Genomic DNA, 115,068 nt, shown 5'->3' with positions numbered 1-115,068 from the left:
CCCCTCGGCGATCTCGACGGCCACGGTCTCGATGAGATCGCGCGAGGGTCCGGCGATGATCGCCGCCGCCGCCTCGGCGAGTTCGCCGTAGTGCAGGGTGTCGACGAGGTTGTCCGACGCCGCGGCGCGAGCGAGGTCCATCCACACCACGATGTCGACGACGAAGTCCTGGCCGTCGCGCTTCTCGTGGTCGAACACCCCGTGATTGCCACGAACTGTCAACCCGCGCAACTCGATTCGATCAGACACCTGATTCTCCGTTCCATGCTCGCACCACCGCGAGAGCGTCGAGGGTCGCCGCCACGTCGTGCACCCGCACACCCCAGGCACCCGCCCGGGCGGCGAGCGCGGAGATCACCGCGGTGGCGATCTCCCGGCCGTCGGTCGGTCGGGGCGTACCGTCGGGCGCGGCGAGGAGCTCACCGAGGAACCGCTTGCGCGACGCGCCCACCAGCACCGGCACACCATCGGCCACCAGCGATTCCAGCCCGCGCAGCAGAGCCCAGTTGTGCGCGGCGTTCTTGGCGAAACCCAGTCCCGGATCGACCGCGATGCGCTCGGGTGCCACACCCGCGGCCACCGCCCGATCCACCTGCTCACCGAGTTCACGCCGCACGTCGACCACCACGTCGTCGTAGGCGGCGGCGCCCCCGGTGTGCACGTAGTCCAGATTCGAGCGCCAGTGCATGAGGATCCACGGCACCCCGGCGTCGGCGACCACCCGCGCCATGTCCGCGTCGGCGCGCCCACCGGAGACGTCGTTGACGATGCTCGCCCCCGCCTCGACGGCGGCGACGGCGACGTCCGATCGCATGGTGTCCACGCTGACGGTGATGCCCGCGGCCGCGAGCGCCGAGATCACCGGCACCACGCGCCCCGCCTCCACGGACGGGTCGACGCGCTGAGCGCCGGGCCGGGTGGACTCACCACCGACGTCCACGATGTCGACTCCCAGCCGATGAAGCTCGAGACCGTGGTCGACTGCGGCGCCGACGTCGAGGTAGCGGCCGCCGTCGGAGAACGAATCGGCCGTCACGTTCACCACGCCCATCACCACCGGTCGCCCCGGCTCGGGGAGGTCGCGGGGGATCACGTGCGGGCGTTCACTTGCGGAGGATGAGGTCCAGCGCTTCGGATCGGGACACGGCGCTGGTCTGGAACAGCCCGCGCACCGCGGACGTGGTGGTGGACGCGCCGGGCTTGCGAATACCGCGCATCGCCATGCACAGGTGCTCGGCCTCGATCACCACGATGGTGCCGCGGGGCTCGAGTTTGCGGTCGATGGCGTCGGCGATCTGCCGTGTCAGACGCTCCTGGACCTGCGGGCGCTTGGCGTACAGGTCGACCACGCGCGCCAGCTTCGACAGGCCTGTCACCCGGCCGGTGGGGCCGGGGATGTAACCCACGTGTGCGACGCCGTGGAACGAGACCAGGTGATGCTCGCACGTGGAGTACATCGGGATGTCGCGCACCATCACCAGCTCCTGGTGCGACTCGTCGAAGGTGGTGTTGAGCACCTCGTCGGGGTCGGTGAACAGTCCACCGAACACCTCGCGGTACGCCCGCGCGACGCGAGCCGGAGTGTCCTGCAACCCTTCTCGATCCGGGTCCTCCCCGACCGCGATGAGCAGCTCCCGCACCGCAGCTTCCGCGCGAACCTGATCGAAGGCGGTGCCCGAGCTCACCGAGACCGGGTCGGCGGAAGTGTCGATGTCATTGACCGTCACGGCTGTGCAGCCTTTCACGAAGGGGGCAGCGCTGCCCCGCGGTTGTAGCGGCAGGAGTCGGTCAGCGGTCGCTGTCCGGACGCTCCCACCGTGCGGTGGCCTCGCCGCCGTCACCGTCGGGAGCCTTCCAGGAGCCCTCCGGCCGGTGCTCGGCGGGGGGTTCCGGCTCGGCGTGACGCGGACCGCTCGGCGGCGTCTCGCGGAACCCGCCGGTGCCCGGTGCATCTCGCGGCGGCCACCCGGGAGCGGACCAGCCGGCCGGTGCCCCGTAGTCGGGCAGCGTGGCGCGCGGCGGCTGACCGGCCGGCAACGGACCCGTCCCGGGACCACCGGGGTATCCGCCCCGCGGGTCGTACGAGGGGCCCTGTTGCGGGTTGCCGTAGCCGGGCGTCGGTGGGTTGCCGTAGCCGGGTTCCGAGGGGTAGCCGGGCGCCGGGTAACCCGGTGCCGACGGGTGCTCGCCGTAGCCCGGGTGGCCGCCGTAGCCGACACGACCCTGGCCGTTGGGCGCATACCCGTTCTGCCCGTGCCCGTTCTGGCCGTAACCATTGGAGCCGTACCCGTTCTGGGCGTGACCGTTCTGGGCGTGACCGTTCTGGGCGTGACCGTTCTGGGCGTGACCGTTCTGACCGTTCTGGGCCTGGCCACCGGCGTAGGTGGGCTCCTTGACCATCTCGACCGGGGGCCACGGCTCGCCGCGCTCGGCGGCCAGCTCGCGCGGGGTCTTCACCGGCGGCTTGCTCGACGGCGTACGCCCACCGAAATCGTTGAAGGCGGTGATGCGCGGGCGCTTGGTCACCCCGGTGAAGATCTTCTCCAGATCCTTGCGGGTGAGGGTCTCGCGCTCGAGAAGTTCGGAGGCGAGCTGATCGAGCACGTCGCGGTACTCGTCGAGAATCGACCACGCCTCGGTGTGCGCGGCCTCGATGAGGTTGCGCACCTCGGCGTCGATCTCGCGAGCCACCTCGTGCGAGTAGTCCGACTGCACACCCATCGAGCGGCCCAGGAACGGATCGCCCTGCTCCTGGCCGTAGCGCACCGCACCGAGCTTGGAACTCATGCCGTACTCGGTGACCATCGCGCGGGCGATCTTGGTGGCCTGATCGATGTCCGACGACGCGCCGGTGGTGGGCTCGTGGAAGACCAACTCCTCGGCGGCGCGGCCACCCATGGCCATCACCAGGCGAGCGATCATCTCCGAGCGGGTGAGCAGACCTTTGTCGTCCTCGGGCACCGTCATCGCGTGCCCGCCGGTGCGGCCGCGCGCGAGGATGGTGACCTTGTAGATGGGCTCGATGTCCGGCATCGCCCAGGCGGCGAGGGTGTGGCCGCCCTCGTGGTACGCGGTGATCTTGCGCTCGTGCTCGCTGATGATGCGGCTCTTGCGGCGGGGGCCGCCGATCACGCGGTCCACCGATTCCTCGAGGGCCGCCTCGGTGATCACCGCGCCGTTCTCGCGCGCGGTCAGCAGGGCGGCCTCGTTGATCACGTTGGCCAGGTCCGCACCGGACATTCCGACGGTGCGCTTGGCCAGGCCTTCGAGGTCGGCGTCGTTGGCGATCGGCTTGCCCTGCGCATGCACCCGCAGGATGGCCCGGCGTCCGGCGAGGTCGGGAGCCGAGACCGGGATCTGCCGGTCGAAGCGTCCCGGACGCAGCAGCGCCGGGTCGAGGATGTCGGGGCGGTTGGTCGCGGCGATGAGGATCACGCCCTGGCGGTCACCGAAGCCGTCCATCTCCACCAGCAGCTGGTTGAGGGTCTGCTCACGCTCGTCGTGCCCGCCGCCGAGCCCGGCGCCGCGCTGGCGGCCGACGGCGTCGATCTCGTCGACGAAGATGATGCAGGGGCTGTTCTGCTTGGCCTGCTCGAACAGATCACGCACACGCGAGGCACCGACACCGACGAACATCTCGACGAAATCGGACCCGGAGATGGTGAAGAACGGCACCCCGGCCTCGCCGGCCACCGCGCGGGCGAGCAGCGTCTTGCCCGTTCCGGGCGGCCCGTACAGCAGCACGCCGCGCGGGATCTTCGCGCCCAAGGCCTGGTAGCGGGCGGGGTTCTGCAGGAAGTCCTTGATCTCGAAGAGCTCCTCCACGGCCTCGTCGGCCCCGGCGACGTCGGCGAAGGTGGTGGTGGGCATGTCCTTACCCAGCTGCTTGGCTTTCGATCGGCCGAAGCCCATGACGCCGCCGCGACCACCGCCCTGCATGCGCGCGGTGAGGAACAGGAACAACCCGAGGATCAGCACCATCGGCAGGATGAACAGCAGGATCGACGAGAACCAGCTCTCGCTGGTGACGGTGGTGTTGTAGCTCTCCACGCCGGCGGCGGTGACCTTGTCGTAGATGGTCGAGGACACCGAGCCCGGGTACTTGGCGATGATCTGGGTCTGCCCCTTGGTGGCGTCGTTGGCCGCCTTGAGGGTGAGGCGAATCTGCTGCTCGCGGTCGTCGATCTGCGCCTTGGTGACGTTCCTGGCGTCGAGCTGCGCCACCGCCACCGAGGTGTCGACGTTCGTCCACCCGCGCGTGCTGTTGCCGAAGTAGCTGAATCCGAAGATCACCAGCAGGATCACGGCAACTATCGCCAGGTTACGAAATACGGTCTTGCGGTTCATCAAGCGTCGCCCTCAAGTGGGTGTTCGTGTGTTCCGGCTGCGCATCGGACGCCCCAGGCTACCGTGATAGGCAGTTCGAGGCGCCGCAGCGCAGGTGTCGCGCAGCAGTGCCCGACTCCCCTCCAACGCACCGACCGGGTGCCGGTGTTCCCACTGCTGCGAACTCGTCACCCGTTTTTCGGAGCACAACGTGGCCACGGACGATCGGCCTCGATGCGCGCTGCCAGGGCCAGCAGCGTCGATTCCGACCCGGGTGGGCCCGCCAGCTGAACGGCCAGCGGCGTCCCCGACACCGGGTGCATCCCCGCGGGCACGCTCATCGCAGGCCAGCCCAGCAGATTCCACACCGAATTGAACGGCGCGTAGCGAATGTTCGAGGCGATGTTGGGCAACCACCCGCGCTCGCTCCACGCGGCCGCCTCGATCGGGGGGCGCGCCAGAGCGGGGGTGAGCACCACGTCGACGGTCTCGAACCGGCGCAGCATCCGCGTCCGCAGCCGGTCGCGCTGGGCCTGCCGTATCACGCCGGTACGCTGCAGGGCCCGCCCGATCGCCGCGTGACGACGCGTCCGCGGGAGCAGGGCCGAGCGGTCGAGGCCGGCGGTGTCCGTCGCGACGCCGGAAAACCACCGACCGAGCTGCACCACCGGGCTCACCGGGTACGGCATCGACACCGTCGAGACCTTGTGGCCGGCGTCGGTGAACAGCTGGCCCACCTCGCGGGTGACCCCGGCGAACCAGCGGTCGGCGGGCGAGGTGATGGCCGGGCTGGTGGTGCTCAGGCCGATGCGCAGCGAGCCGGGGTCACCCACACCTGCCAACCCGGGATCGCCGGCCATCACCGACAGCATCAGCGCCGCGTCGGCAACCGTGGTGGCCACCGGGCCGTTCTCGCTCATCCCCGCCCACGAGTCCACCCCGAGATCGGCGGGAACCACACCCAGTCCCGGCTTGATACCCACCAGGCCGCAACAGGCGGCGGGCCCGCGGATCGAGCCCATCCCGTCGGCGGCGTGCGCAATGGGCACCATGCCCGACGCGACGGCCGCCGCCGCGCCGCCCGAGGATCCGCCCGGTGTCAGCGCGCGATTCCACGGGTTCCGGGTGATGCGACCGGGCACATCGGTGGTGGCGAACACGCACATCTCCGGCACAGCCGTCAGACCCACCACCACCGCACCCGCCACCCGCAGTTGTGCGACGACGCGATGATCTGCCGGGGCCGGGACGTTCGGCAGGGCCGCGCAACCCTCCCGCAACACCTCACCGGCGACGGGGAGATTGTCCTTGATCGCCACGGGCACCCCGGCCAGCGGTAACTCACCCAGATCTTCTCGCCCGACCAGCGCCCGCGCGTCGGCCAGGGCACGCTCACGGTCGACGGAGACGAACGCGCCGATCTGCCCGTCCAGCTCCTCGATGCGGGCGATCGCCTCCCCGACCACCTCGACGGGGTTGCGTCGACCGGCCCGTACGGCCTCGGCGATCTCGGTCGCCGTACTCGGCGTACGCACCTCAGCCGCCGTACACCGTGGGATCGAGCGTGCCGATGTACGGCAGGTCGCGGTAGCGCTCGTCGTAGTCCAACCCGTAGCCGACGACGAACTCGTCGGGAATGTCGAAGCCCACGTTGCGCACCTCGACGTCCACCTTCACCGCCTCGGGTTTGCGCAGCAGCGTGACCACCTCGAGCGAGGCGGGCTGACGCGTCGCCAGGTTGCGCTTGAGCCACGACAGGGTCAGGCCGGAATCGATGATGTCCTCGACGATCAGCACGTTGCGGCCGTTGATGTCGCGGTCGAGGTCCTTGAGGATCCGCACCACACCGGAGCTCGACGTCGACGACCCGTACGAGCTCACCGCCATGAACTCGAGCTGCGTGGGGATCGGCAGCGCCCGCGCGAAGTCGGTCATGAACATGATCGCGCCCTTGAGCACACCCACCAGCACCAGGTCGCCGCGATCGGAGCCCTCGGGGTAGCGCTCGGCCACCTCGGCCGCCAACTCCACGATGCGATCCTGAATCCGCTCCTGCGAGATCAGGATCGATGCGATGTCGCCCTCGTACACGAGTTGCGTTCCCTTCACACTGTGCTCGGTCCGGTTCTATCGGACCCGGCCTGCTTCGAGAGTCAGCTTTCCATGCCGCCGACGGGCCACCAACCGCACACCCGGCCCACAGCGACCCACCGCCACCTCGCCCTGACCCCGCCAGCGGCCCACCAGGTCGTCGACGGCCCGCAGAACCGGTTCGCTCACCTGCTCCGCCCCGCCGCCGAGAAGCCACGCCCGCAGCGCCCGTCGGCGCACCGCGGGGGCGAGATCGACCAGGCGCTCGGCCTCGAGCGCAGCGGGGTCGTCGTCGGACCGGGCGGTGGAGAGAGCCTGCTCGGCGAGGGCATCGAGCACGGCCCCGTCCTCGCGCAGCTGCGTCGCGGTGCGGGCGAGCGCCTCGGCCACCCCACCGGCGAGAACATCCTCGAGCAGCGGCAGCACTTCGCGGCGCAGGCGCACCCGGGTGTACGCCGGGTCGTGGTTGTGCGGGTCGTCCCAGGCGCTCACACCGAGATCGGCGCACATCGCCCGCGTGGTCGCCCGGCGCACCCCCAGCAGCGGTCGACCCCAGGGCGGATCGTGGGCGGCCATGCCCTGGATCGAGCGCGGGCCGGAGCCGCGGCCGAGTCCGAGCAGCACCGTCTCGGCCTGATCGTCGAGGGTGTGCCCGAGCAGGATCGGCCCCGGCATCGCGCGCAGCACCCGGTAGCGCGCGGTGCGGGCCGCGGCCTCCGGTCCGCCCGGACCGGCCACGTCCACGGCCACCACCTCCGCGCCCGCGCACCCGAGGTCCATCGCGCGCGCCGCCGCGGCCGACGCCACCTCCGCCGAGCCGTCCTGCAACCGATGATCGACCACCACCGCGCGCACCGAGGCCACCTCCGCCACCGCCGCCGCGGTCAGCGCCAGCGAATCCGCACCGCCCGAGAGCGCCACCGTCACCGCGTCGGAACCGTTGTGGCGCAGCCAGTTCCGCACGGCACGGCGAATCTCGAGGACGGCCGGCGTCTCCGGCAGGGTCTGCGGCTGTGCGGGCGGGGGCGGCATGCTCAGCCGAGCACGCGGGCGATCCACCGATCGGGTTCGGCGATCTCCTCCGGTCGCGGCAGAGTGTCGGCGTCGGTCCACACGGCATTGAACTGCGCCATGCCCACCGTGCCCACCACGGCGTCGACGAACGCCTTTCCGCGCACGTACTGCGCCAGCTTCGCGTCCATCCCCAGCAGTGCCTTCACGACGCGCTGCAGTGGGCTCGCCCGTCGCGCCCGACGCTGGTCGAAGGCCGCGCGGATGTCCGAGACGGTCGGCACGACGGCGGGGCCCACCGCATCCATCACATGGTCGGCGTGCCCCTCGAGAAGCGTGCCCAGCACCAGGAGGTTGTCGAGGGCGCGACGCTGCGGCTCGGCCTGCGTCGCGCGCAGGATGCCCACGATGCCACCGCCGCCGGCGTCGGGAGTCCGGCGCTCGCGCAGAGCCGTCGTCACCCGCGCGAGCACCGCCGACAGCGGCTCGTCGACACCCTCACCGAGTGCGGCGACATTGGCCATCATGTGATCGGCGAGCCACGGCGACGAGGAGAACTGCACCCGGTGTGTCACCTCGTGCGCGCACACCCACGTACGAAAGTCCTTGGGGTTCAACCGAAGTGCACGCTCGACCGCCACGATGTTCGGCGCCACCAGCAGCAGCGTGCCGTCCGCCCCGCTGAAGGGGTCGTACTGGCCGAGGATCGCCGACGACAGGTAAGCCAGCATCAGCCCGCCCTGCACCCCCGCAGGTTTTCCGGCGAGCAGCCCCGTCGGTGCGGTGTCGTTGCCGCCGCTGATCAGATGGCCCATCGACCCGGCGGCCTCGCGCACCCACTCCTCGCGGCTGAGCACCCGGGCCGCGGGCACCGGCAGGCCGTCGGCCAGGCCGGTGACCTCCCGCACCGGCAACTCCACCGCCACCGACGCCTCGGTGAGGTCGGCGATCACGCCGTCGGCCGTGTAGCGCGACATGCGCGGCGGCGACGGCGCCAGACGCGCGCCGATGGTGGCCGCGAGCGACCAGTCGACGGCCCCACCCAGTCGCGACGACGGCGCCGGGGTGTGCGGCTCGATCTTCTCGACGGTGTCGGCAGTGGGTGGATTCATCCCTCCACTGTCCCCCGGGATGCGAATACGTGCAGGGCCTTGCCGGATCCGTGCAGGGCCTTCCTGGATCCGTGAGGCAGCCCCACTCAGCCGCACCCGCAGGCGCGCAGGGTTCCGGCCACCGCGTCGAGGGCGGGTCGACCCAGCTCCGGAGGACGATCGTTGGACATCAGGGCGAAGGTGAGCACCCGCCCGCTGAGGTTGACCACGTAGCCGGCCAGGGCGCTGGCCGTCGACAACGTGCCGGTCTTGGCCCGCAGCCAGCCCGCCGGCGTGCGATCACCGGTGTCGTAGCGCTGCGCCAGCGTGCCCGTGGCACCGGCGACGGGCAGGTAGTCCAGCATCGGCCGCAACTTCGGCGACAGCGCCGCCGTCGGACCGGCGTCCGTCGCCGCGGCCGTCATCACCGCGCCGAGAACGCGCGGTGGAATCAGGTTCTCCGTCGACAGTCCGCTGGTGTCCTCGAGCGTCACACCGCCGAGGTCGAACCCGTTGGTGCTCAGCGTCGAGATCACCGCGTCGGTGGCGCCCTCGAACGTGCCCGGGCGTTGCGTCGCAGCTGCCACCTCCCGCCCGACCGCCTCGGCCAGCACGTTGTCCGAGCGCTCTAGCATCTGACCCAGACGCTGGCGCAGCGGCGCCGACATCACCGACGCCACGACGGGCGCCCCGCCGGGAGCGGACCCGAGCGAGACCGCACCCGGATCGACCCCCAGGGCCGCGGCGAGTGCCCGTCCGGCATCGAGGGCCGGTGTCGAGCTGCGCGGCGAATCGTCCCGCAGCGGGTCCAGGCGTGCGCCGTCGAGCATCACCGACTCGATGGGGGCGATGTCTCCGCCGCCGATGTCCGCAGCCGACCACCCCGGGGCCAGCGGTTCGCCGCCGTACCTGCCGGTGTCGACGAGCACCGAGGTGGGCACGATCCCCGCCGCGCGAATCTGATCGGCGAGCGCGCTGATACGGGCGCCGCCCGGGTAGAACTGCGGCGCACCGGGAGGCTGCGCGCTCAGCGTCGGGTCGCCGCCGCCCACCAGCACGATCTGCCCGTCGTCCGCGCCGCGCAGCACCGTGGTGGTCAGCCGCTGATCGGCGGGCAGGGCGATCAGCGCAGCCGCAGCGGTGAGGACCTTGGTGGTCGAGGCGGGGGTGAGCGGGGTGTCCGCGGCCACCGACCACAGCACCTGGCCGGTGATCGCATCGGCGACCGTGCCGCCGAACCGCCCGAGGTCGGGGTTCGCCGTCGACTTCGCGAGCACCGCCGTCAGTCCCGCAGCCGTCGGGGCGGGGGCGCCGGACGGCACCGGGACCATCCCCGGCTTCGGTACCAACAGCGCGGGCTCGGGGTCGCGCGGGGCCGCGGTGGTGCGGGTGGCGAAGGGTTCGAGCCGCACCACCACGATCGTCGCCGCGAACGCCACCACCATCACTGCCACCACCAGCGCGACCTTGCGCGCCAGCGATGCCCGCGATCGACCGCCGGGCGCGGGATCGCCGCCGACGCCGTCACCGGACGAACCCACAGAACCTCCTCGAGCGATCGGTGGCCCGCCGATGATCGGGCCGGTGCCGTCGATACCCTATCGGGCCACCCGCTAAGGTCTGCCCTGTCATCGCCTCGGAGCAAAGGACATCAACCGTGCAGTTCGACGTGACCATCGAGATCCCCAAGGGTCAGCGCAACAAGTACGAGGTCGACCATGTCACCGGTCGCGTGCGCCTGGACCGGTACCTCTACACGGCCATGGCCTACCCCGCCGACTACGGCTACATCGAGAACACCCTCGGCGAGGACGGCGATCCGCTCGACGCCCTGGTGCTGCTGCCGGAGTCGGTGTTCCCCGGTGTGATCGTCGAGGCGCGTCCGGTTGCGATGTTCAAGATGGTCGACGAGGCGGGCGGCGACGACAAGGTGCTGTGCGTACCCGCCGGCGACACCCGCTGGGACCACGTTCAGGACCTCGGCGACGTCTCGTCCTTCGAACTGGACGCGATCAAGCACTTCTTCGTCCACTACAAGGACCTCGAACCGAACAAGCACGTCACGGGTGCCGACTGGGTGGGTCGGGCCGAGGCCGAAGCCGAAGTGGCGGCATCGATCGCGCGCCTTGCGGCCGACGGCGGTCACTGAGCGTCGCCGCTGCTAGCATCACCGGCGTCGGATGGTTCGTCGTCGACAGGCACGCACACCTGCGTGCACTGCGATGACTGCAAGCGAGCGGAGTGAACGATGAGCGACGAAGTCGGCGACCGTAGGAACCCCACTTCACGCGCCATCTCGGACCCCAACCAGTTCCCGGAGCTGCCGGTGACGGTGGTGCTCAACCGCATCCCCGTGCCGGTGCTGGCCGTCGAACCCGGTGGTGAAGTGGTGTTCGCGAACGAGGCGTTCCGGGAGCTGATGGGCATCGAGGCCGACGCCCCCGCAGCCGCCGCGCCGCTGCACCTGCACGACATCTTCCCCGCCCGCGAGGCACCCGGGGTCAACATCGCGGAGACGTTCCTGACCACCGTGGCCACCCGCGCCGACTCGCTGTGGCGGATGTCGGACTCCAAGGGCGACATCCTTCAGGTGCGCGCCAGCAAGTCGATCCTGCGGCGCGCCGAGGACGACCTGGTGCTCGTGGTTCTCGAGGACTTCACCGATCAGCTGTGGAACGACCCCAAGAGCGCGTTCCGCAACTGATCACTCGCCCCGGAACTCCGGGGGGCGCTTGGCGAACACCGCGGTGATCGCCTCCTGAATGTCCTTCGACGGCAGGAAGGCTGCGTTCCACGCCGCGACGTAGCGCAGCGAATCCTGCACCGCCGCCGTGCGCGAATGATCGAGTACGGCCTTGACCCCGTGCACCACCAGCGGCGGGTTCGCCGCGATCTGCGCTGCCGTCGCGCGGGCCAGCGCCAGAGCGCCCTCGTGATCGGGTGCGACATCGTTGACCAGACCGATCTCGCGGGCACGCTGGGCGTCGATGTCCTTGCCGGTCAACGCCAACTCGCGCAGGTGCCCGTCGCCGATGATCGCGGGCAGTCGGGCGAACGAGCCGATGTCGGCCACCATCGCCACCCGCACCTCCCGCACGCTGAACTGCGCGTCGGCGCTCGCGTAGCGGATGTCGGCGGCGCTGATGAGGTCGACGCCACCGCCGATGCACCATCCCTGCACCGCCGCCACCACCGGCTTGCGGCAGTCGGCCACCGCATTGATCGCGGCCTGCAGGCGCTTGATCATCTCGTGGAAATCGGTGCGTGGACGGGCGTACGCGCCGTCGGTGAGAACCGGCGCGAACTCCCCGCCCATCGCCTGCAGATCCAGACCGAACGTGAAATGCGGGCCGTCGGCCGCGAGCACCACCGCCCGCACATCAGGGTCGGTGTCGAGGGCGGCGAACACCAGCGGCAATTCCCGCCAGAAGTCCGGACCCATGGCGTTGCCCTTGCGCGGACCGGCGATGGTGACGGTGGCGACGTGCTCGGCGATGTCGACGGTGAAGGCCGTCCAGTCGTTGCTCATGTGATGCACACTAACCCGAGACACGCTGCCGTGTTACGGCGCGTTAAAGGCGTGCAAAACAACGATCACACCCCTTCCCGGGTGCGTTTCCCGGTCGGATAGTGGGATGCATGTTGATGCATCAGGGGATGGGCCTGGACGCATTCAACAGCGCCCCCGAGAGTCACGCCCTGCACGCGCTGTTCGAGTGCTGTTGCTCGGTCACCTGGGCCCGCGCCGTGGTCCGCGGCCGCCCCTACACCTCGCACGCGGCCCTCATGAGCGCTGCCGACGCCGAACTGGCCGAACTCTCCGACGCCGACATCGACGACGCCCTCACCGGCCACCCCCCGATCTGCAGCCGCACCCACCGCTCGCGGTCCGCTGCCGAGCAGTGCAGAGTCACCGCCACCGGTGACGAACGTCAGCGCCTGACCGACATGTGCGCCAGCTACCAGTCGCACTTCGGCTACCGCCTCCTGCTGCTCCCCGCCGGCCGCACCCCCGCCGAGCTCGCCGACGAGGTCGAACACCGCCTCCACAACGACCCCGAAACCGAGCGCAAGGTCACCCGCAACGAACTGGCGAAGATCAACCACCTCCGCCTCGAGCGCATGCTCGGCCCCGAGGGCGGTTACCCCCTCTACTGACCCCGTCGACCAGCATCCGCGCCCGGTCTGTGTACCCAATGTGACATTTGGTCACCCCTGGTGACCAAATGTCACATTGGGTACAAATCTGCGGGGGTACGGGTACGCGCGCTAGGACGCGGCGGGGAGGAGGGGGATGAGGGTGACGCCGTCGGCGACCTCGGCGGTGCGAATGTCCGAGATCAGGCCGGCAAGTCCCTGCTCGGTGCCGATGTAGGTCAGGGAGCGGGCGGTGGCGGGCCGTCCGGTGGCCACGTCACGGCGCGCGGTGGGTGCGTCGTCGGCCACGTGCACGTAGAGGTCGACCAGCACGGCGATCTCGTCCGGGTTGCGGCCGGCGTCGAGGAGGTCGCGGCGGAGCCCGGCGCGCTCGGCGCGGGCCTGTTCGAGGTCGACGGCAGCGATGCGCACGCGTTCGACGTGCGCGGGGGCTGCGGTCACCTCCACCTCGTGCGGCAGGGCACCCGAGAAGGAGGGGGAGGCGGGGAGCACAACGGTCATGGCGAGATCGATTCGTTCGGGGCGCCGCAACACGCGCGGCTTCGGTTTCCGGAGTCGGGAGACTCCCGGCGGGCGGAGGTGGACCTCAGCGCCTACAACCACTGCTGGAGACGCGGCACAGATCCACGTGACGCCGCGACCAGCGCGTCCCTGCGAACGTCTCCTCGAACATGCGTCGATCGTAGCCACTGCAAACGTTGGCACCGACCCCACTGCGGCGTACGTCACACCCCCGACCGTTCACCGACGCCTGCGAGACTGCGCCATCTGCAAGACTTCCCACCGAGCAGCCCCAGACCCCGAGCAGACCCAGACCCCGAGCAGCCCCAGTTCCGAAAGGGTGACCCACGTGTCGTTGTCGACCGCAGTCGCGCAGGTGTACCTGCGTTCGCACCTCGCGACGCCGGAGCGCACGCTCCTCGACGTCCTCACCGACACCGCCCACCGCTACCCCGACGCCCCAGCCATCGACGACGGCACCGTCAGCATCACGTACTCCGAACTCCTCGCGGCCGTGGACGAGGGCGTGCACTGGCTGATCACCAACGGGGTGTGCGCCGGTGATCGTGTGGGCATTCGGATGCCGTCGGGCTCGTATTCGCTGTACGCGGCCATCCTGTCGGTGATCGCAACGGGCGCGGCGTATGTGCCGGTGGACGTCGACGATCCCGACGAGCGGGCGGAGTTGGTGTTCTCCGAGGCCGGCGTCGCCGCGATCATCACCGACGACGGTCTGCTGCCCACCGCTGCGGCCCGGCCGGGCACCGTCCCGCAGCGCAGGCCCCGACCGGACGACGACGTGTGGGTCATCTTCACCTCCGGCTCGACCGGGACACCGAAAGGTGTTGCGGTGACACATCGCAGCGCGGCGGCGTTCGTCGACGCGGAGGCGCGGCTGTTCCTGCAGGAGCACCCGATCGGCCCGGGCGATCGGGTGCTCGCGGGACTGTCGGTGGCCTTCGACGCGTCCTGTGAGGAGATGTGGTTGGCGTGGCGTCACGGCGCCGCGCTGGTGCCGGCGCCGCGATCGCTGGTGCGGAGCGGTGTGGACCTGGGCCCCTGGCTGGTCTCGCGCGACATCACCGTGGTCTCGACGGTGCCGACGCTCGCGGCGCTGTGGCCGGTGGAGGCGTTGGAAGCGGTGCGGCTGTTGATCTTCGGCGGTGAGGCGTGTCCGCCCGAACTCGCCGAGCGACTCGCGGTGGACGGGCGTGAGGTGTGGAACACCTACGGCCCCACCGAGGCGACGGTGGTGGCGTGTGCGTCGCGGATGGACGGGCGTTCGCCGGTGCGCATCGGGGTGCCCCTCGACGGCTGGGACCTGGCGGTGGTCGATCCCGCCGGCGTGCCCGTGCCGGTGGGCGAGGTCGGTGAGCTGGTGATCGGCGGGGTGGGTCTGGCGCGGTATCTGGACCCGGCCAAGGACGTCGAGAAGTACGCCCCGATGCCGACTCTGGGGTGGGAAAGGGCCTATCGCAGTGGCGATCTGGTGCGGCTCGAGCTCGAGGGGCTGATCTTCCAGGGCCGCGCCGACGACCAGGTGAAGGTGGGCGGTCGACGCATCGAACTCGGTGAGGTGGACGGCGCGCTGCAATCGCTGGCCGGGGTGAGCGCCGCCGCGGCGGCGGTGCGTCGAACGGGATCGGGGACGCCGATCCTGGTGGGGTACCTCGCGAGCGCCGACCCGCACTTCGACCTCGCCCGCGCCCGCGAGGAACTCGTCGGCCGCCTGCCTGCCGCCCTGGTTCCGCGGCTGGCGCTGCTCGACGAGTTGCCCACGCGCACATCGGGAAAGGTCGATCGCGACGCGCTGCCGTGGCCGATCCCCCGGCGAGCGACGGACCCCGAGGCCGACGACGAGGCCCTCACCGGCACCGCGGCGTGGGTGGCGCAGACGTGGACCGACGTGCTCGGTATGCCCACCACCTCCCTCGACGCGGATTTCTTCGCTCTCGGCGGTGGATCACTGTCGGCGGCGCAGCTGGTGACGCGGCTGCGCGAGAAGTTCCCCGACGTCACCGTCGCCCAGCTCTACGACCATCCGCGGCTGGGTTCACTCGTGGCGATGCTGGACGGGTTGACCCCCGCCGCGGCGACGGTGCGGCGCGACGTCGCGCCCGTTCCCCGCGGCGCGCAGTGGGCACAGACGGTGGCGTCGGTGCCGCTGATCACGCTCACCGGGCTGCAGTGGGTGACGTGGCTGGCGATCGCGGCCAACGTCTTCTCCCGGAGCACGCCGCTGCCGTGGTTGCCGACGCTTTCGTGGTGGTGGGTGGGGTTGGGGTTCGCGGTGTTCGTGACCCCGCTCGGTCGGATGGCGATATCCGTGGTCGGGGCGCGCCTGCTCCTGCGCGGTGTGCAGCCGGGCACCTACCCGCGCGGCGGGAGTGTGCACGTGCGCCTGTGGGCGGCGGTGCGGCTGGCCGATGCGAGCGGCGCGACGAACCTCTCGGGGGCCCCGTGGATGGCGGCGTACGCCCGCGCGCTCGGTGCGCAGGTGGGACGTGGGGTCGATCTGCACACGCTGCCGCCGATCACCGGCATGCTCACCCTCGGCGACGGCTGTTCCATCGAGCCGGAGGTCGACATCTCCGGCCACTGGGTCGACGGCGACGTCGTCCACATCGGGCACGTGAGCGTAGGGGCGGGGGCCACCATCGGCGCCCGCTCGACCGTGCTGCCCGGCGCGGTGATCGGCCCGGGCGCGGTGATCGACGCCGGGTCCGGGGTGATCGGCAAGGTCAAGGCAGGTCAGCGCTGGGCCGGCTCGCCCGCGGCCAAGGTGGGCCGCGCGAAGTACCCGTGGCCCGGCCACACCCCGCCCACCGCGCCGCAGTGGATGGCCACGTACGCGGTGACGTCGCTGCTGCTCGCCGCGCTGCCGGTGGCGTCGATCGCCGTGGGTCTGGTGCTGATCGGGTGGGCGGTGTCCTCGACCGAGACACTGCTGGGCGCCGTCGGCATCGGTGCGCTGATGCTCCCGCTCGCCACGGTCACCGCGATGGCGGTCTTCGCGATGATCACCCTGATCGCGGTCCGCCTGCTCTCGATCGGACTGCACGCCGGCTGGCATCCCGTGCGCAGCCGCATCGGGTGGCAGGTGTGGGCGACCGAGCGTCTGATGGACTCCGCGCGCACCTTCCTGTTCCCGCTCTACGCGTCGTTGCTGACCCCGCACTGGTTGCGTCTGCTCGGCGCGAACATCGGTAGGGACGTCGAGGCGTCGACGGTGTTGATGGTGCCCTCGTTCACCGTGGTCGGCGACGGCGCGTTCCTGGCCGACGACACCATGGTGGCCAGTTACGAACTCGGTGGCGGCTGGATGCTCCTCGGCGAGGCGAAGGTGGGCAAGCGCGCCTTCCTCGGCAACTCGGGCATGGCCGCGGCGGGACGTCGAGTGCCCAAGAACGGTCTGGTGGCGGTGCTCTCGGCTGCACCGGAGAAGGCGAAGGCGGGCTCGTCGTGGCTGGGCAGCCCACCGGTGCGCCTGCGGCGGGCCCCACACGACGCCGACACCAGCCGCACCTTCGATCCGTCGTGGCAACTCAAGGCGGCGCGGGCGCTGGTGGAGACCAGTCGACTGGTGCCGATGGTGATCACCTTCGGCATCGGTTTCGGCGTCCTGGCGGCGCTGACCGCGGCTGCGTCGGTGGGGTACTGGTTGGCGGCGCTGCTCAGCGGGGTGGTGCTGCTGGGTGCCGGACTGGTGTCCGCGGTGGTCTCCGCGGTGGCGAAGCGACTGGTGGTGGGCACCATCGGCGCCACCGATCACCCGCTGTGGAGTTCGTTCGTCTGGCGCAACGAGGTGGCGGACACCTTCGTCGAGACCGTGGCCGCGCCCTGGTTCGCGCGGGCCGCGGCCGGCACACCGGTGCTCAACGTGTGGCTGCGGTGGCTCGGCGCGGACATCGGCCGGGGCGTGTGGTGTGAGACCTACTGGCTCCCCGAGGCCGATCTGGTGACACTTGCCGACGGCGCGACGGTGAACCGCGGCTGCGTTGTGCAGACGCACCTGTTCCATGATCGGATCATGAGCATGGACACCGTGACGCTGGGAGTCGGGGCCACCCTCGGACCGCACTGCGTGGCGCTGCCCGCGTCGGGGATCGGTGACGGCGCAACGGTGGGGCCCGCCTCCCTGGTGATGCGTGGGGACCGGGTCCCTGCCTCGAGTCGGTGGCAGGGCAACCCGATCGCTCCCTGGTCACGACACGACCCGTACAGCGACGCCGCGACACCCGACGCAGTGAGAACCACGGCAGTGGAAAAGGATTCGTCTCTGTGAAACCGCTCGGCCCCCATGTCGACAGCCACACCCTCGATCCGCCCATCGACCCGTACCTGCCGAACAACGGCAACCGCGGGTACCGGGTGTCGCGGTACGAGCTCGACCTGGACTACCGGGTGCACTCGAACCGCCTGGCCGGCCGTGCCACGGTGTACGCCTCGACGGTTCGGGGCCTGCAGAAGTTCTCCCTGGACCTCGGCCCGGCGCTGTCGGTATCGAAGGTCCAGGTCAACGGAGTCCGGGCGGCGAAGTTCGTCCACCGCGGCTCCAAGTTGGTGGTCACCGCCGCCCGTCCGCTGGCCACCGGTGCGGCGTTCGTCGTCACCGTGAGTTACGGCGGCAACCCGGTCCCGATCCGCTCGCTGTGGGGCGAGGTGGGATGGGAGGAACTCACCGAGGGATCGCTGGTGGCCAGCCAGCCCACGGGCGCGGCGTCGTGGTTCCCGTGTGACGATCACCCGAGTTCCAAGGCGAGCTACGGCATCACGATCACCACGGACTCGCCGTATCACGCCCTGGCCAACGGCACGTTGGTGCGCAGGCAGACCAAGGCCTCGCGCACCACGTGGGTGTACGAGCAGCCCGAGCCCACGGCCACCTACCTCGCCACACTGCAGATCGGGCGGTACGAGCGCAGCACCGTCGCCGGTCACGCCGTGCCGATCTCGTCGGTGCTGCCGCCGCGGTTGGCGTCGACGTTCGCGTACGACTTCGGACGGCAGGGCCAGATGATGGACACCTTCGTCCGCCTCTATGGGCCCTACCCGTTCGCCGAGTACACCGTCGTCGTCACCGACGATGCCCTCGAGATTCCCATCGAGGCGCAGGGCATCTCGATCTTCGGGTCCAACCACTGCGACGGCCGACGCGGCTACGAGCGCCTGGTGGCACACGAGATGGCGCATCAGTGGTTCGGCAACAGCGTCACCGCGCGCCGCTGGCGTGACATCTGGCTGCACGAGGGCTTCGCGTGCTACTCGGAGTGGATCTGGTCGGAGAACTCCGGCGGACCGTCCGCACACACCAAGGCAACGCGCGCGCACGCGTCGCTGTCGGCCCTGCCGCAGAACCTGGTGCTCACCGATCCCGGCCCCGAGTCGATGTTCGACGATCGTGTCTACAAGCGCGGCGCCCTCGCCGTGCACGCCCTGCGCCGCACCCTGGGCGACGAGAAGTTCTTCGCGCTCATCCAGGAGTGGACCGAGAGATACCGCTACTCCAGCGTGGTGACATCCGACTTCACCGATCTCGCAGCACGATTCGGCGCCACATCGCAGTTCTGGAGCCCCTGGCTCACCGAGACGCGCTTGCCGCCGCTGCCGTGACGGGCAGATCGCGACGCGAGTTCACGGCCACCCACAGCACCGTCAGCGCCGCCAGTCCCGCGGCGACGGCGAACATGAGCGGGTACGTCAGCCCGAGGTGCTCGTGCAGCGCGGCGAGCGTCATCGGCACCGCGAACCCGATGTAGGTCAGGGTGTAGAACACCGCGGTCAGCCCGGCCAACTCCCCGGGGCGGGCGATACGCTGCACCTCCTGCAGCCCCGCCACCAGACCCATGCCGTACCCGGCGCCGAGCACCGCCGCCGCCAGCAGCGCCAGCGGCACCGTCAGCACGTGCGAGGCGAGCATCGCCAGCGCCAACCCGAGCACCGTGACACCCAGTCCCACCAGCACAGCCCTCGCCCCGGTGGGGGTGTCGACGCGTCGGCCCAGAGCTTGGATCGCGACGCCCGCCGTGAGCGCGACCGCGCACATCAGGGCGGCGAAGGCGACGGGGCGGCCGCCGCTGTGGTCGGCCATCAGGCCGGGCAGCACCGCGTATCCGACGACGCTCGAGGTGAACACCCACGGCGCCGCCGGGGCGACCACCCGCAGGAAACGCCGGTGCCGGGCGGACGCCCACACCGAGCGGCGCGGTGCGATCCTTCTCGCCCGAACCTGCTCGCGCACGGTGAGCAAGGCGGCGAAGACCAGCACACACGCGACGACGTGGACCAGGTAGGGCAGGTGCTCGGGTTGCGGGCCCCACTGCGCCAGCACTCCCGCCACCACGGCGCCGATCGCGAACCCGGACGTCAGTGCCATCGCGGCGCGGCGAGCGCCCGTCGTTCCGGGTGAGAGTTCCTTGATCCAACTGCCGCCGACGGCCATCGCGATACCCAGGGCCACGCCGCTGAGCACACGACCCACCACCAGGGCCGATGCGCTGTGGGCGCCCACGGCGATCACCGCCGAACCGGCCGCGGCGATCAGAGGGACCGGGATCATCACCGGCCGCCGCCCGTAGCGGTCCGATGTCGGCCCGACGATCAGCATGGCCGGCGCGATGCCGCAGACATAGGCGAACAGGAACGCATCGACCGCCACGGCCGAGAACCCGTCGCGGTAGAGCACCAGGAGCGGAGTGAACTCGTTGCCACCCCACGCGGCCACGAACAGCGCTGCACACACCACGAACCAGGGTGCGAATCGCGGCGGTGCGGCGGTGCGGGGCACCGGGATCCGAGCAGGGTTCTCGGTGAGGGTCACCAGGCCTCCTTGACGTCGTGCACGCGACGCATGTGCTCGCGCAGCAGCCGGGTGTAGGTGTCGACGTCGCCGTCGCCGACCGCGGCCGTGAGGCCGTCGTGATCGTCGACGATGGAGGCCAGTCGACCCGGATCACGCGCCACCGACGACGCGGTCATCCGGCGCTGTCGGTCACGAACGCTCGCGTAGAAGCCGTCGAGCAGGGCGTTGTTGCCGTGCCGGACGACGGCGGCGTGGAAATCGGCGTCCTCAGCGGAGAACCCCACCTGGTCGCGACGCTCGGCGAGGGCGCGTTGGCGCGCCAGCGATGCCCGCATGTCGTCGACGGCCAGGGCGCGGGTGGCGGGGTCGGCGGCGTAGGTGGCCAGAGCGCCGGTCTCGAGAATCAGGCGGGCACCGAGAACGCTGCCCATCTCGCCCTCGGCGATGGGCACCACGAGGGCGCCACGCTTGGGGTACAGCCGCATCCAGCCCTCGGACTGCAGCCGTAGGAACGCCTCGCGCACCGGTGTGCGGCTGGTGCCGGTGCGGGCCGCGATCTCACCCTCGCTGATCAGCTCACCGCCGGGCAGCTCGCCGGAGATGATCAGCTCCTTCACCGTCACATAGGCCATCACGGCCGACGTCGTCCTCTCGTGCACAACTTGTATCTAAGTTGTGCACGAGCGGATCGGTCAAGTTTCGTGGCCCACGCCACACACCGGGCACACTGGGTACATGCGCACCGCCAACCGCCTCGCACTCGCCTCCTTCCCCGCCGCCGTCGTCCTCACCGCATCGGTACTGGTGGGGTGCAGCTCGGACAGCGGCGGAGCGCCGCCCGTCACCACCACCGCCACCACCCCCGCGGCCGAACCGGCCGTGGCGGGCGACCCCACGGTGCCGCCCGTCGGCACAGTGGTCCCGATCGGCAACGTCCCCGAGGGCATCGTGATCGGCTCCTCGGGGATCGGCGCGGTGGCCGTCCGCAACCCCGACGGCGTCGAGTTCTTCGACGCCACCACGGGCGCGGTCCGGCGCACGGTGCCCACCGAGGGGGCCGCGCGTCACCTCTCGCTGGCCGGGCCGGACGGCCCGGTGCTGGTGCCGCTCGAGCAGTCCGACGAACTGGCTCAGCTGTCCCTGGCGGACGGCTCGCTGGCCGCGATCGCCGGTGGGGTGGGTCGCCAGCCCCACGATGCGGTGCGCACCGCCGACGGCACGGTCGTGGTGACCAACGAGATGGGCGGGGGTGTGGTGTTCGTGCGCGACTCCACCGTCGTCGCATCCCTGCCTGCCGGTCCCGTGCAGCCGGGCGGGCTCGCCGCCGTCGGCAACTACGCCGCCGTCGCCGATGTGCAGGGCAACGGCGTGTGGGTCTACGACGCCGTCGGTCGCACCCTCGTCGCGCAGGGTCCGGTGGGCAAGAAGCTGACCCACGCGGTGGCCCTCGGCGGCGACCTCGCCGGGTTCGCCGACACCGACGGTGGCGCCGTGCTGATCGAGCGCATCGATCCGCAGATCACCGAGGTGGCCCGCATCGACGCCCCCGGCAACCCGTACGGGATGGCCTACGACGGGCGGACCAAGCGGCTGTACATCACCCTCACCGCGTCCAACATCCTGCGCGTGATCGACATGAGCACCCCGTCCGCACCGGTGATCGTGGGCGATCTACCCACCGTCAAGCAGCCCAATTCGGTGGCAGTGGACCCGCGAACCAGCGGGGTCGTCGTCACCGGTAGCGACGGCGACGGCAAGGGCTCGCTGCAGCTCATCGCGCCAGAGTTGTTGCCGCGCTAGCGAACACCTCCACCGCGCCACCTGCCCGGGCGGACGCCGGGGAAGTTTGTTCCGGAGCCGAACGGGGAAACCGTCGGTGGACCAGCAAGCCCGCGTGCCGCGCTGCCACTGCGCGGAGCGGCCCAACCCAGGAGGACAGCACGTGACCAACACCACGATCTCTCGCACCATCGCCGCCGGCGCGATCATGGCGGCACTGGCCGGTGGTGCGGCCCTCGTTCAACCGGCCGTGGCGTCCGCGGACACCGCCCGAACGGTGTTCTGCTATCGCAACGCCGATCCCGGCAACAACGGGCAGCGACTGGAACTGTCGTTCCGCGACAACGGTGCGGCCGGCACGACGGTGACCACCACGGCCATCAATGCGGACCTGCAGCAGTGGAACGGGAGCTTCTACGTCGACACCGGCACCACCCGCTCGGTGTCCTCCGGCGTCGGATACCGCGCCGGCGACCCCGGCAATCTGTGCTCGTCCCTGGCGTCCAGCTTCTTCCTCGGCGGCCCGCTCGACGGCTTCCGCATCGGCACTTTCTGACGCACCCGACCCCTGATACGCGAGACCGCTGCCGTCCCCGTCGCGCGTGGGGACGGCAGCGGTGCGCCGTGGGTGGAACGTCAGAAGGTTCCGATGGCGTACGCGGGGTCGGCGGCGGAGCAGAGCTGACCTGCCGGTGGGAACTCGGTGCCGATCTGCAGGGTCCGCGAGCTCTGGCCGGTGCTGTTCTCGTAGTAGCTGCCGGTCCACTGCTGGTAGTTCCAGCTCAGGTTCAGCTGCCACGCACCGGCGTTGGGTGAGGTGCTGTACGAGATGATCACTCGTGTCCCGTTGTCGTTGTTGATGTTGCGGTAGCAGTACGCCAGGCCGCCGGCTGCCGACGCGGTTCCCGCCCCGCTCACCATCAGGGCTGCCGCCACCAGTGACGTTGCGGCCGTTGCCATACCGATTCGCATGTCCGTTGTTCCTCTCGCGTACGTGTCGATGGACGGGTTCGGGATGCCCACCGGGCCGGCACCGAACCCGTTCGCGACGTACCGTTACGCGAACGAAACAAATGATCCGATCACAGAACGGCCGGGTCCAGGTCCAGCATCGTGCGGTCCAGGCTGGTCAGCAGGTCGAACTGCGGCCCCGTCCGCGGAAGTTCATGGCGGAAGAAGTACTGCGCCGCCAGTCGCTTGCCGTCGTAGAAGGTCCCCTCCTTGCCGTCCGCGGCCAGGACCATCTCCAGCCACATCCATGCGATCACCGCGTGTCCGACCGCATCGAGGTACACCGAGGAGTTCGCGAGCGCCACCTCTGGATCACCGGTACCCCAGAGCTTTCCGGTGGTCTCGATGATGCGGGTGACGACGGCGTGCAGCGTGTGCGCGTACTGCTCGGCGTCGGTTCCCGACGCACGGTCGATGGTGGCCGTCATGGCCTCGACGAGCAGGCGCAGCCCGTGACCGCCCTTGGACACCACCTTGCGACCCAACAGGTCGAGTCCCTGAATACCGTTGGTGCCCTCGTGAATCGGGTTCAGACGATTGTCGCGATAGAACTGCTCCACGTTGTAGTCGCGGGTGTATCCGTATCCGCCGTGAACCTGCAGAGCGAGGCTGTTGGCCTCGAGGCACCACTGCGACGGCCAGGCCTTGGCGATGGGGGTGAGCACGTCCAGCAGTTCGCCCGAGCGCTTCCGATCGGCCTCGTCGTCGGCAGTGCTCTGCTCGTCCACCAGCTGCGAGCAGTACAGCCCCAGCGCCAACGCCCCCTCGCAGTAGGCCTTCTGCGCGAGCAACATTCGGCGCACGTCGGCGTGCTCGATGATCGGGACCTGGGGCGCCGACGGGTCCTTGTCGCCCACCGGTCGACCCTGCGTGCGGGACTTGGCGTAGTCCAGGGAGTGCAGGTAGCCCGTGATGCCCAGGGCCGTGGCCCCCATACCGACGCCGATGCGCGCCTCGTTCATCATGTGGAACATGTAGCTCAGTCCCTGATGCTCCTCGCCGACCAGGTAGCCGACTGCTCCGCCGTTGTCGCCGAAGCTGAGCAGGGTGTTGACGGTTCCGCGGTAACCCATCTTGTGGTTGACACCGACGAGCGCGACGTCGTTGCGCTCGCCGAGGCTGCCGTCGGCGTTCACCAGGTACTTCGGCACCACGAACAGCGATATGCCCTTCGTCCCCGCGGGACCGCCGGGGATCTTCGCCAGCACCAGGTGGACGATGTTCTCGCCGAGTTCGTGCTCGCCCGCCGAGATCCACATCTTGGTGCCGGTCACCCGGTAGGTGCCGTCGTCGGCCGGCTCTGCCCGCGTGGTGATGTAGGCGAGCGAGGATCCGATGTCGGGCTCGGACAGGCACATGGTGCCGTGGAACCGGCCCTCGATCATCGGTCGTACGTAGGTGTCGACGATCTCGTCGGTGCCGTACTCCACCAGCAGGTTCGCGTTGGCCATGCTCAGGAACGGGTAGGTCGAGGTACCGATGTTGGCGGCCTGGAACCACAGCAGCGACGCCTTCGCGACGGCGGTGGGCAGCTGCATCCCGCCGAGGGAATCGTCGAACTGCCCCGCGGTGAGGCCTGATCGGGCGAACACCTCGAGCGCCTGCGCGACCTCGGGGATCAGCACCACCGTCCCGTCGGGTCCGATGTGCGGCTCGTTGGCGTCGGCCTTCTTGTTGTGCGGCAGGAAGTGCTTGACGGCGATGTTCTCGCTCAGTTCGAGCACCGCGTCGAACGTCTCGCGCGAGTGCTCGGCGAACCGCTTGCGGCCGGTGAGCGCCTCGACGTTCAACCACTCGTAGAGCAGGAACTCGATGTCGCGGCGCGAGAGTACGAGGTCGGTCATGGCGATCCTTCCAGCGGTGCGCATGTGAGCCACCCCACCATAACCGCCGCCACCAGCTGGTTTACAAATATTGGAAATTGTCTAGCGTTTGGATGCGATCGCATGTATTGTCCAAACCATCGTGAACCAGATCACTCGTCATCGAGTGACCGCCAGACCCGACCTGCCCGACCTGCCCCCCGCCCGAGGAGTCACCGATGACCACGTCGAACGTGCACGACCCACAACCCCAGGCGCCCACCCAGTGGCGCGACCGCAAGCGCTACCTGTGGCTGTTCGGCCTGGTGGCTCCCACCGCGGTGTTCGTCGCGGTGCCGGTGATCTGGGCTCTCAACCAACTCGGCCTCGGCGCGGTCTCCCCCGTCCTGTGGTGGATCGGCCCGCTGCTGGTGTTCGTGATGCTCCCGATCCTCGACCGCTTCTTCGGCCCCGACGGCCAGAACCCGCCCGAGGAGGTGATGGAGGCGCTCGAGAACGACAGGTACTACCGCTACTGCACCTACGCCTACATCCCGTTCCAGTACGCGACGCTGATCTTCGCGTGCTACCTCTGGGCGGCCGACGACCTCTCCTGGCTCGGCATCGACGGCGGACTGAGCGTGATCTCCAAGATCGGCCTCGCGCTCAGCGTCGCGGTCATGGGCGGGGTGGGTATCAACACCGCGCACGAACTCGGCCACAAGAAGGACGAGCTCGAACGCTGGCTCTCCAAGATCACCCTCGCCCAGACCTGCTACGGCCACTTCTACATCGAGCACAATCGCGGCCACCACGTTCGCGTCGCTACCCCGGAGGATCCGGCCAGCTCGCGTTTCGGTGAGAGCTTCTGGGCGTTCCTGCCGCGCAGCGTGATCGGCAGCTTCCGGTCGTCGTGGGAGCTCGAGAAGACTCGCCTGCAGCGGCTGGGCAAGAGCCCGTGGACCCTGCGCAACGACGTGCTCAATGCGTGGCTGATGTCGGTTGTCCTCTACGGCGCCCTGATCGCGATCTTCGGCATCAACATTGCCCCGTTCCTGCTCATTCAGGCCGTCTACGGGTTCTCACTGCTCGAGACCGTCAACTACCTCGAGCACTACGGCCTGCAGCGCCGCAAGCTCGAGTCCGGCCGGTACGAGCGGTGCGCCCCGGCCCACAGCTGGAACAGCGACCACATCGTCACCAACATCTTCCTGTACCACCTGCAGCGCCACAGCGACCATCACGCCAACCCCACGCGTCGCTACCAGACCCTGCGCAGCTGGGACGGCGCACCGGAGCTGCCCAGCGGCTACGCCAGCATGATCCTGCTCGCGTACTTCCCGCCGCTGTGGCGCAAGGTCATGGACCACCGCGTCCTCGACCACTACGACGGCGACATCACCAGGGTCAACATCGCGCCGAAGAAGCGGGAGAAGATTCTGGCCGAGTACGGAGCGAGTGCCTGAATGTCGACCTACCGGTGCCCTGTCTGCGACTACGTTTACGACGAGCCGATCGGAGCCCCGCGTGAGGGCTTCCCCGCCGGAACGCCGTGGGACGCAATCCCCGACGACTGGCCGTGCCCCGACTGCGGAGTACGCGAGAAGGTCGACTTCGAGGAGAAGGTGGATTGAGATGAGCACGAACTTCAAGCTCTACCGCTGTCTGCAGTGCGGGTTCGAGTATGACGAGGAACTGGGCTGGCCCGAGGACGGCATCGAGCCCGGAACCCGCTGGGACGACATTCCCGACGACTGGTCGTGCCCGGACTGCGGCGCCGCGAAGTCGGACTTCGAGATGGTGGAGGTCGAACGCTCGTGAACGATACGGCGGTGGTGGTGCTCGGCGCGGGCCTGGCGGGCTCGACCGCGGCGAAAGCGCTTCGGGCCGAGGGGCACACGGGGCCGATCACGCTGATCGGCGCCGAGCCGAGCACCCCCTACCGCCGCCCGGCGGTGTCGAAGGATCTGCTCGCGGGCACCGCGTCCGCGGAGTCGATCGTGCTGGACAAGCCCGGCGCCTTCGACGGCATCGACACCCGGTTCGGCACGTCGGCCACCGCGATCGACGTCACCGCCCGCACCGTCACGCTCGACGACGGGTCCGTGCTGACCTACGACGCACTGGTCATCGCCACCGGCTCGGCGCCACGCCCCTGGCCCGGCGGTCCCGCGCTCACTCTCCGCACCGCAGCGGACGTACCCGGCCTGCGCCACGCCCTCGACACGGACCCGTCGCTGATCGTGATCGGCGGCGGACTGATCGGCTGCGAGGTGGCCGCCACCACCGTCGAACTCGGCGTCGCGGTGACGGTGCTCGAGAACGCCACCTCACTGCTGGCCCGCATCGTGCCCGTCGAGATCTCCGATGCGATGCGCGCGATGCATCTCTCCCACGGCGTCACCGTCGAGACCGGCGTCGAGATCACCGACGTCACCGCCGACGGCAGTCGTAGCGCGGTCACCGCCGCGGACGGTCGAACCTGGACTGCCGGAACCACTCTCGCGTCCATCGGCACCGTCCCGAGTACCGCACTGGCTGCGCAGGCCGGTCTCGAGGTCGACAACGGGATCGTCGTCGACGATCACTTCCGCACCTCCGCCGCCGGTGTCTACGCGATCGGCGACGTGGCCGCGGTCCCCAATCCGGTCCTGGGCGGTCGGTACCGCAGCGAGCACTGGAACGGGGCGGCGGCGCAGGGCAAGGCCGTGGCCCGCACTGTGCTCGGTCACGATCCGGGTGTGCTCGAGGTGCCGTGGGGGTGGTCGACGCAGTACGGGGAGAACCTGCAGTTCGCCGGGTGGGCGGTGCGCGAGGACACCTGGAGCATCGACGGCTCGGTCACCGATCACAACTTCATCGCCACCGCTCATCGCGACGGCACGCTGGTCGGCGCTGTCGCGATGGGGCGCCCCCGTGACCTGCGCGCCGCCCGCACAGCGATGGCGGGGTCCGGTGCCGCCTAGAGTGGGACTCATGTCGCCCGCACCCCGCACCGAGGCCGGCGACCGGACGCCCTACCGGACGGCCGCCACCACACTTCTGCGCGAGACCACGCTCGATGCGATGCGAGATCTGCTGCTGCAGAAGACCTGGAAGTCGGTCACCATGACCGACGTCGCCCGCGCGGCGGGGCTGTCGCGGCAGACCATCTACAACGAGTTCGGATCACGTCGCGGACTTGCCGAGGGCTACGCCATGCGGCTGACGGACAGCTTTGTGGCCGTCGTCGACAGCGCGCTCTATCGCCACGTCGGCGACGTGGGAGCTGCTCTGCGCGAAGGGTTCTCGCTGTTCTTCGCCCTGTCCGGCAGCGACCCGTTGGTGATGTCGCTGCAGTCCGACGACGCCCCGGACGACCTGCTGCGTCTGATCACCGTCGACAGCGACATCCTGGCCGCCCGCGCGTCGGCGCACATGTCGGAGACGTTCCAGCGCTGCTGGGTCGGGGCACCGAAACATCAGTCCGACATCCTGAGTACCGCGATCGTCCAGCTCGCCATCGCCTACATTCCGCGCCCCCCGGCCGACGGAGAGCGGGCCGCCCGTGATCTGGCCGAACTGCTCGAACCGTTCGTCCACACCTTCGACGCGCCCTGACGCAAATGCGTTCCGCACGTGTGGCGCCCCCTCCCGGACGTGGGCAAAGCATCATTGAAGGTCGTCGAACGTTCATGTAATCATCGAGGTGTGGAACACACGGCATTCTCCATCCTTGCCCCCGTCGGCTCCACGCCACCCATCCCGGCCACCCTTGCGCGCGCGGCCCGTGAACCGCTCACGCCGGGGCGGGTAGCGGACATGCTGACCGCCCTCGGTGGCAGCGTGCACGACGACGATCAGCTCGTCGTGCTGCTGCAGCGAGCGGTGAAGATCGCCCACGACGTCATCGACGGCACGTCCAGCTGCGGGGTCACCATCACCCTCGGCGGCACCACGTATACGGCCGTGCACACCGACGCGCGCACCCTCGAGGTGGACTCGCACCAGTACCGTGCGGGTGAAGGTCCGTGCCTGGAGGCGGCGCGTACCGGGCGCATCATCCGTGTGGACGTCGACGACGCCGACAACGCCTGGCCGGTGTTCGCCGCCCTGGCCGAGGCCGACGGCATCCATTCCTTCCTCGCGGCGCCGCTGCGCTCGGGTGATCTCGGTCTGGGATCGCTGAACCTGTACGGCACCGCCCGCGGCGCCTTCGACGAGATGGACGAGTCGGTTCTGTCCGCTCTGACCACCGTCGTCGCGCAGGCACTCGGGGACTACTCCCGAGTGCGCTCGAGCGAAGAGGTTGCACAGGGGCTGCGTCAGGCCATCCGTAACCGAGCGCCCATCGAGCAGGCCAAGGGAATGCTCATGGCGTTGCGCGGGATCGACGAGGACGAGGCGTTCGAGGTGCTCTCCCGCGAATCCCAGCGCACCAACCGCAAGCTGCGCGAGGTTGCTCGCGACTTCGTGGCGAGCGTCTCGGGGTCAACCCGTTCCGACACCGGCGCCTGATGCGTGCACGTCGGCGCCGGACCGATCAGCAGCGGGCCGATCGACGATGATGTCCGACGGGGTCAGCGTGGTGTTCGGCAACACGATCGTCTCCATGGCCGGCCTCACGCCGGTGAGCGACCAGTGGGCTGCCCCGGCGATCTGATGTGAGATCAGCGGTGGGACGGCATCGCCCACGTGCCGGTACTTGTTGGCCAGCGATGTTCCACCGAACCGGTAGTGCGCAGGGAATCCGTTGAGCAGGGCCATCTCTCGCAGACTGCACAGCCGATCCTGCACCGGATGCGCGTACCGTCCGTTACCCACGTGAGCGCATTCGCGCTTGATGGTCGGAGCCGGCCGACCCCAGGCCATTCGCCCGTACACATCCGGAAAGCTGCCCAGTGCACCGCGCTGCGCCAACCTGGCCATGGCAGGTGTCAGATGCTCGCCGCCGCGGTGACCGTCGCCGAGAAGGTCGCGCCAGGATCCGCCGTCGTGGGGCACCGCGGCGATGCGCTCGCGCCCGCTCACCGACGCGAAACTGGGGGTGACGTGGTCGGGATCGTACGGATCGACCGCGCCGGCCTCGAGTGGACGCAGCGGAGTCAGTGCCCGTTCGACGGTCACCGCGTCGGGCTCGACCCGATATCCCGACCACAGGTCCTCGAGTGTGCGCGCGCTCACCCCGAGCGTCGCCACGACCAGAGCCCGCTCACGCACCTGCGGCAACCCGAAGCGGGTGAGCATGTGAACCTCGGCGCGCACGTCGTACCCCAGCCGCACGAGCCGTCGGCGGAGTTCCTCGAAGTGCCCGCGGAAATTGCCGCCCAGCAGTTCGCGGGCGTTCTCCATCACGATCACCCGCGGCTGCCACGCCCGCGCGAAATCGGCCACCCGCACCACCAGCGCGTTGCGCCGGTCGTCGACCAGATGATTGCGACTGTTGGTGCGCGAGAAGCCCGTACACGGTGGACACGCCGACAGCACGTCCACGCTGCCGATCCCGAGACGGCGCCCGAGCACGTCCGGATCGGCGGTACTCAGGTCCGCCTCGGTGGGCTCGAACCCCATGTTGAGGGCGTAGGTGCTGTTGCAGGCCAGCGAACCCTGCCGACTGCTGGGTTTGCCCACCTGCGCGTCGACGGCCCCGACGATCCCGAATGCCGGGTGCGCGTGGAACCCGTAGCTCATCCCCCCGCCGCCGGAGAACAGGTCCACGACGGTGAAGGGACGGGCGCCACTCATGGGCCCGACACTATCGCGAGTGTTACCTGCCTTCGCGGATGATGGTGTCGAGGTTGCGCTCGGCGAGTGCCGAGATGGTCAGCGTGGGGTTGACCGTGCCGGTGCTGCCGGGAATCGCGGCCGAGTCCATGACGTACAGGCCGTCGTAGCCCTTGACACGGCCGTAGCCGTCGGTCGCTTTGCCGATCACCGCGCCGCCGAGCGGGTGCGCGGTGAACTTGGAGTTGACGTCCTTGGCCAACGGCGCGAACCCGACGGACAGTCCGTTGGCGCCGGCGATGCGGTTCTGTACCGCGCGCAGCGCCGCGTCGGCCTCGGGCTGACCGGGCCAGAGCAGGTCCACCTTGTTGGTGGCGCGGTTGTAGACGAAGCGGCCGCGGGTGTCGTCGAGAACCATGCCGAGCGAGCCGATGAGTCCGAGGTCGAACACCGGACCCGGCACCATCCAGTTCTCGAGCGAGACGGGCATACCGGTCTCGTCGACGATGCGTGAACGCGACGGCGCGCCCTGGGTGAGGCCACCACCGGTCCACTTGCGCACCAGGGCCGCGTCGCCGTTGGTGCCGAAACCCTCACCGATGTGCTCGTTGAGCTGCGGCAGAGCGCCGGTCTCGCGGGCCTGGAGCAGCAGTTCGGTGGTGCCCACCGAACCCGCGCCGAAGAAGATCTTGTTGCACGTGATGGTGCGGGTGCTCAGCACGGCGCCGTTGGGATCGATCTTCTGCACATTGATCGCGTAGCGCCCACCGGACTCGCGTCCGATGGAGAGCACCTGGTGGCCGGGGTAGATCCGCGCACGGCCCGAATCCTCGGCCCACTTGAGGTAGTTCTGCGTCAGGTCCCACTTCGCACCGTTGGAGTTGCCCAGGTTCGAGCAGCCGATGGTTGCGGACGGGCTGGCGGCACCGCGAATCTCGTCGCGCACCACGGTCCAGTTCCAGATCCCGTCGATCAGGTGGGGGTCGTACCCCGCCTTGCGCACCTGCTGATCCCACAGGCGCGAGTGGTTCATCGACTGGTGGTTGTAGACGTCGTCCGGAACCGGGGACAGCAGCAGGTTCGAGCGCACCCGCGGGTAGAAGGTGTTGTGCATCTCGTCGTACCTCACCCCGGTGCCGGCGAAGATGCGCTCGAAGAACCGCTGCTCGGGCTCGATCATCACGCCGGTGTAGACCAGTGAGCCACCGCCGACGCCCGCGCCGCGCCACACCTCGAGGCCGGCGTACTCGGTCACGTCCAACACGCCGCCGAAGTCGTCGATCGGCTGGGTGATGCCGCTGACGCCGGTGATCGAGCGCTTGTGCCACACGCCGCGCCCGTCCGGGACGAGGTCGGTCGGGAAGATGTTGCGACGCGGGTCGCGCGGCCACCTCGAACCCCGCTCGAGAACGGTCACGGTCACACCGGCCTGCGCGAGACGGTGCGCGGCGATGGCGCCACCGAAGCCCGAGCCGATCACGACGGCGTCGGTGAAGTCCGGTGCGTCGGCGAGCGGCGCGAAGATCTCCGGAACGAGGTTCCTGTAGAGCGGCGTCAGCGGTGAGGGCGACGGCGCTGCCGAGGCCACGGGAGCGGCAAGTGCCCCGGTGGCTCCGGCTGCGGTGACTGCTGCCCCGGCCACAGCGGCGGTCTTGAGAAACGATCGGCGATCCACGTGTTACTCCTCGGTACGAAACAAAGTCCGTTCAGAGTATCCGAATCAATCTGCCATTTCGTTACCAAGTCTGTTGCTTGAGTCACGGTTTGTTTTCTGTGGCCATTTCGGCGGAAGGGTTGATCTTGTTGCAACTCTTCGAGAAAAACCCGACAATCAGTGCGCTCCGGACACACGCCGTGACCCGGGAGCTCACCGTCGACCGATCTCACCTGGGAGAACCCTTATGAACACACGCGTGCGTCTCGCCCTGGCCGTCTGCGCCGTCTCGCTCGGAGTCGTCGGCTGCTCGGCCAGCGTCAGCGTCGGCTCACCGCCCAAGGTGAGCAAGGAAACAGTGCAGGAGCAGATCTCCACCCAGATCCAAGCTCAGGTCGGCCAGGCACCCAGCAGCGTCGAGTGCCCCGAGGACCTCGAGGCCAAGGTGGGCGCCACGCTGCGCTGCACCCTCTCCGACGGCCCCACCAAGTACGGCGTGGGTGTCACCGTGACCTCCGTCGAGAACGACCAGGCCAAGTTCGACATCAAGGTCGACGACACTCCCATGAACTGACCCGCCGACCCCGGCACCGGACGGCCCGGTACCCGATCCCTCAGGCGGCAGCCTTCAGGACCAGGTACTGGGCCGCCGTCATCTGATTGGCCGCCGTGGCGTCGGGAGAGCTGATCTCGCCGAGGTACTTGCCCACGTGCACCACGCAGTAGAAGACATCCGACAAGCTCGTCGTGGTGGTCAGGCACGTCGAGTCGGGAACCCCCGGCGCCGGACCGGTCGCGGTGAAGCCCTGGTCGTTGGTCACTTCCTGGATGAACGAGTCGTACAGCTTCTTCGCGCCGTCGGCGTCCCTGTTCAGGTACACGTTGGTGCCGTCCTTGGCGAACAGGGTGGTGCCGGCATCGGTGAACTCCTGCAGCGAGGTCACCGGGTTGGTCGAGCTGTGCGCCGCCCCGCGCGGGCCGTACACCGCAAGCTGGTCGGTGGTGCGCTTGCCGTCGGCCGGCGGAACGGTATAGCGCAGCACACCGTCGATGTCCACGGGCAGCGAGCCCAGCTTGTCTGCCGGAGTCTCCGGGAACTTGTCGATCAGCGGGATCTGCTTGTCCAGCGCCGACACGGCCAGGCCCGCGGCAGAGCCCTGCTGCGCCACCGGCACCGAGACGTACGAGTAGATCAGGTAGTCGTTGTGCGGGGTGAAGGCCTCGAGCGCGTAACTGTCGTTCAACGTGCGCGCTGTGGCGCGGGTGTCGGGCCGACCCGCGATGGACGCGTCGACGGACGGAGGCAGCAGATCATCGCCCGTCCTTGCCTCGGCAGCCATCCGATCCGCGGCGCGCACCGCTGCCGCGTTGTCCGGGAAGCGCAGCACTGCAATGAGAAGGTTGCGCGGATTGGTGGAGTCGTTGTCGTTGCGCGAAGACTCGAACCCGGTGACCAGCTGCTCCTGATCCGCGATGTCCGCCGCCCCGGCCGACAGGAACAGGCTCGTGGCCTGGCCGTTCTTGATCACAGTCGATCCCTGGCCCCTGGCCACGGTGAACGAGGGATCGACCTCGCTGGGGAGAACGACGAACTCGGCCATGCGCTGACCCTCGACGATGCGTCCGGTATCGACATTGGACACCGTGGTGAACGGATCCTGCGGTGTGGTTCGGTACGGCCCGGTGTCGAGGGAACCGGGCGCGGACGAGTCGGGAGCCTTGGCAGTTCCCTCGACCGTCGACGAGCACCCGGCCAGGCCCGCGATCACCAGTACGGCAGTCGCCACACCGGCGAGCGTGCGTGTTGTTGCGTGCATCGTGTTCTCACTCCTGATGGTCGGCGGCGGCGCCGCGCGGGCCGAGCTGCCCGTGGCGTGTTCGATGCGCGTCGGGCCGCGTTTGTTCCCCGATACCGTAGTGGATCCAGCACGGATGGTTTCTGTTGGCAAACAGTAGCCGGAATCCGTCGCTGTGACACGGAACACAGAATCGGTCCGTGCGCTCTGCGATCCCGGCGTCGACTCATCTTCTGTCAACGCGGAGAACCCGCGGCCCGGATCGCCACCACGGTGTCACCGGGACCACCCGATAGAGGAGGACAAGCCATGAGCTTCGTCGACAAGGCAAAGAACGCCGCTGAGGATGCCGTCGGAAAGGTCAAGGAAACCGTCGGTGAGATCATCGGCGACAAGGACCTCGAGGCCGAGGGCAAGAAGGATCAGGGCGTCGCGGGCGTGAAAAAGGTCGGCGAGAACATCAAGGACAAGCTCAGCTGATTTCCGTCCCGTACGACCCAGCGCCGCCCGTTGAGAGATGAACTCTCGGCGGGCGGCGTTGTTGTGCGCTGTCGTGTGCTCCGACAGGGCGGGGTGGAGCTGGTGGAGCCGCCTTGGGGAATCGAACCCCAGACCTTTTCATTACGAGTGAAATGCTCTACCGACTGAGCTAAGGCGGCGCGGCCCCTCACGGGGCCGGGCTTCACTTTAGCCGCTGTGGTGTCGGGCAGGAAAACGGCCCCGGCACCCTCAGCCGGTGGCCGCCCCGAGCGCGGAGACCATCGCCGCGACCGCGAACTTGGGCTTGACGTTCATCTCCAGCGCCTCACGGCACTGCAGGACGGCGTCGATGCAGCACAGCAACCGATCGGGGGTCACCGCGGCGGCCATGTTCGACGTCTGTTCGGCCATGTCGGGATGGGTGAGCGTGGCCGACGACCCGTACGACGTGGTCAACGCATCCCGGTAGAATCCTGCGAGGTCGATCAGGGCGCGGTCGAGGGCGTCGCGGGCCGTGCGGGTGCGCCGCGACTTCTGCCGGGCCTCGAGCTCCTTGAGTACACCCGCGGATCCGCGCAGCGCTCCGGCAGCACCCTTACCGGTGCCGCCCGCGCCGAGGGCGATGCGCATCTCCTCCATCTCCCTCTCGTCGCGCTCTGCGTTGATCGATGCCGCGTCACTGTCGGCGCCGGAGACGAGTTCTTCCACCACCGTGTATCGCGTCGACGCGCGGGCAGCGGCGCGCGCGATACCCAGCGCGCGCTGGCGGCGATCACGGGCATCGGCGTCGGTGGCCAAGCGCCGCGCCCGCCCCACATGTCCGCCACTGATCGACGCCGCCAACCCGGCCGTCTCCGGGTCGAGCCCATCGGTGTCGACGAGCACTCGCGCAATGTCCGCAACACGCGGGGTGGCCAGGGCGACCAGCCGGCAGCGGGAGCGGATGGTGACGGCGATGTCCTCGGGATCGGTCGACGGTGCACACAGCAGGAAGATGGTGCGCTCGGGCGGCTCCTCCACCGCCTTGAGCAGCGCGTTGTACGCCCTCTCCCCCAGCCGATCCGCATCCTCGATCAGCACGATCTGCCACGCGCCCGTGGTCGGTCTGCGGGCCGAGGTCTGCACGATCGCACGCATGTCCTTCACCGAGATACTCAGGCCCTGCGGAATGATCCGCCGCACGTCACCGTGGGTACCGGCCATCGTGGTGGTGCACGGATGACACCGCCCGCACCCGGGCGCGACAGGATCGACGCACTGCAGAGCGGCGGCGAAACACAGCGCCGCGATGGATCGACCCGAACCCGGTGGACCGGTGAACAGCCACGAATGCGTCATCCTCGACCCCGGCGCCGCCTCGCGCGCGGCTACGGCTGCGTCGGTGAGCTCTGCCACCACCTCGTGCTGGCCCACCAGCCGCTCGAACACGCCCGCCATGCCGCCGAGCCTACTGCCGGGCACCGACACCCCACCCCGCTCCCCGCGCCCGCGCCCCCCAGGCCCCGCTCGGCCGCCGCCCCGCATCCCCGCACCCCCCGCCCCCGCACCCGCCGCCCCCGCATCCGCGCACCCCCCAGCAATGTGCGCAGGCCGTGACGTGCGCGCATTGCGGTCAGGTGAGCGCCTGCTGCGGCCTGTGGACAACTTTCTGCACGATGGGAGCGACCCGGGCAACCATCTCCGGCATGGCACCGAGCAAGCGCTCCGATCTGATCCATCGCTCCGATCTGCATGCCCGCGGGGTCGCCGACGGCGAGGTTCGCAGCGCTGTGCGATCCGGCGCGATCCTGCCCATCCGGCGCGGCATCTACGTCGACGCCGCCACCGCGAGTCAGGCGGACACCCGCACCCGAACCCTGTGGAGCATCCGCGCTGCTCTCGCGTCGGCCCCGTCGGATCTGGTCGTCAGCCATGGGTCGGCGGCGGTGGTGCACGACCTCGCCCAGTGGGGATCGAGCGACGACCGGGTCCATCTGACGGTGGATCGCCGCAGCGGAGGACGATCGACCGCGCAGCGGGTAGTCCACGCGTCGCTGCTCCATCCCGAGGACGTGGTCGACGTCGACGGGATTCGGGTCACCTCGATCGCCCGCACCGCTGTCGACGTCGCGTGTACGCGGTCCTTCGAATCCGCGGTGTGCACCGGCGATTCGGCGCTTCAGCACACCACAGCCCAGGACGTCCTCGATGTCCTCGAACGCAGCCGCGGACGCCGGAACATCGATCGTGCGCGGCGGGCGATCGCGTTCTCCGACGGCCTGTCCGCCACTCCCGGCGAATCACGGAGCCGGGTCTATCTGCAGCGCAACGGTTTTCCGCCACCAACCTTGCAATGCGAGCTGTTCGACGAGCACGGGGACTTCGTGGCCCGGCCCGATTTCATCATCGACGGAGTGGTCGGCGAGTTCGACGGGCTCAGCAAGTACCGGGAGTACGGCGACTCCGCGGACATCGTGACCGACGAGAAGTTGCGCGAGGATCGGCTGCGCTCCCACGGATGGCAGGTGGTCCGGTGGACGTGGGGCGAGCTGACGACGCCCGAGCTTGCCATGCGCCTGCGACGCACAATCGCCCTGGCCCGCACCCTTCCAGCGCCCAGCACCGTCGAACGCTCAGCCCTCAGCAGTCCGCTCAGGCCCCACCCTGAGCGGACTGCTGGATGGTGAGCGAATACGCGGTGGTCACTCCTCGGGCGCCGCAGCTTTCTTCACCGCAGCTTTCTTCACCGCAGCTTTCTTCACCGCAGCCTTCTTCACCGCAGCCTTCTTCACCGCAGCCTTCTTCGCCGCCGCCTTCTTGGCCGGAGCTTTCTTCGCCGCAGCCTTCTTCGCCGGGGCCTTCTTGGCCGCCTTCTTCACCGGGCCGCGGGCGCGGCGTTCGGCGAGCAGTTCCATGGCACGCTCGTCGGTGATGGTTGCCACCTCGTCGCCCTTGCGCAGACTGGCATTGGTCTCGCCGTCGGTGACGTAGGGGCCGAAGCGGCCGTCCTTGATCACCATCGGCTTCTCGGTCACGGTGTCGACGCCCAGCTCGCGTAGTGGCGGGGTTGCTGCGCCCTGCCTGCCTCGCCGCTTGGGTTCGGCGTAGATCTTCAGCGCCTCCTCCAACGTGACCGTGAAGATCTGCTCCTCGGTGGCCAGTGAGCGAGAGTCGCTGCCCTTCTTCAGGTATGGGCCGTAGCGGCCGTTCTGCGCGGTGATCTCCTCGTTGGACGTCGGGTCCACGCCCACCACTCGCGGGAGGGCGAGCAGCTTCAGCGCGTCGTCGAGGGTCACCGTGGCGAGGTCCATCGATTTGAGCAACGACCCCGTGCGCGGCTTGGGCGCCGTGGCTTTGCGAGCGGCCTTCTTGGCGGGCGCCTTCTTCACCGCTGTCTTGGTGGCCACGCCGCCGCCTGCACCACCCGAATCGGGCACCGGCACGATCACCGGTGGCGGCTCGGGTGCATCCTCGGGCAGGATCTCGGTGACGTAGGGGCCGAAACGCCCCTCCTTGGCCACGATCTCGTGCCCGGTGACCGGATCGAAGCCGAGCTTGCGTCCCTCCTGCGGTGTGGAGAACAGCTTCTCCGCCAGCTCGAGGGTCAGCTCGTCCGGCGGCAGATCATCGGGCAGGTTGGCTCGCTGGGAGATCGGGTCGCCGTCGGGATCGTCGTCGTCGCGCACCATCCGCTCGAGGTAGGGACCGTAGCGGCCGACGCGCACATGGATCTCGCGCCCCTGCGAGTCGTCGAACAGCTTGATGGAGTTGACTTCTCGGGCGTCGATCGCCTCGAGGTTCGTGCCCACCATCTTCTTCAGACCACCGGATCGGGCGACGGAACCCTCGACGCCGATGTCGCCGCCGAAATAGAAGGCGGACAGCCAGTTTCCACGTTGGGCGCGGCCGCCGGCAATCTCGTCGAGATCGTCCTCCATACCGGCGGTGAAGTTGTAGTCGACCAGCCGACCGAAGTGGCTCTCCATCAACCCGATCACCGCGAACGCCACCCACGACGGCACCAGGGCGCTGCCGCGCTTGTACACGTAGCCGCGGTCGAGGATGGTCTTGATGATCGACGCGTAGGTCGACGGGCGGCCGATGCCCAGTTCCTCGAGCGTCTTGATCAGCGACGCCTCGGTGAAGCGGGCGGGTGGGTTGGTGGAGTGGCCGTCGGGCTCGAGGTCGGTGGCGGTGACGGACTGCCCCTCGACCAGGGCGGGCAACCTCGACTCGGCGTCGTCGGACTGCCCGCCGGCCTGATCGTCGACGCTCTCGACGTAGGCCTTGAGGAAGCCCGGGAAGGTGATGGTGCGGCCCGAGCTGGCGAAGGTGCACTCGGCGCCGGTCCCGGCGGTGCCCGAGATACGCAGCGAGAGAGTGGTTCCGCGGGCGTCGGCCATCTGCGAGGCGACGGTGCGCTGCCAGATCAGCTCGTAGAGCCGGAACTCGTCGGTGTCGAGCGAGGAGTGCAGCTGGCCCGGCGTGGCGAAGGTGTCGCCGGACGGGCGGATGGCCTCGTGCGCCTCCTGCGCGTTCTTGACCTTGCGGGTGTACTGCCGCGGAGTGTCGTGCACGTACTCGGGGCCGTACAGTTCGCCGGCCTGACGGCGGGCTGCCTCGATGGCGGACTGCGACAAGTTGGTCGAGTCCGTACGCATGTAGGTGATGTGCCCGTTCTCGTAGAGCCGCTGGGCAATTCGCATCGTCCGTTCGGACGACATGCGTAGTTTGCGCGCTGCCTCCTGCTGCAATGTCGAGGTCATGAACGGCGGGTACGGGCGGCGGCTGTAGGGCTTGGACTCCACCGACGACACCGTCAGCGCAACCCCGCCGAGGGAATCCGCGAGCGCGGACGCCTCCGCCCGATCGAGTACCCGCACACCGTCGGACTTCACCAGTCCGTCGGCGCCGAAATCGCGACCGGACGCCACGCGGGCGCCGTCCACACTCACCAGCCGGGCACCGAAACTGCGGGGAGTCGCGGCCTCGCCGGCATCCAGTGTGGCCGAGATGTCCCAGTACTCCGCGCTGCGGAATGCCATGCGCTCACGCTCGCGCTGCACCACCACGCGGGTGGCCACGGACTGCACGCGGCCCGCCGAGAGCTTCGGCATGACCTTCTTCCACAGAACCGGAGACACCTCGTATCCGTAGAGCCGGTCGAGGATACGGCGCGTCTCCTGGGCGTCGACGAGGTCGGTGTCGAGCTCACGGGTGTCGTCGGCGGCCGCGAGGATCGCCGACTGGGTGATCTCGTGGAACACCATTCGGCGCACGGGGATCTTGGGCTTGAGCGTTTCGAGGAGGTGCCAGGCGATGGCCTCACCCTCGCGGTCGGGGTCGGTGGCGAGGTAGAGCTCGTCGGCGTCGGCGAGCAGGGCCCTGAGTTCGGCGACCTTGGATCGCTTGTCGGGGTTGACCACGTAGAGCGGCTCGAAATCGTGATCGACGTCCACCCCCAAGCGCGCCCACGGTTGTCCCTTGTATTTGGCGGGCACGTCCGCTGCGCCGCGCGGGAGGTCTCGAATGTGGCCGACGGATGCCTCGACGACGTAGTTCTTGCCCAGGTAGGGGGCAATCTTCCGGGCCTTGGTGGGCGACTCGACAATGACGAGCCGACGCGTGCCGGAGGAGCCCGCCGACGTCGTCCCACTGTCCTGTGCTGCCACGTGTTGCCGAACCTTCCTGGCCGCGAGAAACGTGCGGCCGAACCCGTCCACCTGCGCCGATACGTTTCGGCTGGACCAGGGGACCACTTATAGAGTGACACATGTTGCGATCTTTCTGCGCTGCAGCGCCCACTCAACCGTGTGGCACGCGCGGCCAGGCATCGCTGTCGAGAGCGCCCGGCGGCGGCTCCCCGATGCTCTCGAGCAGACGCCCCAATCGCCGACGTCCGGTGATCCGTAGCGCCGGCGAGCTACCTCGCGTACCCACCAGCGTCGGTGCGATACCGGCCCGAAGCAGCGCCTCGGCGAGCGGGGCGTGCGTGTCGGGTGCATGCGGGTCGAGTCCGAGGACGAACCGCTCACCGTCGGCTTCCCCGCGCCCCGATGCCAGCACCCATCCGCGCATCTCCCGCGGACCCGGCACCCATCCGGCCGGGACTGCCTTGACCGCGCCCCGCGTCCACTGCGCGGCAAGCGGTGCCAGAGCCGGCACCAGCGCGGTGCGCACCAGGGGACTGTCGTCTGCGGTGCCGGTGATGTCGGAGCGGGTCAGCTCGGCGGCCAGCCCGATCCGTTCGATCATCTCGGCGATGGCCTTCGCGCGCCACTGCTCCTCGACGACCACCGATACACGGGCAGCCCCGGCGCCGACCAGCACCTGCCCCTGTGCGGCGAGCAGACCGGCGAGATCGGTGACCGCGGGGGGCATCGACTCGGCGGAGAAAAAGGACAGTTGGCCCACGATTTTCACACTAGGCCACACCCGTCACACGGCGACCTCCGACACAGTGGCCCCGTCACTGCGGTACAACCATTCGGTGCAGCACAGCCATTCAGTGCGGTACAGCCGGTCAGTGCAGTACAGCCGGTCAGTGCAGTACAGCCGGTCAACGCACTCGTCCCCCACCACCGCGGACGGTGATGGGGGACGAATGGTGATTCGGTCGACCTCGCGCGGAGCGAGGGGATCGAAATCGATCAGACCGCGCGAACGCCGGTGGCCTGCGGGCCCTTGGTGCCCTGTCCCACCTCGAACTCCACGCGCTGGTTCTCCTCGAGGGTGCGGAAGCCGCTGCCCTGGATCTCGGAGTAGTGAACGAAGACGTCAGCCGAACCGTCCTCGGGTGCGATGAAGCCGAAGCCCTTTTCGGCGTTGAACCACTTCACAGTTCCCTGTGCCATGCTTGTCTATCCTTCTTCTTGAACACCGGAGTCGGTGACCGCCCTTACAGTCACCGGGCCGGTTCCGAACGCTGTAACCCCAACCTTCACGACGGGTATCGCTCCCGCCGTCGAGCTCGATGCACGGCGCCCGCAACAGTAGATCCTGCGAGCGTAGAACGAACACAGAAGCTGCGACCACGGCTAGCTAACCACGACGGTGCCGTCGGCAACAGTCCACGAAGAACAATTCGCGTAAAGCTTCGATCACGGAGAGGAGACCGACATGGGGCACGCACATCACGGTTGGATAACGAACTCTCCACGTGCCCTGTGACCAGCGTCGATGCTTCCGATTCGTTCGGTGCAATGCTTCTCCGGCGGGCACTGGCCGGAACTCCGGCGGGTGAATCTCCACTGACGTTCACCGCCGAAATTCCCCCGCGGGTCGCGCGGCCGGCGTCATGGCCGCAGTGGGCGAGTCCCGATGTCATCGCCTTTCTCGTCGACTCGGGGATCGAACGGCCCTGGTCGCATCAGATCGAGGCGGCCGACCACGCGTGGGCCGGGCGCTCGGTGGCGATCTCGACCGGTACCGCGTCCGGGAAGTCGCTCGGCTATCGACTCCCGGTACTGACCACCCTCGCAGCACAGCCGCGCTCCACCGCCCTGTACCTGGCGCCCACCAAGGCACTGGGGGCAGACCAGCTGGCGGCGGCCATGCTCGCCACCGAGGATCTTCGGCGGCGGACCGGGGTCGATATCGAACCGTGCGACTACGACGGCGACACCCCACCCGAAGTGCGCCGGTGGGCCCGCGCCAACTCTCGCTGGATCTTCACCAACCCGGACATGCTGCACACCTCGATCCTGCGCAACCACCAGCGCTGGTCCCACTTCCTGCGGAACCTGCGGTACGTGGTGATCGACGAATGCCACTCCTATCGCGGCGTTTTCGGCTCCCACGTCGCACTGGTCATCCGCCGACTACGGCGACTCGCAGCGCGGTACGGGGCCAGTCCGGTGTTCGTGCTCGCCAGCGCCACCACCTCCGATCCGGGTGCGTCGGCCTCGCGGCTGATCGGTCTGCCGTGCGCCGAGGTCACCGAGGACGGCTCACCCTGCGGCGCTCGCACCATCGCGCTGTGGGAGCCGCCGCTGCTCGAGATCACCGGCGAGAACGGCGCACCGGTGCGTCGATCGGCCGGCACCGAGGCGGCGCGGATCATGGCCGACCTGGTGATCGAGGGCGCCCGCACCCTCACGTTCGTCCGATCGAGGCGCGGGGCGGAGACCGTCGCACTCTCGGCGCGACGGCTGCTCCTCGACGTCGACCCCGCTCTGGCGCAGCGCATCGCCGCGTACAGAGCGGGCTACCTAGCGCAGGATCGGCGTGAACTCGAGCGCGCTCTCGGCGAGGGTGACCTGCTCGCCGTGGCCACCACCAACGCACTCGAACTCGGCATCGACATCGCCGGACTCGACGCGGTCGTGGTGGCGGGATTTCCCGGGACCGTCGCCTCGTTCTGGCAGCAGGGCGGCCGGGCCGGTCGGCGTCGGCAGGGATCGCTGATCGTGCTCGTCGCACGGGACGATCCGCTCGATACATATCTGGTACATCATCCCGACGCGCTGCTCGGCCGCCCCATCGAGACCACCGTCACCGACCCCACCAACCCGTACGTCCTGGGCTCCCAGATGCTCTGTGCCGCACTGGAGATGCCACTGACCGATGCCGAAGTCATCGAGTTCGGCGCTGCCGCTGTACTCGAGTCCCTCGCCCGCGACGGTCTCATCCGACGGCGGGTCGGCCCGGGGGGCGCCGGGTCCTGGTATCCCACCGCCGATACCGCGGCTGCCGCATCGGTGAACATCCGCGGCGGGATCGGCGCCGAGATCGCCATCGTCGACGCGGTCAGCGGTCGACTGCTGGGCACCGTCGATCCCGGCCGTGCCCCCGCCACCGTTCATCCGGGCGCGGTGCACATTCATCAGGGAGAGTCGTTCGTGGTCGACTCGCTCGATTTCGAGAACTCCCTCGCCCTGGTGCACCCGGAGGAGCCGGAGTGGAACACCTCTGCGCGTGAGGTCACCGAGATCGTGGTCGAGCAGGTCCACCGGATCGCCGACCACGGCGAGGTTCAGGTTGCCCTGGTCCAGGTGGAGGTGAGCCATCAGGTGGTGGCGTACCTGCGTCGGCTGCCCTCGGGCGAGGTGCTCGACCAGGTGGATCTGGACATGCCCGTCCAGCGACTGTCCACGCGCGCGGTGATGTACACGATCACACCGGAATTGCTCGAGCGCAACGGTATCGAGCCGTCACGGTTCCCCGGCTCCCTGCACGCCGCCGAGCACGCGGCCATCGGACTGCTCCCCCTGGTCGCCACGTGCGACCGATGGGACATCGGCGGGGTGTCGACAGCCCTGCACGCGGACACGGGCCTGCCCACCGTCTTCGTCTACGACGGGTACGACGGCGGCGCAGGATTCGCCGACCGCGGCCACGCCGTGATCGGGCAGTGGCTCACCGCCACACGAGACGCCATCGCTGCCTGCGATTGCGCGAGCGGATGCCCGTCCTGTGTCCAATCACCGAAGTGCGGCAACGGAAACGACCCGCTGGACAAGGCAGGAGCCGTCGCGGTGCTCACCGCGGTGCTCACCGCGATCGGCGCGTGATCCTCACCCGGTGCGGACCGAGGACGGGCGGCCCATACGCACCGGAAGGCGCTGGTATCCGCGCAGCACGCTGGTCTTGCGGGGCACGCCGGGACCCGCGGCGGAGAGGTTCGGGTAGCGGTCGAAGAGAGTTCGCAGACCCACCTCGGTCTCCGCCCGCGCCAGGGCGGCTCCGAGGCAGAAATGTCGTCCACCCGAAAAGGCCAGGTGGCGTGAGGCATTGGGGCGGGTGACGTCGAAGCGTCGTGGCTCACCGAACACCTCGGGGTCGAGGTTGGCCCCCGCGAGTACGCACACCACGGTGCGTCCGGGCGACATCGCGGTTCCCGCGACCGTGGTCTCACGCAGCGCGGTGCGCGCGGTCACCTGAACCGGTGACCGAAGGCGAAGCATCTCGTCGACGGCGTTGGGCCAGTGCGACGGATTCTCACGCAGAACGGCACGCTGATCGGGATGAGACAGCAGAAGGTCGATGCCGCTGCCGAGCAGATTCACGGTGGTCTCGAAGCCCGCCGCCAGCACCAACCCGGCCGTCGCGCGCAGTTCGGGCTCGCTCAGGTGCACGCCGTCGTCGGAGGCGCGGATCAGCCGACTCATCAGATCATCGCCGGGGGCGCGCCGCAGGCCGGCCATGTGCGCCCCGAGCCAGGCATCGAACTCCTGCAATCCGAGGTCCACCGCACGGTACTGCGACCACGACAACCCGATGTCGAGGCTGGGCGCCGCGAGTTCCCCGAACCGCAGCACTCGATCGTGCTCGGACTCCGGCACACCGAGGATGCTGCCGATCACCGCGACCGGCAGCCGACTGCAGTAGGCGTCGATGATGTCGACCTCTGCCCCACCATCTGCTTCGAGCCGATCCAGCAGTGACGTGGCGAGGTCCTGCACGCGGTCGCGCAGTGTGCTGACCGCGCGGGCGGTGAACACCGACGACACGAGTTTGCGGTAGGTGGTGTGCTGGGGCGGTTCCACCGCGAGCAGCGACGGCGGCGACAGCGGGTGCAGTGTGTCGGTGCGGGTGATCTGCTCGATGCGGCGCAGGAATCCCGGTACGTTCGCCCCTCGGACGACGGTGCGAAAGTTGTCCGACCGCAGCACCTCGTGAACCACGGCGTGATCGACGCTCATGTCGACGATCCGCCCGCGCACCAGCGGCCCCTGCGCGCGAATCCGGTCGTAGAGAGGTGTGGGGTCGACGCGCAGGCCGGGATCGGAGATCAGCAGCGCCTGCGGATCACCATGACGGCGGCCCTGCCACGAGTGCAGGCGAATCAGTCCGTCGGTGACGGCCCATCGCGCTCGGCTTCGCAGGCCGTCCTCGATCGAGGCGACGCTGGGCAGACGGCCTGTTCGGAACGTGACCACCACGTCGATCCCTCCTGGTGTGACTACTCGTAATGTACGTCACAGTAACCACTCGTGCGCCCACCTCACGACCGTCCAGGCCGCGCCGCCTACGCTCGACGGATGAGAACCCGTCGGTTCGCCCGAGCCCTGTGGGTGGCCACCGCCGCGTACTGGCCGCTGCAGGTGCTGGTGGCCCGGTCGTGGCCGACGCCCTACAGCGTGCGAGAGAACCTGATCAGCGATCTCGGAGCCGTCACCTGCGCCGACGTGTGTTCACCCGACCACGCACTGATGAACGCGACGTTCCTCGGCGTCGGCGGCGCCACTGCGCTCGGCGCGGTGATGCTGATTCCCGACGCCCGAACCACCACGGGCAGGGTGGGCTACGGCCTGGTTGCGCTCTCGGGTGTGGCAACCATGGCCGTCGGCCTGCTTCCGCTCGACACCCACAGCGCCGCGCACACCGTCGCAGCACAGGCGCACTTCGCCACGCAGGCGGTCGGCATGCTCGCTCTCGCCGCCGAGTACCGACGCACCCGTCCGGGGCTGTACGCGTGGACCGCGGGCACCCTCGCGGTGTCGTTGGTGGGCGCGGCCGCATTCGTCTCCCCCGGCCACTGGGGTCTGGGTGCGGGCACGACCGAACGGATCGCCCTGGACACCCTGAACCTGTGGACCATCGGCGCGGGACTCGCGCTCGGTTCGCCGCGGCGCTGACGGGCAGCGGATCGCCGAGCCCGTCAGCGGCTGGCGACGCGGCGGAAGCGCAGGACCGCGAGGGGAACGAAGACCGCGATGATCACCAGCGAACCCACGATCCCGTAGGCCGTGGCGTGCTCGGCGACCCATCCCGTGGGCCGCGGGAATGCCAGCGGTGCGCGATTGCCGAACAGGGTGCGGCTGGCCGTGGCGATGGCCGAGACCGGGTTCCACTCGGCGATCACCCGCAACGGCCCCGGCAGGGTCCGCACCGCGATGAACGCGCTCGAGAGAAATGTCAGCGGGAACAGGAACATCAGGCCCACGCTCTGCGCAACCTCGATGTTGCGGGCCATCAGGCCCACGAACGCCCCCACCCATGACATCGCGAAACCGAAGAGCAGGATCATCGCGAACGCGAGGGCGGCGTCGGCCACCGATCCGCGGATTCGCCATCCCACCACCAACCCGCACAGAGCCATCACCACCACGCTCACGGCGTTGATCAACAGGTCCGACAGGGTGCGCCCGAGGATCACCGCGAGCCGTGACATCGGCAGCGTCCGCAGACGATCGATGAACCCTTCGTGCAGATCCGTCCCCAGACCCACCGTGGTGAAGGCCGCGTTGAACGCGACGGTCTGGGTGAAGATGCCGGCCATCAGGTACTCGCGATACGGATCCCCACCGAGAGTCGACCCGAAGACGTAGGCGAAGAGGAACACGAACATCAGCGGCTGCACCGTGGCCGTGACCAGCAGTGTCGGCACCCGGCGGATGGTGGTGAGGTTGCGCCCGGCCATGGCCGTGCTGTCCGAGAGCAGGCTCATGCGCCGGTGGTCCTTTCGGTCAGGTGCAAGAACACGTCGTCGAGGGTGGGGCTCTGCACCACGATGTCCGTGACGTCGACGCCTGCCGAGACCAGCGTGGACATCAGCGTCGCTGCGCTGCGCGTGCCGTCCTCGACGCGTCCGCTGTAGCGACCGGGCTCGTCGCCCGCGATCACCGACGACGACCCGACGCTCGCGAAGGCGGACTCGATCACCGACTGCTCGGCATCGGCGCCTACCTGCACGGTCACGGTGGAGCCGGAGATCAGGGACTTCAACTCCGTTGCCGATCCGTCGGCCACGACGCGGCCGCGGTCGATCACGGTGATCCGGTCCGCGAGGGCGTCGGCCTCCTCGAGGTACTGGGTGGTCAGCAGCACCGTGGTGCCGCGGGCGACCAGCTCCCGGATCGTGGCCCACATGTCGCGGCGCGCGCGCGGATCGAGCCCGGTGGTCGGCTCGTCGAGCACCACCAGGTCGGGCTCGGCCACCAGGGCTCCCGCAAGGTCCACCCGTCGACGGGTTCCGCCGGAACTGGTTCGTGTGGGGCGGTCGGCCACTTCCTGCAGGCCGAACATGTCGATGAGCTCTCGCGCTCTCGACGATGCTGCGGCCCAACTCTTCCCGTACAGTCGCCCCACCAGTCGAAGGTTCTCGAACGCGGTGAGGTTGCCGTCGACGGCCGCGTACTGGCCGGACACCCCGATCACCTTGCGTATCGCAGCCGCGTCCCGCACGGCATCGAGGCCGAGCACGTGCGCGGACCCGCTGTCGGGTTTGAGCAGTGTTGCGATCACCCGCACCGTGGTGGTCTTGCCGGCACCGTTGGGCCCGAGCAGAGCGTGCACGCAGCCGCGCCGAACATCGAGGTCGAGCCCATCGATGGCTCGAACCTCGGTGCGGGCGGACCCGACACCGGTTCGGTAGACCTTGACCAGACCCCGCAGGGCGATGGCAACGTCGTCGGACTGCTCGGAACCCCCGCGATCGCTCACGCGAGCGTCTTCTCTGCGATCACTCACGCGACCACGTCGGCGTCGCGCTCGATCACCGACCCGGCCTGGTCGACCTTTCTGATCAGGTGCTGCATGAAGGGATCCTGCGTGCCACGCAGTGGATCGACCACGGAACCGATCACGATGCTCTCGTCGTTCTGGAAGCCCACCACGCGCTCGCGCGAACCGGGCTCGCCGATGGCGTAGTCACCGGTCTCGGCGACGGTCTTGAGTACGTGCACCAGGTGCTCGTGCCACCGGGTGAGCACTCGTCGCGCCGGGACGGTGTCGGGCACCTGGGAGTCCAGGTAGAGGTAGTGGAAGTCGCGGTTGAACCAGATGGTGGCGTTGGAGGTCCACCCGTCGCCGGAGAAGATCTGGCTGCGGTCGTACCCCTCGTTGCCCACGCCCGGGAACCAGCGGAAATCCAGGAACGAGAGCATCTGCGGCGCCGTCAGAAGACGCGCGGGATCGGCCTGACCAGTGGCGAGCACCTTGCCGACAACCGTCTCGAGCGGCGCATCGGAGAGCTTCTTGCCCCAGCCGTACGCCTCGGTCGATGCGGTCAGGACCTGCTGGAACGACGACGCTCCCCCGATCGAGAACGCCACCGGCGCGTACCGGCAGAACCAGCCCTGCGAGACGATCTGCTCGGGACCCCTCGTGTTGCGAATGGTCATCCCGAAGTACTTCTCGTTGCCGCCCAGCTCGTAGTCGGTGATCGCCACGGCGGCGAACAGACCCGGCAGCATGCGGCTGCCGACGGCGCGGCACACCTGGTCGAGCAGCTCGGTGCTCTCGGCGTCGAGCACCGGGTACTTGACCCCGGCCATGGGCGCCATCTCACCGGGGCCCAGGCCCAGATCGAGCCCGAAGGTGGGCATCTTGGAGCCGTTGTCGATGAAGAGTTCCACCGCGTGATCGATCAACGATTCGTCGAACTGCGCGGTGCGCTCGGGCGCGACCTCGGAGGCCGCGTAGTCGAGGAAACTGCCCATCGGCAGGGCGGTGATCGGGCCGACCTCCACTCCGGTGGCGTGGCTGCGGTAGTGATCGAACAGCTCGTCCAGCGCGAGGGCCTGCGAGACCCCGTCGCTGACTGCGTGATCGGCCCCGAAGATCATCGTGAAGCTGCCCTCGCGCTGGACGGCGATGAACATCGGGATCGGCCAGGAGAACGGCTGGGTCTGCGACGACATCCGATGCTCGACGTACTGGCGGACATCGCCCGTCCACGCGTCCTCGTCGCCGGAGCCCCAGATCTCCACCCGCCCGTAGTCGTCGACCGTGCCGACCTTCACCGGCTCGACCTCGACGTGCTCGGCGTCGAGTACGTGGGTCTCCACCTGTCCGTCCACGACGCGGTAACTCGCGCGCAGGGCCTCGTGGCGCCTGCAGAAGCTTTCGATGGCGCGGCTCATGGCGACGAGGTCGAGATCGTGGGGGTACTCGCCGGCGGACCCGATGTAGGACGAGTGGCGACCACCCGCGTCGAGGTGCGCGCGAGTGGCCTGCAGGTGCAGGGTCTGCAACAGGGTGGGCACGGCTCCCGCACGGGCGGTGGTCACCGACGCGGCGAGCTTGGCGAGCTCGGTGGGACGCCACTCGACGATGTCACCGGCGTCGGGCCGGATGGACCATTGGTCAAGAATGATCATGTTGTTGTCCGTCCCAATCTCAGTGCCAGTGCGCTGTTAAGAATCATAAGTTGGAGCCAGAATACCGACGATTCGTCGATGTATGGGCTTCATCACAAGAAGTTTGAAATCCCGACCCTCGAACCGCCCGACGTCCGCCGGTCATTCGCGCGTGTAATCGCGAGCCCGGTCGATGAAGTTACAGGCCACGTCCGACATCTCGCCCGGTCGGAACATCACCGTCACCGGGTAGCTCAGCGGCGGACGCAGGTCGATCACCGTCATGCGCTCGGCGGCCGCCCGATCGGCCGCGACCACGGCAGCACCCACCCCGCGCGCCACCAGGTCCACCACCACCGAGGCTGGCGCGTGCGCCACGACGGTGCGCAGCCTCGCGCCCGCTCGCCGAAGCCGCGTGGCTGCATGATCGGCCACCGACCCGCGCGTGGACTCGATGAACGGGAGCTCACCCAGCCACGCGAGGGAACGAGCGTCACCACCGTGGGTGTGGCCGCGCACCCGATCTGCGGGAACGACGAGCGACATGTCGACCCGACCGACATGCACGCCGGCCAGGTCCGCCGGGGTGCTCAGACGCGGAACCACCGCCACGGTGGATCGTCCACATCGGACGGACTCGATCGCGGCGTGCCCCGACCCGACATCGTGGACCTCGACCATCGCCGACGGACTGGCGCGGACAACGTCGGCGACAAGGTCGGCCAGTATTGCGGCCCCCTCGTCACCACCGATGGCCACGGACATCGACTGCGCCGACTGCCCACCGCGGGCGCCCAGGGCGAGAACGGTGTCCAGCCCGGCAACCACTCGGCGAGCTGCGCGCAGCAGATCGCTCCCCGGTTCGGTCGGCTGCACGCGCAGGCCCGACCGGTCGAACACCGTCACACCCACCCGGGCCTCGAACTGGCCGACGGCCCGCGACAGCGACGACGGATTGAGTCCGAGTTCCGCAGCGGCAGCGGTGAACGACCCCGAATCGGCGACAGCGGTCAGCTGCCGAAGCAGGCGCGAGGAGAGCTCCATCATGTCCTGTCGTCGAATGTCGAATGTCGAATGAGCGCCGATGAGCGCCGATGAGCGCCGGCCGGCGGCGAGTTTGCTCGCGCCCCGGGTGCCCGTTCACAATCGCGGCCGTGGACGTGACGACATCGATGCTCGAATTCTTCGTGGCGATCGTCGATCACCAGGGTCTCGGTCGAGCAGCACGCTACATCGGCGTCGCCCAACCCACCGTCTCGACGGCACTCCGTAACCTCGAGAACGAACTGGGTGTGGAATTGTTTCGCCGCACCGGCAATTCTCTCGAGCTCACCGACGCGGGCGCGTCGATCCTCGAGACCGCTCGAATGACGGTGTTCGAACACCGCGCCACCGAAGCACTCCTCGCGGACCTCACGCGGGGCCGTCGACCCCCTGTTCGCATCGCGGTCGCGGCCGACGCCCACGGCTACATTCACGCCAGGGCGATCCGCGACTTCGTCGAATCCGTGCCCGAGTCTCGGATCGACATCACCACCGTCGCCGCTGCGGGCGAGGCGCTGGACGCGCTGCGCGGCGGATCGGTCACCGCCGCCCTCGTCCTGGCTGCCGACGCGCCGCAGGATCTGCGTATCGAGAGCATCGACGAGCACCGGCTCCACCTGTGTCTCCCGCCCGCCCTCGCCCATGTCGACACCCTCGACGACCTGATCGGCAGTGGCCCGATCCACGTGATCTCGAGCGCGAACACACTGAGCGACGACCTCACCTCGACCTACCTTCGGGGGCGAGGCATCGACACCGTGGTGGTTCTCGGCGGCGCCCCCGCACTCGCGGTTCCCGCACTGGTCGCCGGCGGCGTGGGTGCCGCCGTCATCTCCGACGCGATGGCCCCTCTCGTCAGGGCCGCCGGTGGTCGTGTGCTCGACCTCGACCCCCCGATCGTCGTCCGCACCGCTCTTCTGCTGTACCCAATGTGACATTTGGTCACCATGGATGACCGAATGTCACATTGGGTACAACCACTTACTGATCCATAGAAATACTCACCCCCACCGCACCGGACCATTGCTTCGGCTCAGTCGTGAGTTTTGCCTATGGCCGCCATCACTTTCGGCTATCGCGCTGGTTCGGGTCGCACCCCAACTCCTACTGTCGGTGCGCACTAAGCCGGGCCGAGAACTCGTCGGTCGGATTTCGGCAGATTTCCCGCGGGGGTGAAAGCAATGACATCGGTGCAGCAGTCCGCCGGCGACACGCGCCGACTCGTCGCCCTCGATTCGGTTCAGGACCGACTCGAGGCAATTCTCTCCCCACACCTGGCCTTCGCCGACGTGTACGCCCATGTGCTCGCCGTTCCGGGCAAGCGGGTGCGCGCAGGTCTCGTGTTGGCCTGTACGCAGCTCGTCCCCGACGCCCGTCCGCTCCGGGACACCGACCGCATCGATGCCGCGTGCGCCATCGAGATGCTGCACGAGTCGTCGCTGATCCACGACGACATCTGTGACGGGTCCGCACTGCGGCGCGGGCGAGCGTCGGTTCCCGCCGCGTTCGGTGTCCGTCGTGCGGCTCGATGCGGCTTCCATCTCGCCGGTGTCGCTCTGGACACCCTGGCCTCGGTGATCGATTCCGACCCTGGCGCGTTCACGCGAGTCGGGCGCATCGAGGGGGTGAGCTTCCTCGACGGACTATCCGAGCTGTCCTTCGGTCAGCTGATCGAGGTGGTGCCCCCCGAACTGGACGACGCGGCCCTGCGCCGGCACTACCGCACGGTCGCGCTCGCCAAGACCGGAACGCTGTTCCGGGTGGCCTGCGCGTACGGCGGAACCAGCGGCGGTGTCGACGACGACGGGCTACGCACCCTGATGCGCTACGCGGACAACCTCGCCCTGGCCTTCCAGATCATGGACGACGTCCGCGATATCGAGGGCGGTAGCGCGCTCGGCAAGGACGCGGGGGGAGACCTCGATCGGCGCATCGTCACCTGGCCGGTCATCGAGTGGCTCGCCGCCGACCCGGCCGCGCGGACGCTGTGGCGTGATCGCGCGGTCACCAGTGCACAGTTGCGCCGATCGCTACTCGAGTACCGCGCGACGGACATCGCTCGTTCGGTGGCGGCCGACGCCGTCGACGCCGCGTGCGAATGCCTGAGCGGATTCGTCGACTCGCCCGCCCGCACCTACCTGTTCGATCTGGTCTCGGCGTCGGGATCGCGCGCATGAGCCCGGTCCGCACCCTGATATCCCTGCGCAGCCCGGTCGACGTCGGTGCCCTGCGTGCGGCGCGCACTCCCACCGAGCTCGCCGCGTGCGCCCTCGTTCCCGCTGCCCGCAACCTCGCGCTCGCCATCAGCGTGCTACCCGCCGGTCCCCGCGACGAGGCCACGGCCGCCGTCCTCGCATGCCGGGTCCTCGACGCCTACGAGGACCTCGGGCCACGCGCCGGACTACCGTTCGAGACGGTGCTGATCGCCGCTCGCCACCTGGCCGGGCATCCGGTCGCACCCGCGCCGCTGACCGGCGTCGTGACCTCGCGCGAGAGTGAGATGGTGGATCTCGTTCTCGCCGAACGCATTGCAGATGTACGCGAGTTGATCCGCGCCCTCCCCACCGTCGAGCGTGGGCGTCTTGCCGCGATGCTCGTCGACATCGCCACCGCGATGACCGGCAACCTCGATCGCCCGATGCCCCGCGTCGACTACGGCGAACGGGTGCTCGGCCGCGTCGTCGGCTACGCGTGCGCGGTGGTCGGCACCGAGCCGGCACACGCCAACCTCGGTGAGCTGGCGCGGGCCGCGGGTGCCACCGCGCAGTTGGCGAACGATCTGCGCGACAACGAGGTCCACCGGTACGGGGTCGGGTCGCACGCCGAACTCGTACACGCCATCGTGGTCCGCCTGCTCTCGCCGGCTCTGGGCAGCATCGCCCTCCTCGAGCACGTCGGCCCCCGGGTGCGTCGACGCGAGCGTGCGGCGATCGCTCACATGGCCATCACCACCACGGCCTTTCTCTGCACGGCAGTCGATTCCGCGCCGCCCTACACGCGCCGAGTTCGACCTGCGGCCGCCCTCGCGGCAGCGGCAACGGCCGGCGGATGGCAGCGCATGCTCGGCCGCATCGAACGCAGTGTGGACCGTGCCGTCGGGCAGGTTCTCGGCGCGAGCGCCGAGGCGGGACGGTCGCTGACCCTCTTCGGCGCCGGCGGTCGGGGAGCGCAGGCGTCCCTGATGTCGACGGCCGTCGACGCGACCTTCGCGCTGATCCGCGATCTGCCCGAGGACCAACTCACCGGCGAGCTCACCGCGCACGAGGTCACCTCGATGATGGTGTCCGACCACCTTGCCTTCGGAGCTCTCGAGCGTGTGCACCCGGGCGACGCCGCCGGCATGCACGAGCTGGGTCGACGCTTCCGGGCCGCGGCCGCACCGACCGAACCACCATCCCAGTCGATACCCGTACCACCGCACGCAGGAGTTCCCTCATGACCGGATCCGCTTCCGCGAACGCCGCGCACACCGCCGCACCGAGCCGCACACCCGTGGACGGCTCGTCCGCGGACCGCCCGTCGGATCCGCTCTCGCGCAGAGTATTCCGGCTCGAACATCCTGCCAACGTGGGCCCCCTGACCCACATCGTGCTGTGGGTCGGCTTCCTCGCATTCGGCCTGTTCGTGCCCTTCGCGAGAACCTGGTGGGTCGCGGTACCGCTGATCGTGGTGCTCACCCTGCTCAACTTCTCGCTGACCATCGGCGTGCTCCACATGCACACCCACCGTCCGCTGTTCGTGGCCCGCCGACTCAACCGCCTCGTCGACATCATGTGCACGCTCCCGGCGGCACTCACGGCCGCCGAGATGCGTGAGGTACACGTGCTCAACCATCACCGGTACAACGACGGGCCCGGGGACGTCACCTCGACCGAGGGCCGCGACCGCGGGGTGGGCGCCATCTGGTACTGGCTGCGATACGGCACCATCGTCAAGCGCCACACGATCTCGCAGTTGTTCGCGCGCGATGTGGCCCCGACGCGCCGAACCCGTCGTCACCAGTTCGTGTTCGACTGCACCGTGCTGCTGCTCACCATGGTGGGGCTGTGGCAGCTCGCCGGCACGACCGCGTTCGTTCTGTTCTACCTGGTGCCGATGGCGATCACGCAGGTGAACTCCGGCTACTTCGCCTGGCTCACGCACGCCCCGGCGCGCGGCTTCGAGGACGATCCCAGTACGTCGCTGAACACGGCGGGAAACTGGCTGAACTTCTTCATCTTCAACCAGGGTTACCACAGCGTGCACCACCGTTACCCGGGCGTGCACTGGAGCCAGATCCCCGACAAGCTCGACTACATGAGGCTGGTGGATCCGGCCGTCATCGTCCCGTACTGGATGACCCTGCAGTCGGCGTGGCGCCTGGTCCTGCCGTCGGGCTTTCTCGACGAGACCTACGGCCGACGATGGAAGGCCAAGCTGGACAACCGAATCGAGACCGGATCCGTTCGCTCACGTCTGCTGCCGTGGTTCGCGTGGATCTGATCGACCGCGCGCGGATCCGCGAGGTTCTCACCGATCGCTCGCGGCTGGTACCGCTGCTGATCGCGTTCGGCGTGTACGCCGCGGCGGGCCTGACGGTGCCGTTGCTGCTGCTGTTCTCCGGCGGGTGGTGGTTGCCCAAGACGGTCGATCTCGGCGTGAACCTGCCGCTGGTGGCTGCGATCCCGATCGACGTCGCCCTGATCGCACTGTTCGGCCTGCAGCATTCGGGAATGGCGCGTCCCGCGTTCAAGGCCGCCCTCACTCGCCTCGTCCCACCGGCACTCGAGCGCTCGGTCTACATCACGATGGCCGTCGCCGCGATCTGGCTGCTCTGTCTGGCCTGGGTGCCGGCTCCGCACGTGCTGGTCCGGTTCGACGGCGTGGCCGCGCTCGCGCTCGACGTCGGCTTCTGGGTGGGCGTGGCGCTCGTCTACGCCGCCACCCTGCTGCTCGATCACGCTCATCTGCTCGGCCTGAAGCAGGCCTACCGCCAGTACGTCCTGCAGGTGCCCGACGCCACCGCAGACCGGCTGCAGGTCCACGGGCCGTACCGGCTGGTGCGGCACCCCCTGATGACCGGCCTGCTGTTGGTGTTCTGGTGCTCGGACACCATCACCGTCGGCCGACTGATCTGGGCTGGCGGCCTGACCGGCTACATCGTGCTCGGCACCGTGCTCGAGGAGCGCGACCTGATCGCCCGCTTCGGTGAGTCCTACCGCGCCTACGCCCGTCGGGTGCCGGCCTTCTTCCCCGCGGTGCGGCCGTCGCGCAGACGAGACGGAGCACGCTCGTGACGCCCAGCCGATCCAGCGTGGGGTCCGTGATCGGCGGCCACGTCCACACCCTGATCGTGGGCGGTGGGTTCTCCGGCGTCGGCGCGGCGATCGCCCTGCGCCGCGCAGGTCGCGAGAACTTCGTCGTCCTCGAGCGGGCCGACGACATCGGCGGAACCTGGCGGGAGAACACCTATCCCGGCGCCGGGTGCGACGTGCCCTCGCGGCTGTACTCGTACTCCTACGATCTCAACCCGGACTGGACGCACTCGTTCTCGACGCAGTCGGAGATCGAGGACTATCTCTCCGCGGTGGCGGACCGGCACGAGATCCGCAGCAAGGTCGTGTTCGGGTGCGCGATGGTCTCCGCCCGGTGGGACGCGGGTGCCTCGGTGTGGCGGGTGCAGACCACCCTCGGACCCATCACGGCAGAGATCCTCGTCAGCGCTACCGGGGCGCTGTCCGAGCCGCTGATCCCGCCCATCGAGGGTCTCGAGAGTTTTCCGGGCGAGGTCTTCCACTCCGCCCGCTGGAACCACGACGTCGACCTCACCGGTACCCGCGTCGCCGTGGTGGGTGTCGGGGCGTCGTCGATCCAGATCGTGCCCGCCATCGCCGCGAGCGTCGCCCGACTCGATCTCTACCAGCGCACCGCGCCGTGGATCTTCCCGAAACTCGTGCGGCGCTACCGGCGTCCGGAACGCGCACTGGTTCGTCGAATACCGTTTCTGCTGAAACTGTTCCGAGTGATCCTGTACCTGCTTCGCGAGGTGTACGCGGTCATCCTGATCAAGTTCCCGCCCGCCACGGTCGCACTCGGCCTGATCGCGCGCACCAAACTGCACCTCGACGTGCGCGATCGAGATCTGCGGCGCACCGTCACCCCCACCTATCGAGTGGGCTGCAAGCGGATGCTGATCTCCAACGACTACTACCCCACGCTGGCGCGCCCCAACGTCACCGTGGTCCCGAGCGGCATCGCCCGCGTCGACGGGCGATCGGTCGTCGCCGAGGACGGCACGGCACGAGAGGTCGACACGATCGTGCTGGCAACCGGCTTCCGAGTTCACAACTCACCGAGCTTCGAGCGGATCATCGGGCGCGAAGGGCTCAGCCTGACCGAGACCTTCGAGCGCGATGGAGTGCAGGCGTACAAGGGCACCACCGTCGCGGGCTTTCCCAACGCCTTCCTGATCCTCGGACCCAACGCGGGCCTGGGGTACTCGTCGACGATCCTGATGATCGAGTCGCAGATCCGCTACATCGTCGACGCCGTGTCGACCCTCGACCGCAAGTCCCTGCGCACCGTCGAGGTTCGCCGCGAGGCCCAGCAGCGCTACAACGCACTGATCCGCGCGAAGATGCGCCGCAGCGTGTGGGAGACCGGCGGATGTAGCAGCTGGTTCCTGGACCCGAACGGCACCAACGTCTCCCTGTGGCCGGATTTCAGTTTCCGTTTCCGCGCCCGGTTGCGCCGCTTCGACCTGGACGCCTACCGAACCACCACCGCTCCCGCCGTTGCTGCGCAACCCTCCATCGCCGGCTGAGATCTCCGGGGGTTCTACCCTGGGGTGATGGGCTACCGGATCGTCAACTCCGACGCGCTGACCATCGAACACGTCGGTGCCTACGCCAAACTGCACGCCAACTTCGATCTGGACGGTGTCGGCATCACGTCCGAGGCGATCGGCGTCATCACCTCCATCGAGCATCGCAAGGGCTCCGACGGCGCACTCGAAACCGCCGTCACCGTCCACCTCGGGGTCACACCCGCCACCTACGTCCTCGACGGGTCCTTCCTGCACCTGGGTGAATCCATCGACGACCTCGCCGCCCCCACCCCGGCCGCCGCTGCGGGGCAGAGCCCGTGAGGAGACGGGCAGTACTGGGCATCGGGTTGGCAGCGTGGATCGCGACGGCATGTGGAGGAGGCACCGGGGTGACGACGGCACGGTACGAGCGCCGAGAGTACGGCGGCGACGACAGTCGGTTCGGAAACCTGTATCGGCCCGCGGGTGCACCGCGAGGTGTAGTGGTGGTGATTCACGGCGGATTCTGGCGCAGCCGGTACGACCTGTCCCTCGGTGCTCCGCTGGCCGCGGACCTGGCGGCGAAAGGGTGGGCGGCGTTCAACCTCGAGTACCGACGGGTCGGCAACGGCGGCGGCACACCGGCCACGTTCGACGACATTGCGGCCGGTATCGACTGCCTGCGGGAGACCGACCTCGACCTGAGCAGGGTGATCACGCTCGGGCACTCCGCCGGCGGGCACCTGGCGGTGTGGGCAGCGAGTCGGTTGCGCGACGACCGCTGGGCCGGAGGGGTCCCGGTGACGCATGCGATCTCGCAGGCAGGTGTGCTCGATCTGATCTCTGCCGATGCACAATCATTGGGCGACAACGCCGTTCGCGATCTCCTCGGCCGCGCACCCGGGCCGGACACCGCGCGCTACGACCCCCGGCAGCAGATCCCGCTCGAGATCCCGGTCTGGTGCGTGCACGGCCGAGCCGACGCGAACGTGCCGTTCGCGCAGTCCACGTCGTACGTCGCGGCCGCAACCGCCGCGGGGGCGCGCGCGGAGATGGTCGAGATCGACGGCGATCACTTCGTTCTCATCGACCCCGCGTCCGCCGCCTGGGCGCGAACGCTCCAGATCCTCGACTCCATCGAAAGGACCGCATGAGTATCAGCACCGACCGGTTGCGCCGAGCCGTCACCGACGCCATGCCGCGGCTACGCGCCGATCTCGAGTCGCTGGTCCGCATCGAATCGGTGAGCGCCGACCCCGCTCGCGCGTCGGAGGTTGCTCGCAGCGCCGAGATGGTGGCGGATCTGCTGCGGGCAGAGGGCTTCACGTCCGTCGACATCGTCACCGCCGACGGTGGCCTGCCCGCCGTCATCGCCCACCGGGCCGGGCCCGCGGGCGCCCCGACGGTTCTGCTCTACGCCCATCACGACGTCCAGCCGGAGAACGATCCGGCCGAGTGGGACAGTCCGCCCTTCGAGCCCACCGAACGCGGTGACCGTCTCTACGGGCGCGGAGCTGCGGACGACAAGGCCGGTATCGCGGCGCATCTCGGTGCGATCCGCGCCTTCGGTGACGATCTCCCGGTATCGGTCACGGTCTTCGTCGAGGGTGAGGAGGAGATCGGTTCGAACACCCTTCCCGCCCTCCTCGCCGCGCATCGTGAGGCGTTGCGCTCGGACGTGATCGTGATCGCCGACTCGGCCAACTGGAACATCGGCGAGCCGGCGCTGACCACCACCCTGCGCGGACTGGTGCGCGTCGACGTACAGGTGCGAACCCTCACGCACGCAGTGCATTCGGGCATCTGGGGCGGCCTGGTTCCGGACGCCCTGATCACGCTCTCCCGGCTCATCGCCACCCTGCATCACGACGACGGATCCGTGGCGATCGCCGGATTGTCGTCCGGCCCGGCCGCAGCGGTCGACTATCCGCAGGAGCGGCTTCGCGCGGAGTCCGGCGCAACGGCAGCGGTGCAGTTCATCGGTACCGGCTCGGTGGTCGAGCGACTGTGGACCAGACCCGCACTGAGCATCACCGGTCTGGATGCGCCGAAGGTCGACGGCGCATCCAACACGCTGGTGCCCACGGCCCGGGCTCGGATCAGTATGCGGATAGCCCCGGGGGACACCACTGCCAACGCCGTCGACTGCCTGCACCGGCACCTCACCGCTCACGTGCCGTGGGGGGCCGATCTCACCGTTACGGTGGTCGACACCGGCGAGCCGACGCGCATCGACGCCACGGGTCCGGCCTTCGACGCCGCCCGCGCCGCCTTCACCGAGGCTTGGGACGGTACCGCGCCGATCGACATGGGAATGGGCGGCTCGATCCCCTTCATCGCGGAGTTCGTCGAGGCCTTCCCCGAGGCGAGCGTGCTCGTGACCGGGGTCGAGGATCCCGATACCCGCGCACACGGTGCGAACGAGGGGTTGCATCTCGCCGAGTTCGAGCGCGTGGTCCTGGCGGAGGCTCTGCTGTTGCGCAACCTGGGCACGTCCTAGAACAGCGTGGCCACCAACGATCCTGCGAGGGCGAGCATGAGGAGCCCGATCCCGACGTCGAGCACCTGCCACGACCTCGGGCGCGCGAAGATCGGGCGCAGCAATCGGGCCCCGTAGCCGAGCGAGGTGAACCACAGCACGCTCGCCGTGACCGCCCCCGCAGCGAAAGCCCACCGCGCACTGCCCCTCTCGCGGTTGGCCACCGAACCGAGGAAGACGAGCGTGTCCAGGTACACGTGCGGGTTGAGCCAGGTCAGCGCCAGCGCAGTGCCGACCGACCGCGTGAGTGAGACGGCGGCGGCGGCGTCGACGGTCAACGCCGACGGGTGCCGCGCGCGCCGCAGCGCCATCACCGCGTACACCGCGAGGAACGCGGCGCCGAGCACGGTGACCACGTCGATGGCCTGCGGGAATCGGTCGACCACGGCGCCCACCCCGGCAACCCCGGCCACGATCAGCACGGCGTCGGAGGTCGCGCACACCGCCACGATGGGGCCGATGTGGGTCCCGGTCAGGCCGCTGCGCAGCACGTACGCGTTCTGCGCACCGATGGCCACGATCAGTGACAGCCCAATGCTCACCCCGAGGAACCAGGCACCGACCATGGGCCGGGACAGTACCCCGCCCTAGCCCAGCGCCTGCTCGATCTCCGCCATCCTCGCGCGAACGAGGTGCGCCACCACGTCCTCGTCGACCGGTTCGGTGAGCGGCAGATGCACCGCACCGGTGGTGGTGGTGAATCGCGCGGCCACCTCGGGCAGCCGGGCGATCACGCTGCCGCTGCACGGATAGAACCCGTCGTGCTTCTTCGCGGCCGCGTAGGCGGCAAGATGCTTTCCGTGCCAACGAAATCCCGGCATCGCGTACAGCATGCCCTCCACGGCGTCGGGCGCGGTGGCGGCGATCACGCGGCGAATCACCGCCAGACGTTCGGCTCGCTCGGGGCTCAGTGCGTCGAAGTACTCGGCCGGGGTGCTCACGCCACCGCTCCGATACCCACCATGAACCGCACACCGGCGTCCACCATGGTCTCGAGATCCTCGCGGTAGCCGCCGATACACCACGTCAACGCCACGTGCGAGAGCCCGCCGACGGCGGCGGTGGCCAAGATTCGCGAGGATGGGGCGCCGGGATCGTCGACGGTGGGCACCACCGACTGCATTCGGTCGAGCAGGATCGTGGCGAAGGTATCCATTGCACCGCGCCATGCCACCGTGGTTCGATCACCGGCGCCGAGAATCTCGATCCACACCACCCGCGCGAACGACGGATCGCGGGCGGCGGTGAAGAACGCTTCGAGTGCACGCCGGGCGACGACGGTCAGGTCTGCCTTTCCGTCGGCACCGCGCGAGTCGGCGATGGCGTCGTCGATCGCGCTCACCACGGAGTCGGTCAGGTGCGTCATGCACTCTAGGTACACCGCGAGGAGCAGTTCCTCGGTGCCGTCGAAGTACTGGTAGAAGTACCGGTCGGCAACCCGCGCCTCGCGGCAGAGCCCGCGCACGGTGCACGAGGCGTACCCCACGGTGCCGAACACGACTCGCCCGGCATCGAGCAGTTGCCGCTTGCGCCGCTCGTCGCGCACCAGTGCGCTGGCACCGCCGTAGCGACGACCGGCGTCGTCCACGGCGGCAACCGCCTCGGCGCTCACTGACCCGGTGCCGCCGTGGGCGCAGACTCGACGGCCCGGTCGCCGCCGACCGCGATGGTCGCCGCGCTCGGCGGATAGAGCGAGCGATCGAGCACGTCCGCGAGGTCACGGGCGACGAACTTGTTCATCAGCCACAGCGGCAGTACCCGCACCCCGAGGGCGATCAGGCCCGAGCGCTTGCCCGCGACGATGCGGGTATGTCGCGTGCCCACCTTGTCCAACACCGTCTTCACGAGGTCCTCGGGGGCGGTGCCGAAGTACTTCTCGGCGAAAGCTTTGCTGGCCTCGTACTGCGAGATGTTGGTTCGAACGCCACCGGGATGAACCGCGTGCACCGACACGCCGGTGCCGGCCAGCTCGATGGCGATGCCTTCGGTGAAGCCGCGTACCGCGAATTTCGATGCGCTGTAGTCGACCTGGTTCGGCGAGGCGGTCAGCCCGAACACCGACGAGACGTTGACCAGTGCCGACTTCTCGTGCCGGATCAATTGCGGCAGGAACGCGCGGGTTCCGTGCAGGACGCCGCCGAAGTTGACGGCCATGATGCGGTCGAAGTCCGCGTCGGTCAACGCCCAGAACGGCTTGGTGGGCCCCTCGATCCCGGCGTTGTTGATCACCACCGATGCCGGCCCGAGGGTGTGCTCGACAGCTGCCGCGAACTCGTGGATCTGCGCCGGTGAGGACACGTCGAGAACGTGGGTGTAGACCGCGGGCCCGTCCCCGATGAGCGAGGCGGTCTCGTCGAGCCCGGCGGCGTCGATGTCGGCGATCGCCAGACCTGCCGCGCCGCGGCGTGCCACCTCGAGCGCGTACGCCCGCCCCATGCCCGACGCCGCGCCGGTGATCACCACGACGTGTCCGGCGTAACTCTTCACGAGTTCACCAGGTCCTTGTCGGGTGCCGAGACGTCCGGCGTGGCACCGGTGTGGATGGTGTGCTGGTCCGCACGGAAGTGCTTGGCGTGGCGGCGGAACGTGAAGCTGAAGCCGGGGAACATGGCCACCACGTGACCGTCCTTGGACTTGTACCAGCTGTTGCATCCGCCGTACTGCCACACGGTGCCCTTCATGGCCTTGTGTAGGTGCGCGGTGTACGAGTCCTCGGCGTCGGCGAGCACCTCGATGGAGGTACCGCCCGCCTTGCGGGTGGCGTCGATCGCCCGGCCGATGTATTCCATCTGCGCCTCGATGAGGAAGATCGCCGAGGTGTGTCCGATGCCGGTGTTGGGGCCGGTCACGATGAACAGATTGGGGAAGCCGGGGACGGTGGTGCCCTGGTAGGCGCGCGGGTACGGGCTCCACTTGTCGGCGAGCGTGGCCCCGTCGCGACCGATCACCGGGTAGGAGATCACGCCGTCGGTGGCGTCGTACCCGGTGGAGAAGATGATCAGGTCGAGGTCCACCTTCTGCCCGGTGGTGGTGACGATGCCCGTCGGCGTGATCTCGGCGATGCCGTCGTTCTTGTCGTGGAGGGCAACGTTCTCCCTGGTCAGCGCAGGGTAGAGCGTGTTGGAGAGGATGATGCGCTTGCAGCCGATCACGTAGTCCGGGGTGACCTTGGCGCGCAGCTCGGGATCCTTGATCTCCCGCCGGATCTTGCGTCGAGCGTTGCCACCGGCAACCAGCTCGAGCATCACGCGCGAGTACTTGAAGCCGATGATGCGTGTTTCCAGGGTCAGGTAGATGTAGGTGCGTACGAGCCGCCTGATCAGAGCCAGCTTCAGCAGTCGACGCTGCAGCGGGGTGTAGATCCGGTCCTTACGATCCATGACCCAGTGCGGTGTGCGTTGGAAGACGTCGAGCGTGGCCACCTCCGGTGCGATCGCGGGAATGATCTGCGCGGCGCTCGCGCCGCTACCGATGATCGCGACCCGCTTACCGCTGTGGTCGTAGGAGTCGTCCCAGTCGTTGGTGTGGAACTGGTGACCCTCGAAGGTGTCGCGGCCGGGGAAGTTCGGGATGACGGGGGTGCTGAGAGGCCCGGTGGCGTTGATGAGGAACCGTGCGGCGAACTCGCCGTTGTTGGTCGAGATGTGCCAGTGATCGCCCTTCCAGGTCACGGCCTCGACGTTGGTGTCGGTGTGGGTGCGCTCGAGCAACCCGTTGCTGCTGAGAATGTGCTTGGTGTATTCCTGCAGCTCAGGACCCTCGGCAAAGGTTCGCGACCAGTCGTAGGGCTCGGAGGCGATGGAGTACAGCGGGCTGGGCACGTCCACCGCGGCGCCCGGGTAGTGGTTCTGATTCCACGTTCCCCCCACGAAGGACCGGCGCTCGAGGATGATGAAGTCCTCGATCCCCCGACCGAGGAGCATCTTCGACGCGCACTGGCCGCCGAATCCGCTGCCGATGACGATGGCGGTGTAGGTCTTCATCCATCACTCCTGGTGCCGTGGAAAATCGCATCCGATGACGCGCGTCATCACTTTAAAGTGATGACGCGTGATTCCACAATCCCTACGGCCGATCTCGATGCGCCGACTGCCTCACCGGGCTCCCGGAGCCGCCTCCTCGAGGTGCCGCCGCACCGACTCGGTGATGCACGCCGCGTAGGCACTCGTGTCGGGCATCACCGCAGAATCCACCGTGACACCGAAGCCGACGCGACCGTCCACGGTCCAGATGCTGTGCGCGAGCGTCGTCGGGGCACTGAGCGCGAGCAGAGCCGTCACCACGTCCACCCGTGCCCCGCAGACCGGGCCCATCGGAGTACGCACGTTGGTGTTGGTGAGCACGAACGACGCCGCGGCGGTGGGCGCGGGGCCGGAGCGCCGCGCCATCACCCGGGACAGCGCGCCGATCCCCCACATCACCGGCGCCGGAATCTCCTGGACGACAGGCGGTTCCGGTACCACGGACGCCTTGGCTGCGGCCGACGACGCGACGATCGAACGGAGTTGCGTCGTCAGGTCCGGCGCCTGCGAGTGCACCGACACCGGCACCGCCGTGAAGGCGTTGATGCTCACGCTCCCCGGCTGGGCGACGGGCATCAGTGCAGCCAGTGACCCGTCGGGCGGCTCCCCCACCGACTCCAGGTACATCCGCACCGCACCGGATGCGATGGACAGCAGCACGTCGTTGACCGTCGCGCCCGGACACGAACGCCGAAGGGCGGCGACGTCCGCGAGGTCGACCACACACAACTCCGGCCGCCGGCGGCCCCGCACGGGGCCGTTGAATCGGGTGCCGGGCACCGACGCCGAGGGCCTCACGCGTGGAGCGCCCTGTGATGCCAGCGCGCGCGCCAACCGCACCACCGCGTGCGGTGCACCGAGCACAGCGCCGACCGCGGACGCGGCCCGCGAGGGGCCGTCGGCGCTGATCCGGCGCGGCGACGGCAGGGGCACCGGTTCGGGATTGTCGGGCAGCAGTGCGCGCAGCGTGCCGGCCCACCGCTGCCCGTCGAACGCGGCGTGGTGCCAGTGGAAGGCCAGGATGCTCACGCGCCCGGTCTGCCCGGGCACCCCGCCGACGTCGGGCACGATGTGCGCGCGCCACGACCCGTCGCGTGGATCGAGCACCGAGGCGGCGATCTCGGACAGCAGGTCCTGCACGTCGGGCCACTCCAGGCCGCCGCGATGGGCGAGCACGCGGTCGACGATCACCATGGAGTCGTCGCGCCGCCACTGCGGATAGGCCAGGTGAGCGGGAACCGTGACGAGTCGGCTGATGAACATGTCGTCGTGCGCCGCGCAGCGGGCGAGACGGTCCGCGAGGTGCTCGCGGGTGATCACCGGGGCCATGCCCGCGGAACCCGCGAGAACCCAGTAGTTGACGACGGTGGCCGAGTTCCGGCCGTCCTCGAGAAACAGGTACGCGGCATCGCGCGCCCGCAGCGGCCCCGACGCCGCTGCGCTCACACCGCCGACCGGTGCGAGGTCACCAACTCCTTCATGAAGCTGAAGGATACGCGGGGCGGACCACGTCCGCGGTGACGGGCGCAGGGTCGCCGGGTCAGCTCGAGCCGGACGGTGCCAGCTCCGCCAGATGCTGCGCGACGGAGTCGGTGATGCAGTCCGCGTACTGCGCGGTGTCCGGCACGACCGCAGAGTCGACCGTGATGCCGAAGGCCACCCGATCCCCGACCGTGTCGACGCTGTGCGCCAACGTGGTGGGCCGGGCGAGCACGATCAGCGCCGTCTCGACGTCGACACGCGCACCGCACACGGTGGCGATCGGCGTCCTGACGTTGGTGTTGGTGAGGACGAACGACGCAGCCACCGGGGTGTCGGGCTCCCCGTCGAGCGCCGCCCGGCGCGAGATCACACCCATCAATGCCATCAGCGGCGCCGGAATGTGCTGCATGAGTGCGGGTTCGGCCGTCACCGCGCCTTTCGCGGCAGTCGTCGAGTCTCGGATGGCGGACAGTTGCGATGCGAGGTCGGCCGCGTCGGTGTGCAGCGGCACCGGCACCGCGGCGAAGGAGTTGACGCTCTCACTGCCCGGCAGCGCGACCGGCATGAGGGCTGCCAGCGGCCCGCCCGGTGGTTCTGCGATCCGGTCCAGGTACAGCCGAACCGCCCGGCCCGCAACGGACAGGAACACGTCGTTGATGGTCGCGCCCGGGCACCCGCGCCGGATGGCAGTGATGTCCGCCAGGTCCACCACGCACAGCTCCGGTCGCCGCACACCGCGCAACCGACCGTTGAAGCGTGTGTGCGGCACGGGCGATCCGCCGGGCGGGTTCGCCGATGTGGCCGTCCGCCGCGCGAGGACCGTGGCGACGGACGACGTCGCCAGACGCGCGAGCGACGCTGCCAGACGCGCGAGCGCGAGCGGCGCGAAGACGCAGGCGCCGATCGCCAGGTCCCACCGCGAGGGGCCGTTCGACGAGAAACGACGCTGCGGCGGGAGAGGGACGGGGCCGTCGTGATCGGGAATCAGCCCGCGCAGCATGCCGATCCACCGCTGACCGGAGTACGCCGCGTGATGCCAGTGGTAGGCGAGCAGCGTGACCCGTCCGACCTGCCCGGGCACCGCCCCCACATTCGGGATGATGTGCGCACGCCACGTGCCCTCACGGGGGTCGAGATCGGACGCCGCGATGGCCGAGAGCACGTCCTGCGCGCCCGGCCACTCGATATCACCGTCGTGGGCGACGATGCGATCGGCGATCGAGAACGTCTCGTCGCGTTGCCAGTGCGGATAACCCAGGTTGCCGGGAACCGTCACCAGCGTCGAGACGATCATCTCGTCGTGTGCCGCGCATCGGGCGAAGCGTGCGGAGAGGTCGGCCACCGTGACAGTGGGCGCGAGATCACCCGTGCCCGCCAGAACCCAGTACGTCACCACGGTCGCGGAGTGTCGCCTGTCCTCCAGATACAGGTAGGCCGCGTCGCGCACCCGAAGTCGACTGTCGTCCCACCTGGCCTGGTTCACCGCTCCACCGTAGCGTCCGGCCGCAGGACCTCGTCGAGCTCGGCCCTGGACATCAGTCCCTTCTCGAGAACCAGGGATGCCACGCTGCGGCCGCTGGTCAGGCACTCGCGCGCAATGGCGGTGGCCGCGTCGTACCCGATGATGGGGTTGAGTACGGTGACCATCCCTATGCTCGAGTCGACCTGAGCACGCAGCACGTCGCGGTGCGCGACGATGCCGTCGATACATCTGTCCGCCAACGTGGTGCACGCTGCGGTGAGGGCGGTGAGGTTGGCGAACAGAGAGCGGGCGATGATCGGCTCGAAGGCGTTGAGCTGCAACTGACCTGCCTCGGCGGCGAGGGTGATCGTGAGGTCGTTCCCGATGACGGAGAAGGCGACCTGGTTCACCACTTCGGGGATCACGGGGTTGACCTTCCCCGGCATGATCGACGACCCCGCCTGCAGCGCCGGAAGACCGATCTCACCGAAACCCGCCCGCGGTCCCGACGACAGCAGCCGTAGGTCGTTGCAGATCTTCGACAGCTTCACCGCAACCCGCTTGAGCATCCCCGAGAACAGGACGAAGACACCGCAGTCCTGGGTCGCCTCCACCAGGTTGCCCGCCGTCACCAGATCGAGCCCCGTGATCGCCCGCAGGTGCGCGCAGACCCGCGCCGCATACTCGGGGTGGGTGTTGATCCCGGTGCCGATCGCCGTGGCGCCGAGGTTGATCTCGTGCAGGTGTACCAGTGACTCGCGCACCCGGTCCTCGTCCTCGGCGATCATGACGGCGTAGGTGCGGAACTCCTGACCGAGCGTCATCGGCACCGCGTCCTGGAGCTGGGTCCGGCCCACCTTGATCACATCGTCGAACTCGATTGCCTTGCGTTCGAACGCCGCGCGCAGATGGGCCATGGCGGACAACAACTCTCGGCCCCCCTGCACTGTCGCGATGCGAACGGCCGTCGGGTAGACGTCGTTGGTCGACTGGCCCATGTTGACGTGACCGTTGGGATGAATCACCCCGTACGATCCGCGCGCGATCCCGAGGACCTCGAGCGCACGATTGGCGATCACCTCGTTGGCGTTCATGTTGGTCGAGGTTCCTGCACCGCCCTGCACGACGTCGACCACGAACTCCTCGTCCAGCGCACCCTGCTCGACGTCCGTGCACGCGCGGACGATCGCGTCGCGAGTGCCCGTCTCGATCAGCCCGAGATCGTGATTGGCCTCCACCGCAGCGTGTTTGACGCCGGCGAGCGCACGGATCAGCGCCGGGTACGCCGCGAGGGTGATCCCGGTGATCGGGAAGTTCTCCACCGCCCGCAACGTGTGGATGCCCCAGTACGCGCTCGCGGGTATCTCGCGGGAGCCGAGGAAGTCCGACTCGATGCGGTACTCGGTTGCAGGTGCGGGTTTCGCGGCCGTCACGGTGCGGTGTGCGTGTCGATCGCGTCGAGCACGGCGGCGGTGAACTGCGCCGTGCTCGACGTACCACCGACGTCGCGTGTGCCGTGCCCGTCGCGTAGAGCACTCTCGAAGGCACCGCGCAGGTGGGCGGCGGCCTCGGGGTACCCGAGGTGGTCGAGCATCATCGCCCCCGACCAGATCTGGCCGACCGGGTTGGCAATTCCCAGGCCCGCGATGTCGGGGGCCGAACCGTGTACCGGCTCGAACAGGGACGGGAACTCGCGCTCGGGGTTGAGGTTGGCGCTCGGCGCGATCCCGATGGATCCGGTGACGGCGCTGCCGAGGTCGGAGAGTATGTCCCCCAGGAGATTCGACGCCACGATCACGTCGTAGTCCCACGGCCGCAACACCAGGTGCGCGGCGAGGGCGTCGACCAGTTCACTGCTCAGCGTCACCCTCTCGAACCCGGCGGCCGTCTCCGCCACCACCTCGTCCCAGAAAGGCATCGTGTGGATGATCCCGTTGCTCTTGGTGGCCGAGGTGAGCAGACCTCCTCGCGCCGCGGCCTTCTCGGCGGCGAACCGGGCAGCGCGGGTGACACCGAGGCGAGTGAAGATGGTCTCCTGGACGGCGGTCTCGTGCGGCTGCCCGCGGAACGCGCGTCCGCCGACCTCCGAGTACTCCCCCTCGTTGTTCTCCCGGACGATCAGGATGTCGACCGGCCGGGTGTCGGCGAGCGGGCTGCGAACACCGTCGAGCGTGCGCACCGGACGCAGGTTGATGTACTGGCGGAACTCACGGCGGATGGGAATCAGCAGACCCCACAACGTCTCAGCGTCCGGGATGTCGGGCGCTCCCACCGCGCCGAGGAAGATCGCCTCGTGCCGGGCGAGTTGCTCGATACCGTCGGCGGGCATCATCGAACCGTGCTCGCGACAGTACTGCGAGCCCCAGTCGTAGTCGGTGAACCGAAGAGCGATCCCATGGGCGTGCGTGACCCGCTCCAGGCACGCGAGCGCAGCGGGAACCACCTCCTGTCCGATGCCGTCGCCGGCGATCACGGCGATCGAGTGCGTGCTCACGACGCAGCTCGGGTGGACAGCTCTCGAGGTTCGACGAGGTTGACGATCGTATTCTTCGGCTCGGTCATCTCAAGCACCGCATAGCGCACACCCTCGCGGCCCACACCGGACTTCTTGAACCCGCCGAACGGCATGGAATCGATTCGTACGTCGGAGGTCTCGTTGATCACCACCGCACCCACCTCGAGGGAGTCGGCGATCGCCAGGGCGAGGTCCATCGACCGGGTGAACACCCCCGCCTGTAGTCCGTAGTCGGAGTCGTTGGCGCGCGCCACCGCCTCGGCGATCTCCCGGAACGGCGACAACACCACCACAGGTCCGAACACCTCCTCGCGAACCACACGGCACCCCACCGGCACGTCGGTGAGCACGGTCGGAAGGTAGAAGGGGCCTCGGCGGGTACCGCCGGCATGCAACGTCGCGCCCGCGGCAACGGCCTCGTCCACCCAACCCTGCACTCGCGTGGCCTCCTGCTCACTGATCAGCGGCCCGACATCGGTGGTGCGGTCCGCCTTCGGTCCGCATCGCAAGGCGCGCGTGCCCTCGGACACCTTCGCGAGCACGTCGTCGAACACCGACTCGTGCACGTACACCCGTTGCACGGACAGGCAGTTCTGCCCGGCGACGCCGAACGCCCCGGCGACGATCGCCCGCGCCGCGTGTTCGCGATCGGCGTCGGCGCACACGATGGTGGCGTTGTTCCCGCCGAGTTCGGAGATGAACTTCTTGGCCCCGGCGCTCGCGGCGATCACCTCGGCGGTGCGCGGCCCACCGGTGAAGGAAATCAGGTCCACGCGCGGGTCGGCCACCAGAGCGCGCCCGACGTCCTCGCCGCCGACCACCGCAGCCAGGCGCCCGGCGGGAACCCCGGCCTCGAGCAGGAGTTCCACCAGGGCCAAGGCGCTGAGCGGAGTGCGCTCGGACGGCTTGAGCACCACTGCGTTCCCGCCGATCAGCGCGGGGCCCAGCTTGTGTGCCACCAGGTTGAGCGGATCGTTGAACGGTGTGATCGCGGCAACCACCCCGACGGGCTTGCGTGTGTACCAGCCGATCTTGTGGCCGGCGGCCGTGCTGTCCTCGAAGTCGAGCGGTGACCCCGTGAGCTCGGCCGACGCCGCGGCAGAGAGACGGAGAGTCTCGGCACATCGACGTACCTCACCCTCGGCCTCGGTGATGGTCTTGCTGCCCTCGGCGCTGATGATCGCGGCCAGGTGCCCAGCACGGTCGGCCACCATCCGGGCGCTGGTCTCGAGCACCTCACGCCGCTCGCGTAGTGGCCACGGCGAGGCCAGCATCGCCCTGTGCACGTGCCGCACCGCCGCGCCGACGTCGGCGGCGGTGGCGCGGCACACGCGGCCAACCACCGCACCGTTCTCGGGATCACCCACCGCGAGCACCTCGCACCCGGAATCGAGCGCGCGCCAGCGTCCCTCGACGAATCCGCCACCCGGCAGTGCGGCCACGTCCCGCTCGATCGGGCCCTTCCCGGACAGGGTCACATCCAGCACCTCGGTCATGATCGGCTCCTAGCTCACGCGGTCGATGATCTTGGCGGCCCCACCGATGATCGGCAGGAACCACGGCGGTCCGAAGTGCCCCGGAACAGGGGGATTCCACAGATCGCCCCACACGTTGGCGGAGCGGTCACCGCCCATGTAGTGCGCCATGCGCTTACCCATGTGGGCAGCCATCTGCACGCCGTGGCCGCTGTAGCACAGCGAGTAGAACAGGCCCTTGTGCTCGCCGGCATGCACCATCTGGTCCATCGACAGGTCCACCAGCCCACCCCAGGTGTAGTCGATACGCACGTTCTCGAGGTAGGGGAACAGCTCGAGCATGGCCTTGCGCAGAATGCGACCGCTCTTGACGTCGGAGTCCGGGCTCGACAGTGCGAACCGAGCGCGTCCCCCGAAGAGCAGGCGGTTGTCCGGTGTCATGCGGAAGTAGTAGGTCAGCATCTTGCTGTCCGACGCCTGACGGCGGTTGGGCAGAATGCGATCGGCCAACTCGTCCGAGAGCGGCTCGGTGGCGATGATGAAGCTGCCCACCGGAATGACCCGCCGCTGCAACCACGGGGTGACGGCGCCGGTGTACCCACTGGTGGCGACCAGGACCTGTGCGGCCCGGACGATTCCGCGGGTGGTGTGGACGTCGTGGACGGTGCCGGAGACGCGGTGCAGTTCGGTCACCCCGGCGTTCTCGCACACCGTGGCGCCGGCGTCGACGGCGACCTGCGCGAGGCCGTGCACGAACTTGCCCACATGCAGACCCGCGCCACGCGGGTCGAGCATGGCGCCATGGTAGAAGTCCGAGCCGAGTTCGGAATGAATCTCGGACTTGGGAATCACGGTCACGTCGTAGTCGGCGTACTGCTTCAGCTGTGCCTGTGACTTCAGGAACCCGTCGTAGTGCGACTGGTGGAAGGCCAGCGACAGTTTGCCGAATCGCTGGAAGTCGCAGTCGATCCCGTTGTCTGCCACCAGCTTCTCGATGGTGTCGATGGCGTCGCCGTACTCACGGAACATCTCGACGGCGCGGTCGCCGCCGTAGCGCTTGACGGCCTGGGCGAAACTGATGGCCAGGCCGGTGGTGGCCATACCGCCGTTACGGCCGGACGCGCCCCAGCCCACGGTGTGCCGCTCGAGCACCGCCACGGTGGCACCCTGCTTCGACAGTTCCACGGCGGCCGACAGACCGGTGAAACCCGCTCCGATGATGGCCACGTCGACCTTCTGCGGAACCTCGGTGGTGCGGTAGTCGCCGGACGGTTCGGCGGTGTCGAGCCAGTACGGAACGAGCTTCACGTCAGATGTCCTCTCAGCGTTGGGATGTCAGATTCCGAGGAGCCCGTTGAGCTCGTCGAGAGAGTCGACGGTGGTGTAGTTGTAGGCCGGGCTGTGCGGGTCGTAGCCGCGGTCGAGCATCACCAGGTTCGGAAAGCCCAGATCGAATGCCGGCATGAGGTCGTAGCGAGTGTGCGAGGACACGTGCAGGAAGTCGGCCGGAGTGGCATCGAGCTGCTCGACCATGTACTCGAAGGCCCCGTAGCGAGGCTTGTAGAAGCCGGCCTGCTCGGCGGTGAACACCGCATGGAAGTCGGCCCCGAGCTTGGGCACGGAGATGTCGAGGAAGCTGGTGTCGGCGTTGGAGAGGATGACGAGCTTGAAGCGCTCGCCCATCGCCTTCAGCGGGGTGGGAACGTCGTCGTGGGGGCCCCAGCTGCGCACGGCGTCGCCGAACTTCCGGCCGGCGGTGTCGTCGAACTCGAGGTTCCAGGCCCGACACGTGCGCTCCCAGGCATCCTGCAGAACCTGCTCGTACGCGTAGTACTCGCCGCAGACCTGGTCGTAGCGGTAGTTCCGGAACGTGCGCATGAAGTCGTTCATCTTCGCCTCGGGTACGCGCCCGTTCAGGAGTTCACGAGTGGTGGGCTCGATCTGGTAGTTGATCAGCGTCCCGTAGCAGTCGAAGGAGATGTACGTGGGGCTGAAGGAGGTGTCGGCCATCGTCGTCCGTTCCGTTGATCGTCTGTGCTGCAAGCGACACTATTGGGACTGATTGTCGATTGTCAACAGTTGTCCGTGACGAGAAATTAACTGTGAACTGTCGACAATCTACGGACCTTGGTGGTTTGATCGAAACATCTCGCGGACGACATGTAATCCGCGCCACACTCGCGAAGGGACACCGATGACCACCACCCTCATCACCCGCTCGGCCCGCGCTCGCGCGGTCGCGCTGGGCGCCGCGCTGCTGATCGTCCTGACCGGGTGCACCAACGCCGACAGCGATGCGGGTGCGAGCGGAACCGGCAACCCCACCGGCGACACCTCGGACATCTCCGAGGGCGTCTCGGCGGACGCGAAAGCCGTCGCCCTGCTCCCCCAGTCGATCAAGGACAAGGGCAAGCTCACCGTGGCGATGGACCTGAACTACCCGCCCACCACCTTCCTGGCCGACGACAACAAGACGGCCATCGGCCTCAACCCCGACATCGCACGACTGATCGCCAAGAAGCTCGGTCTCGGTCTCGAGTTCGTCAACACCGGGTTCGACACGATCATCCCCGGTATCGACGGCGGACGGTACGACTTCACCGCCACCACCATGTCACCGACACCCGAGCGCCTGCAGGTACTGGACATGATCAACTACTTCGACGACGGGGTGTCGGTGGCGGTGGCGAACGGCAACCCGGAGAAGCTCACCAACGACACACTGTGCGGCAAGAACATTGCGGTGACCCAGGGTTCGACCGCGCAGCTGACGCACCTGCCCAACCTCTCCGAGCGCACGTGCACCTCACAGGGCAAGCCGGCGATCACCGGCGTCACCCTGCCCAACGTGCAGGACGCTCTGACCCAATTGGCCTCCAAGCGCGTCGACGGCGTCTTCTACGACACCCCCGCGCTGGCCTGGGCGGACAAGCAGCAACCCGGCACGTTCACAGTCCTGAGCCCGCAGGTGGACACTCAGAAGCCCTCCGTGGTCGCCATCGGTGTCAAGAAGGGTTCGCCGCTGACACCGGCCCTGCAGGCCGCCGTGCAGTCGGTGCTCGACAGCCCGGAGTACAAGACCTCCCTCGCCAAGTGGGGCCTGTCCGACGGCGCGGTCACCGAAGCAGCCCTCAACCAGGGCTGACGGGCAGGGACAACGGAGAGAGGGGCCACTATGGCCAACGTGATGACGACGACATCGACCGTCGGTGGCAGCGACCCGGCGCTCAAGCCGAGGCTGCGACGGCGCAGCATGGGTGAGTACGTGGCGTGGGTGATCTTCACGCTCGTCGCGGTGGGGGTGATCTATTCCGTCGCAACGAACGAGAACTTCAAGTGGGATGTCGTCGGCCGCTACATCACCAACGAGTCGATCATGCGGGGGCTGGGTCTGACGATCTATCTCACCGTGGTGAGCATGGTATTCGGCACTCTCATCGGGTTGATCCTGGCCGTCATGAGATCGTCCACCGTCGCGCCGGTGCGAGCCACCGCAACGGTGTACATCACCATTTTCCGTGGCACGCCGGTCCTGGTGCAGTTGATCTTCTGGTTCAACATCGCCGCGCTCTATCCCGATCTGTCCATCGGCATCCCGTTCACCGACATCAACCGGGCCATCGACACCAATGCGCTCATCACCCCGATCACCGCGGCGATCATCGGTCTGACGCTCAACCAGGCCGCCTACATGGCCGAGATCATTCGCGGCGGGTTCTCCTCGGTGGGTAAGGGGCAGATCGAGGCTGCGGACTCGCTGGGCATGTCGTCGATGACCAAGATGCGCAAGATCATCATCCCGCAGGCGATGCCCTCGATCATCCCGGCCACCGGCAACCAGGCGATCGGCATGCTCAAGGAGACCTCGCTTGTCAGTGTTCTCGGCGTCGCCGAACTGCTGCAGAGCGTGCAGTTGCTCTACGCCCGCAACTTCCAGACCATCCCGCTGCTCATCGTGGCCAGCCTGTGGTACCTGGCGATGACGCTGATCCTGTCCTACCCGCAGTCCAAACTCGAGCAGTACTACTCGCGCTCGAGCGCCAGGATTCCACGCAAGGTCAAGAACCTCGATCCCACCGTCCCTGCCGTGGAGGCGAAATGACCTGCGACGGAACAGTACTCGCACGCGGACTGAAGAAGAGCTTCGGCAGTCGCACCGTACTCGAGAACATCGATCTCGACATCGCCAGCGGTGAGATCTGCTGCATCATCGGCCCCAGCGGGTCGGGCAAGTCGACGCTGCTGCGTTGCATCAACGGCCTCGAGACGGTGGACCTCGGTGTACTCGAGGTCAACGGCGAACCGTTCGGTTACCACGAGACGCCCACCGCCTATCACCCGCTCAGTCGCAAGCACCTGGCAATGCAGCGAACCGAGATCGGCTTCGTCTTCCAGAACTTCAACCTGTTCCCGAACATGACCGCCAAGGAGAACGTGATGTCCGGGCCGGTGCTGGTGAAGAAGGTGGACAAGAAGACCGCCGGCGACCGGGCCGAAGCTCTGCTGGCCAGTGTCGGGCTGAAGGGTTTCGGCAGGCACTACCCCGCGCAGCTGTCGGGCGGTCAACAGCAACGGGTTGCGATCGCACGATCACTCGCCATGGATCCGCAGATCATGCTGTTCGACGAGCCCACCAGCGCGCTCGACCCGGAGAAGGTCGGTGAGGTACTCGCGGTGATGAAGGATCTGGCGAAGAAGGGCATGACCATGATCGTTGTGACCCACGAGATGGGTTTCGCCCGGGAGGTCGCGGATTCCCTGCTGTTCATGGACGACGGACGCATCGTCGAGCGGGGCGATGCGCGCGAGGTGCTCGCCAATCCGAAGGAATCACGTACGCAGGCGTTCTTGAAGCAGGTGCTCTAGATGGCGCGCGACGGACGTCTCGCCGTGATCGGACTCGGCAGCGTCGGGAGCATGGCGCTCTGGCGGGCGGCCCGGGTGTCCGAGCCCGGCGACATCGTGGGATTCGAGGCTCACACACCCGGCCATGGACGCAGTGCCGCCGGAGGGGACACACGGCTGTTCCGCATGCTCTACCGCGGATCACCGGAGCTCTACCCGACCCTGGTGAGATCGCGGCAGGTGTGGGACGAGCTCGAGCAGGAGTCCGGACGCTCGGTCCTGATCCGATCCGGTGGCCTCTCGATCGGATCCGCGGGCGGCCCCTACATCTCTGCGCTGCTGTCCACCACGGCCGCCACCGGCGCAGAACACGTTCTGCTCGACCACGCAGAGATGGCCGACCGATTTCCCCAGCACAACCTGCGCGCGAACGACGTCGCGGTGCTGGACCCGCGAGCGGGCGCGCTGCGCACCGATCTGGCAGTCACCGCCGCGGTGGAGGCGGCGCGCGCACGGGGAGCCGAGGTTCACACCGGGACGCCGATCGACTCGATCCGTGAGGACGCCGACGGGGTCACGCTGACCTCCGGCACGCGGTCCTGGACCTTCGACTCCGCGATCGTGGCATCGGGCAGCTGGTCGTCGAGTCTGCTGCCGAACACTGTTCGCGCACATACCCATCCGCGACGGATCTATCTGACGTGGTTCGTCGCCCGGGAGCCGGCCGAGTTCGCCCCCGACCGGTTCCCCGTCTTCATTCGCATCTCCGGCGAGCGATCGATGTACGGCGCACCGTCGGTGGACGGGGTCACGGTCAAAGCCACTCTCGACGGGCGATCGGCGCCCACCGACAACCCCGACACACTCGGGCGCGAGCTCACCGCAGCCGAGACATCCGAGACGCTCGACACCGTCACCGAGTTCTTCCCCGGCCTGATCCCGAGCATCGTGCGCTCGGACTGCTGGTCCGACCTCTACACCGACGACCAGGATCCACTCATCGGTCCGACGTCGCCCGGCAGCAGGATCCATTGCGCAACAGGTTGTTCGGGAGCCGGCTTCAAGATCGCGAGCGGACTCGGGGACCTGGCGGCGGCCGCGGCGCTCGGCACTGGTGCGGCACCGCAGCATCTGCGTCCCGATCGCTTCGTAGCCGGCGCCCTCTCAGCTCTCACCACGTAGCAATATTGTTGACAATCGACAATCACCTGGAAAGAATGTTCGCCATGGCAACACTGAGTCCCGTTCTCAAGCAGGCCACTCCCGTCGTCGTCGATCACGCCGTCGGCAGCTGGATCCACGGCACCGACGGGAAGAAGTACCTCGACTTCACCACCGGAATCGGCGTCACCAGTACCGGTCACTGCCACCCCCACGTGGTCGCAGCGGCCCGTGAGCAGGTCGGCAAGGTCATCCACGCGCAGTACACGACCGTGATGCACACCCCGCTTCTCGAACTCACCGACAAGCTCGGGCCGCACCTGCCCGACGGCATCGACAGCGTCTTCTATGCCACCACCGGCGCCGAGGCCGTCGAAGCCTCGATTCGCCTGGCGCGCATGGCAACCGGGCGCCCCAACATCATTGCGTTCAACGGCGGCTTCCACGGCCGAACAGTCGGAGCCGCGTCGGTGACGACCGCGGGTACACGCTTCCGATCGGGCTTCGCCCCTCTCATGGGCGGGGTCCACATCGCCGCGTTCCCGTGGGCGTACCGCTACGGCTGGGACGAGGACACGGCCGTCGCCTTCGCCCTCGGCGAGCTCGACGCTCTCCTGCAGGGCACCAGCGCACCCGCGGACACGGCCGGATTCATCATCGAACCCGTCCTCGGCGACGGCGGCTACCTACCCGCCCCGGCGGCGTTCCTGCGCGGCCTGCGTGAGCGCGCCGACCGCCACGGCATCGTGCTCATCATCGACGAGGTTCAATCCGGCGTCGGACGTACCGGCAAGTTCTGGGGCGCAGATCATTCCGATGTACGGCCCGACATCCTCATCACCGCCAAGGGAATCGCCAGCGGGTTCCCGATCTCGGCGATCGCCGCCTCCACCGACCTGATGAGCAAGGCCTGGCCCGGATCGCAGGGCGGAACCTACGGCGGCAACGCCGTCGCAGCTGCCGCCGGTGTGGCCACCCTCGAGGTGATCGAGCGAGAAGGCCTGGTGGCCAACGCCGCGGCGCGGGGCGACGAACTGCGCGCCGGACTCGAGCACCTGCAGCGCGAGTACCCGGTGATCGGCGACGTTCGCGGTTACGGCCTCATGCAGGGCGTCGAATTCAGCGGTGACGGTCGAACCCCGGACGCCGCAACGGCTCTCGCCGTGCAGCAGGCCGCAGTGCAGGCCGAGCTCCTGGTGCTCACCTGCGGACCGTTCGGCAACGTCATTCGCATCATCCCGCCCCTGACGGTCAGCGCTACGGAGATCGCCGACGGCCTCTCCCGGTTCGGCCAGGCTCTGAAGGTGGCAACGTCGTGACCACCGCACCGCACGCGCCGGTGGCGACGGAAGCGCCGGCGGAGACCTCGCCACTCCGCAGAATTCGCACTGACCTGTTCATCGACGGCGTGTGGCGACCTGCAGTCGACGCCGGGACCTTCGCGGTGGACAACCCCGCCACCGCCGTAACTCTCGCCCGGGTGGCGGACGGGAGGGTGGCCGACGCCGAACTGGCGATCGCCGCCGCCCATCGCGCCCAGCCGTCGTGGGCGCACTCCACGCCCCGACGTCGGGCCGACATCCTGCGGCGGGCGTTCGAGATCGTCACCGACCGCGCTGACGACCTCGCCGCACTGATGACCGCCGAGATGGGCAAGCCGCTCGCCGAGGCCCGCGGCGAGGTGGCGTACGGCGCCGAGTTCCTGCGCTGGTTCGCCGAGGAAGCCGTCCGCATCGGCGGCGACAGCACCGTCTCCACCGACGGTGCCACCACGATCCTGGTCACCAAGGAGCCGGTCGGGCCGTGTGTTCTGGTCACGCCGTGGAACTTCCCCCTCGCGATGGGCGCCCGAAAGATCGCGCCCGCCGTCGCCGCCGGATGCACGATGGTGTTCAAGCCCGCCGAGCTGACCCCACTCACCTCGCTCGCCCTCGCAGACATCTTCCGCGAGGCCGGGCTGCCCGACGGCGTTCTCAACGTCGTCACCACCAGTGACCCCGCACCGGTGGTCGAACAGTGGATGAGCAGCGGCATCGCCCGCAAGATCAGCTTCACCGGCTCGACGGAGGTGGGGAAGCTGCTGCTGCGCCAGGCGTCCGAGAACGTGATGCGCTCGTCGATGGAACTGGGCGGGAACGCACCGTTCATCGTGCTCGACGACGCCGATCTGGACACCGCCGTCGACGCCGCCCTGAAGGCGAAGATGCGCAACATGGGCGAGGCGTGCACGGCCGCCAACCGCTTCTTCGTGCACCGCTCACTCGTCGACTCGTTCACCGCGGCCTTCACCGCCCGAATGGCGGCCCTGCGGGTCGGGGACGGTGCCACCCCGGGTGTGGAGGTCGGTCCCCTGATCGAGCAGTCGGCCCTGGACAAGGTCGCGCACCTGGTCGACGACGCCGTCGCCCGCGGTGCCACCGTCGTCACCGGCGGATACGCACCCGAAGCAGCCGGCTACTTCTACGCGCCGACCGTGTTGACGAACGTGTCCGCCGACGCCGAGTTGATGAGCACCGAAATCTTCGGTCCTGTTGCCGCAATCACGGCCTTCGACACCGAGGACGAGGTGATCGCTCTGGCCAACGACACCTGCTGGGGACTGGTGGGCTACGTCATCACCGAGAGCATCGACAGGGCCATGCGTTTCTCCGCGGCACTGGAAGTGGGAATGGTCGGAGTGAACACCGGAATCGTCTCCAATCCCGCGGCACCGTTCGGCGGCGTCAAGCATTCGGGCCTCGGTCGCGAGGGCGGTAAGGTCGGGATCGACGAATTCCTGGAAATCAAGTACACCGCCGTGGCCCGGTCTCGATCCCTGAACTCACCGCGTTCGATCCGCAATTCAGAGTCTTCAACCCGACATTCACAACGAGGGGACGGCGTGTCATGACCGAAACCGATGTGGCGCTCGTCCTCGAAGGCAGACCCACTGCGCAATTGATCGCCGATCACCTGCGTGAGCAGATCGTGCTGGGTGTCTACCGGCCAGGGCAGCAGATCAACGAGTCGGCGCTCGCGAGCCAACTGCGCACATCCCGCGGACCCATTCGCGAAGCGCTGCAACGGCTGTCCCAGGAGGGCATTCTGGTCAGTCATCGCAATCGCGGTGTCTTCGTGCCGGATCTGTCGGACCACGACATCCGCGAGATCTACTCGGTGCGTGAAGCCGTCGAGCTCGCGTCGGCGCGCATTCTTCTCGCGGCCGGCCCCGAGGCGATCGCGGCAACCGCCGATGCGTTGCGCAGCACCCTCGCGGAGATGGCGGCGCCGGTCGAGGCGTCGGACTGGCGGGCGCTCACCAGATTGGACATGCAGTTCCACACAGCGTTCGTGGAGGGCACGGGGAACTCGCGGCTCCTGCGGATCTACGACACCCTCGCAGCCGAGTCGAGCATGTGCATCCTCAACCTCGAAGTGTCGTATCCCCGCGTGGGTGTGCTGGTGCAGGAGCATCAGAAGCTGCTCGACCTGCTGCTCGCGGGCGATCTCGCCGATCTCGAATCCGCGATCAGGTTCCACATGCGCGGTGCGATCGAGGACCTGACTGGTCAGAAACAAGCCTGAGGTAGCTCCCGCGAACTCGGTGGCGGCGGTTCGGCGAGGATCTAGGCTGCGACGATGACAGATCTCTCGGCTCGCCTGCGGTCCACTGTCGGTGTCTCGGCCGTCGCCATGGTTGCCGCGGTCTCGGTCGCGCTCGCGCCGACCGCACACGCGTCGTCGATTCCCGATCCGATCCTCTCCGGCCTGGAGGCCGCGACCTATTCGGGGTCGATTCCCGCGAGCACCGGCGAGTTGATGCAGTTCCGTCCCCTCGACACGCGCGTGTCGCTCGCCGGCGCGGCGTCGAGTTTTCGCATCCTCTACTCCACGACGAACGCCCGCGGGGAGAAGGCGACCAGCACGGGCGCGGTGTTCCTGCCACCAGGCACCGCCCCGGCCGGTGGCTGGCCGGTGATGGCATGGGCGCACGGAACCGTGGGCACCGGGGACGACTGTGCACCCTCCGTTCAACCGCGCGATCCCGGTGAGGCCGCGTACCTCGATCACTGGCTCGGACGCGGCTACGCGATCGTGGCCACCGACTACGTGGGCATGGGCACGCCGGGCCTGCTGAACTACCTCGACGGGGTCAGCGCCGCGCACTCGGTGGTGGATTCGGTGATCGCCGCACGGCAACTGCCCGTCGCACTCTCGCCGACGTGGCTGGCCATCGGCCACTCGGAAGGGGGCGGGGCCGCACTGAACGCCGCCCGCTACGCCGACGAGTTCTCCCGCGGTTCCGGGCTGGATTTTCGGGGCGTGGTCGCCACGGGCGCCCCGGCCAACCTCGAGACGATCATCCAGTACGGCGGCCCCACGTTCCCCCCGGTGACGCTCCCCCGCTCGCTCAACGGCTACACGCTCTACATTCTGGCGGGTCTGCGCGATGCCCGACCGGACCTGAACATCGACGCTCTCCTCACCGACCGGGGGCGCCAACTCGCCGACATCGCGGAATCGGCGTGCGGCACCGACATTCGCCCGTACGCCCAGGATCTCGATCTGCGCACCCTGTTCCGTGCACCGCTGTCGACCATCCCCGGCATCTACGACATCGTTCGCGCGTACCTCGGCACTCCGGACTCTGGCTACGCCGAGCCGGTGTTCCTCGGCCAGGGCCTGGTGGACGTCACGGTGCCCGCGCCCGCCACCCTGTCGTTGGCAGCGCAGATGACGGCCAACCGACAGCCCTTCGAATTGCACGTCTACCCGTCGGCCGACCATTCCGGGGTGCTCGTGCAGTCTCTGCCCGACTCGGACGCATTCGTTGCACGGGTGATGCGGCGCTGAGGGGTGCTGTGGCGATGAGAAGTGACGCGTTGCGGACGGGGTGGCGATCGCCTGTCAGGCGAAGTGGTCCTTGTAGATCATTCCGTGCACACCCACGGTGCGGTCGACCACCTGGGACACCGTGAAGTCCGACGCTGCGGAAAGGTAGGCGTACGCCGTCGCCCGGTCCATGCCGCGGTCGTTCTCGAGGTAGTCGAGGGCGTTGACCACGGCTCGGCGCAGTGCGACACCGAGGTCGGTTCCCTGACCGCCGACCGAACCGTCGGGATCGGAGAGGCCGATCGGGATCCACGCGTCCGCGGTCTCGGCGAAGGGGTACCGGTAGGCCACGCTCGGCGCATCCCCGGAACCCTTCTTGCACACGGTCAGTCGGAACGTCGCGCGCAGTGACCCTTCCATGGCGGTGAGGGCCACCTCGCCGTCGCCCATCCCCATGTGCGGATCACCCACGTAGAACAGCGCTCCCGGCGCGACGACGGGCAGGTAGAACGACGAGCCCGGACCGAGTTGGCGGATATCTATGTTGCCGCCCCCGAGCGTCGGGGGAATCGAGTTGGCCGAGTCGGCCGTCGGATCGGTGTCCTGCGAGAAGGCAACGCCCATCATCCCCATGAACGGACGCAGTGGGAACCGGACCTTGCCCGACGAGCCGACGGGCAGAACACCTTTGCCGTCCTCGATCGGAGTGAAGACCGAGACGTTGCCGCGACCCGTCGGATCCGGATCGGCACGGTTGTCGGTGCCGATGGGCGGCATCACCTCCGACAGCTCGATCCCGGCGGGCGGGCCACCACTCGCCGCTCGCGCGAGCGCACCCTTGCCGTGCCGGCTCGACACCACCCCGTACGGCACCCGCGGGATGGCCTCGAGTGTGTCGATGCGCAGGACGTCGCCGGGCTCGGCGCCCTCTACGAAGACCGGACCCGTGACCACGTGCGGGCCGTCGACGACGAAGTCTCGTGGTGTGCGTCGGTACTGCGCAGCAATCGCTTTCGCGTCCTCGAGGACTGCGTCCGCGGACACCCCGTGACTGCCGAAGTAGGCCACGGGATCGCGGCCCTGGTCCTCGAGGATGCCCTCGTGCGAGACGGCATCGATGGTGATGGTCTGACCGGACCGCATGCGGATCACCGGGGAGGCGTGCACGGTGGGGACGTACCCCCACAGCACCTGGTCCGGTTCCGATGAAAGGTAGAGATCCCCACCGCGTGTTCCCTGCCCCGGCTGGAGAACTGCGCTCTCACCCCGGCCCGCGGCGGGGGCGGACGGGGAGCCGTGGCCACATCCGGCGGCAACACCGGCCACCCCTGCGCCGGCCCCCATAGCCGCCACGGCCTTGAAGAACGTTCGCCGACCGACGGCGGCAATGGCGTCCTCGGTGAGGTGTCGCAGGATCGGATCGGACACGTGGTACCTCCGGAAATCGGTGAAACGAGGCCCGGCTCTCAGGCTCGTCTCACCAGCCAATCCATGTCACATGACGCGTGAGCACACCATTCATTACGCATGGGTAACGATGAGGAACGTCATCGCTGCTTCACCGATGCGGAGTAGTTGTCCGCCTCCGTGTCCAAATAGGTGACCGGCCGGTTCTTCAGCACCACCGCGTACACCACGAGGGAGATCCCGATCGCGGCAATGACGTAGACCGAGAACGCGTCGAGCGCGTCGCGCTTCTTGGCTGCCTCGTAGATCAACGGCGAGGTTCCACCGAAAATCGAGTTGGCCAACGCATATCCGAGCCCGACACCGAGGGCGCGCACATGGGCAGGGAACAGTTCTGCCTTCACGATCGCGTTGATCGATGTGTATCCGGTGAGGATCACATAGGTCACGGCAAGCAGCGCAAACGACGCCAGCGGTGTGGTCACCCGGGGCAGCAGGTCGAGGAACGTCCAGGTCCACAGCACCCCGGCCACACCGAATCCGACGAGCAGCGGCTTGCGTCCTATCTTGTCGCTGAGCAGGCCGCCGAGCGGTTGGATGAGCATCAGCAGGACCAGCGCGGCAAGATTGATCCACGTCGCGGTCATGCCCTGACCGCTGTACGCGGATTTCACGATCGCCGGGCCGTTGACGCTGTAGGTGTAGAAAGCGACCGTTCCACCGAGGGTCACCAGGAAGCAGATCAGGAGTTGCTTCGGATACGCGGTGAGCAACTCGGTCATGGATCCGCTGCGACGGCCGGTGGTGTCGACGGTGAGGGACTCGTCCATGCTGCGCCGCAGCCAGAACACCACCACCGCGGCCACAGCACCGATCACGAACGCGATCCGCCACCCGAACGATCGAATCTGCTCGTCGGTCAGCAACCACTGCTGGGTGAGCAGGGTCAGTTGGGCCAGTACATGGCCGCCGACGAGGGTGACGTACTGGAACGACGAGAAGAAGCCACGGCGACCCGGTGTCGCCGCCTCCGACATGTACGTCGCAGAGGTGCCGTACTCCCCGCCGGTGGCGAAACCCTGCAGCAGGCGGCAGAGCACAAGGATCACCACGGCCGACGACCCGATGGTCGACGCAGTGGGGGTGAGAGCGATGGCCAAGGAAGCCGCCGCCATCACCGAGATGCTCAGTACCAGTGCGGGTCTGCGTCCGTGCCGGTCGGCATAGCGGCCGAAGAACCACGACCCGACCGGTCGCATCACGAACGTCACCGCAAAGATCGCCGACGTGTAGATCCCGGCGTTCGGCTCCCCGTCGGCGAAGAAGCTGCCCTGGAAGTACGTGGCGAAGACGGTGTAGACGTACACGTCGTACCACTCGACGAGGTTGCCCAATGAGCCGCGCACAGTGTTGAACACCGCCCGACCGGTGCTGGTGGGCGTTCGCGCCACCCCGGCCTGTGGTTGCCGGGCCTGTGGTTGCCGGGCATGCCGCTGCTGGGCCTGCGGTTGCTGGGACACGGGGCGACTCCTCGGCGGTGCGCGGCTGGTGCGACTTGGGACGTTAACCACCGACACGGCGACCGAACTCCGTTTCGTCGTGAAAACAACGAACAATAATCAGGGGCCCGATTCGTCCGGCCCGGCCCGAGCGGACGCGATCGCATCACGCACCCCGAGCCGCGCGAGGACGGTGGGCACGCTCACCCGAACCTGCACGTCCCACCCGTCGACTCGACAGTCCTGAACTCGCGCCCGCATCCGCGCGGCCGACGCGCGCGCGGCGGCACACCCGGCCTCGACGCCCCGCTCGACCGCGTACGCACCGGCCAGCGCCGACAGATCCGCGGCCGACTGCGCTCGGTGCCGAGATGCCACCGCGCCACCGACCCCGATGACCAGCGCCGCGATCACCACCAGCGCCATCACCACCAATGCCCCGACGATGGTTGCCGAACCGCTGTCATTGGTCACGAGATCCTCCGCCGCGAGTTCCTCCGCCGCGAGTTCCCCGGTCACGGCGGGCTCCCGGCGGAGAGGGGCTCAGCGGTGCGTGGTTCGGTGGCCGCCACGGCCTCGGCCGAGACCTCGAACCACGGAACGGGCGACGGCGCCGACACCACGGCCACCACCGTCGTCCCCTCCTCCCGCAGCACCACACGCGCACCCCGCGGCCCCACCCGCTCGGCCGCCGACACCGCCGACGACGCATCTCCCCGCGCCGCCAATCGCGCTGCTTCTCGTGCAGCATCGATGCACCGCACATCGGCCACGACGGCGGCGATGGCGCCGAGGCACAGCACCACCACGGCGATGATCGACGTCAACGCGATCGCCGCCTCCACCGTCACCGCGCCACAATCGCCGGCCGGGTCCGGACGGGTGGGCCCCGAAAGGATGGGACTCGGCGCTGTCAGGTCTGGGTGTTCAGCGCCTTGTCGATGATCGAGGTCAACGCCGTCACGATGCTGTCGCCGGTGACAACGGTATAGAGCACCGCCCCGAACGCTGCGGCTGCGATGGTGCCGATCGCGTACTCGGCCGTCGACATCCCGTCGTCCTCGGCAGCGAACGTCATCGTTCGAATCCTGATCTCGTCCAGCATGTTCGACCACTTCGTCGTGTTCGACCACTTCGTCGTTCCCATCGTCTCCGACATCACTGTCCCCCTCATGTGTTCGCGACGCCCTGTTGCGTCGACGTGTGGACGCGGCGGTCACAGCAGACCCCCACGTAGAACGGTGCCCGCCAACCCGATCACCACGGGCACGATGCCCAGACACAGGAAGGCGGGTAGGAAGCACAGCCCGAGCGGGCCGGAGATCAAGACCCCTGCTCGTTCGGCGGCTGCCGCGGCAGCGTCCTCGGCCTCGGCACGGCGAGTGGCGGCGAGCTCCGAGATACCCTCTGCCAGTGAGGATCCCGACCTCGCCGATCGACGGGCCATCCTGGCCAGTGCCTCGGTCTCGGGGTCGTCGGCCACCGACTCCCACGCCGCCACCGGATCTGCACCCATCGCAAGCAGGTCCGCAGCGCGAACGAGATTGCGCCCGAGCGGCTCCGGCGCCGACGTGGACACCGCCTGCGCCGCCGCCGCAACGTCCAGCCCCGATCGAAGGCACGCCGCGAGCAGGTCGAGAGCACCCGCCACCGCGAGAGGGTCGGGCGCACCGGGGGCGTCGGGAGGGGCGATCACCGTCTCCACGGCGTGAAGCCGCGCACGACCACCCGTCGACCGCGGCAACACCACCAGCGCTGCGGCCAGGAGAACCAACACCACCATCACTGCGCCACCACGTCGGTGATCCGGTCGGTCCACAGCAGGCCGGCGCACACCAGTGCCGTCCCGATCATCAGCAGAATCCCACCGAGTCCTCCGCCGAACAGCACGGCGAGCGGCGCCGCGCCGATCATCTGGCCGAGCACGACCCCCAGCACCGGCAGTGCGGCCAACACCAGCGCCGTCGCTCGCGCGCCCGCCAGAGCAGCGTGGGTTCGACGGGCGAATTGACGCCGCCCGGCAATGTCGGCGCGCGAGGCGTCCAGCAGGGTCGCCAGCGCCAGGCCGTGCGACTCGGCGAGCGCCCAGACACGCCCGATTCGGGTTGTCACCGCAGCGGCCGGACCGTCGGCGGAACCGACCGCCGCCGCCGCGGATCCTCCCAACCGTGCGCGTGCGGCCGCCGCGGCGAAGACCCCGTCGTCGTTCGATTCGCGTGCAGCGCTCTCGCATGCCGCAGCAGGATGAGCGCCGACGCGCAGTTCGGCGATCAGAACCTCGAGACCGGCAGTGAGCGCCTCTACCGCCCGATCGTGTTCGGCCTGCGCCCGACCCCGCCGGTAGCGCAGGTAGAGAGTGCCCGCGAGGGTCGCCGCCGCCACTGCCACCGCGGTGCCGGCCAACCAGGCGAGCACCCCTCCCGCCACTGCCGCCGCGGCGGCACACACTGCCGGCGCGATCACCGGGAGCTGCCTCGGGGCGATCGGTGCGAGCCGCCCGCGCACCGACGGCGCGGGAACGACCAGGACGGCTGCGGCGATCAGAGCCAGGGCCGCACTCACGGCGTTCTCGCTGCGATGACACGCTCGAGAGCATCACGATCGACCGCGGACCCGTCCGCGCGCCACGCCGGCACCACGGTCACCATGGCGTTCGATCCGCGCCGAACAACCCCGATCTGGGCCAGCTCCCGCCGACCATCGGCGTCACGGCGCACATGCAGTACCACCTGCACTGCGGCCGCCAGCTGGCTGTGCAGGGCCGCACGGGAGAGTCCTCCCAGCGCTGCGAGGGCCTCCAGGCGAGCGGGAACCTCGTCGGGCGAATTGGCGTGGACTGTTCCGGCGCCGCCGTCGTGCCCGGTGTTGAGCGCGGTGAGCAGGTCGACCACCTCCGCCCCACGCACCTCACCCACCACGATGCGATCGGGGCGCATCCGCAGGGCCTGCCGGACGAGATCGCGGATCGTCACCTCACCGATACCCTCGACATTGGCCGGTCGCGCGACGAGCCGCACCACGTGCGGATGGGTGGGCGCCAGCTCGGCGGCGTCCTCGACGCACACGATGCGCTCGTCCGCGGACACCTCGCCCAACATGGCGGCCAGCACCGTCGTCTTTCCTGCACCGGTCCCACCGACGACGAGGAACGCCAACCGGGCCGCAATGATGCGGCGCAGCATGATTGCGGCTTCGGGCGCGATGGTGCCGCGGTGTTCGAGCGCGGCCAGGCCCTGGGTCGCGGGGCGCAGGACCCGTAGCGACAGACAGGTTCCACCCTGCGCCACCGGCGCTAGAACTGCGTGCAGTCGCACTCCGAAGCTGCCGTGTCCGACACCGGGCAGGCGGCCGTCGACCCACGGCTGTGCATCGTCGAGCCGCCGACCTGCCGAGAGCGCGAGCCGCTGAGCGAGCCGCCGAACCGCTGCCTCGTCAGGGAACGTCACAGGCGATCGCACCAGACCGCCGCCCCGATCGACCCAGACGTCCGTGGGCGAGGTCACCAGGACGTCGGTGACCGCACCGTCGTGCAGAAGCGAGTCCAACGGTCCCGCCCCGGTGAGCTCGGTGTCCAGCAGGTGCAGCGCAGAGAGCAGTTCCGTATCGCCCAGTACACCGCCCGCTTCGGCGCGCAGAGCGGCCGCGAGCACAGCCGGGGTGGGCGCTTCGGTGCTCTGAGCCAGGCGTTCTCTGACCCTGTCCAGGAGGTCGGTGGAGATCCATGCGGTCATCGGCGTGCCCCGAGGATCTGCAGAACCTCGCGTGCTCCGACCGCGAGCGCCGAACGGCCGACCAGACGAAGACCACCACGGTCGACTGCAGCGTCGAGGCCGCGGTGTGGTCGCATCGAGGTCAACAGGGGGAGCCCCACAATGTCGACGACGTCCGACGTGGCGAGGCCCCCTGGCGCCGGCCCGCGCACCAGCAACCCCACGTGCGCGGTCATACGGCCGAGCCGCTCTGCGGTCAGTGCGGCCGAGGCGACGGCGCGCACGCGTGCCGGAACCACCAGCACGGCGAGGTCCGCCCGCTCGAGAACCAGATCCGCGGTCTCGGTGCGAGTGCGTGGCAGGTCGCACACCACGAGGTCACCTGCCGCACGGGCGGCGTCGACCACGGCCGCTGCCGCCGCCGGGGACGGATGGGTCAGGCCCACCGCATCCCGCCTGGTGGTCAGAGCGGACACCGAACCACGGTTCGGTAGTGCGCCGTGCAGCGCCGCGGCACTGACCCGACCGCCGTCGAGCACGAGGTCGGGCCAGCGCAGCCCGCTGCGGCCCTCCCACCCCAGCAGCAGATCCAAACCCCCGCCGTGCGGATCGACGTCGACCAACAGCGTTCGACCGTGATCGTTGGCGAGGGCGAGAGCTGCAGCGAACGTAGACGCTCCCGCACCTCCGCAGCCACCGACGACGGCCACGACCGTTCCGTCACCTCCGTCGTCCACGGACTCGGCGAGCGCGCGCACAAGGTGGGTCTCGTGCTCGGGAAGAACGAACACCGCGTCGGCGCCCACCTCGGTTGCCGCTCGCCAGTGTTCGACGTCGGCCTGCTCGTTCGCCAGCAGCAGCGTGCCGTGTCGGCGAGGAAAGCGCTGTTCCGCAATGAATTCGGCGGATTCGACGTCGACGAGGACCAGCGCGGCCGACTCCCACTCGGCGCGGTTCGACGGCTCCGACCGCTCGACCAGCTCCCGGTCGACGGCCGCCGCGACACGGCGAGCTGCGGTCAGCAGCGCGCGGTCACGGCAGATCGCAAGCACGGGTCGGGAAGGTGTCATGGCGTCATCGTGCACCCGAGGGTGGCCGGTGATCCAGTGACAGTCATTGAGGCTGTGGATGATTCACGTCCTGTGGATAACTGCGAGCGGCCCCTCGGGTGGTGGTGTAGGGAACCGCACCGCAGCGCCGAGCGGAACATGTAACGGAATTGTTATCGAACATATGTTCTATGATCGAGGGATCAGCAGTAGGGTCGAGGGTATGAAATCGGGCGGACCGACGAGCGAACACGGCTCGGCCACAACATATTCGGGAGCCAGCGGGTATACACCCGGTGGTTTCACCGCCGACGGCGTCGTTCCGGAGCGACCCACCGCGATGGACGATGCGCTCATCTCGGCCATCGGTGCCGCGCGAGATGGAGTTCAGGCACTGATGTCCACCGAGCGCTGCCACCTCACCGCGCCTGATCTGGTGACGCTCTACCGCGAAATCGACTCGTTGACCAGACTTCTCGTTGGTGCTGGGCACCAGGTTCTGGCGGACATCGTCGACACCGAAGCGCTGCAGGATCACCCGCACACCACCCGCAACGCGCTGGCCGACCTCATTCACATCACGGGTTCCGACGCGAGCAGGCGTCTGCGACTCGCACAGTTGCTCACGCCCGGACGGTCCATCACCGGCCAGGAGCTGCCACCCGTCCTCGAGCACACTGCCCGAGGCGTACGCAGCGGGACCATCAGCCCGTCCAACGTCACCGTGATCGTGGACTTCTTCAACCATCTGTCCACTGCGACGGATCCGGTCGTGCGCGCCGAGGCCGAGGAGGCTCTGGCCTACTACGCCACGGCACTTCCACCGGAGCAGCTGCGAGCACTCGCCAATCGACTGCTGCAACGCATCGATGCCGACGGCCCGGAGCCGATCATCGGTCCCGACACAGCCCGCAAGCGCTTCTTCCGCCTCGGCGAACAAGGACCGGACGGATTGAGCACCGGCTCGTTCTGCATCGACGCGGAGCTGCGTGCGTACCTCGAGTCCGTGCTTGCGAAATATGCACGCCCCGGCTTCTGCAATCCCGACGACCCGGACCCGTCGGCCGATACCGATACCGACACCGACACCGACACCGACACCGAGGAGACACGCGCGCGACGCGACACTCGAACCAGCGGACAGCGGGCCCATGATGCAGTCAAAATGCTGTTCTCATCGGTGATCTCGTCGGGAATTCTGGGGCGCAATCGCGGCGCACCCGTCATTCCCATCATTACGATGACGCTTGCAGATCTGGAAAATGCAACCGGCCTCGCGCTCACGGCGACGGGATCATCGATCTCCATTCCCGATGCGATACGAATGGCGGCATCGGTACACCCGTACCTGCTCGTGCTGGACCACCGGAATGTGCCGCTGTACCTCGGCCGGACGAGGAGGATCGCGTCGGTCGACCAACGCCTCGCGCTCTACGCGAGCGAGCGCGGGTGCACGTTCCCTGGATGCAGCCGGCCCGCCACCGAGACCGAGGTGCACCACCGCACCGAGTGGGCCCGCGGCGGAACCACGGACATGGACCAGCTCACCCTCGCCTGCCCGCGCCACCACGGTCTAGTCGGCGACGAGGACAGCAGTTGGGCCACTTCGATGGCACCGCAGGGGCATCCGTTCGCGGGGCGAACGCTGTGGCATCCCCCGGTCGGGCTGGATCCCGACCGGACCGGTCGGGTGAACCACTTCCACCACCCGGACGAGCTACTTCCATGATCGACGCCGACTGCCACGATCAGCTCGCGCAAAGGGACGACCCCCGCCAGGGGGGGTGGCGGGGGTCGTCAGTGATCAGCCCCGGGGGGGTGGGCTGATCACGCCCGGACGGATCCGGGATGTCTGTAAGCCTACACCCGTGCATCCACCTTTCGCGCCCATCCATGACAACCCGTGCGCGCATTTTCGCCCTATCCTCGGGGCTGTGAGTGCACCCGCAGACAAAGCAGACCACAATCCTGTTATGACGATTGATAGCAGACCTGTGGCAGCTTTTTTCGACCTCGACAAGACGGTGATCGCCAAGTCCAGCGCGCTCGCGTTCAGCCGGCCGTTCTTCGATCAGGGGTTGATCAATCGGCGGGCAGTGCTCAAGAGCAGCTACGCCCAGTTCCTGTTCTTGGTGTCCGGTGCCGACCACGACCAGATGGAGCGGATGCGAGCCAACTTGGCCAACATGTGCACCGGGTGGGACGCCGAGCAGGTGCGCGCGATCGTGGCCGAGACGCTCCACGACGTGGTGGATCCTCTCGTCTACGCCGAGGCGACCGACCTGATCGCCGATCACAGGCAGCGCAGGCATCGGGTGGTGGTGGTGTCGGCGTCCGGTGAGGAGATGGTTCGACCGATCGCGGCGATGCTCGGCGCGGACGAGGTTGCAGCCACTCGCATGGCCGTGGTGGATGGAAAGTTCAACGGGGACATCGAGTTCTACTGCTACGGAGCCGGCAAGGTGGAGGCGATGACACAGCTCGCCGAACGGGACGGGTACCGCCTGGCCGACTGCTACGCGTACTCCGACTCGATCACCGACCTTCCGATGCTCGAGGCGGTGGGTCATCCCACAGCAGTGAATCCGGACCGCGCCCTGCGCAAGGAGGCCGCCGCGCGCGGCTGGCCGATACTGACGTTCTCCAATCCCGTCTCGCTGCAGGCGCGGCTGAGCACTCCGACGCCGACATCCGCAGCGGTCGCCGCGGGGGTTGCCGCCGTTGCGATCGGGGCCCTGACGTATGCCGCTGTGCGCCGGAAAAGTCGTACATTTCGACCCTTGCTGTGAAGCAGATCACAGGGTATGAATGAGGTACGGAAAGACGGAAGGCCAAGGACGAGTCGGAAGAGAAGGGTCGCCCTCCCAGCCGAGCTTTCCCAGCACGGACGTCAGGCACCCACGCGTAGCGCGCCGCTATGAAGGCACAAGCGTTGTGGGCCTGCGCAATTCGGCGAGTACGGCAAGGTGACCGCACAGCTTGCGGCGGACGAACCGTTCTCCCCGAACTCTGCGCCGAGGCCACGTGAAGAAGGACTTCACCGCAACCACAGTCAGCACGCTTGGTAACCGGGCAGTCCGTGCTCAGGGGCGGCGGGACCGATCACATCGGCCCGGCCGCCCCTTCCGTGTGAGAACCCTTCTGAGTCCCGATCCGCTCAGCCCCCGGCGTCGGCGATGGACAGTGCCTCGGTGGCGCCGGCTTCGAAGGAACCGCAGCACAGCATCACCCAGCTGCCGACGCCCTGCTCCGTTCCGGCGGCGAAACCGTCAGCGCCCGTCCGGTAGGCGGCCACTCGGCGCAGCCAGCTCACCTCCGGGACGCCGAGGTTGTGCGGATCGAGCCCGCTCGATGCCGCCACCAGCCGCGACGCCGCGCGGGCGACGATCCCGTCCGCGGTCCCGAACGGTGCGAGGGTCAGCAGTTCCCCGTGTACGACGGCGGCCAGCACGGGCGCGGGTGCCGAGGTGCCACCGGTGACGAGGTCGGCGAGCAGCCCGAGCCGCTGCCCGACGGACGAGTCGTCACGCGGTCGACCGAGCTCGGATGCGTCGGTGACCAGATCTGCCGCTGCGAGCAGATGCAGCCGGGCGAGCGCCTGCAGGGGCGCCCGCTGCCAGGTGCCCACCATGATCGGCAGCGAATCACCGTCGAGTACCTGCGCCACACGCAACGCACCGGCCAGCAACGGGTCGGCGGACTCGCCGTCGGCGGGCATATCGAGCGAGGCCCCGTCGATACCTGCGGATGCTCGCGCGGCCCGCACCGACGCCTCCGCCGCCGACGCCGGCCATCCACGGCGGTTGGTGCGGTGCCGGTGTACGGCCGAGAGGGCATCACGCGCCCGATCGGCCGCGTCCCGAACTCCGGGCAGGTTCAGCAGAGGTGCCAGGGGGTCGATGCTCACAGGCCCGACGGTACCGCTGCTACGCCTGCCCGCCGGACGCCAGGAGCTCGGCCCGCGCCTTGCGACGCTCGGCCTGTTGGGTCGGATCCGGCACGGGAACGGCCGCCAGGAGACGCTTGGTGTAGGCGTTGGTGGGCGAGCGCAGGATCTGATCCGTGGTGCCGAACTCGACGAGCTTCCCCGCGTTCATCACGGCGATGCGGCGCGCGAGCACCTCGACCACCGCGAGATCGTGGCTGATGAACAGGCACGCGAAACCGAGGTCGCGCTGCAGCTCCTGGAAGAGCTCGAGCACGCGAGCCTGCACCGACACATCGAGGGCCGACGTGGGCTCGTCCGCGACGAGCAGCGCAGGATCGAGCGCGAGCGCCCTGGCGATTCCGACGCGCTGACGCTGACCGCCCGAGAGCTGGTGCGGATACCGGTTCCTCATGCTCGGATCGAGATGAACGCGATCGAGCAGGTCGGTGACCTTCTTGTTCCGCTCGCCGCGATCGAGATCGGTGTGCAACAGCATCGGCTCGGCGATCGACTGCCCGATCGGCCACCGCGGGTTGAGCGACGAGCCCGGATCCTGGAAGACGATGCCGACCTTGCTGCGCACCGGGCGCAGTTCCTTGGTCGACGCGGTGGTGATATCGGTGCCCGCCACCTTCAGCGATCCCGAGGTCAGCTTCAGCAGCCCAACGACGGCCTTGCCGACCGTCGACTTGCCCGAGCCGGACTCGCCGACCAGGCCGACCATCTCACCGGGCTCGACGGTGAGGCTGACCTCGTCGACCGCCCGGAAGGCACCGTCACGACCGCGCCCGGGGTACTCGATGACCGCGTCGACGATCTCGAGTGCGTAGTCGGCGGTGCGTTCGACCTCGTCGACCTTGCGCCCGATGGTCGAACCCAGGTGGGGCACGGATTCGAGGAGCTGGCGCGTGTAGGGATGCTCGGCACGGTTGAAGACCGCATCGGAGGTTCCGGTCTCGACCACCCGACCGTCCTTCATGACGACGATGCGATCGGCCATGTCCGCCACGACGCCCATGTCGTGTGTGATCAGCAGGATCGCCGCGTCGACGCGTCCACGCAGATCGCGCATCAGCTCGAGAATCTCGGCCTGCACCGTAACGTCGAGTGCCGTGGTCGGCTCGTCCGCGATCAGCAGTCGCGGATCGCAGGCCAGGGCCTGGGCGATCATGGCTCGCTGACGTTGGCCGCCGGAGAGCTGGTGCGGGTAGTAGCCCACCCGGGTTTCCGGATCGGGCATCTCCACCAGCCGAAGCAGTTCCACCGCGCGCTCGCGGGCAGCCTTCTTGTCCAGATCGCTGTGGGCGCGCACGGCCTCGACGATCTGCCACCCGATCGTGTAGACGGGATTGAGCGCCGTCATCGGCTCCTGGAAGATCACCGCGACGTTCTTGCCGCGGACGCCCTGCAGCTCACGCTCGTCCAGTCCGACCAGTTCACGGCCGTCGAGTGCAATGCTGCCGGACACGCGGCTGTTGGCCGCGAGCAGGCCGGGCACGGCCATGGCGGTGGTCGACTTGCCCGACCCCGATTCGCCGACGATGGCGAGGATCTCGCCCCGACCGATACTCAGGGACACCTCGTCCACCGCTGTGGACCAGACCTTGCCGACCTGGAACTCGACAGTGAGATCGGTGACGGTGAGCAGGGTTGACGGTTCGGTCACGGGCTCAGCTCCGTCTCGGATCGAGTGCGTCGCGCAGCGCGTCGCCCATCATGATGAATGCCAGGACGGTCACCGACAGGAACCCGGCGGGGAACAGCACGAGGTACGGCGCGCTGCTGATCAGGTTCTGCGCCACGTTGATCTGCAGGCCCCACGAGATCGCGGGCGCCTGCAGACCGATGCCGAGGTAGGTCAGCGTCGCCTCTGCGGCGATGAAGATGCCGACCGAGATCGTGGCGTAGACGATCACCGGCGCGAGCGCGTTGGGCAGGATGTGCCGGACGAGGATGCGCCAGGTGGACGCGCCGAGGGCTTGAGCAGCCTGGACGTACTCGCTCTCCTTGATGGCGATGACGCTCGAGCGGACCAGTCGCATCGCCGTCATCCACCCGAACGCGATCAACGCCAACGACACGGTGTAGACGGTGCGCTCGCTGGTGACGGTGAGCAGGATCAGCGCGCCGAGGATCAGCGGAATGCCGAAGAAGATGTCGGTCAACCGTGCGAGGAAGCTGTCGAGGACGCCCCCGAAGTATCCCGCGAGCGCCCCGACCACGACACCGATGATCAGCACCCCGATCACCGACAGCAATCCGATCGCCAGTGAGATCTGGGCGCCGTAGATGACGTTGGCGTAGTAGTCGCAACCCTGGATGTCGGTGCCGAACCAGTGCTCGGAGCTGGGTGGCAACTTGGAGCGGGACAGATCGCACGCCCTCGGATCGATTCCGCGCGCGAACAGCGACGGGACGAGGGCCATCAGGATCAACAGGGTCAGCAGCACGCTGCCGATGATGAAGAAGGGGCTTCTGCGTAGGTACTTCCACGCGTTGCCCCACAGGCTGTCCTGCGCGGAGGCGTCGAGCGGAGGAATCTCCGCGGCCTTGTCGATGCTCATGTGCCAGTACCTGATTCGCTCATGTGTCAGTACCTGATTCGGGGGTCGAGGACGGCGTAGAGAACGTCGACGACGAGGTTGAAGAAGATGTAGAAGAACACCAGCAGGGTCACGATCCCCACCACCACGGCGCCCTCCTGATTCTTGACGGCGTCGAAGATCGCGCGGCCGATGCCGGGGATGTTGAAGACCGACTCGGTCACGATCGCGCCTCCGAGCAGCCCGCCGACGTCGGCGCCGATGAAGGTGACGACCGGAATCAGACTGTTGCGCAACGCATGCCGCGTCACGATTCGCCGATACCCGATTCCCTTGGCGCGGGCGGTGCGAATGTAGTCGGCATCGAGCGCCTCGACCATGGACGTGCGCGTCAGCCGCGCGACGTACGCCATCGACAGCGACGCCAGGACCAGGCCGGGAAGGATGTAGCTGTACCAGCCCTGGCTTATGCCCGCGATCGGGAACAGATCGAGCTTGAACCCGAGCACGTACTGCATGACGAACGCGAGAACGAAGACCGGGATCGAGACCAGGAACGTGGTGGACACGAGCACCAGGTTGTCGAAGAACGAGTTCTTCCTCAGGGCCGAGAGCACACCGGCCGCAATGCCGATGATGGTCTCGAACAGCACTGCGACGATGGTCAGGCGCACGGTCACCGGCAGGCGACGCTCGATGGTGTCGAGCACCGGTCGGCCGGCGAAGTCCGTTCCGAAGTCGCCCCGCAGCAGCCCGGCGATGTACTTGCCGTACTGGACGAGGAACGGATCGTCGAGGTTGTACTGGTCGCGCAACCGAGCCACGACGGCTGGGGCCAGCGGGCGATCACCGGCCAGGGCCCGGATCGGGTCACCGGGCAATGCGTAGACCATGGCGAAAATGAGAAACGAGGCACCGATCAGGACCGGGATGGTCAACAACAATCGGCGCGTGATGTAGCGGCCCACGTAGGCCCTCCTCGAGTGGTCACCGGGACTGACAACGGGTGGGGGCGGCCGCCGTGTTGGACCGCCCCCACCCGCCGGTGGGTGCTACTTGACGGTGACGTCCGCGACCTCGATGTCACCGAAGCCGTCGATCTTGACGTTGCTCACCCGGTCGCTCCACACGGCCTGGTTCAGACCGTAGAACAGCGGCGCGGCGGGCAGCTCACCGAGGAGTAGATCCTCCGCCTTCTGGTACTCGGCGGTCGCCGCGTCCACCGACGGCGCCGCGTTGCCCTGCTGGAGCAGAGCATCGAACGCCGGGTTGTCGTGGAAGGTGGCGTTGGACCCGGCGGGCGGCAGCGCCGCCTTGCTGTACAGCGGGGACAGGAAGTTGTAGATCGACGGGTAGTCCATGATCCAGCCGGACCGGAACGGACCCGTCATCCCCTTCTGATCCTGCAGGGGCAGGTACTGCGCGAACTGAAGGTCGCCGCGCAGGTTGTACTGCAGTCCGAGGTTGGTGCGCAGCTGGTTGCCCACCGCCGTCATCCACTGGTCGTGGCCGGCGCCGGCGTTGAACCACAGATCGATCGGCTTGCTGCGGTCGAACCCTGCCTCGTCGAGGAGCTTGTTCGCCTCGGCGACGTTGAGCGTGCAGGTCTGACCACACGCGCCCTTGCGGTACCCGCTGACCACGGGCGATGCGTACGAGTCGGCCGGCACGCGGGTGTTGGTGAAGATGGCCGAGGTGATCGCCGCGCGATCGATGCCCATCGAGATCGCCTTGCGCACGCGCGGATCGGCGAAACGCGGGTCGTACGTGGGGAATCCGAGGGAGGTGATGTCCGGGCGCGGGCGCTCGGTGTAGCGATCACCGAAGGTGGTCTTCGCGCTGGCGTAGGCGTCCTGCGGGAGATCGAGCTGGATGTCCAGCCCGCCCGCCTGAACGTCGGTGTAGCCGGTGGCGATCTCGGTGTAGACGCGGAACTCCACGCCCTCGGCCTTGGCCTTGTTCTCACCCGAGTAGTTGTCGTAGCGGGTCAGCTTGATGCCCTGACCCTGCACGAAGTCCTGGTCGGCCTTGAACGGCCCGTTGCCCACCGGACGCTTACCGAATGCGGTGGGGTCGGCGTAGAAGGACTCGGGCAGCGGGTAGAAGGCGGTGTAGCCCAACGTGATCGGGAAGATCGCGAACGGGTTCTTGAGCTTGACGGTGAACGTGGTGTCGTCGACGACCTTCAGACCCGAGAGCTCGGTGGCCGCCGGCTTGGCGTCCTTGGGTGCCTGCAACTGGTCGTACCCGTCGATGTTCTCGAAGAAGTACGACGCTCCGTACGCATTGGTGCTCAGAGCGTTGTAGCTCCAGGCCTTGGTGTACGAGGAGGCGGTGACCGGGGTGCCGTCGTGGAAGGTCCAGCCCGGCTTGAGCTTGATGGTCCAGTTGATGTTGTCGGTGGACTCCACCGACTGCGCAACGCCGTTGTACTGCAACGAGTTGTCGGCATCGCTGTAGGTGACCAGCGGGGTGAACAGAGCCTTGAGAACCTGGTTGCCCTCGCTCTCGGTGGTGTTGCCGGGAATGAGTGGGTTCTCCGGCTCGCCGATGTAGACGCTGAACGAGCCACTGCCGGACGTGCTCGAGCTCCCGCCACCGCAGGCCGCCAGCACGCCTGTCGCTGCCACGAGGACAGCGGCGATCGCCGCTGCTTTTCTGATTCTCACGTGCGCTGTTCCTCCAAGGTGAAGTCCGTGCACCGCGGGTGGCGGGGCACGGTCGACGAGCGGACCGTCCGGCAGCGGTGGTGACGCTGCGGGGCCCGGATAATGGCTCGACTGTAGACACAGGTTGTGCACAATGTCGCCAGTCGCTACAAAAACGCGACCCGGCCGCGGGTCCGGAAATATGACCGTAACCTCCGCGGGCGAAAGCTACCGGTCCGACAGCCGGACAGCCGTGCTGCGCGAGAAGAACATACCTCTCGACCGAGCGAAGTCACCGCCCGTCGCAGGCCCGGGACCGATCGGCGCAGCGACAACCGCGATCGGCCGATGCGACGGTGCGATCGCCATCACACGTGACTACCCTCACAACCAGCGTCGGGACGCTCTCTCGGCGCACGCGCAACGGTACGCACGCGCAACGGTACGCACGCGCAACGGAACGGAAGAGGGCTCGCAGACATGACCGACACGGTGACCGGACACGACCACCAGGCCTCGTATCCCCCGAGCGCGGAGTTCGCCGCCGCCGCCAACGCCGGGCCCGAGATCTACGAGCGGGCCGCAGCGGACCGCCTCGGATTCTGGGCCGAGCAGGCGCGGCGCCTGCACTGGCACACCCCGTTCACCGAGGTGCTGGACTGGTCCGACGCACCGGTCGCCCGGTGGTTCGGCGACGGCACCCTCAACGTCTCCTACAACTGCGTCGACCGGCACGTACTCGCCGGCAACGGCGCCCGTGTGGCCATCAACTGGGAAGGAGAGCCCGGTGACAGCCGGGCGATCACCTACGACGACCTGCTCGCGGAGGTCTCACGCGCTGCCAACGCCCTCACCGACCTCGGCCTCGTCGCCGGCGACCGCGTGGCGATCTACATGCCCATGGTTCCCGAGGCCATCGTCTCGATGTTGGCGTGCGCGCGCCTGGGACTGACCCACAGCGTCGTCTTCGCCGGGTTCTCGGCCACCGCGCTGCGCTCACGCATCGACGACGCGCAGGCCAAGCTGGTCATCACCACCGACGGGCAGTGGCGGCGCGGCAAGGCCGCCTCCCTCAAGGACGCCGTGGACGAGGCCGTCGGCTCCGGCGACGGCGCCGCGCAGTCCGTCGAGCACATCCTCGTGGTGCGGCGCACCGGCATCGAGGTCACCTGGACCGACGGCCGCGACCTGTGGTGGGACGAGGTGGTCGACGTCGCCTCCCCCGAGCACACCGCGCAGGCCTTCCCCGCCGAGCAGCCGCTGTTCATCCTCTACACCTCCGGCACGACCGGTAAGCCCAAGGGAATCATCCACACCTCCGGCGGCTACCTCACGCAGGCCTCCTACACCCACCACTACGTCTTCGACCACAAGGCCGGGGCCGACGTGTACTGGTGCACCGCCGACATCGGCTGGGTGACCGGGCACTCGTACATCGTGTACGGACCGCTCTCCAACGGGGTCTCCCAGGTGGTCTACGAGGGCACCCCGAACTCGCCCGACGAGCACCGGCACTGGAACATCATCGAGAAGTACGGTGTCACCATCTACTACACGGCGCCGACGCTGGTCCGCACCTTCATGAAGTGGGGCCGCGAGATCCCCGACGCCCACGACCTGTCCACGCTGCGTCTGCTCGGTAGCGTCGGCGAGCCGATCAATCCCGAGGCATGGCGCTGGTTCCGGGACGTGATCGGCGGCGGTCGAACCCCCATCGTGGACACCTGGTGGCAGACCGAGACCGGCGCCATCATGGTTTCCCCGCTGCCCGGCGTCACCGCCGCCAAACCCGGATCGGCGCAGACCCCGCTACCGGGTATCTCGGCGAAGATCGTCGACGACGACGCCAATCCTCTCGGCCCCGGCGGCAACGGATACCTGGTTCTCGACGAGCCGTGGCCGTCGATGCTGCGTGGGATCTGGGGCGACATGGAGCGCTACAAGGACACCTACTGGTCGCGCTACGCCACCGAGGGGTGGTACTTCGCCGGCGACGGCGCGAAGTTCGACGACGACGGCGACCTGTGGATCCTCGGCCGCGTCGACGACGTCATGAACGTCTCGGGCCACCGGATCTCCACGGCAGAGGTGGAGTCCGCGCTGGTGGGGCACCCGTCCGTGGCGGAGGCAGCCGTGGTCGGCGCGGCCGACGAGACCACCGGACAGGGCATCGTGGCGTTCGTGATCCTGCGCGGCGGAGTCGAGAACACCGGCGACGCACTCGTCGACGAACTCAAGGCCGAGGTCTCCCGGGAGATCTCGCCGATCGCGCGGCCACGCCAGATCACCGTGGTGCCCGAGCTGCCGAAGACGCGCTCGGGCAAGATCATGCGACGCCTGCTGCGTGATGTGGCCGAGGGCCGCGACCTCGGTGACACCTCCACGCTGGTCGACCCGGCGGTGTTCGAGGCCATCTCGGCGGCCGCACGGTAGGGGCCCACGTCGACCGCTAGTGTGAGTCGCACGGCCCGCCCCGGCCGCCATCGACCGAAAGGTTCAACAGTAGTGAGCAACAACCGGGACCTGCCCTCGTCGAGCGTCTCGATCCCGCTCTCCGACCCCGATGTCCATGCACCGGGGACGGCGAGTATCGGCACACTGGTCAAGGACGCCACCGCCCAGGTCTCGACGCTGGTGCGCGCCGAGGTCGAACTCGCCAAGGCCGAGGTGACGGGCGAGGTCAAGAAGGCTCTGCAGGGCAGCGTGCTGTTCATCCTGGCGCTCGCGGTTCTGGTGTTCAGCGCCTTCTTCTTCTTCTTCTTCCTGGCCGAGTTGCTCAACGTGTGGCTGGACCGGTGGTTGGCATTCCTGATCGTCTTCCTGTTCATGGTGGTGTTCGCGGCCGCACTCGCGTTCGTCGGATGGTTGCGCGTGAAGAAGCTGCGCGCGCCGACCAAGACCATCGAGTCGCTCAAGGCCACCTCGTCGCTGATCCCCGGTTCGTCCGACGAGGCCTCGAAGATCTCCGGTCCGATCACGTTCGACAAGAAGCTCGACGTCGACCTTTCACGGTGACGCGGTCGGCGGGAGCGCCGGACCCCTCCACCGTCCGATACGACGGCGAGTGGCAGCACCTCGACGTGCACGCCAACGGCATCCGGTTCCACGTTGCCGAGGTGGGCGGACCGGACCGTCCACTGGTGGTGTTGCTGCACGGCTTCGCCGACATCTGGTACTCGTGGCGCAACCAGCTGGCCGCCCTCGACGCGGCCGGTTACCACGCGGTGGCCGTGGATCTACGCGGGTACGGCGACACCGACAAGCCACCGCGTGGTTACGACGGGTGGACCCTGGCCGGTGATGTGGCCGGGTTGATCCGGGCCATGGGACACAGCTCCGGCACGCTGGTCGGGCACGCGGACGGCGGTCTGGTGTGCTGGGCGGCGGCAGCGCTGCAGTCCCGCTACGTCGAGGCCATCGCGTTGATCAGCTCACCGCATCCGGTGGCCCTGCGGCGGCGCACGATCGTCGACCCCGCGCAACGCGAGGCGCTGCTCGGGCCGTTCCTGCGACATCAAGTACCGCGCCGCGCCGAGGCCGCGTTGATCGCCGACGACGGCGCCGCGGTGGAGACGATGATGCGAGACCGGTCGGGCCGCTCGTGGCCCCGCACCGCCGATTTCGCGGACACGACGCGCAAGCTTCGCTCGGCCATCCAGATCCCGGGTGCCGCGCACAGCGCGCTCGAGTACCAGCGGTGGGCGTTCCGCAGCCAGTTCCGCGCGGAGGGGCGGCGCTTCGTCCACGCGATGGACCGCCGCCTCGACATCCCGGCGCTGCACCTGCACGGTGCGCGCGATCCCTACGTGCTGGCCGGCACCATCAGCTCCGACTCCACCTGGGCCCCGTCGATGCAGTTCCACACCCTCGACGAGATCGGGCACTACGCACACCAGGAGGCACCCGACGCGGTCGACGAGATACTGCTGAACTGGCTCGCCCGGGGTCGCTGACGTACCGGGGACCCTCAGACCACGCAGCTGCCGGTGCCGACGGGAACGCTCGCGGTGCGCCCGCGCTCGAGCTCGTCGGCAACCTCCTTGCCCGTCAGCACGAAGCCGGTGTCGGAATTGTCGACGGCCGCACCGAACACGACGCCGAGCACCTGGCCGTCGGTGGTGACCAGCGGTCCGCCGGAGTTGCCCTGACGAATGCTGCCGCGCACGGTGTACACCTCGCGGTTGACGGTGCCCGTGCGGTAGATGTCCGGTCCGGTGAGGTCGAGCGTCTCGCGCACTCGCGCCGCCGCCGCGGTGTAGGGACCGCCGCCGGGGTAGCCGAGCACGATGGCGTCGCTGCCGGATGTGGCCGGGGTGGAGGCGAACGGGATCACGGGCACGGTCAGTCCCGGCACGGCGAGCACGGCGATGTCCTCGAGCGGATCGAAGAGCACCACGTCGGCGTCGAGTGTGCCGTCGACGGTGTCGACCTTGACGGTCGAGGTGCCCGCGACCACGTGCGCGTTGGTCATCACCCGTTCGGGGGCGACCACGAAACCCGACCCTTCCAGTGCCTTCTGGCAGCTGCGCGCCACACCGCTCACCCGCAGGACACTCTTCTGCAGGTCGGCGGAGACGGGCAGGCTCAGGATGTTCCCGTCGGGTGGGGGCACCTCGGCCACCGGGGTGCGACCGAACGGGCCGATCACGTCCGGCAGTCCGGAGGTGTCGAGCAGCGCGGAGAACTCGTTGGGCACCTCGCGCATCCACTCCGGTGCCAGGGAGTCCACGGTGGAGAGCACCGTCGACCCGCGCACCGCGGCCGAGACCTCCTGCTGGGACGACGCGGTCAGCGGTATCGCCAGCAGCCACGCCGCCACCAGCACCGCAACCGCCTGCAGAATGGCCCCGGTTCCACTGTCGAGCGATCGTGCGAGGCGGCTGTGGATACCGCTGCGGAGCGCGCGGCCGAGCACCATCCCGGCGATCTCACCGATCACCACGAGCAGAACGATCATGCCGATACCCACCAGCACACGGGGGCGGGTGCCGTCGATGTGGGTGAGAACCCGCGGGGCGAGCAGAATGCCGGCGACCGCGCCGAGCACCACACCCAGGAACGCGAAGAACGAGGCCACCGCACCCTGACGCCACCCCGACGCGGCCGCGACCAGGGCGATCACCACGACGAGGACGTCGAGGATGTTCGAGCCTGTCATCTGGTTCCCGTCTCCCGTGCCCACGCCACCGCGGCGGCCGCCTCGTCGAAATCTCGGACGTCGGTGACGTCCCACTCCCGCGTCCACCCGAACGCGTCGAACAATCCGGCCAGAACTCCGGCCGTGAAGCCCCACACGAGCATGCCGTCCACCTCGAAGGCGGGGCTGCGGTATCCCAGCCGGTGCCGCACCACGTAGCGATGCGCCGGATCGAGCAGGCTGCGTAACCGTACCCTCGCCACGCGGGCCGTCTCCGCCGGATCCATCGGCTGCAACTGCCCGGGGTGCGCCGACCAGGCGATCACCGGTGTCACATCGAAGCCGGACGGCGGCACGAAGATCGGGTCCAGCGTGGCCAACGGACGCACCACGGACGGGTCCAGACCCGTCTCCTCCTGCGCCTCGCGCAGCGCGGTGTGCACCGGACCCTCGTCGCCGGGATCGACGGCGCCGCCGGGGAAGGCGATCTGCCCGCTGTGCTGGCGCAGCGACGAGGACCTCTCCGTCAGCACCACCTCCGCGTCGGCAGGAACGGCGACCGATTCGGCCGCGCCCCCGCACAGCAGCACCAGCACCGCGGCCGGACGCGCGATCACGCCGTCGGGAACGCGACGCTCGGGGACGGGGTTCGGGCCGAGGATCGCCGCGAGGTCGACGGGCGCGGTGACCGGGGCGAGCCAGCCGGGGAGAGCGCTCACACCCGCACCCCCAGGAAGGTTGCGACGGCGTCGGCGATCTGGTCCTCGGACTCGAACGGCTGAGCCAGCACGCGCGCGACGCTGCCGTCGGCGCGCAGCAGCACCGACACCGGGAGCACGCTGGGGGCACCGACCGCCGCTGCGACGGATGTGCCGGAGTCCTGCACACCGGGTAGGCGAACCCCGAGGTCCGTCAGACGCGTCAGCGCGTTGTCGGTGCGTGGGTCCTCGTGGACGGTGAGCACCGTCAGCGCCCCGCCCGCCCTGGCGGCGAACCGATCCAGGACGGGTAGCTCGGTGGCGCACGGCGCGCACCAGTAGGCCCACAGGTTCAGCACCGCGGGGCGCCCGGCCAGCGCCGCGGCGAGGTCTACGCGGGAGCCGTCACCGAGGCAGTCGAGCGCGATGCCGGCCAGCGGACCGGCTGGGGTGACGCCCGCGGCCGGAACCGGGCACGCCCGGAGGGCCGCAGCTGTGCGCAGGGGCGCGAGAGCGGCGTCCGAGACCGGCGAGGGCGCGGCCGTCGCCGACGCTTTCGAGTTCAGGAAGTCCTGATACGACGACGTGGCCGGGGCATCCCGACCACGCGGCCACAGGGCCACCACCAGCGCGATCACCACCACCAGCGCTGCCAGGGACCACCGCGTTGCCGCCGAGCGGCTCACGTGTCGATACCCGCGAGCGAGAGCAGGTGGGCGGCCTCGGGACCCTTGACCAGAGGGGCGGCGGCAGCCGGGTCGGTGGGCCCGGCCCCGTACGACGGGCAGTCGCGGGCGAGCACGCAGATCCCGCACGCAGGCTTGCGCGCGTGGCAGACGCGCCGGCCGTGAAAGATCACGCGATGTGAGAGCAGGGTCCATTCATTGCGCTCGATGAGCGCGCCGACCGCGTGCTCGACCTTGACCGGGTCCTCCTCCGCCGTCCACCTCCACCGACGCACGAGGCGCCCGAAGTGCGTGTCCACGGTGATTCCCGGGATGTCGAAGGCGTTGCCCAGCACCACGTTCGCGGTCTTGCGGCCGATACCCGGAAGCGTCACCAGCTCGTCGAGGGTGTCGGGAACCTCCCCGTCGAATCGTTCGAGCAGTGCCTGACCGAGCCCGATGAGGGAGGTGGCCTTGTTGCGGTAGAAGCCGGTGGAGCGGATGTACTCCTCGAGTTCGGTCCGGTCGGCCTCGGCGTAATCGCGGGCCGTGCGGTATCTCGCGAACAGGGCCGGTGTCGTCTGGTTGACGCGCACGTCCGTGCACTGGGCGGACAGGATGGTGGCCACCGCCAACTCGAGGGGGGTGGTGAAGTCGAGTTCGCAGTACACGTGCGGGAACGCCGTCGCGAGAGTTCGATTCATCCGACGCGCCCGGCGGGTCAGCCCGAGCGGGGTCTCGTCATCGCGTGTGCGCACCTGCAAAGTCTACGGAAGAGCCCGACACCGACCCGCCGACGGCGACACTGTTACCTACTGCGTGGTAGCACCGTGTTCATTTCGAGACCTCGGTGGTGTTCACTGTTCCCCATGCAGGCACTCGCGGTGGTCCTCTTCCCCGTCATGTTGATGCTGTTCGCTCTCGCGATGGAGAGAGTCGAATCCCGGTTGAAGAGGATCGCGGTCCGCGAGCACGACGTCGAAGAGTTCCTCGATGCGGCCAGCAGCTCCGATGTCGCCGCGCTCGCCGCGGACGGATTCCCCAGTGCACTCGATCGCTTCAATCGCAGACGCGAGCGGCGCATCAGCGAGAACAGCGAGAAGTCCGAGGTTCTGCTCGACGACGCCAACCGTCGCGCCAGCTGATCGGCACTGCTCGCCGCGAGCCCGCGGCGGGGCGAGAATTTGGCCGAGTTGCCGCGCAGATCGCTGTCCGAACAGCACCGGGGACGTAGACTTCTGACAAGATCACCTGTCGGGAAAACAGTGACTGTCGGCATATCGGCCGAGTTCGTGCCGAATTCGTAAGGAGAACACGTGGACGAGGTTCTGGCACGCGCCGGTATCTTCCAGGGAGTCGAGCCGTCGGCGGTGTCCGCACTGGCCAAACAGCTACAGCCCGTGGACTTCCCGCGCGGGCACGTGGTGTTCAACGAGGGCGAGCCGGGCGATCGGCTCTACATCATCATTTCCGGCAAGGTCAAGCTCGGACGCCGCTCCCCCGACGGCCGCGAGAATCTGCTGACCATCATGGGCCCGTCCGACATGTTCGGTGAGCTCTCCATCTTCGACCCGGGGCCCCGCACCTCGTCGGCCACCACCGTCACCGAGGTGCGCGCGGTGAGCATGGACCGCGACGCGCTCAAGTCGTGGATCGATCAGCGGCCCGAGATTGCCGAGCAGTTGCTCCGGGTGCTCGCACGCCGCCTGCGCCGCACCAACAACAGCCTCGCCGACCTCATCTTCACCGACGTCCCCGGACGCGTCGCGAAGGCGCTGCTGCAGCTCGCCCAGCGGTTCGGCACCCAGGAGGCCGGTTCGCTTCGGGTGACCCACGACCTGACGCAGGAGGAGATCGCACAGCTGGTCGGCGCGTCCCGCGAGACGGTGAACAAGGCTCTCGCGGACTTCGCACACCGCGGGTGGCTGCGTCTCGAGGGCAAGAGCGTGCTGATCTCGGACTCCGAGCGCCTCGCCCGCCGGGCGCGCTGAACTTCCGTACGTGCTCAGCCCCGCAGGTACTCCAGCTGGGCGCGCACGGACTGTCGCGCCGCAGGCCAGAGCCTGATGTCGACATCCGCGTACACCCGTCGCACGATCGCCGTCGCCGATGCGGTGGGCCCCAGCTCCGCCAGAGCAGCCCGGATCTGATCGAGCCGCTCCTCCCGGTGCGCGCGGTAGGTGCGTGCCACCTCGGCGGTGTCGGGTAGGTCGGGTCCATGACCGGGCAGGACAGTACGGCCGGCGCCCACCCCGGCGAGCCGATCGAGCGAGGTGAGGTAGCTGCGCAACGAGCCGTCGCGCCCGTCGAGCACGCTCGTACCGTGACCGAGGATGGTGTCCCCGGTGACCACGGCGTCGTCGAGTACGAAACTCACCGAGTCCGCCGTGTGCCCCGGGGTGTGCAGCACCGAAAGTTCGAGACCCGCCGCGTCGATCACCTCACCGTCCGCGAGTGGGGCCGCGTCCCGCACGAAGCGCGTGCCCACCGCCCGCACGGGCGCACCGGTGCGCGAGTACAGACCACGAATACCGGCAGTGTGATCGGCGTGCCGATGGGTGATCAACACCAGCTCCACCGGACCCTGTGCGGCAACGAGATCGAGGTGGGCCTTGGACCGCGGACCCGGATCGACAACGATGCACGACCGGTGACCCGGCGCTCGCAGAATCCAGGTGTTGGTGCCCTCCAACGTCATTCGGCCGGGATTGTGGGCCAGAACGACCGACGCGGACTCGGTGACCGCGCGCAGCTGCCCGTACGCCGGGTGCTCGGGCAGCGATTCGCTCACGGGGTGACTTCGACGATCAACTCCACCTCGACCGCGGCGCCGAGGGGCAGCGCCGCCACCCCGACGGCGGACCGTGCGTGCCGACCGGCGTCGCCGAAGATCTCACCGATGATCTGTGAGGCGCCGTTGACCACTGCGGGCTGACCGGTGAAATCTGCTGCGGAGGCCACGAATCCGACCACCTTGATCACCCGGACCACCGCGTCGATCCCGACCAGATCGTGCACCGCCGCCAGCGCGTTGAGCGCGCACGTGCGCGCCGCCGCCGCGGCCTCGTCGGCGGTGACGTCGACACCGACCACCCCGGCAGTGGTCACTCGACCGTCGACCATCGGCAACTGCCCGGAGGTGTACACCAGGGTGCCGGTGCGCACCGCGGGCACGTACGACGCGAGCGGAGCCACCACCGGTGGGAGCGCGATCCCGAGCTCGGCGAGACGCTCGGTCGCGGTGATCTCGGTCATGTCAGCCCTTCGGCCGCTTGAAGTACCCGACCAGCTGCTCGGGGCTGGCGCCCTGCATGACCGTGACGAGTTCCCACCCGTCGGCCCCGAAGTTGTTGAGGATCGCTGTGGTGTTGTGGATCAGCAGCGGTGCGGTGAAGTACTCCCAGGCGGTCGATTCGCTCATGCGGACAACCCTAGTGGCTACGCTGGCGAGGTGTCCTCGACTCCCACGTCCGCCGCCACGTCGACCGGTTGGCCCACCGCAGCGCAGCGCGCGCGTCTGCACTACGTCTCGGGTAAGGGCGGCACCGGTAAGTCCACGGTCGCCGCCGCGCTGGCGCTGGCACTGGCCGCCGGAGGACGAAAGGTTCTGCTGGTCGAGGTGGAGGGTCGCCAGGGCATCGCCCAACTCTTCGACCATCCCCCGCTGGAGCCGGTGGAGACCAGGATCGCCGCGGCAGACGGCGGCGGCGAGGTGTTCGCGCTGGCCATCGACATCGAGACGGCGTTCCTCGAGTATCTGGACATGTTCTACAACCTCGGGTTCGCGGGCCGGGCGATGCGGCGCGTGGGGGCCATCGAGTTCGCCACCACCATCGCCCCCGGCCTTCGCGACGTGCTCCTGACCGGCAAGGTCAAGGAGTGCGCGGTCCGCACCGACAGCACCGGCAAGCGGGTGTACGACGAGATAGTCGTCGACTCACCCCCCACCGGCCGCATCGGCACCTTCCTCGACGTGACCAAGGCGATGGCCGACCTCGCCGGCGGCGGGCCGGTGCGCGGCCAGGCCGAGGGCGTGGTGAACCTGCTGCACTCCGACGCCACGGTGGTGCACCTGGTGACTCTGCTCGAGGCACTCCCGGTGCAGGAGACGGTCGACGCGGTGGCCGAACTGCGTGCGGCGGATCTGCGCGTCGGCACGGTGATCGTCAACCGCACGGGCGCCTCGTACCTACCGCCGGAGGACCTCGCGGACGCCGCCGTGGGCACGATCGACGCCGCCGCCGTGCAGGACGGGCTCACCGCGGCAGGACTGACGCTGTCCGAGAGCGACTTCGCGGGCCTGCTCACCGAATCCATCCAGCACGCAGCAGTTCTCGCGACCCAGGTCACCAGCGCCGAGGCGCTCGACGAGCTCGACGTCGCCCGCATGACCCTGCCCGCCCTCGCCGACGGCATCGACCTCGGTGGTCTGTACGAACTGGCCGCACACCTGACCGAACAGGGCGTGAAATGAGCTCGCATCTCGATATCGGTGCCATCCTCGACAACCCGTCGTCGCGGGTGGTGGTGTGCTGCGGCTCGGGCGGCGTCGGCAAGACCACCACGGCGGCGGCCATGGCGATGCGCGCTGCCGAGCGCGGGCGCAAGGTCGTGGTGCTGACCATCGATCCGGCCCGCCGTCTCGCCCAGGCGCTCGGCGTGGGCGAGCTGGACAACAACCCGCAGCCGGTGACGTTGGGTCCGGGCGCGACGGGCGAGTTGCACGCGATGATGCTGAACATGCGGCGCACGTTCGACGAGATGGTCATCGAGCACTCACCGCCGGAGAAGGCACAGCAGATCCTGGACAACCCCTTCTACCAAACCGTGGCGTCGTCGTTCTCGGGCACGCAGGAATACATGGCCATGGAGAAGCTGGGCCAGTTGGTCACCAGCGGGACCTGGGACCTGGTGGTGGTGGACACCCCACCCTCGCGCAATGCGCTGGACTTCCTCGATGCGCCGCAGCGGCTGGGGTCGTTCCTCGACGGGCGGATGATCAAGCTGCTCATGGCACCTGGCCGCGGCATCACCCGGGTGGTCACCGGGGTGGTGAGCCTGGCCATGCGCGGGGTGGCCACGGTGGTGGGCGGTCAGATGCTGCTGGACGCGTCGGCTTTCGTGCAGTCACTGGACTCGATGTTCGGCGGGTTCCGCGAGCGGGCCAAGCACACCTACGACATGCTGCGACGCGAGGGCACCCACTTCCTGGTCATCGCCTCGGCCGAGCCGGACGCGTTGCGCGAGGCGTCGTTCTTCGTCGACAGGCTCGGTTCGGAGAACATGCCCCTGGCGGGGCTCGTGCTCAACCGGACGCATCCCACGCTCAGTGGTCTCTCGCCGGAGACCGCCGTCTCGGCGGCGGAGCGGCTCGAGGCCGACGGATCGCACCCGCTCGCCGCGGGTGTCCTGCGGGTCCATGCCGAGCGGGCGACCACGGCCAAACGCGAACTGAGCCTGCTGCGGCGGTTCACCGCAGCGCACCCGACGGTGGCCGTGGTCGGGGTTCCGTCGCTGCCGTTCGAAGTATCGGATCTGACCGCTCTGGGAGCGGTGGCCGACCAGCTCACCGCAGTGGGCGACTGACCGGCACGATTGCTCCGAGAAAGACCGTCAGGTGCTCTGATGCGGCGCAGTCAGGCGCTCTGGTGTTGGCGCTGGGCCTCGAAGAAATCGGCCCACGACACCACGTCGGGGTGCTGCTTGATGAGGGCGCGTCGCTGACGCTCGGTCATACCGCCCCACACACCGAACTCCACCCGGTTGTCGAGGGCGTCCGCGCCGCACTGCATCAGAACCGGGCAGTGGCGGCAAATGGTCGCCGCCTTTCTTTGCGCGGCGCCGCGCACGAACAGTTGGTCGGGATCGACACCGCGGCACCTCGCCTGCGAAACCCAGGCGATCCGCGCCTCCGCCTGGTTGACGTCCACTGCCGCGTGCACCGTCGCTGACTGCATGGATAGACCCCTTACTTGCGTCCCGATGAGCGTCGGCCTCGCGGGCCGACACCCCGGATGCTGCTGGGCTCGGACAACACACCGAGCTGCGCGGCACCCCACTTTCCTGCGTGATTGTTAGCTGAATCACAGCATGACCGTCAATCTAGGGTAAAGGTCGCGGCCGGTGCAAGACGGGAGGTCTGTTAGAGCTACGAACCGGTTCCCGGCGCGGTTGTTCGCAGGGGGGTTCGCGCACGTACGCTGTTCTCGTGTCAGTAGGAAAAACAGTCGCCAAGCTCGCAGGATGCTCCGTTCTCGCCGGTGCCCTCGTCGCCGGTGTCCTCTTCCCCCTCGCGGGCGGATTCGGATATGCGTCCAACAAGGCGGCAGACACAGTCGACAACGTCTCGGCAGAACTGGTCGAGGGCGCTGTCCCCGCCGTCTCCACCATGGTGGACGCCGCGGGCAACCCGATCGCATGGCTGTACGAGCAGCGCCGTTTCGAGGTGCCCAGCGACAAGATCTCCAACGAGATGAAGCTGGCCATCGTCTCCATCGAGGACCGCCGCTTCGCCGAGCATCAGGGCGTGGACTGGCAGGGAACTCTGCGCGCGTTCCTGACCAACACCACCAGCGGACAGGTGCAGCAGGGCGCCTCCACCATCGATCAGCAGTACGTGAAGAACTACCAGCTGCTGGTGGTCGCCAAGACCGACGCCGAACGCCGCGCCGCCATCGAGACCACCCCGGCGCGCAAGATCCGCGAGATCCGCATGGCTCTCACCCTGGACAAGAAGCTCACCAAGGACGAGATCCTCACCCGGTACCTCAACCTGGTGCCGTTCGGTAACTCCTCCTTCGGCATCCAGGACGCTGCGCAGACCTACTTCGGCATCGACGCCAGCGCGCTCAACCTCACCCAGGCCGCGATGCTGGCCGGCATGGTGCAGAGCTCGTCGGCGCTGAACCCCTACACCAATCCGCAGGGCGTTCTCGAGCGTCGGAACACCGTGCTGGACACGATGATCCAGAACATCCCCGCTCGCGCCGACGAGATCGCCGCCGCCAAGCAGACCCCTCTCGGGGTGCTCCCGCAGCCCAAGACGCTCCCGCGCGGCTGCATCGCGGCGGGCGACCGGGGCTACTTCTGCGACTACGCGCTGCAGTACCTGGCCAAGGCCGGAATCAGCAAGGACCAGGTGGATCGGGGCGGCTACCTGATCCGGACCACCCTCGATCCCGTCGTGCAGAACTCCACGGTCGCGTCCCTGGCCGACAACAGCTCCCCGACCCTCGACGGCGTCGCCACGGTGATGAACGTCGTTGCCCCGGGCCAGGACTCGCATCGCGTCCTCGCCATGGGCAGCTCGCGCGCGTACGGACTCGACGGCGGCGCAAAGCAGACGGTCCAGCCGCAGCCGTACTCACTGGTGGGCAACGGAGCGGGCTCGATCTTCAAGATCTTCACCACCGCGGCGGCCATGGAGAAGGGGCTCGGAACCAGCGCCGTGCTGCAGGTACCCGCGCGGGTGGAGGTCAAGGGCCTCGGCAGCGGCGGCGCGGCCAACTGCCCGCCCAACACCTACTGCGTAACCAACGCCGGGTCCTACCCGGGCTCGCTGTCGGTACCCGATGCACTCGCACAGTCGCCCAACACGGCCTTCGTCAAACTCATCGAATCGGTCGGCGTGACCCCGACGGTCGACATGGCGGTTCGGCTCGGCCTGCGCTCCTACACCGCCCCCGGCACGGCCGGACAGGGCGACGACCAGAGCCTCGCCGACTACCAGAAGCAGCAGAACCTCGGCTCCTTCACCCTCGGCCCCACCTACGTCAACCCGCTCGAGCTCTCGAACGTGGCCGCGACCATCGCCTCCGCCGGCAAGTGGTGCCCACCCACCCCGATCGACTCGATCTTCGATCGGAACGGCAAGCCTGTGCCGATCACCCAGGAAGCGTGCAACCAGGTGGTCGATCCGGGGCTCGCGAACACCCTCGCCGTCGCGATGAGCAAGGACGACCAGCGGGGCGGAACGTCCGCCGCGTCCGCCGGATCCGTCGGCTGGAACCTGCCGATGTCCGGCAAGACCGGCACCACCGAATCACACCGCTCGTCGGGCTTCCTCGGCTTCACCAATCGCTACGCCGCGGCCGTCTACACGTACGGCGATTCGCCCAATCCCAGTGAAATCTGCTCGTACCCGCTCCGACCGTGCGGCTCCGGCAACCTCTTCGGTGGAAACGAACCCGCACGGACGTGGTTCGAGGCGATGAAGCCGATCGCGACCAACTTCGGCGACATCGCCCTGCCGCCCGCCGACCCGAAGTACGTCAAGGGATCCGCCAACGGTCAGGTGCCCAACGTCGTCGGTCTGAGCCAGTCGGCGGCCACCGCTCGTCTGCAAGCGGTGGGCTTCGGTGTCCAGGCCGTCACCAGCGCCGGGTCCGCACCCGCCGGAACCGTGGTCGGTGTCTCGACGTCCGGGTCGGCGGTTCCCGGCTCCACCATCACCATCACGGTCAGCGACGGATCGGTGCCCGCAGCGCCGCCACCCGGTGCGCCGATTCCCGTTCCGGGGTTGCCGGGTGTGACGATCCCGGCCATTCCGGGACTGACGGTGCCGGTGGCGCCGGCGCCGCCAGGACCGCCGCCGGGCAACTGACCCGGGGCGCCCGCGGCAGCCGCGCCTCCTGCTGTCGCTCTTACTGCAGTCGCGCCTTCACCGCGGCGGAGAGGCGAGCGCCGTCCGCTCGGCCACCGACGCTCGCCTTGGCGAGCTTCATCACCTGACCCATCTGGCGGACGGTCGGCGGCTCACCCAGTTCGCCGGCAACGGTCGAGATCGCCTCGCCCACGGCGGCGTCGAGTTCGTCGTCGGTGAGCGGGGTGGGTAGGTACTCGGCGATGATCGCGGCCTCGGCGTTCTCCGTCTCGGCGAGTTCGGCGCGGCCGTTGTCGGTGTAGATCTGCGCCGACTCCGCCCGCTTCTTCGCCTCCCGGGCCAACACGGTCTGCACGTCGTCGTCGGTGAGGTCGTGAGCGGCCTTGCCCGAGACCTTCTCGGTTCCGATCGCGGCGAGGAGCATGCGCAGCGTCGCGGTTCGACGTGTGTCCTTGGCCTTCATCGAGGTGGTCAGGTCGGCCCGCAGGCGCTGTTCGAGTTCGCTGGTATCGGACATGGCCCCCACGGTATCGGCCGCACAGTTTCGGTGGTGCGGGACCGGTATCGCCGCCGGTACGATCGGGCCATGTCCGGCACCCGAAATCGCGTCGCTGCCGCCGCCGTCGGCTCCGCTGCTGCAGGGATCGGCTACGCCACCCTCATCGAGCGCAACGCCTTCACCCTGCGCGAGGCCACGATGGCGGTGCTCGCCCCCGGCTCGAACCCGGTGAAGGTGCTGCACCTGAGCGACCTGCACATGCTGCCCGGCCAGCGGCTCAAGCAGAACTGGCTACGCGAACTGGACGGGTTGGCCCCCGACCTCGTGGTCAACACCGGCGACAACCTCTCCCACGCCAAGGCCGTCCCGGCCGTCGTGCAGGCGCTGGGCAACCTCCTCGCACGTCCCGGGTTGTTCGTCTTCGGCTCCAACGACTACTTCGCCCCGCGGCCGAAGAACCCGCTCAAGTACTTCCGCAAGAACCACAAGCGCGTGCTGGGTGACCCGTTGCCGTGGCAGGACCTGCGCGCAGCGTTCACCGAGCGCGGGTGGCTCGACATGACGCACACCACCCGCGAGATCAGCGTGGGAGGTATCCGAATCGCCGTCGCCGGGGTCGACGATCCACACATCAAGCGCGATCGCTACGACACCATCGCCGGTGCACCCGACCCCTCGGCCGACCTCACGCTCGGGCTCACGCACTCGCCCGAGCCGCGTGTGCTCGATCGGTTCGCCGAGGACGGCTACGACCTGGTGCTCGCCGGTCACACTCACGGTGGCCAGCTGTGTCTGCCGTTCTACGGCGCGCTGGTGACCAACTGCGAGATCGATCGCTCGCGTGTGAAGGGCCCGTCGCGCTGGGGGGCCCACACCCAGCTGCACGTGTCGGCCGGCATCGGGACCTCACCGTACGCTCCGTACCGCTTCAACTGCCGCCCGGAGGCCACTCTCCTGACCCTGGTGCCGTCGAGCCACTCCCGTTCCGATACCACCGCTGAACAGGGCGTTTCGCGCTCGGAAGCGGTGGTGCGTTAGAGTTCGGTCTGAGATCACGGGGTGTGGCGCAGCTTGGTAGCGCGCTTCGTTCGGGACGAAGAGGTCGTGGGTTCGAATCCCGCCACCCCGACTCGTGGTTGAGACACGAAACAAACCCCGACCAGGGACAACCTGGTCGGGGTTTTCTCGTTTCCGGGCACGGCGGGACCGCGTTCCACCGACGTCAGAACGGGGGTGGGTCGTGTGGGGTGGGTGTGTGGAGGGCGTCGAGTGCGGCGCGGTTGTGGGCGCGTTGGGTGCGGCGGCGTGCGTGTTTGTCGGCGAGGCGGCTGCGTC

108 protein-coding genes and 2 tRNA genes (1 of these 110 only partly in view) are annotated in these 115,068 nt (G+C 68.6%); 47 read left to right on the top strand and 63 right to left on the bottom strand.

Going from position 1 to position 115,068, the window contains the following annotated elements:
* The 9 genes from folB to dacB form a co-directional block, all read right to left on the bottom strand.
* On the bottom strand, positions 1 to 249 hold the 5' portion of the coding sequence (gene folB, locus ACY48E_RS13650; RefSeq protein ID WP_462872746.1) for a dihydroneopterin aldolase. Its footprint begins 126 nt before the window's first position; the window shows 249 of its 375 coding nt (coding positions 1-249); its start codon is at positions 247 to 249; the stop codon falls past the left edge of the window.
* Positions 242 to 1,051 carry a dihydropteroate synthase gene (gene folP, locus ACY48E_RS13645; protein ID WP_462872773.1) on the bottom strand — a complete coding sequence of 270 codons (810 nt, stop codon included), beginning with the start codon at positions 1,049 to 1,051 and terminating at the stop codon, positions 242 to 244. The genes folB and folP overlap by 8 nt, the downstream gene beginning before the upstream one ends.
* 52 nt (positions 1,052 to 1,103) lie before the next feature.
* Positions 1,104 to 1,727 carry a GTP cyclohydrolase I FolE gene (gene folE / locus ACY48E_RS13640; RefSeq protein WP_462872745.1) on the bottom strand — a complete coding sequence of 208 codons (624 nt, stop codon included), beginning with the start codon at positions 1,725 to 1,727 and terminating at the stop codon, positions 1,104 to 1,106.
* A 61-nt stretch (positions 1,728 to 1,788) separates the two neighbouring features.
* Entirely contained in the window at positions 1,789 to 4,347 is a 2,559-nt protein-coding gene (ftsH, locus tag ACY48E_RS13635) for an ATP-dependent zinc metalloprotease FtsH (RefSeq protein ID WP_462872743.1), read from the bottom strand.
* A 167-nt stretch (positions 4,348 to 4,514) separates the two neighbouring features.
* On the bottom strand, positions 4,515 to 5,861 hold the full coding sequence (locus ACY48E_RS13630) for an amidase (protein ID WP_462872742.1): 1,347 nt from the start codon (positions 5,859 to 5,861) through the stop codon (positions 4,515 to 4,517).
* 1 nt (position 5,862) lies between these two features.
* Positions 5,863 to 6,417: a hypoxanthine phosphoribosyltransferase gene (gene hpt, locus ACY48E_RS13625; RefSeq protein WP_462872772.1), complete on the bottom strand. Its 555-nt coding sequence runs from the start codon at positions 6,415 to 6,417 to the stop codon at positions 5,863 to 5,865.
* A 36-nt stretch (positions 6,418 to 6,453) separates the two neighbouring features.
* Entirely contained in the window at positions 6,454 to 7,449 is a 996-nt protein-coding gene (gene tilS / locus ACY48E_RS13620) for a tRNA lysidine(34) synthetase TilS (RefSeq protein ID WP_462872741.1), read from the bottom strand.
* Positions 7,450 to 7,451: 2 nt separating this feature from the next.
* The gene (locus tag ACY48E_RS13615) at positions 7,452 to 8,540 is read right to left on the bottom strand and encodes a zinc-dependent metalloprotease (protein ID WP_462872740.1); all 1,089 of its coding nucleotides are present in this window, start codon (positions 8,538 to 8,540) and stop codon (positions 7,452 to 7,454) included.
* An 86-nt stretch (positions 8,541 to 8,626) separates the two neighbouring features.
* A complete protein-coding gene (gene dacB, locus ACY48E_RS13610; RefSeq protein ID WP_462872771.1) occupies positions 8,627 to 9,964 on the bottom strand; it encodes a D-alanyl-D-alanine carboxypeptidase/D-alanyl-D-alanine endopeptidase in 1,338 nt (445 codons plus the stop codon).
* Between the two features lie 212 nt (positions 9,965 to 10,176).
* On the opposite strand from dacB, the gene ACY48E_RS13605 reads away from it, so the two are divergent.
* Positions 10,177 to 10,668, top strand: coding sequence for an inorganic diphosphatase (locus tag ACY48E_RS13605; RefSeq protein ID WP_462872739.1), 492 nt, complete (start codon positions 10,177 to 10,179; stop codon positions 10,666 to 10,668).
* A 99-nt stretch (positions 10,669 to 10,767) separates the two neighbouring features.
* Positions 10,768 to 11,223 carry a PAS domain-containing protein gene (locus ACY48E_RS13600; RefSeq protein WP_462872737.1) on the top strand — a complete coding sequence of 152 codons (456 nt, stop codon included), beginning with the start codon at positions 10,768 to 10,770 and terminating at the stop codon, positions 11,221 to 11,223.
* On the opposite strand, the gene ACY48E_RS13595 is transcribed toward ACY48E_RS13600, so the two are convergent.
* A complete protein-coding gene (locus ACY48E_RS13595) occupies positions 11,224 to 12,048 on the bottom strand; it encodes a crotonase/enoyl-CoA hydratase family protein (protein WP_462872736.1) in 825 nt (274 codons plus the stop codon).
* Between the two features lie 110 nt (positions 12,049 to 12,158).
* Here ACY48E_RS13595 and ACY48E_RS13590 point away from each other — a divergent pair, with 110 nt between their 5' ends.
* Positions 12,159 to 12,677 (top strand): 2-oxo-4-hydroxy-4-carboxy-5-ureidoimidazoline decarboxylase, encoded by a 519-nt coding sequence (locus tag ACY48E_RS13590; RefSeq protein ID WP_462872735.1) that lies wholly within the window; start codon positions 12,159 to 12,161, stop codon positions 12,675 to 12,677.
* A gap of 111 nt (positions 12,678 to 12,788) precedes the next feature.
* Here the strand turns inward: ACY48E_RS13590 and ACY48E_RS13585 are convergent, their stop codons facing one another.
* Positions 12,789 to 13,178, bottom strand: a complete 390-nt coding sequence (locus tag ACY48E_RS13585; RefSeq protein WP_462872734.1) for a hypothetical protein — start codon at positions 13,176 to 13,178, stop codon at positions 12,789 to 12,791.
* 265 nt (positions 13,179 to 13,443) lie between these two features.
* Here ACY48E_RS13585 and ACY48E_RS13580 point away from each other — a divergent pair, with 265 nt between their 5' ends.
* Both ACY48E_RS13580 and ACY48E_RS13575 read left to right on the top strand, forming a co-directional pair.
* Positions 13,444 to 17,463: a Pls/PosA family non-ribosomal peptide synthetase gene (locus tag ACY48E_RS13580; protein WP_462872770.1), complete on the top strand. Its 4,020-nt coding sequence runs from the start codon at positions 13,444 to 13,446 to the stop codon at positions 17,461 to 17,463.
* Complete coding sequence (locus ACY48E_RS13575; RefSeq protein WP_462872733.1) at positions 17,460 to 18,791, top strand: M1 family metallopeptidase; 1,332 nt, start codon at positions 17,460 to 17,462, stop codon at positions 18,789 to 18,791. The genes ACY48E_RS13580 and ACY48E_RS13575 overlap by 4 nt, the downstream gene beginning before the upstream one ends.
* Here the strand turns inward: ACY48E_RS13575 and ACY48E_RS13570 are convergent.
* Entirely contained in the window at positions 18,760 to 20,001 is a 1,242-nt protein-coding gene (locus ACY48E_RS13570) for an MFS transporter (protein ID WP_462872769.1), read from the bottom strand. The two genes, ACY48E_RS13575 and ACY48E_RS13570, sit on opposite strands and share 32 nt — an antisense overlap.
* The gene (locus ACY48E_RS13565; RefSeq protein ID WP_462872768.1) at positions 19,995 to 20,612 is read right to left on the bottom strand and encodes a GntR family transcriptional regulator; all 618 of its coding nucleotides are present in this window, start codon (positions 20,610 to 20,612) and stop codon (positions 19,995 to 19,997) included. The genes ACY48E_RS13570 and ACY48E_RS13565 overlap by 7 nt, the downstream gene beginning before the upstream one ends.
* 103 nt (positions 20,613 to 20,715) lie before the next feature.
* On the opposite strand from ACY48E_RS13565, the gene ACY48E_RS13560 reads away from it, so the two are divergent.
* Positions 20,716 to 21,780 (top strand): NHL repeat-containing protein, encoded by a 1,065-nt coding sequence (locus ACY48E_RS13560; RefSeq protein ID WP_462872732.1) that lies wholly within the window; start codon positions 20,716 to 20,718, stop codon positions 21,778 to 21,780.
* 142 nt (positions 21,781 to 21,922) lie between these two features.
* Positions 21,923 to 22,315: a hypothetical protein gene (locus ACY48E_RS13555; RefSeq protein ID WP_462872731.1), complete on the top strand. Its 393-nt coding sequence runs from the start codon at positions 21,923 to 21,925 to the stop codon at positions 22,313 to 22,315.
* Between the two features lie 80 nt (positions 22,316 to 22,395).
* Here the strand turns inward: ACY48E_RS13555 and ACY48E_RS13550 are convergent, their stop codons facing one another.
* Together ACY48E_RS13550 and ACY48E_RS13545 are read right to left on the bottom strand one after the other, a co-directional pair.
* Entirely contained in the window at positions 22,396 to 22,731 is a 336-nt protein-coding gene (locus ACY48E_RS13550) for a hypothetical protein (protein ID WP_462872730.1), read from the bottom strand.
* A 110-nt stretch (positions 22,732 to 22,841) separates the two neighbouring features.
* A complete protein-coding gene (locus tag ACY48E_RS13545; RefSeq protein ID WP_462872729.1) occupies positions 22,842 to 24,614 on the bottom strand; it encodes an acyl-CoA dehydrogenase in 1,773 nt (590 codons plus the stop codon).
* Between the two features lie 197 nt (positions 24,615 to 24,811).
* On the opposite strand from ACY48E_RS13545, the gene ACY48E_RS13540 reads away from it, so the two are divergent.
* The 6 genes from ACY48E_RS13540 to ACY48E_RS13515 all read left to right on the top strand — a co-directional run bounded on the left by ACY48E_RS13540 (position 24,812) and on the right by ACY48E_RS13515 (position 29,069).
* Positions 24,812 to 26,038, top strand: coding sequence for an alkane 1-monooxygenase (locus ACY48E_RS13540; protein ID WP_462872728.1), 1,227 nt, complete (start codon positions 24,812 to 24,814; stop codon positions 26,036 to 26,038).
* Positions 26,039 to 26,206: a rubredoxin gene (locus ACY48E_RS13535; RefSeq protein ID WP_462872727.1), complete on the top strand. Its 168-nt coding sequence runs from the start codon at positions 26,039 to 26,041 to the stop codon at positions 26,204 to 26,206.
* 1 nt (position 26,207) lies between these two features.
* A complete protein-coding gene (locus ACY48E_RS13530) occupies positions 26,208 to 26,393 on the top strand; it encodes a rubredoxin (protein WP_462872726.1) in 186 nt (61 codons plus the stop codon).
* Positions 26,390 to 27,538, top strand: coding sequence for an NAD(P)/FAD-dependent oxidoreductase (locus ACY48E_RS13525; RefSeq protein ID WP_462872725.1), 1,149 nt, complete (start codon positions 26,390 to 26,392; stop codon positions 27,536 to 27,538). Before ACY48E_RS13530 ends, ACY48E_RS13525 begins: the two co-directional genes overlap by 4 nt.
* A gap of 10 nt (positions 27,539 to 27,548) precedes the next feature.
* Positions 27,549 to 28,172: a TetR family transcriptional regulator gene (locus tag ACY48E_RS13520; protein WP_462872724.1), complete on the top strand. Its 624-nt coding sequence runs from the start codon at positions 27,549 to 27,551 to the stop codon at positions 28,170 to 28,172.
* Positions 28,173 to 28,262: 90 nt separating this feature from the next.
* Positions 28,263 to 29,069 (top strand): ANTAR domain-containing protein, encoded by an 807-nt coding sequence (locus ACY48E_RS13515; protein ID WP_462872723.1) that lies wholly within the window; start codon positions 28,263 to 28,265, stop codon positions 29,067 to 29,069.
* Here ACY48E_RS13515 and ACY48E_RS13510 read toward each other — a convergent pair.
* Entirely contained in the window at positions 29,043 to 30,296 is a 1,254-nt protein-coding gene (locus ACY48E_RS13510) for a DNA cytosine methyltransferase (RefSeq protein ID WP_462872722.1), read from the bottom strand. The two genes, ACY48E_RS13515 and ACY48E_RS13510, sit on opposite strands and share 27 nt — an antisense overlap.
* Positions 30,297 to 30,318: 22 nt before the next feature.
* Positions 30,319 to 31,950 (bottom strand): GMC oxidoreductase, encoded by a 1,632-nt coding sequence (locus tag ACY48E_RS13505; protein WP_462872721.1) that lies wholly within the window; start codon positions 31,948 to 31,950, stop codon positions 30,319 to 30,321.
* Between the two features lie 226 nt (positions 31,951 to 32,176).
* Here ACY48E_RS13505 and ACY48E_RS13500 point away from each other — a divergent pair, with 226 nt between their 5' ends.
* A complete protein-coding gene (locus ACY48E_RS13500; protein ID WP_462872720.1) occupies positions 32,177 to 32,503 on the top strand; it encodes a DUF4333 domain-containing protein in 327 nt (108 codons plus the stop codon).
* A gap of 40 nt (positions 32,504 to 32,543) precedes the next feature.
* On the opposite strand, the gene ACY48E_RS13495 is transcribed toward ACY48E_RS13500, so the two are convergent.
* Complete coding sequence (locus ACY48E_RS13495; RefSeq protein WP_462872719.1) at positions 32,544 to 33,746, bottom strand: DUF7373 family lipoprotein; 1,203 nt, start codon at positions 33,744 to 33,746, stop codon at positions 32,544 to 32,546.
* A gap of 288 nt (positions 33,747 to 34,034) precedes the next feature.
* Between ACY48E_RS13495 and ACY48E_RS13490 the strand changes: the two genes are divergently transcribed.
* Complete coding sequence (locus ACY48E_RS13490; RefSeq protein ID WP_462872718.1) at positions 34,035 to 34,205, top strand: CsbD family protein; 171 nt, start codon at positions 34,035 to 34,037, stop codon at positions 34,203 to 34,205.
* A gap of 103 nt (positions 34,206 to 34,308) precedes the next feature.
* Here the strand turns inward: ACY48E_RS13490 and ACY48E_RS13485 are convergent.
* Together ACY48E_RS13485 and ACY48E_RS13480 are read right to left on the bottom strand one after the other, a co-directional pair.
* A tRNA-Thr gene (locus ACY48E_RS13485) sits at positions 34,309 to 34,384 on the bottom strand.
* A gap of 70 nt (positions 34,385 to 34,454) precedes the next feature.
* Positions 34,455 to 35,642, bottom strand: coding sequence for a DNA polymerase III subunit delta' (locus ACY48E_RS13480; RefSeq protein WP_462872717.1), 1,188 nt, complete (start codon positions 35,640 to 35,642; stop codon positions 34,455 to 34,457).
* Between the two features lie 248 nt (positions 35,643 to 35,890).
* Here ACY48E_RS13480 and ACY48E_RS13475 point away from each other — a divergent pair, with 248 nt between their 5' ends.
* Complete coding sequence (locus ACY48E_RS13475) at positions 35,891 to 36,871, top strand: hypothetical protein (protein WP_462872716.1); 981 nt, start codon at positions 35,891 to 35,893, stop codon at positions 36,869 to 36,871.
* A 15-nt stretch (positions 36,872 to 36,886) separates the two neighbouring features.
* Here the strand turns inward: ACY48E_RS13475 and topA are convergent, their stop codons facing one another.
* The 3 genes from topA to ACY48E_RS13460 form a co-directional block, all read right to left on the bottom strand.
* Positions 36,887 to 39,856 carry a type I DNA topoisomerase gene (gene topA / locus ACY48E_RS13470; RefSeq protein ID WP_462872715.1) on the bottom strand — a complete coding sequence of 990 codons (2,970 nt, stop codon included), beginning with the start codon at positions 39,854 to 39,856 and terminating at the stop codon, positions 36,887 to 36,889.
* Positions 39,857 to 39,989: 133 nt separating this feature from the next.
* Positions 39,990 to 40,598 carry a hypothetical protein gene (locus tag ACY48E_RS13465; RefSeq protein ID WP_462872714.1) on the bottom strand — a complete coding sequence of 203 codons (609 nt, stop codon included), beginning with the start codon at positions 40,596 to 40,598 and terminating at the stop codon, positions 39,990 to 39,992.
* A 236-nt stretch (positions 40,599 to 40,834) separates the two neighbouring features.
* Positions 40,835 to 41,038, bottom strand: coding sequence for a cold-shock protein (locus ACY48E_RS13460; protein WP_005248460.1), 204 nt, complete (start codon positions 41,036 to 41,038; stop codon positions 40,835 to 40,837).
* Between the two features lie 348 nt (positions 41,039 to 41,386).
* Between ACY48E_RS13460 and ACY48E_RS13455 the strand changes: the two genes are divergently transcribed.
* A complete protein-coding gene (locus ACY48E_RS13455; protein ID WP_462872767.1) occupies positions 41,387 to 43,696 on the top strand; it encodes a DEAD/DEAH box helicase in 2,310 nt (769 codons plus the stop codon).
* A gap of 3 nt (positions 43,697 to 43,699) precedes the next feature.
* Here ACY48E_RS13455 and ACY48E_RS13450 read toward each other — a convergent pair whose 3' ends face one another.
* Entirely contained in the window at positions 43,700 to 45,010 is a 1,311-nt protein-coding gene (locus ACY48E_RS13450; protein ID WP_462872766.1) for a cytochrome P450, read from the bottom strand.
* Positions 45,011 to 45,166: 156 nt separating this feature from the next.
* On the opposite strand from ACY48E_RS13450, the gene ACY48E_RS13445 reads away from it, so the two are divergent.
* Positions 45,167 to 45,763 carry a DUF998 domain-containing protein gene (locus ACY48E_RS13445; RefSeq protein WP_462872713.1) on the top strand — a complete coding sequence of 199 codons (597 nt, stop codon included), beginning with the start codon at positions 45,167 to 45,169 and terminating at the stop codon, positions 45,761 to 45,763.
* Positions 45,764 to 45,786: 23 nt separating this feature from the next.
* Here the strand turns inward: ACY48E_RS13445 and ACY48E_RS13440 are convergent, their stop codons facing one another.
* The 4 genes from ACY48E_RS13440 to ACY48E_RS13425 all read right to left on the bottom strand — a co-directional run bounded on the left by ACY48E_RS13440 (position 45,787) and on the right by ACY48E_RS13425 (position 50,254).
* On the bottom strand, positions 45,787 to 46,569 hold the full coding sequence (locus tag ACY48E_RS13440; protein WP_462872765.1) for an ABC transporter permease: 783 nt from the start codon (positions 46,567 to 46,569) through the stop codon (positions 45,787 to 45,789).
* 2 nt (positions 46,570 to 46,571) lie between these two features.
* A complete protein-coding gene (locus tag ACY48E_RS13435) occupies positions 46,572 to 47,570 on the bottom strand; it encodes an ATP-binding cassette domain-containing protein (RefSeq protein WP_462872712.1) in 999 nt (332 codons plus the stop codon).
* Positions 47,571 to 47,593: 23 nt separating this feature from the next.
* The gene (locus ACY48E_RS13430) at positions 47,594 to 49,228 is read right to left on the bottom strand and encodes a condensation domain-containing protein (protein WP_462872711.1); all 1,635 of its coding nucleotides are present in this window, start codon (positions 49,226 to 49,228) and stop codon (positions 47,594 to 47,596) included.
* A 141-nt stretch (positions 49,229 to 49,369) separates the two neighbouring features.
* Entirely contained in the window at positions 49,370 to 50,254 is an 885-nt protein-coding gene (locus tag ACY48E_RS13425) for a LysR family transcriptional regulator (protein WP_462872710.1), read from the bottom strand.
* Positions 50,255 to 50,361: 107 nt separating this feature from the next.
* On the opposite strand from ACY48E_RS13425, the gene ACY48E_RS13420 reads away from it, so the two are divergent.
* The 9 genes from ACY48E_RS13420 to ACY48E_RS13380 all read left to right on the top strand — a co-directional run bounded on the left by ACY48E_RS13420 (position 50,362) and on the right by ACY48E_RS13380 (position 59,535).
* Complete coding sequence (locus tag ACY48E_RS13420) at positions 50,362 to 51,186, top strand: LysR family transcriptional regulator (protein WP_462872709.1); 825 nt, start codon at positions 50,362 to 50,364, stop codon at positions 51,184 to 51,186.
* Between the two features lie 246 nt (positions 51,187 to 51,432).
* Complete coding sequence (locus tag ACY48E_RS13415; protein WP_462872708.1) at positions 51,433 to 52,428, top strand: polyprenyl synthetase family protein; 996 nt, start codon at positions 51,433 to 51,435, stop codon at positions 52,426 to 52,428.
* Positions 52,425 to 53,690, top strand: coding sequence for a hypothetical protein (locus tag ACY48E_RS13410; RefSeq protein ID WP_462872707.1), 1,266 nt, complete (start codon positions 52,425 to 52,427; stop codon positions 53,688 to 53,690). Before ACY48E_RS13415 ends, ACY48E_RS13410 begins: the two co-directional genes overlap by 4 nt.
* A complete protein-coding gene (locus ACY48E_RS13405; RefSeq protein ID WP_462872706.1) occupies positions 53,687 to 54,733 on the top strand; it encodes a fatty acid desaturase in 1,047 nt (348 codons plus the stop codon). Before ACY48E_RS13410 ends, ACY48E_RS13405 begins: the two co-directional genes overlap by 4 nt.
* On the top strand, positions 54,724 to 55,527 hold the full coding sequence (locus ACY48E_RS13400) for a methyltransferase family protein (protein ID WP_462872705.1): 804 nt from the start codon (positions 54,724 to 54,726) through the stop codon (positions 55,525 to 55,527). The genes ACY48E_RS13405 and ACY48E_RS13400 overlap by 10 nt, the downstream gene beginning before the upstream one ends.
* Complete coding sequence (locus ACY48E_RS13395; protein WP_462872704.1) at positions 55,524 to 57,053, top strand: flavin-containing monooxygenase; 1,530 nt, start codon at positions 55,524 to 55,526, stop codon at positions 57,051 to 57,053. Before ACY48E_RS13400 ends, ACY48E_RS13395 begins: the two co-directional genes overlap by 4 nt.
* 27 nt (positions 57,054 to 57,080) lie before the next feature.
* Positions 57,081 to 57,377 carry a hypothetical protein gene (locus ACY48E_RS13390; protein WP_462872702.1) on the top strand — a complete coding sequence of 99 codons (297 nt, stop codon included), beginning with the start codon at positions 57,081 to 57,083 and terminating at the stop codon, positions 57,375 to 57,377.
* Complete coding sequence (locus ACY48E_RS13385) at positions 57,374 to 58,189, top strand: alpha/beta hydrolase family protein (RefSeq protein ID WP_462872700.1); 816 nt, start codon at positions 57,374 to 57,376, stop codon at positions 58,187 to 58,189. The genes ACY48E_RS13390 and ACY48E_RS13385 overlap by 4 nt, the downstream gene beginning before the upstream one ends.
* A complete protein-coding gene (locus ACY48E_RS13380; RefSeq protein WP_462872699.1) occupies positions 58,186 to 59,535 on the top strand; it encodes a M20/M25/M40 family metallo-hydrolase in 1,350 nt (449 codons plus the stop codon). The genes ACY48E_RS13385 and ACY48E_RS13380 overlap by 4 nt, the downstream gene beginning before the upstream one ends.
* Here the strand turns inward: ACY48E_RS13380 and ACY48E_RS13375 are convergent.
* From ACY48E_RS13375 to ACY48E_RS13320, 12 genes are all read right to left on the bottom strand, one after another.
* A complete protein-coding gene (locus ACY48E_RS13375; RefSeq protein WP_462872698.1) occupies positions 59,532 to 60,140 on the bottom strand; it encodes a LysE/ArgO family amino acid transporter in 609 nt (202 codons plus the stop codon). The genes ACY48E_RS13380 and ACY48E_RS13375 overlap by 4 nt on opposite strands.
* Before the next feature lie 21 nt (positions 60,141 to 60,161).
* Positions 60,162 to 60,515, bottom strand: a complete 354-nt coding sequence (locus tag ACY48E_RS13370; RefSeq protein ID WP_462872697.1) for an iron chaperone — start codon at positions 60,513 to 60,515, stop codon at positions 60,162 to 60,164.
* The gene (locus ACY48E_RS13365) at positions 60,512 to 61,186 is read right to left on the bottom strand and encodes a TetR/AcrR family transcriptional regulator (RefSeq protein WP_462872696.1); all 675 of its coding nucleotides are present in this window, start codon (positions 61,184 to 61,186) and stop codon (positions 60,512 to 60,514) included. Before ACY48E_RS13365 ends, ACY48E_RS13370 begins: the two co-directional genes overlap by 4 nt.
* Positions 61,183 to 62,061: an SDR family NAD(P)-dependent oxidoreductase gene (locus ACY48E_RS13360; protein WP_462872695.1), complete on the bottom strand. Its 879-nt coding sequence runs from the start codon at positions 62,059 to 62,061 to the stop codon at positions 61,183 to 61,185. Before ACY48E_RS13360 ends, ACY48E_RS13365 begins: the two co-directional genes overlap by 4 nt.
* Positions 62,058 to 63,557: a flavin-containing monooxygenase gene (locus ACY48E_RS13355; RefSeq protein WP_462872694.1), complete on the bottom strand. Its 1,500-nt coding sequence runs from the start codon at positions 63,555 to 63,557 to the stop codon at positions 62,058 to 62,060. The genes ACY48E_RS13360 and ACY48E_RS13355 overlap by 4 nt, the downstream gene beginning before the upstream one ends.
* 111 nt (positions 63,558 to 63,668) lie before the next feature.
* The gene (locus ACY48E_RS13350) at positions 63,669 to 65,042 is read right to left on the bottom strand and encodes a wax ester/triacylglycerol synthase domain-containing protein (protein WP_462872693.1); all 1,374 of its coding nucleotides are present in this window, start codon (positions 65,040 to 65,042) and stop codon (positions 63,669 to 63,671) included.
* Between the two features lie 94 nt (positions 65,043 to 65,136).
* Positions 65,137 to 66,561 carry a wax ester/triacylglycerol synthase domain-containing protein gene (locus ACY48E_RS13345; RefSeq protein WP_462872692.1) on the bottom strand — a complete coding sequence of 475 codons (1,425 nt, stop codon included), beginning with the start codon at positions 66,559 to 66,561 and terminating at the stop codon, positions 65,137 to 65,139.
* Positions 66,558 to 67,973 carry an aspartate ammonia-lyase gene (locus tag ACY48E_RS13340; protein WP_462872691.1) on the bottom strand — a complete coding sequence of 472 codons (1,416 nt, stop codon included), beginning with the start codon at positions 67,971 to 67,973 and terminating at the stop codon, positions 66,558 to 66,560. The genes ACY48E_RS13345 and ACY48E_RS13340 overlap by 4 nt, the downstream gene beginning before the upstream one ends.
* Entirely contained in the window at positions 67,970 to 69,034 is a 1,065-nt protein-coding gene (locus ACY48E_RS13335; protein ID WP_462872690.1) for a tartrate dehydrogenase, read from the bottom strand. Before ACY48E_RS13335 ends, ACY48E_RS13340 begins: the two co-directional genes overlap by 4 nt.
* Positions 69,031 to 70,551: an aldehyde dehydrogenase family protein gene (locus ACY48E_RS13330; protein WP_462872689.1), complete on the bottom strand. Its 1,521-nt coding sequence runs from the start codon at positions 70,549 to 70,551 to the stop codon at positions 69,031 to 69,033. The genes ACY48E_RS13335 and ACY48E_RS13330 overlap by 4 nt, the downstream gene beginning before the upstream one ends.
* Positions 70,552 to 70,560: 9 nt before the next feature.
* Positions 70,561 to 71,838, bottom strand: coding sequence for an NAD(P)/FAD-dependent oxidoreductase (locus tag ACY48E_RS13325; RefSeq protein ID WP_462872688.1), 1,278 nt, complete (start codon positions 71,836 to 71,838; stop codon positions 70,561 to 70,563).
* Positions 71,839 to 71,865: 27 nt separating this feature from the next.
* Positions 71,866 to 72,540, bottom strand: a complete 675-nt coding sequence (locus ACY48E_RS13320; RefSeq protein WP_462872687.1) for a haloacid dehalogenase type II — start codon at positions 72,538 to 72,540, stop codon at positions 71,866 to 71,868.
* Positions 72,541 to 72,724: 184 nt separating this feature from the next.
* On the opposite strand from ACY48E_RS13320, the gene ACY48E_RS13315 reads away from it, so the two are divergent.
* Genes ACY48E_RS13315 through ACY48E_RS13280 form a run of 8 tightly spaced genes read left to right on the top strand, consistent with a single transcriptional unit; the run spans position 72,725 to position 81,369 of the window.
* The gene (locus ACY48E_RS13315) at positions 72,725 to 73,675 is read left to right on the top strand and encodes an ABC transporter substrate-binding protein (protein WP_462872686.1); all 951 of its coding nucleotides are present in this window, start codon (positions 72,725 to 72,727) and stop codon (positions 73,673 to 73,675) included.
* 42 nt (positions 73,676 to 73,717) lie between these two features.
* Positions 73,718 to 74,632 carry an amino acid ABC transporter permease gene (locus ACY48E_RS13310; RefSeq protein ID WP_462872685.1) on the top strand — a complete coding sequence of 305 codons (915 nt, stop codon included), beginning with the start codon at positions 73,718 to 73,720 and terminating at the stop codon, positions 74,630 to 74,632.
* Entirely contained in the window at positions 74,629 to 75,396 is a 768-nt protein-coding gene (locus tag ACY48E_RS13305; protein ID WP_462872684.1) for an amino acid ABC transporter ATP-binding protein, read from the top strand. The genes ACY48E_RS13310 and ACY48E_RS13305 overlap by 4 nt, the downstream gene beginning before the upstream one ends.
* Positions 75,397 to 76,557, top strand: coding sequence for an FAD-dependent oxidoreductase (locus ACY48E_RS13300; RefSeq protein ID WP_462872683.1), 1,161 nt, complete (start codon positions 75,397 to 75,399; stop codon positions 76,555 to 76,557).
* 44 nt (positions 76,558 to 76,601) lie between these two features.
* Entirely contained in the window at positions 76,602 to 77,855 is a 1,254-nt protein-coding gene (locus tag ACY48E_RS13295) for an aspartate aminotransferase family protein (RefSeq protein WP_462872682.1), read from the top strand.
* A 20-nt stretch (positions 77,856 to 77,875) separates the two neighbouring features.
* Positions 77,876 to 79,426 carry an NAD-dependent succinate-semialdehyde dehydrogenase gene (locus ACY48E_RS13290; protein WP_462872764.1) on the top strand — a complete coding sequence of 517 codons (1,551 nt, stop codon included), beginning with the start codon at positions 77,876 to 77,878 and terminating at the stop codon, positions 79,424 to 79,426.
* Positions 79,423 to 80,100 carry a GntR family transcriptional regulator gene (locus ACY48E_RS13285; protein ID WP_462872681.1) on the top strand — a complete coding sequence of 226 codons (678 nt, stop codon included), beginning with the start codon at positions 79,423 to 79,425 and terminating at the stop codon, positions 80,098 to 80,100. Before ACY48E_RS13290 ends, ACY48E_RS13285 begins: the two co-directional genes overlap by 4 nt.
* A gap of 54 nt (positions 80,101 to 80,154) precedes the next feature.
* Entirely contained in the window at positions 80,155 to 81,369 is a 1,215-nt protein-coding gene (locus tag ACY48E_RS13280; RefSeq protein ID WP_462872680.1) for an alpha/beta hydrolase family protein, read from the top strand.
* Positions 81,370 to 81,423: 54 nt separating this feature from the next.
* Here ACY48E_RS13280 and ACY48E_RS13275 read toward each other — a convergent pair whose 3' ends face one another.
* From ACY48E_RS13275 to ssd, 9 genes are all read right to left on the bottom strand, one after another.
* Positions 81,424 to 82,776: an acetamidase/formamidase family protein gene (locus ACY48E_RS13275; RefSeq protein ID WP_462872679.1), complete on the bottom strand. Its 1,353-nt coding sequence runs from the start codon at positions 82,774 to 82,776 to the stop codon at positions 81,424 to 81,426.
* Between the two features lie 119 nt (positions 82,777 to 82,895).
* A complete protein-coding gene (locus tag ACY48E_RS13270) occupies positions 82,896 to 84,206 on the bottom strand; it encodes an MFS transporter (RefSeq protein ID WP_462872763.1) in 1,311 nt (436 codons plus the stop codon).
* A gap of 168 nt (positions 84,207 to 84,374) precedes the next feature.
* Entirely contained in the window at positions 84,375 to 84,773 is a 399-nt protein-coding gene (locus ACY48E_RS13265; protein ID WP_462872678.1) for an Rv3654c family TadE-like protein, read from the bottom strand.
* On the bottom strand, positions 84,770 to 85,105 hold the full coding sequence (locus ACY48E_RS13260; RefSeq protein ID WP_462872677.1) for a TadE family type IV pilus minor pilin: 336 nt from the start codon (positions 85,103 to 85,105) through the stop codon (positions 84,770 to 84,772). Before ACY48E_RS13260 ends, ACY48E_RS13265 begins: the two co-directional genes overlap by 4 nt.
* A gap of 62 nt (positions 85,106 to 85,167) precedes the next feature.
* A complete protein-coding gene (locus ACY48E_RS13255) occupies positions 85,168 to 85,359 on the bottom strand; it encodes a DUF4244 domain-containing protein (protein ID WP_462872762.1) in 192 nt (63 codons plus the stop codon).
* Between the two features lie 111 nt (positions 85,360 to 85,470).
* Positions 85,471 to 86,037, bottom strand: a complete 567-nt coding sequence (locus tag ACY48E_RS13250; RefSeq protein WP_462872761.1) for a type II secretion system F family protein — start codon at positions 86,035 to 86,037, stop codon at positions 85,471 to 85,473.
* The gene (locus ACY48E_RS13245) at positions 86,037 to 86,816 is read right to left on the bottom strand and encodes a type II secretion system F family protein (protein WP_462872676.1); all 780 of its coding nucleotides are present in this window, start codon (positions 86,814 to 86,816) and stop codon (positions 86,037 to 86,039) included. The genes ACY48E_RS13250 and ACY48E_RS13245 overlap by 1 nt, the downstream gene beginning before the upstream one ends.
* Positions 86,813 to 87,985, bottom strand: coding sequence for a TadA family conjugal transfer-associated ATPase (locus ACY48E_RS13240; protein ID WP_462872675.1), 1,173 nt, complete (start codon positions 87,983 to 87,985; stop codon positions 86,813 to 86,815). The genes ACY48E_RS13245 and ACY48E_RS13240 overlap by 4 nt, the downstream gene beginning before the upstream one ends.
* Entirely contained in the window at positions 87,982 to 89,034 is a 1,053-nt protein-coding gene (ssd, locus tag ACY48E_RS13235) for a septum site-determining protein Ssd (RefSeq protein ID WP_462872674.1), read from the bottom strand. Before ssd ends, ACY48E_RS13240 begins: the two co-directional genes overlap by 4 nt.
* Before the next feature lie 202 nt (positions 89,035 to 89,236).
* Here ssd and ACY48E_RS13230 point away from each other — a divergent pair, with 202 nt between their 5' ends.
* Positions 89,237 to 90,742, top strand: a complete 1,506-nt coding sequence (locus tag ACY48E_RS13230) for an HNH endonuclease signature motif containing protein (RefSeq protein WP_462872673.1) — start codon at positions 89,237 to 89,239, stop codon at positions 90,740 to 90,742.
* Positions 90,743 to 90,986: 244 nt separating this feature from the next.
* Complete coding sequence (locus tag ACY48E_RS13225) at positions 90,987 to 91,802, top strand: HAD family hydrolase (RefSeq protein WP_462872672.1); 816 nt, start codon at positions 90,987 to 90,989, stop codon at positions 91,800 to 91,802.
* A 368-nt stretch (positions 91,803 to 92,170) separates the two neighbouring features.
* Here the strand turns inward: ACY48E_RS13225 and ACY48E_RS13220 are convergent, their stop codons facing one another.
* The 5 genes from ACY48E_RS13220 to ACY48E_RS13200 all read right to left on the bottom strand — a co-directional run bounded on the left by ACY48E_RS13220 (position 92,171) and on the right by ACY48E_RS13200 (position 98,153).
* Positions 92,171 to 92,920: a Fic family protein gene (locus tag ACY48E_RS13220; RefSeq protein WP_462872671.1), complete on the bottom strand. Its 750-nt coding sequence runs from the start codon at positions 92,918 to 92,920 to the stop codon at positions 92,171 to 92,173.
* A gap of 19 nt (positions 92,921 to 92,939) precedes the next feature.
* On the bottom strand, positions 92,940 to 94,589 hold the full coding sequence (locus ACY48E_RS13215) for an ABC transporter ATP-binding protein (protein ID WP_462872760.1): 1,650 nt from the start codon (positions 94,587 to 94,589) through the stop codon (positions 92,940 to 92,942).
* 22 nt (positions 94,590 to 94,611) lie between these two features.
* A complete protein-coding gene (locus tag ACY48E_RS13210; protein ID WP_462872670.1) occupies positions 94,612 to 95,505 on the bottom strand; it encodes an ABC transporter permease in 894 nt (297 codons plus the stop codon).
* 26 nt (positions 95,506 to 95,531) lie between these two features.
* Positions 95,532 to 96,452: an ABC transporter permease gene (locus ACY48E_RS13205; RefSeq protein ID WP_462872669.1), complete on the bottom strand. Its 921-nt coding sequence runs from the start codon at positions 96,450 to 96,452 to the stop codon at positions 95,532 to 95,534.
* An 84-nt stretch (positions 96,453 to 96,536) separates the two neighbouring features.
* Entirely contained in the window at positions 96,537 to 98,153 is a 1,617-nt protein-coding gene (locus ACY48E_RS13200) for a peptide ABC transporter substrate-binding protein (protein WP_462872668.1), read from the bottom strand.
* A gap of 459 nt (positions 98,154 to 98,612) precedes the next feature.
* Between ACY48E_RS13200 and acs the strand changes: the two genes are divergently transcribed.
* The 3 genes from acs (at position 98,613) to ACY48E_RS13185 (ending at position 102,085) form a co-directional block, all read left to right on the top strand.
* On the top strand, positions 98,613 to 100,565 hold the full coding sequence (gene acs / locus ACY48E_RS13195) for an acetate--CoA ligase (RefSeq protein WP_462872667.1): 1,953 nt from the start codon (positions 98,613 to 98,615) through the stop codon (positions 100,563 to 100,565).
* Between the two features lie 72 nt (positions 100,566 to 100,637).
* On the top strand, positions 100,638 to 101,147 hold the full coding sequence (locus ACY48E_RS13190) for a phage holin family protein (protein ID WP_462872666.1): 510 nt from the start codon (positions 100,638 to 100,640) through the stop codon (positions 101,145 to 101,147).
* On the top strand, positions 101,144 to 102,085 hold the full coding sequence (locus ACY48E_RS13185; protein WP_462872665.1) for an alpha/beta fold hydrolase: 942 nt from the start codon (positions 101,144 to 101,146) through the stop codon (positions 102,083 to 102,085). Before ACY48E_RS13190 ends, ACY48E_RS13185 begins: the two co-directional genes overlap by 4 nt.
* 14 nt (positions 102,086 to 102,099) lie before the next feature.
* Here the strand turns inward: ACY48E_RS13185 and ACY48E_RS13180 are convergent, their stop codons facing one another.
* Genes ACY48E_RS13180 through nth form a run of 4 tightly spaced genes read right to left on the bottom strand, consistent with a single transcriptional unit; the run spans position 102,100 to position 105,336 of the window.
* The gene (locus ACY48E_RS13180; RefSeq protein WP_462872664.1) at positions 102,100 to 103,290 is read right to left on the bottom strand and encodes a MarP family serine protease; all 1,191 of its coding nucleotides are present in this window, start codon (positions 103,288 to 103,290) and stop codon (positions 102,100 to 102,102) included.
* Entirely contained in the window at positions 103,287 to 103,988 is a 702-nt protein-coding gene (locus ACY48E_RS13175) for an NUDIX hydrolase (protein WP_462872663.1), read from the bottom strand. Before ACY48E_RS13175 ends, ACY48E_RS13180 begins: the two co-directional genes overlap by 4 nt.
* Positions 103,985 to 104,653, bottom strand: coding sequence for a TlpA family protein disulfide reductase (locus tag ACY48E_RS13170; RefSeq protein WP_462872662.1), 669 nt, complete (start codon positions 104,651 to 104,653; stop codon positions 103,985 to 103,987). Before ACY48E_RS13170 ends, ACY48E_RS13175 begins: the two co-directional genes overlap by 4 nt.
* Positions 104,650 to 105,336 (bottom strand): endonuclease III, encoded by a 687-nt coding sequence (nth, locus tag ACY48E_RS13165; protein WP_462872759.1) that lies wholly within the window; start codon positions 105,334 to 105,336, stop codon positions 104,650 to 104,652. Before nth ends, ACY48E_RS13170 begins: the two co-directional genes overlap by 4 nt.
* Before the next feature lie 165 nt (positions 105,337 to 105,501).
* Here nth and ACY48E_RS13160 point away from each other — a divergent pair, with 165 nt between their 5' ends.
* A complete protein-coding gene (locus tag ACY48E_RS13160) occupies positions 105,502 to 105,777 on the top strand; it encodes a hypothetical protein (protein WP_462872660.1) in 276 nt (91 codons plus the stop codon).
* Between the two features lie 171 nt (positions 105,778 to 105,948).
* Positions 105,949 to 106,623, top strand: a complete 675-nt coding sequence (locus tag ACY48E_RS13155; protein WP_462872659.1) for a Crp/Fnr family transcriptional regulator — start codon at positions 105,949 to 105,951, stop codon at positions 106,621 to 106,623.
* Between the two features lie 14 nt (positions 106,624 to 106,637).
* On the opposite strand, the gene ACY48E_RS13150 is transcribed toward ACY48E_RS13155, so the two are convergent.
* The 3 genes from ACY48E_RS13150 to ACY48E_RS13140 are packed head-to-tail and all read right to left on the bottom strand — an operon-like array spanning position 106,638 to position 108,053.
* Positions 106,638 to 107,423 (bottom strand): MBL fold metallo-hydrolase, encoded by a 786-nt coding sequence (locus ACY48E_RS13150; protein WP_462872658.1) that lies wholly within the window; start codon positions 107,421 to 107,423, stop codon positions 106,638 to 106,640.
* Positions 107,420 to 107,887 (bottom strand): RidA family protein, encoded by a 468-nt coding sequence (locus tag ACY48E_RS13145; protein ID WP_462872657.1) that lies wholly within the window; start codon positions 107,885 to 107,887, stop codon positions 107,420 to 107,422. Before ACY48E_RS13145 ends, ACY48E_RS13150 begins: the two co-directional genes overlap by 4 nt.
* Position 107,888: 1 nt before the next feature.
* On the bottom strand, positions 107,889 to 108,053 hold the full coding sequence (locus ACY48E_RS13140) for a hypothetical protein (RefSeq protein WP_462872656.1): 165 nt from the start codon (positions 108,051 to 108,053) through the stop codon (positions 107,889 to 107,891).
* A gap of 30 nt (positions 108,054 to 108,083) precedes the next feature.
* Here ACY48E_RS13140 and ACY48E_RS13135 point away from each other — a divergent pair, with 30 nt between their 5' ends.
* Positions 108,084 to 109,106 carry an ArsA-related P-loop ATPase gene (locus ACY48E_RS13135; protein WP_462872655.1) on the top strand — a complete coding sequence of 341 codons (1,023 nt, stop codon included), beginning with the start codon at positions 108,084 to 108,086 and terminating at the stop codon, positions 109,104 to 109,106.
* Complete coding sequence (locus tag ACY48E_RS13130; RefSeq protein ID WP_462872654.1) at positions 109,103 to 110,218, top strand: ArsA family ATPase; 1,116 nt, start codon at positions 109,103 to 109,105, stop codon at positions 110,216 to 110,218. Before ACY48E_RS13135 ends, ACY48E_RS13130 begins: the two co-directional genes overlap by 4 nt.
* Positions 110,219 to 110,268: 50 nt before the next feature.
* Here ACY48E_RS13130 and ACY48E_RS13125 read toward each other — a convergent pair whose 3' ends face one another.
* On the bottom strand, positions 110,269 to 110,589 hold the full coding sequence (locus ACY48E_RS13125; RefSeq protein WP_462872653.1) for a WhiB family transcriptional regulator: 321 nt from the start codon (positions 110,587 to 110,589) through the stop codon (positions 110,269 to 110,271).
* 251 nt (positions 110,590 to 110,840) lie between these two features.
* On the opposite strand from ACY48E_RS13125, the gene ACY48E_RS13120 reads away from it, so the two are divergent.
* Entirely contained in the window at positions 110,841 to 113,234 is a 2,394-nt protein-coding gene (locus tag ACY48E_RS13120; protein ID WP_462872652.1) for a penicillin-binding protein, read from the top strand.
* Positions 113,235 to 113,274: 40 nt separating this feature from the next.
* On the opposite strand, the gene ACY48E_RS13115 is transcribed toward ACY48E_RS13120, so the two are convergent.
* A complete protein-coding gene (locus ACY48E_RS13115; RefSeq protein WP_462872651.1) occupies positions 113,275 to 113,751 on the bottom strand; it encodes a GatB/YqeY domain-containing protein in 477 nt (158 codons plus the stop codon).
* Between the two features lie 69 nt (positions 113,752 to 113,820).
* On the opposite strand from ACY48E_RS13115, the gene ACY48E_RS13110 reads away from it, so the two are divergent.
* Together ACY48E_RS13110 and ACY48E_RS13105 are read left to right on the top strand one after the other, a co-directional pair.
* The gene (locus ACY48E_RS13110) at positions 113,821 to 114,771 is read left to right on the top strand and encodes a metallophosphoesterase (RefSeq protein WP_462872650.1); all 951 of its coding nucleotides are present in this window, start codon (positions 113,821 to 113,823) and stop codon (positions 114,769 to 114,771) included.
* A 17-nt stretch (positions 114,772 to 114,788) separates the two neighbouring features.
* Positions 114,789 to 114,862, top strand: a tRNA-Pro gene (locus ACY48E_RS13105).
* The last annotated feature ends 206 nt before the right edge of the window (positions 114,863 to 115,068 follow it).

This window comes from Rhodococcus sp. AZ1, assembly GCF_054979605.1.
This window is presented reverse-complemented; position numbering and strand designations above follow the sequence as displayed.

Excerpts from the sequence above, each read along its gene's own strand:
- folP (WP_462872773.1), bottom strand. The coding sequence starts at position 1,051 with ATGGGCGTGGTGAACGTGACGGCCGATTCGTTCTCCGACGGCGGCCGC.
- ftsH (WP_462872743.1), bottom strand. The coding sequence starts at position 4,347 with ATGAACCGCAAGACCGTATTTCGTAACCTGGCGATAGTTGCCGTGATC.
- tilS (WP_462872741.1), bottom strand. The coding sequence starts at position 7,449 with ATGCCGCCCCCGCCCGCACAGCCGCAGACCCTGCCGGAGACGCCGGCC.
- ACY48E_RS13615 (WP_462872740.1), bottom strand. The coding sequence starts at position 8,540 with ATGAATCCACCCACTGCCGACACCGTCGAGAAGATCGAGCCGCACACC.
- dacB (WP_462872771.1), bottom strand. The coding sequence starts at position 9,964 with ATGGTGGTGGCGTTCGCGGCGACGATCGTGGTGGTGCGGCTCGAACCC.
- ACY48E_RS13600 (WP_462872737.1), top strand. The coding sequence starts at position 10,768 with ATGAGCGACGAAGTCGGCGACCGTAGGAACCCCACTTCACGCGCCATC.
- ACY48E_RS13595 (WP_462872736.1), bottom strand. The coding sequence starts at position 12,048 with ATGAGCAACGACTGGACGGCCTTCACCGTCGACATCGCCGAGCACGTC.
- ACY48E_RS13590 (WP_462872735.1), top strand. The coding sequence starts at position 12,159 with ATGTTGATGCATCAGGGGATGGGCCTGGACGCATTCAACAGCGCCCCC.
- ACY48E_RS13585 (WP_462872734.1), bottom strand. The coding sequence starts at position 13,178 with ATGACCGTTGTGCTCCCCGCCTCCCCCTCCTTCTCGGGTGCCCTGCCG.
- ACY48E_RS13565 (WP_462872768.1), bottom strand. The coding sequence starts at position 20,612 with ATGGCCTATGTGACGGTGAAGGAGCTGATCATCTCCGGCGAGCTGCCC.
- ACY48E_RS13560 (WP_462872732.1), top strand. The coding sequence starts at position 20,716 with ATGCGCACCGCCAACCGCCTCGCACTCGCCTCCTTCCCCGCCGCCGTC.
- ACY48E_RS13550 (WP_462872730.1), bottom strand. The coding sequence starts at position 22,731 with ATGCGAATCGGTATGGCAACGGCCGCAACGTCACTGGTGGCGGCAGCC.
- ACY48E_RS13545 (WP_462872729.1), bottom strand. The coding sequence starts at position 24,614 with ATGACCGACCTCGTACTCTCGCGCCGCGACATCGAGTTCCTGCTCTAC.
- ACY48E_RS13540 (WP_462872728.1), top strand. The coding sequence starts at position 24,812 with ATGACCACGTCGAACGTGCACGACCCACAACCCCAGGCGCCCACCCAG.
- ACY48E_RS13535 (WP_462872727.1), top strand. The coding sequence starts at position 26,039 with ATGTCGACCTACCGGTGCCCTGTCTGCGACTACGTTTACGACGAGCCG.
- ACY48E_RS13530 (WP_462872726.1), top strand. The coding sequence starts at position 26,208 with ATGAGCACGAACTTCAAGCTCTACCGCTGTCTGCAGTGCGGGTTCGAG.
- ACY48E_RS13520 (WP_462872724.1), top strand. The coding sequence starts at position 27,549 with ATGTCGCCCGCACCCCGCACCGAGGCCGGCGACCGGACGCCCTACCGG.
- ACY48E_RS13510 (WP_462872722.1), bottom strand. The coding sequence starts at position 30,296 with ATGAGTGGCGCCCGTCCCTTCACCGTCGTGGACCTGTTCTCCGGCGGC.
- ACY48E_RS13500 (WP_462872720.1), top strand. The coding sequence starts at position 32,177 with ATGAACACACGCGTGCGTCTCGCCCTGGCCGTCTGCGCCGTCTCGCTC.
- ACY48E_RS13495 (WP_462872719.1), bottom strand. The coding sequence starts at position 33,746 with ATGCACGCAACAACACGCACGCTCGCCGGTGTGGCGACTGCCGTACTG.
- ACY48E_RS13490 (WP_462872718.1), top strand. The coding sequence starts at position 34,035 with ATGAGCTTCGTCGACAAGGCAAAGAACGCCGCTGAGGATGCCGTCGGA.
- ACY48E_RS13480 (WP_462872717.1), bottom strand. The coding sequence starts at position 35,642 with ATGGCGGGCGTGTTCGAGCGGCTGGTGGGCCAGCACGAGGTGGTGGCA.
- ACY48E_RS13475 (WP_462872716.1), top strand. The coding sequence starts at position 35,891 with ATGGCACCGAGCAAGCGCTCCGATCTGATCCATCGCTCCGATCTGCAT.
- ACY48E_RS13460 (WP_005248460.1), bottom strand. The coding sequence starts at position 41,038 with ATGGCACAGGGAACTGTGAAGTGGTTCAACGCCGAAAAGGGCTTCGGC.
- ACY48E_RS13455 (WP_462872767.1), top strand. The coding sequence starts at position 41,387 with ATGCTTCTCCGGCGGGCACTGGCCGGAACTCCGGCGGGTGAATCTCCA.
- ACY48E_RS13445 (WP_462872713.1), top strand. The coding sequence starts at position 45,167 with ATGAGAACCCGTCGGTTCGCCCGAGCCCTGTGGGTGGCCACCGCCGCG.
- ACY48E_RS13430 (WP_462872711.1), bottom strand. The coding sequence starts at position 49,228 with ATGATCATTCTTGACCAATGGTCCATCCGGCCCGACGCCGGTGACATC.
- ACY48E_RS13425 (WP_462872710.1), bottom strand. The coding sequence starts at position 50,254 with ATGATGGAGCTCTCCTCGCGCCTGCTTCGGCAGCTGACCGCTGTCGCC.
- ACY48E_RS13415 (WP_462872708.1), top strand. The coding sequence starts at position 51,433 with ATGACATCGGTGCAGCAGTCCGCCGGCGACACGCGCCGACTCGTCGCC.
- ACY48E_RS13410 (WP_462872707.1), top strand. The coding sequence starts at position 52,425 with ATGAGCCCGGTCCGCACCCTGATATCCCTGCGCAGCCCGGTCGACGTC.
- ACY48E_RS13405 (WP_462872706.1), top strand. The coding sequence starts at position 53,687 with ATGACCGGATCCGCTTCCGCGAACGCCGCGCACACCGCCGCACCGAGC.
- ACY48E_RS13390 (WP_462872702.1), top strand. The coding sequence starts at position 57,081 with ATGGGCTACCGGATCGTCAACTCCGACGCGCTGACCATCGAACACGTC.
- ACY48E_RS13380 (WP_462872699.1), top strand. The coding sequence starts at position 58,186 with ATGAGTATCAGCACCGACCGGTTGCGCCGAGCCGTCACCGACGCCATG.
- ACY48E_RS13375 (WP_462872698.1), bottom strand. The coding sequence starts at position 60,140 with ATGGTCGGTGCCTGGTTCCTCGGGGTGAGCATTGGGCTGTCACTGATC.
- ACY48E_RS13355 (WP_462872694.1), bottom strand. The coding sequence starts at position 63,557 with ATGAAGACCTACACCGCCATCGTCATCGGCAGCGGATTCGGCGGCCAG.
- ACY48E_RS13330 (WP_462872689.1), bottom strand. The coding sequence starts at position 70,551 with ATGACCGAGGTGCTGGATGTGACCCTGTCCGGGAAGGGCCCGATCGAG.
- ACY48E_RS13320 (WP_462872687.1), bottom strand. The coding sequence starts at position 72,540 with ATGGCCGACACCTCCTTCAGCCCCACGTACATCTCCTTCGACTGCTAC.
- ACY48E_RS13315 (WP_462872686.1), top strand. The coding sequence starts at position 72,725 with ATGACCACCACCCTCATCACCCGCTCGGCCCGCGCTCGCGCGGTCGCG.
- ACY48E_RS13310 (WP_462872685.1), top strand. The coding sequence starts at position 73,718 with ATGACGACGACATCGACCGTCGGTGGCAGCGACCCGGCGCTCAAGCCG.
- ACY48E_RS13305 (WP_462872684.1), top strand. The coding sequence starts at position 74,629 with ATGACCTGCGACGGAACAGTACTCGCACGCGGACTGAAGAAGAGCTTC.
- ACY48E_RS13300 (WP_462872683.1), top strand. The coding sequence starts at position 75,397 with ATGGCGCGCGACGGACGTCTCGCCGTGATCGGACTCGGCAGCGTCGGG.
- ACY48E_RS13295 (WP_462872682.1), top strand. The coding sequence starts at position 76,602 with ATGGCAACACTGAGTCCCGTTCTCAAGCAGGCCACTCCCGTCGTCGTC.
- ACY48E_RS13285 (WP_462872681.1), top strand. The coding sequence starts at position 79,423 with ATGACCGAAACCGATGTGGCGCTCGTCCTCGAAGGCAGACCCACTGCG.
- ACY48E_RS13280 (WP_462872680.1), top strand. The coding sequence starts at position 80,155 with ATGACAGATCTCTCGGCTCGCCTGCGGTCCACTGTCGGTGTCTCGGCC.
- ACY48E_RS13255 (WP_462872762.1), bottom strand. The coding sequence starts at position 85,359 with ATGCTGGACGAGATCAGGATTCGAACGATGACGTTCGCTGCCGAGGAC.
- ACY48E_RS13250 (WP_462872761.1), bottom strand. The coding sequence starts at position 86,037 with ATGGTGGTGTTGGTTCTCCTGGCCGCAGCGCTGGTGGTGTTGCCGCGG.
- ACY48E_RS13240 (WP_462872675.1), bottom strand. The coding sequence starts at position 87,985 with ATGACCGCATGGATCTCCACCGACCTCCTGGACAGGGTCAGAGAACGC.
- ssd (WP_462872674.1), bottom strand. The coding sequence starts at position 89,034 with ATGACACCTTCCCGACCCGTGCTTGCGATCTGCCGTGACCGCGCGCTG.
- ACY48E_RS13230 (WP_462872673.1), top strand. The coding sequence starts at position 89,237 with ATGAAATCGGGCGGACCGACGAGCGAACACGGCTCGGCCACAACATAT.
- ACY48E_RS13225 (WP_462872672.1), top strand. The coding sequence starts at position 90,987 with ATGACGATTGATAGCAGACCTGTGGCAGCTTTTTTCGACCTCGACAAG.
- ACY48E_RS13210 (WP_462872670.1), bottom strand. The coding sequence starts at position 95,505 with ATGAGCATCGACAAGGCCGCGGAGATTCCTCCGCTCGACGCCTCCGCG.
- acs (WP_462872667.1), top strand. The coding sequence starts at position 98,613 with ATGACCGACACGGTGACCGGACACGACCACCAGGCCTCGTATCCCCCG.
- ACY48E_RS13180 (WP_462872664.1), bottom strand. The coding sequence starts at position 103,290 with ATGACAGGCTCGAACATCCTCGACGTCCTCGTCGTGGTGATCGCCCTG.
- nth (WP_462872759.1), bottom strand. The coding sequence starts at position 105,336 with ATGAATCGAACTCTCGCGACGGCGTTCCCGCACGTGTACTGCGAACTC.
- ACY48E_RS13160 (WP_462872660.1), top strand. The coding sequence starts at position 105,502 with ATGCAGGCACTCGCGGTGGTCCTCTTCCCCGTCATGTTGATGCTGTTC.
- ACY48E_RS13145 (WP_462872657.1), bottom strand. The coding sequence starts at position 107,887 with ATGACCGAGATCACCGCGACCGAGCGTCTCGCCGAGCTCGGGATCGCG.
- ACY48E_RS13140 (WP_462872656.1), bottom strand. The coding sequence starts at position 108,053 with ATGAGCGAATCGACCGCCTGGGAGTACTTCACCGCACCGCTGCTGATC.
- ACY48E_RS13130 (WP_462872654.1), top strand. The coding sequence starts at position 109,103 with ATGAGCTCGCATCTCGATATCGGTGCCATCCTCGACAACCCGTCGTCG.
- ACY48E_RS13125 (WP_462872653.1), bottom strand. The coding sequence starts at position 110,589 with ATGCAGTCAGCGACGGTGCACGCGGCAGTGGACGTCAACCAGGCGGAG.
- ACY48E_RS13115 (WP_462872651.1), bottom strand. The coding sequence starts at position 113,751 with ATGTCCGATACCAGCGAACTCGAACAGCGCCTGCGGGCCGACCTGACC.
- ACY48E_RS13110 (WP_462872650.1), top strand. The coding sequence starts at position 113,821 with ATGTCCGGCACCCGAAATCGCGTCGCTGCCGCCGCCGTCGGCTCCGCT.